At 61.4% G+C, this 115343-nt stretch carries 93 protein-coding genes, 1 tRNA gene, 4 pseudogenes and 1 riboswitch (2 of these 99 cut by a window edge); of the genes and pseudogenes, 34 read left to right on the top strand and 64 right to left on the bottom strand.

What is annotated here, in order from left to right:
- From FFM81_RS00735 to FFM81_RS00720, 4 genes and pseudogenes are all read left to right on the top strand, one after another.
- Nucleotides 1–419, top strand: the 3' end of a protein-coding gene (locus FFM81_RS00735) for a LysR family transcriptional regulator (protein ID WP_246401154.1). It extends 568 nt beyond the left edge of the window; 419 of the gene's 987 nt are visible here — the last part of the coding sequence; its start codon lies off the left edge, out of view; its stop codon occupies nucleotides 417–419.
- A 372-nt stretch (nucleotides 420–791) separates the two neighbouring features.
- Nucleotides 792–1745: an MBL fold metallo-hydrolase gene (locus FFM81_RS00730; protein ID WP_173883746.1), complete on the top strand. Its 954-nt coding sequence runs from the start codon at nucleotides 792–794 to the stop codon at nucleotides 1743–1745.
- A gap of 148 nt (nucleotides 1746–1893) precedes the next feature.
- On the top strand, nucleotides 1894–2646 hold the full coding sequence (locus tag FFM81_RS00725; protein ID WP_128398615.1) for an SDR family oxidoreductase: 753 nt from the start codon (nucleotides 1894–1896) through the stop codon (nucleotides 2644–2646).
- A 146-nt stretch (nucleotides 2647–2792) separates the two neighbouring features.
- A pseudogene (locus FFM81_RS00720) lies at nucleotides 2793–3217 on the top strand (cupin domain-containing protein).
- A 522-nt stretch (nucleotides 3218–3739) separates the two neighbouring features.
- On the opposite strand, the gene FFM81_RS00715 reads toward FFM81_RS00720, so the two are convergent.
- The 3 genes from FFM81_RS00715 to FFM81_RS00705 all read right to left on the bottom strand — a co-directional run bounded on the left by FFM81_RS00715 (nucleotide 3740) and on the right by FFM81_RS00705 (nucleotide 7288).
- Nucleotides 3740–4945, bottom strand: a complete 1206-nt coding sequence (locus FFM81_RS00715) for an NAD(P)/FAD-dependent oxidoreductase (protein WP_138385266.1) — start codon at nucleotides 4943–4945, stop codon at nucleotides 3740–3742.
- A gap of 113 nt (nucleotides 4946–5058) precedes the next feature.
- Nucleotides 5059–5889 carry an alpha/beta fold hydrolase gene (locus tag FFM81_RS00710; protein WP_003567481.1) on the bottom strand — a complete coding sequence of 277 codons (831 nt, stop codon included), beginning with the start codon at nucleotides 5887–5889 and terminating at the stop codon, nucleotides 5059–5061.
- A gap of 448 nt (nucleotides 5890–6337) precedes the next feature.
- A complete protein-coding gene (locus FFM81_RS00705; RefSeq protein ID WP_003567482.1) occupies nucleotides 6338–7288 on the bottom strand; it encodes a helix-turn-helix domain-containing protein in 951 nt (316 codons plus the stop codon).
- Nucleotides 7289–7940: 652 nt separating this feature from the next.
- Here FFM81_RS00705 and FFM81_RS00700 point away from each other — a divergent pair.
- The 4 genes from FFM81_RS00700 to FFM81_RS00685 all read left to right on the top strand — a co-directional run bounded on the left by FFM81_RS00700 (nucleotide 7941) and on the right by FFM81_RS00685 (nucleotide 13062).
- Nucleotides 7941–8189 (top strand): hypothetical protein, encoded by a 249-nt coding sequence (locus tag FFM81_RS00700; protein WP_155256646.1) that lies wholly within the window; start codon nucleotides 7941–7943, stop codon nucleotides 8187–8189.
- 8 nt (nucleotides 8190–8197) lie between these two features.
- Entirely contained in the window at nucleotides 8198–9640 is a 1443-nt protein-coding gene (locus FFM81_RS00695) for a M81 family metallopeptidase (protein WP_003567484.1), read from the top strand.
- Between the two features lie 47 nt (nucleotides 9641–9687).
- Complete coding sequence (locus FFM81_RS00690) at nucleotides 9688–11469, top strand: gamma-glutamyltransferase family protein (protein ID WP_138385268.1); 1782 nt, start codon at nucleotides 9688–9690, stop codon at nucleotides 11467–11469.
- Nucleotides 11470–11727: 258 nt separating this feature from the next.
- On the top strand, nucleotides 11728–13062 hold the full coding sequence (locus FFM81_RS00685; RefSeq protein ID WP_003567487.1) for a glucoamylase family protein: 1335 nt from the start codon (nucleotides 11728–11730) through the stop codon (nucleotides 13060–13062).
- Nucleotides 13063–13084: 22 nt separating this feature from the next.
- On the opposite strand, the gene FFM81_RS00680 is transcribed toward FFM81_RS00685, so the two are convergent.
- The 6 genes from FFM81_RS00680 to hglS form a co-directional block, all read right to left on the bottom strand.
- The gene (locus tag FFM81_RS00680; protein WP_003567489.1) at nucleotides 13085–14122 is read right to left on the bottom strand and encodes an ABC transporter ATP-binding protein; all 1038 of its coding nucleotides are present in this window, start codon (nucleotides 14120–14122) and stop codon (nucleotides 13085–13087) included.
- The gene (locus FFM81_RS00675) at nucleotides 14119–15786 is read right to left on the bottom strand and encodes an ABC transporter permease (RefSeq protein ID WP_003567490.1); all 1668 of its coding nucleotides are present in this window, start codon (nucleotides 15784–15786) and stop codon (nucleotides 14119–14121) included. The genes FFM81_RS00680 and FFM81_RS00675 overlap by 4 nt, the downstream gene beginning before the upstream one ends.
- Before the next feature lie 63 nt (nucleotides 15787–15849).
- Complete coding sequence (locus tag FFM81_RS00670) at nucleotides 15850–16866, bottom strand: iron ABC transporter substrate-binding protein (RefSeq protein ID WP_003567492.1); 1017 nt, start codon at nucleotides 16864–16866, stop codon at nucleotides 15850–15852.
- A gap of 202 nt (nucleotides 16867–17068) precedes the next feature.
- Nucleotides 17069–18607 (bottom strand): L-piperidine-6-carboxylate dehydrogenase, encoded by a 1539-nt coding sequence (gene amaB / locus FFM81_RS00665; RefSeq protein ID WP_003567494.1) that lies wholly within the window; start codon nucleotides 18605–18607, stop codon nucleotides 17069–17071.
- A gap of 45 nt (nucleotides 18608–18652) precedes the next feature.
- Complete coding sequence (locus FFM81_RS00660; protein ID WP_003567495.1) at nucleotides 18653–19936, bottom strand: NAD(P)/FAD-dependent oxidoreductase; 1284 nt, start codon at nucleotides 19934–19936, stop codon at nucleotides 18653–18655.
- A gap of 66 nt (nucleotides 19937–20002) precedes the next feature.
- Nucleotides 20003–21412 carry a 2-oxoadipate dioxygenase/decarboxylase HglS gene (gene hglS / locus FFM81_RS00655; RefSeq protein WP_138385269.1) on the bottom strand — a complete coding sequence of 470 codons (1410 nt, stop codon included), beginning with the start codon at nucleotides 21410–21412 and terminating at the stop codon, nucleotides 20003–20005.
- A gap of 103 nt (nucleotides 21413–21515) precedes the next feature.
- Between hglS and FFM81_RS00650 the strand changes: the two genes are divergently transcribed.
- From FFM81_RS00650 to FFM81_RS00640, 3 genes are all read left to right on the top strand, one after another.
- On the top strand, nucleotides 21516–22424 hold the full coding sequence (locus tag FFM81_RS00650; RefSeq protein ID WP_037091815.1) for a LysR family transcriptional regulator: 909 nt from the start codon (nucleotides 21516–21518) through the stop codon (nucleotides 22422–22424).
- A 69-nt stretch (nucleotides 22425–22493) separates the two neighbouring features.
- Nucleotides 22494–22730 (top strand): Lrp/AsnC ligand binding domain-containing protein, encoded by a 237-nt coding sequence (locus tag FFM81_RS00645; RefSeq protein WP_003567502.1) that lies wholly within the window; start codon nucleotides 22494–22496, stop codon nucleotides 22728–22730.
- Between the two features lie 145 nt (nucleotides 22731–22875).
- The gene (locus FFM81_RS00640; RefSeq protein WP_003567504.1) at nucleotides 22876–24054 is read left to right on the top strand and encodes a glycosyltransferase family 4 protein; all 1179 of its coding nucleotides are present in this window, start codon (nucleotides 22876–22878) and stop codon (nucleotides 24052–24054) included.
- 20 nt (nucleotides 24055–24074) lie between these two features.
- Here FFM81_RS00640 and FFM81_RS00635 read toward each other — a convergent pair whose 3' ends face one another.
- The 9 genes from FFM81_RS00635 to epmA all read right to left on the bottom strand — a co-directional run bounded on the left by FFM81_RS00635 (nucleotide 24075) and on the right by epmA (nucleotide 36984).
- Nucleotides 24075–27386: an oligosaccharide flippase family protein gene (locus FFM81_RS00635; RefSeq protein WP_003567506.1), complete on the bottom strand. Its 3312-nt coding sequence runs from the start codon at nucleotides 27384–27386 to the stop codon at nucleotides 24075–24077.
- A gap of 190 nt (nucleotides 27387–27576) precedes the next feature.
- Nucleotides 27577–28755, bottom strand: coding sequence for a glycosyltransferase family 4 protein (locus FFM81_RS00630; RefSeq protein ID WP_128398588.1), 1179 nt, complete (start codon nucleotides 28753–28755; stop codon nucleotides 27577–27579).
- A gap of 42 nt (nucleotides 28756–28797) precedes the next feature.
- The gene (locus tag FFM81_RS00625; RefSeq protein WP_138385271.1) at nucleotides 28798–31278 is read right to left on the bottom strand and encodes a glycoside hydrolase family 2 protein; all 2481 of its coding nucleotides are present in this window, start codon (nucleotides 31276–31278) and stop codon (nucleotides 28798–28800) included.
- 16 nt (nucleotides 31279–31294) lie between these two features.
- Entirely contained in the window at nucleotides 31295–32257 is a 963-nt protein-coding gene (locus FFM81_RS00620; RefSeq protein WP_038574275.1) for a DUF1839 family protein, read from the bottom strand.
- A gap of 8 nt (nucleotides 32258–32265) precedes the next feature.
- On the bottom strand, nucleotides 32266–33174 hold the full coding sequence (locus tag FFM81_RS00615; RefSeq protein ID WP_003567513.1) for an amino acid--[acyl-carrier-protein] ligase: 909 nt from the start codon (nucleotides 33172–33174) through the stop codon (nucleotides 32266–32268).
- Between the two features lie 4 nt (nucleotides 33175–33178).
- Nucleotides 33179–34360 carry an acyl-CoA dehydrogenase family protein gene (locus FFM81_RS00610; protein ID WP_003567515.1) on the bottom strand — a complete coding sequence of 394 codons (1182 nt, stop codon included), beginning with the start codon at nucleotides 34358–34360 and terminating at the stop codon, nucleotides 33179–33181.
- Entirely contained in the window at nucleotides 34360–34611 is a 252-nt protein-coding gene (locus FFM81_RS00605; RefSeq protein WP_003567517.1) for an acyl carrier protein, read from the bottom strand. Before FFM81_RS00605 ends, FFM81_RS00610 begins: the two co-directional genes overlap by 1 nt.
- A 262-nt stretch (nucleotides 34612–34873) precedes the next feature.
- Nucleotides 34874–35926, bottom strand: coding sequence for a lysine-2,3-aminomutase-like protein (locus FFM81_RS00600; protein WP_138385272.1), 1053 nt, complete (start codon nucleotides 35924–35926; stop codon nucleotides 34874–34876).
- Nucleotides 35923–36984, bottom strand: a complete 1062-nt coding sequence (epmA, locus tag FFM81_RS00595) for an EF-P lysine aminoacylase EpmA (protein WP_003567520.1) — start codon at nucleotides 36982–36984, stop codon at nucleotides 35923–35925. Before epmA ends, FFM81_RS00600 begins: the two co-directional genes overlap by 4 nt.
- A 144-nt stretch (nucleotides 36985–37128) precedes the next feature.
- Here epmA and efp point away from each other — a divergent pair, with 144 nt between their 5' ends.
- Nucleotides 37129–37698: an elongation factor P gene (gene efp / locus FFM81_RS00590; protein WP_003567522.1), complete on the top strand. Its 570-nt coding sequence runs from the start codon at nucleotides 37129–37131 to the stop codon at nucleotides 37696–37698.
- A 57-nt stretch (nucleotides 37699–37755) separates the two neighbouring features.
- Here the strand turns inward: efp and FFM81_RS00585 are convergent, their stop codons facing one another.
- The 6 genes from FFM81_RS00585 to metA all read right to left on the bottom strand — a co-directional run bounded on the left by FFM81_RS00585 (nucleotide 37756) and on the right by metA (nucleotide 43671).
- On the bottom strand, nucleotides 37756–38484 hold the full coding sequence (locus FFM81_RS00585; RefSeq protein WP_003567524.1) for an SIS domain-containing protein: 729 nt from the start codon (nucleotides 38482–38484) through the stop codon (nucleotides 37756–37758).
- Nucleotides 38485–38501: 17 nt separating this feature from the next.
- Nucleotides 38502–39653 (bottom strand): N-acetylglucosamine-6-phosphate deacetylase, encoded by a 1152-nt coding sequence (gene nagA, locus FFM81_RS00580; RefSeq protein ID WP_003567526.1) that lies wholly within the window; start codon nucleotides 39651–39653, stop codon nucleotides 38502–38504.
- A complete protein-coding gene (locus tag FFM81_RS00575; protein WP_138385273.1) occupies nucleotides 39653–40684 on the bottom strand; it encodes an SIS domain-containing protein in 1032 nt (343 codons plus the stop codon). The genes nagA and FFM81_RS00575 overlap by 1 nt, the downstream gene beginning before the upstream one ends.
- Nucleotides 40681–41454, bottom strand: coding sequence for a GntR family transcriptional regulator (locus FFM81_RS00570; RefSeq protein ID WP_003567530.1), 774 nt, complete (start codon nucleotides 41452–41454; stop codon nucleotides 40681–40683). Before FFM81_RS00570 ends, FFM81_RS00575 begins: the two co-directional genes overlap by 4 nt.
- Nucleotides 41455–41598: 144 nt before the next feature.
- Entirely contained in the window at nucleotides 41599–42621 is a 1023-nt protein-coding gene (locus tag FFM81_RS00565; protein ID WP_003567532.1) for an aldose epimerase family protein, read from the bottom strand.
- Between the two features lie 126 nt (nucleotides 42622–42747).
- Complete coding sequence (gene metA / locus FFM81_RS00560) at nucleotides 42748–43671, bottom strand: homoserine O-acetyltransferase MetA (protein WP_003567534.1); 924 nt, start codon at nucleotides 43669–43671, stop codon at nucleotides 42748–42750.
- 50 nt (nucleotides 43672–43721) lie between these two features.
- Nucleotides 43722–43799, bottom strand: a riboswitch (SAM riboswitch).
- A gap of 155 nt (nucleotides 43800–43954) precedes the next feature.
- Between metA and FFM81_RS00555 the strand changes: the two genes are divergently transcribed.
- Entirely contained in the window at nucleotides 43955–45817 is a 1863-nt protein-coding gene (locus tag FFM81_RS00555) for an ABC transporter ATP-binding protein/permease (RefSeq protein WP_003567535.1), read from the top strand.
- 5 nt (nucleotides 45818–45822) lie between these two features.
- Here the strand turns inward: FFM81_RS00555 and FFM81_RS00550 are convergent, their stop codons facing one another.
- From FFM81_RS00550 to FFM81_RS00535, 4 genes are all read right to left on the bottom strand, one after another.
- A complete protein-coding gene (locus tag FFM81_RS00550) occupies nucleotides 45823–46452 on the bottom strand; it encodes a DUF5666 domain-containing protein (RefSeq protein WP_003567537.1) in 630 nt (209 codons plus the stop codon).
- A gap of 170 nt (nucleotides 46453–46622) precedes the next feature.
- A complete protein-coding gene (locus tag FFM81_RS00545) occupies nucleotides 46623–48443 on the bottom strand; it encodes an ABC-F family ATP-binding cassette domain-containing protein (RefSeq protein WP_003567539.1) in 1821 nt (606 codons plus the stop codon).
- 3 nt (nucleotides 48444–48446) lie between these two features.
- A complete protein-coding gene (locus FFM81_RS00540; protein ID WP_172643024.1) occupies nucleotides 48447–49103 on the bottom strand; it encodes a thiamine diphosphokinase in 657 nt (218 codons plus the stop codon).
- Nucleotides 49104–49223: 120 nt separating this feature from the next.
- Nucleotides 49224–49751, bottom strand: a complete 528-nt coding sequence (locus FFM81_RS00535; protein ID WP_003567543.1) for a MarR family winged helix-turn-helix transcriptional regulator — start codon at nucleotides 49749–49751, stop codon at nucleotides 49224–49226.
- A 115-nt stretch (nucleotides 49752–49866) separates the two neighbouring features.
- On the opposite strand from FFM81_RS00535, the gene FFM81_RS00530 reads away from it, so the two are divergent.
- Together FFM81_RS00530 and FFM81_RS00525 are read left to right on the top strand one after the other, a co-directional pair.
- Nucleotides 49867–51405, top strand: coding sequence for an MDR family MFS transporter (locus FFM81_RS00530; RefSeq protein ID WP_003567545.1), 1539 nt, complete (start codon nucleotides 49867–49869; stop codon nucleotides 51403–51405).
- 383 nt (nucleotides 51406–51788) lie between these two features.
- Nucleotides 51789–53333, top strand: a complete 1545-nt coding sequence (locus FFM81_RS00525) for a M48 family metalloprotease (protein ID WP_003567547.1) — start codon at nucleotides 51789–51791, stop codon at nucleotides 53331–53333.
- A gap of 51 nt (nucleotides 53334–53384) precedes the next feature.
- Here FFM81_RS00525 and FFM81_RS00520 read toward each other — a convergent pair whose 3' ends face one another.
- The 5 genes from FFM81_RS00520 to FFM81_RS00500 form a co-directional block, all read right to left on the bottom strand.
- The gene (locus FFM81_RS00520; RefSeq protein ID WP_003567549.1) at nucleotides 53385–54248 is read right to left on the bottom strand and encodes an RNA polymerase factor sigma-32; all 864 of its coding nucleotides are present in this window, start codon (nucleotides 54246–54248) and stop codon (nucleotides 53385–53387) included.
- A 378-nt stretch (nucleotides 54249–54626) separates the two neighbouring features.
- Entirely contained in the window at nucleotides 54627–55199 is a 573-nt protein-coding gene (locus FFM81_RS00515; RefSeq protein WP_003543775.1) for a CarD family transcriptional regulator, read from the bottom strand.
- Nucleotides 55200–55593: 394 nt separating this feature from the next.
- Nucleotides 55594–55932 carry a ferredoxin FdxA gene (gene fdxA, locus FFM81_RS00510; RefSeq protein ID WP_003567552.1) on the bottom strand — a complete coding sequence of 113 codons (339 nt, stop codon included), beginning with the start codon at nucleotides 55930–55932 and terminating at the stop codon, nucleotides 55594–55596.
- Between the two features lie 193 nt (nucleotides 55933–56125).
- Complete coding sequence (locus FFM81_RS00505) at nucleotides 56126–56530, bottom strand: RNA-binding S4 domain-containing protein (protein WP_003567554.1); 405 nt, start codon at nucleotides 56528–56530, stop codon at nucleotides 56126–56128.
- Between the two features lie 2 nt (nucleotides 56531–56532).
- On the bottom strand, nucleotides 56533–59778 hold the full coding sequence (locus FFM81_RS00500; protein WP_138385274.1) for a helicase-related protein: 3246 nt from the start codon (nucleotides 59776–59778) through the stop codon (nucleotides 56533–56535).
- A gap of 795 nt (nucleotides 59779–60573) precedes the next feature.
- Between FFM81_RS00500 and FFM81_RS00495 the strand changes: the two genes are divergently transcribed.
- Both FFM81_RS00495 and FFM81_RS00490 read left to right on the top strand, forming a co-directional pair.
- Nucleotides 60574–60729 (top strand): DUF3309 family protein, encoded by a 156-nt coding sequence (locus tag FFM81_RS00495; protein WP_003543790.1) that lies wholly within the window; start codon nucleotides 60574–60576, stop codon nucleotides 60727–60729.
- A 27-nt stretch (nucleotides 60730–60756) separates the two neighbouring features.
- Nucleotides 60757–61017, top strand: a complete 261-nt coding sequence (locus FFM81_RS00490; protein WP_003543792.1) for a YMGG-like glycine zipper-containing protein — start codon at nucleotides 60757–60759, stop codon at nucleotides 61015–61017.
- A 147-nt stretch (nucleotides 61018–61164) separates the two neighbouring features.
- On the opposite strand, the gene phbB is transcribed toward FFM81_RS00490, so the two are convergent.
- A complete protein-coding gene (gene phbB, locus FFM81_RS00485; protein ID WP_003567558.1) occupies nucleotides 61165–61890 on the bottom strand; it encodes a beta-ketoacyl-ACP reductase in 726 nt (241 codons plus the stop codon).
- A 65-nt stretch (nucleotides 61891–61955) separates the two neighbouring features.
- Nucleotides 61956–63137: an acetyl-CoA C-acetyltransferase gene (locus FFM81_RS00480; RefSeq protein WP_138385275.1), complete on the bottom strand. Its 1182-nt coding sequence runs from the start codon at nucleotides 63135–63137 to the stop codon at nucleotides 61956–61958.
- A gap of 239 nt (nucleotides 63138–63376) precedes the next feature.
- Between FFM81_RS00480 and phaR the strand changes: the two genes are divergently transcribed.
- Complete coding sequence (phaR, locus tag FFM81_RS00475) at nucleotides 63377–63949, top strand: polyhydroxyalkanoate synthesis repressor PhaR (RefSeq protein ID WP_003567563.1); 573 nt, start codon at nucleotides 63377–63379, stop codon at nucleotides 63947–63949.
- Here phaR and FFM81_RS00470 read toward each other — a convergent pair.
- The 5 genes from FFM81_RS00470 to mtgA all read right to left on the bottom strand — a co-directional run bounded on the left by FFM81_RS00470 (nucleotide 63944) and on the right by mtgA (nucleotide 67054).
- Entirely contained in the window at nucleotides 63944–64351 is a 408-nt protein-coding gene (locus tag FFM81_RS00470) for a hypothetical protein (RefSeq protein ID WP_003567565.1), read from the bottom strand. The two genes, phaR and FFM81_RS00470, sit on opposite strands and share 6 nt — an antisense overlap.
- Before the next feature lie 144 nt (nucleotides 64352–64495).
- Entirely contained in the window at nucleotides 64496–64681 is a 186-nt protein-coding gene (gene rpmF / locus FFM81_RS00465) for a 50S ribosomal protein L32 (protein ID WP_003543812.1), read from the bottom strand.
- A gap of 156 nt (nucleotides 64682–64837) precedes the next feature.
- Nucleotides 64838–65485: a glutathione S-transferase family protein gene (locus tag FFM81_RS00460; protein ID WP_003567568.1), complete on the bottom strand. Its 648-nt coding sequence runs from the start codon at nucleotides 65483–65485 to the stop codon at nucleotides 64838–64840.
- Nucleotides 65486–65498: 13 nt separating this feature from the next.
- Nucleotides 65499–66221 (bottom strand): DUF1868 domain-containing protein, encoded by a 723-nt coding sequence (locus FFM81_RS00455; protein ID WP_138385276.1) that lies wholly within the window; start codon nucleotides 66219–66221, stop codon nucleotides 65499–65501.
- Between the two features lie 95 nt (nucleotides 66222–66316).
- Nucleotides 66317–67054 (bottom strand): monofunctional biosynthetic peptidoglycan transglycosylase, encoded by a 738-nt coding sequence (gene mtgA, locus FFM81_RS00450; protein ID WP_025417331.1) that lies wholly within the window; start codon nucleotides 67052–67054, stop codon nucleotides 66317–66319.
- Nucleotides 67055–67188: 134 nt separating this feature from the next.
- On the opposite strand from mtgA, the gene FFM81_RS00445 reads away from it, so the two are divergent.
- Complete coding sequence (locus FFM81_RS00445; RefSeq protein WP_003567575.1) at nucleotides 67189–68103, top strand: polyprenyl synthetase family protein; 915 nt, start codon at nucleotides 67189–67191, stop codon at nucleotides 68101–68103.
- 9 nt (nucleotides 68104–68112) lie between these two features.
- Here FFM81_RS00445 and hisC read toward each other — a convergent pair whose 3' ends face one another.
- From hisC to FFM81_RS00425, 4 genes are all read right to left on the bottom strand, one after another.
- The gene (gene hisC, locus FFM81_RS00440; protein WP_003567576.1) at nucleotides 68113–69174 is read right to left on the bottom strand and encodes a histidinol-phosphate transaminase; all 1062 of its coding nucleotides are present in this window, start codon (nucleotides 69172–69174) and stop codon (nucleotides 68113–68115) included.
- Nucleotides 69175–69190: 16 nt separating this feature from the next.
- On the bottom strand, nucleotides 69191–70441 hold the full coding sequence (ispG, locus tag FFM81_RS00435; RefSeq protein WP_037091823.1) for a flavodoxin-dependent (E)-4-hydroxy-3-methylbut-2-enyl-diphosphate synthase: 1251 nt from the start codon (nucleotides 70439–70441) through the stop codon (nucleotides 69191–69193).
- 200 nt (nucleotides 70442–70641) lie between these two features.
- Complete coding sequence (locus FFM81_RS00430) at nucleotides 70642–71835, bottom strand: MFS transporter (protein WP_003567579.1); 1194 nt, start codon at nucleotides 71833–71835, stop codon at nucleotides 70642–70644.
- A gap of 63 nt (nucleotides 71836–71898) precedes the next feature.
- A complete protein-coding gene (locus FFM81_RS00425) occupies nucleotides 71899–72675 on the bottom strand; it encodes a DeoR/GlpR family DNA-binding transcription regulator (protein ID WP_037091824.1) in 777 nt (258 codons plus the stop codon).
- Between the two features lie 213 nt (nucleotides 72676–72888).
- Between FFM81_RS00425 and FFM81_RS00420 the strand changes: the two are divergent.
- From FFM81_RS00420 to FFM81_RS00405, 4 genes and pseudogenes are all read left to right on the top strand, one after another.
- Nucleotides 72889–73744: pseudogene (locus tag FFM81_RS00420) on the top strand (DMT family transporter).
- Nucleotides 73745–73898: 154 nt separating this feature from the next.
- The gene (locus tag FFM81_RS00415) at nucleotides 73899–74672 is read left to right on the top strand and encodes an amino acid ABC transporter substrate-binding protein (protein WP_003567585.1); all 774 of its coding nucleotides are present in this window, start codon (nucleotides 73899–73901) and stop codon (nucleotides 74670–74672) included.
- 87 nt (nucleotides 74673–74759) lie between these two features.
- Nucleotides 74760–75440 carry an amino acid ABC transporter permease gene (locus FFM81_RS00410; protein ID WP_003567587.1) on the top strand — a complete coding sequence of 227 codons (681 nt, stop codon included), beginning with the start codon at nucleotides 74760–74762 and terminating at the stop codon, nucleotides 75438–75440.
- Nucleotides 75437–76198 (top strand): amino acid ABC transporter ATP-binding protein, encoded by a 762-nt coding sequence (locus tag FFM81_RS00405; protein ID WP_003567590.1) that lies wholly within the window; start codon nucleotides 75437–75439, stop codon nucleotides 76196–76198. Before FFM81_RS00410 ends, FFM81_RS00405 begins: the two co-directional genes overlap by 4 nt.
- 56 nt (nucleotides 76199–76254) lie before the next feature.
- On the opposite strand, the gene FFM81_RS00400 is transcribed toward FFM81_RS00405, so the two are convergent.
- From FFM81_RS00400 to FFM81_RS00390, 3 genes are all read right to left on the bottom strand, one after another.
- Entirely contained in the window at nucleotides 76255–76827 is a 573-nt protein-coding gene (locus tag FFM81_RS00400; protein ID WP_003567592.1) for an NADPH-dependent FMN reductase, read from the bottom strand.
- A gap of 186 nt (nucleotides 76828–77013) precedes the next feature.
- Nucleotides 77014–80478, bottom strand: coding sequence for a pyruvate carboxylase (gene pyc, locus FFM81_RS00395; protein WP_003567593.1), 3465 nt, complete (start codon nucleotides 80476–80478; stop codon nucleotides 77014–77016).
- 288 nt (nucleotides 80479–80766) lie between these two features.
- Nucleotides 80767–81522 (bottom strand): LuxR family transcriptional regulator, encoded by a 756-nt coding sequence (locus tag FFM81_RS00390; RefSeq protein WP_003567594.1) that lies wholly within the window; start codon nucleotides 81520–81522, stop codon nucleotides 80767–80769.
- Nucleotides 81523–81846: 324 nt separating this feature from the next.
- Here FFM81_RS00390 and FFM81_RS00385 point away from each other — a divergent pair, with 324 nt between their 5' ends.
- Together FFM81_RS00385 and FFM81_RS00380 are read left to right on the top strand one after the other, a co-directional pair.
- The gene (locus FFM81_RS00385; RefSeq protein WP_138385277.1) at nucleotides 81847–83610 is read left to right on the top strand and encodes a glucan ABC transporter ATP-binding protein/ permease; all 1764 of its coding nucleotides are present in this window, start codon (nucleotides 81847–81849) and stop codon (nucleotides 83608–83610) included.
- Between the two features lie 393 nt (nucleotides 83611–84003).
- Nucleotides 84004–84357, top strand: coding sequence for a VOC family protein (locus tag FFM81_RS00380; RefSeq protein WP_003567596.1), 354 nt, complete (start codon nucleotides 84004–84006; stop codon nucleotides 84355–84357).
- Between the two features lie 50 nt (nucleotides 84358–84407).
- Here the strand turns inward: FFM81_RS00380 and FFM81_RS00375 are convergent, their stop codons facing one another.
- From FFM81_RS00375 to FFM81_RS00315, 13 genes and pseudogenes are all read right to left on the bottom strand, one after another.
- Complete coding sequence (locus tag FFM81_RS00375; RefSeq protein WP_003567597.1) at nucleotides 84408–85646, bottom strand: OpgC family protein; 1239 nt, start codon at nucleotides 85644–85646, stop codon at nucleotides 84408–84410.
- 102 nt (nucleotides 85647–85748) lie between these two features.
- Nucleotides 85749–94267, bottom strand: a pseudogene (locus tag FFM81_RS00370) (glycoside hydrolase family 94 protein).
- Between the two features lie 557 nt (nucleotides 94268–94824).
- The gene (locus tag FFM81_RS00365) at nucleotides 94825–94989 is read right to left on the bottom strand and encodes a hypothetical protein (protein WP_003567599.1); all 165 of its coding nucleotides are present in this window, start codon (nucleotides 94987–94989) and stop codon (nucleotides 94825–94827) included.
- Between the two features lie 175 nt (nucleotides 94990–95164).
- Nucleotides 95165–95353, bottom strand: coding sequence for a hypothetical protein (locus tag FFM81_RS00360; RefSeq protein WP_025417345.1), 189 nt, complete (start codon nucleotides 95351–95353; stop codon nucleotides 95165–95167).
- A gap of 162 nt (nucleotides 95354–95515) precedes the next feature.
- Entirely contained in the window at nucleotides 95516–96265 is a 750-nt protein-coding gene (locus tag FFM81_RS00355) for an ABC transporter ATP-binding protein (protein WP_003567601.1), read from the bottom strand.
- Nucleotides 96262–97095, bottom strand: coding sequence for an ABC transporter ATP-binding protein (locus FFM81_RS00350; protein WP_003567602.1), 834 nt, complete (start codon nucleotides 97093–97095; stop codon nucleotides 96262–96264). Before FFM81_RS00350 ends, FFM81_RS00355 begins: the two co-directional genes overlap by 4 nt.
- Nucleotides 97092–98027 carry an ABC transporter permease gene (locus tag FFM81_RS00345; protein ID WP_003567603.1) on the bottom strand — a complete coding sequence of 312 codons (936 nt, stop codon included), beginning with the start codon at nucleotides 98025–98027 and terminating at the stop codon, nucleotides 97092–97094. Before FFM81_RS00345 ends, FFM81_RS00350 begins: the two co-directional genes overlap by 4 nt.
- Nucleotides 98024–99091, bottom strand: a complete 1068-nt coding sequence (locus FFM81_RS00340; protein ID WP_138385279.1) for an ABC transporter permease — start codon at nucleotides 99089–99091, stop codon at nucleotides 98024–98026. The genes FFM81_RS00345 and FFM81_RS00340 overlap by 4 nt, the downstream gene beginning before the upstream one ends.
- A gap of 18 nt (nucleotides 99092–99109) precedes the next feature.
- On the bottom strand, nucleotides 99110–100753 hold the full coding sequence (locus FFM81_RS00335) for an ABC transporter substrate-binding protein (protein WP_025417347.1): 1644 nt from the start codon (nucleotides 100751–100753) through the stop codon (nucleotides 99110–99112).
- 99 nt (nucleotides 100754–100852) lie between these two features.
- A complete protein-coding gene (locus FFM81_RS00330; protein ID WP_003567606.1) occupies nucleotides 100853–101911 on the bottom strand; it encodes a dipeptidase in 1059 nt (352 codons plus the stop codon).
- Nucleotides 101912–102166: 255 nt separating this feature from the next.
- A complete protein-coding gene (locus FFM81_RS00325; RefSeq protein WP_003567607.1) occupies nucleotides 102167–103192 on the bottom strand; it encodes an ABC transporter permease in 1026 nt (341 codons plus the stop codon).
- A gap of 34 nt (nucleotides 103193–103226) precedes the next feature.
- Complete coding sequence (locus FFM81_RS00320) at nucleotides 103227–104768, bottom strand: sugar ABC transporter ATP-binding protein (RefSeq protein WP_138385280.1); 1542 nt, start codon at nucleotides 104766–104768, stop codon at nucleotides 103227–103229.
- A 67-nt stretch (nucleotides 104769–104835) separates the two neighbouring features.
- Nucleotides 104836–105765, bottom strand: a complete 930-nt coding sequence (locus tag FFM81_RS00315; protein WP_097536880.1) for a sugar ABC transporter substrate-binding protein — start codon at nucleotides 105763–105765, stop codon at nucleotides 104836–104838.
- Between the two features lie 363 nt (nucleotides 105766–106128).
- On the opposite strand from FFM81_RS00315, the gene FFM81_RS00310 reads away from it, so the two are divergent.
- Nucleotides 106129–106626, top strand: a complete 498-nt coding sequence (locus tag FFM81_RS00310; RefSeq protein ID WP_003567610.1) for a DUF1993 domain-containing protein — start codon at nucleotides 106129–106131, stop codon at nucleotides 106624–106626.
- Between the two features lie 68 nt (nucleotides 106627–106694).
- On the opposite strand, the gene FFM81_RS00305 is transcribed toward FFM81_RS00310, so the two are convergent.
- A complete protein-coding gene (locus tag FFM81_RS00305; RefSeq protein WP_138385281.1) occupies nucleotides 106695–108248 on the bottom strand; it encodes an alkaline phosphatase family protein in 1554 nt (517 codons plus the stop codon).
- Nucleotides 108226–109209, bottom strand: a complete 984-nt coding sequence (galE, locus tag FFM81_RS00300; RefSeq protein ID WP_097536878.1) for a UDP-glucose 4-epimerase GalE — start codon at nucleotides 109207–109209, stop codon at nucleotides 108226–108228. Before galE ends, FFM81_RS00305 begins: the two co-directional genes overlap by 23 nt.
- Before the next feature lie 286 nt (nucleotides 109210–109495).
- On the opposite strand from galE, the gene FFM81_RS00295 reads away from it, so the two are divergent.
- Together FFM81_RS00295 and FFM81_RS00290 are read left to right on the top strand one after the other, a co-directional pair.
- Complete coding sequence (locus FFM81_RS00295; protein ID WP_138385282.1) at nucleotides 109496–110140, top strand: ThuA domain-containing protein; 645 nt, start codon at nucleotides 109496–109498, stop codon at nucleotides 110138–110140.
- Nucleotides 110141–110192: 52 nt separating this feature from the next.
- A pseudogene (locus FFM81_RS00290) lies at nucleotides 110193–110763 on the top strand (GNAT family N-acetyltransferase).
- 83 nt (nucleotides 110764–110846) lie between these two features.
- Here the strand turns inward: FFM81_RS00290 and FFM81_RS00285 are convergent.
- Nucleotides 110847–111101: a DUF2934 domain-containing protein gene (locus FFM81_RS00285; RefSeq protein WP_037091916.1), complete on the bottom strand. Its 255-nt coding sequence runs from the start codon at nucleotides 111099–111101 to the stop codon at nucleotides 110847–110849.
- A gap of 165 nt (nucleotides 111102–111266) precedes the next feature.
- Here FFM81_RS00285 and FFM81_RS00280 point away from each other — a divergent pair, with 165 nt between their 5' ends.
- On the top strand, nucleotides 111267–112694 hold the full coding sequence (locus FFM81_RS00280; RefSeq protein WP_003567616.1) for a DUF6880 family protein: 1428 nt from the start codon (nucleotides 111267–111269) through the stop codon (nucleotides 112692–112694).
- Between the two features lie 40 nt (nucleotides 112695–112734).
- Nucleotides 112735–113295 (top strand): DsbA family protein, encoded by a 561-nt coding sequence (locus FFM81_RS00275; RefSeq protein ID WP_003567618.1) that lies wholly within the window; start codon nucleotides 112735–112737, stop codon nucleotides 113293–113295.
- Between the two features lie 215 nt (nucleotides 113296–113510).
- On the opposite strand, the gene FFM81_RS00270 is transcribed toward FFM81_RS00275, so the two are convergent.
- Nucleotides 113511–113600, bottom strand: a tRNA-Ser gene (locus FFM81_RS00270).
- A gap of 306 nt (nucleotides 113601–113906) precedes the next feature.
- On the opposite strand from FFM81_RS00270, the gene rplU reads away from it, so the two are divergent.
- From rplU to FFM81_RS00250, 4 genes are all read left to right on the top strand, one after another.
- The gene (rplU, locus tag FFM81_RS00265) at nucleotides 113907–114224 is read left to right on the top strand and encodes a 50S ribosomal protein L21 (protein WP_003543907.1); all 318 of its coding nucleotides are present in this window, start codon (nucleotides 113907–113909) and stop codon (nucleotides 114222–114224) included.
- A 34-nt stretch (nucleotides 114225–114258) separates the two neighbouring features.
- Nucleotides 114259–114528, top strand: coding sequence for a 50S ribosomal protein L27 (gene rpmA, locus FFM81_RS00260; protein ID WP_138385283.1), 270 nt, complete (start codon nucleotides 114259–114261; stop codon nucleotides 114526–114528).
- Nucleotides 114529–114653: 125 nt separating this feature from the next.
- Nucleotides 114654–115310, top strand: coding sequence for a GNAT family N-acetyltransferase (locus FFM81_RS00255; RefSeq protein ID WP_003567622.1), 657 nt, complete (start codon nucleotides 114654–114656; stop codon nucleotides 115308–115310).
- Nucleotides 115307–115343, top strand: partial view of a GNAT family N-acetyltransferase gene (locus FFM81_RS00250; RefSeq protein ID WP_037091830.1) — the start only. 551 nt of this gene lie beyond the right edge of the window; the window shows 37 of its 588 coding nt (coding positions 1–37); it begins with the start codon at nucleotides 115307–115309; its stop codon lies off the right edge, out of view. The genes FFM81_RS00255 and FFM81_RS00250 overlap by 4 nt, the downstream gene beginning before the upstream one ends.

Below are 115343 nucleotides of genomic sequence, written 5' to 3'. Positions count from 1 at the left end.
GGGGCAATCCTGCAACTGCCGAAGCGCTGGCGGCTTTGCCCTTCGCCCGCTATGCGCTGGGTGGTATCACGCAGCCTCTGCGCCTGCCGGACGGGACGAGCTTCATTCCCTTCGGGCGCGTCGATTGCGACTCAGCAGCCGCACTCATTCAGGCTGCGCTGAGCGGGCTGGGAGCGGCCTATCTTCTGCGATGTCTGGTCGCGAAAGACCTGGCAGACGGCACGCTTGTCACACTTGCGGCGGGGTTTGCGTTCCCTAGCGCTCCCTTTAATGCACTGCACGCCTTTGGTCGCACCGTGCCGTTGCGCGTAAAACTGGTCTGCGATTTCATCGCCCACGAGGCAAAACCCTCGAAGCCATCTGAGCACCTGGGTTTGTTCACAATCCAGGCCCGCCGGTCTCGCGCATCGTCGGGGTAAGGTCTCCCATGCCCCGATCAGCTCGGATGCCGACCCCACGGTCGAAGCAGTCGAGAACCACGTAAACGACGATCCCGAAGGCCAGGATGTCGTTGAGGATCCTTGCGGGACGTTTCTCTCGCGGCTGCACCCAACAAACCGGCGAAACCCTGGGCGATTGCCGCATGCGCATGCGTCAACAGCAATTGCTCTGCAGCGGCAGCAATCGTTCTGGCGCAGCCGCAGATCGGTTTCGCTATTTCATTAGAGGACACGCCAGCAATGAGTGTGTCGCCGATCGCTAAGACTTCACCCGCATTGACCACGCCTCCCGCCCGGGAAGCGTAAGCCACCCAGGATTAACACCAGGACAGAGCACAGGAGTTTTCAAAGATGAACCAGATGATCAACAACAGTCAGGAGGCAAGCATGAAACTGGACAACACCTCACATCCCAGTAGACCGGCACCCGAAGAGCTGGTTCCGTCGCGCTACGCGGTGCGGATCGGCGAGATTGACGTACTGGTGATCAGCGATGGCGTGCTACCCCTCCCAACCGTGATGTTGGGACATAACGCCGAGCCGGCCGCCCGGGCTGCCTGGCTGGGCGACATGCTCCTGCCGCAGGACGCTTTCGACTGGGCACTGAACGTCGTCGTGGTGCGCAGCGGCGGACAGACTATCCTCATCGACGCTGGGCTGGGCCTCGACCCGGACTTGAACTTGCCGCGGGCCGGGCAGTTGATGAAGCGGCTGGCTGCCGCCGGCATCGACCTGGCATCCGTGACCGACGTGGTGCTGACTCATATGCACATGGACCACGTTGGCGGACTGCTCGTCGACGGTGTGAGGGAACAGTTGAATCCTGACCTGCGGATCCACGTGGCCGCTGCCGAGGTCAAATTCTGGGAGTCGCCCGACTTCTCCCACGTCTCGATGCCGGCGGGCTTCCCTGACGCGCTGCGGGCAGCCGCCAAACGGTTCAGCAAGGATTATCAGAGCCAGCTGCGGCTGTTCGAGGATGAGCATGAGGTGGCGCCGGGCGTGGTTGTCTCTCGTACGGGTGGCCACACCCCCGGGCACAGCGTGGTCCGCGTGGCCTCAGGCAACGACCGGCTGATGTTTGCCGGCGACGCCGTGTTCGCGGTCGGGTTCGACCATCCCGACTGGTTCAACGGCTTCGAACATGACCCCGAGGAGGCTGCCCGCGTTCGGGTCCGGCTTTTGCAGGAGCTGGCAGCGACCGGCGAACTGCTGGTGGCAACGCATATGCCGTTTCCTTCCGTTGGCCATGTTGCGGTCGACGGCGACGCCTTTCGTTGGGTCCCGGTCTTCTGGGACTACTGACCGCTTGTTGAATTAAGGCCGAACCAGAGCGTGCATCCTTGAAGGCCGTGCCCAGCTCGGCCTTCAAGTCCGAGCTTCAACCAGGCCTTCACCTATCCACCTATTGAACAACGCGCACCGCATGGGCGCGCAGCAAATGGAGCGTCTTATGAAAATCGTGATTATCGGCGGAACCGGCCTGATCGGTTCCAAGACGGCAGAGCGCCTGCGCAAGAAAGGGCATGAGGTCATTGCCGCTGCTCCGAAAACCGGCGTTAATACTCTCACCGGGGAGGGCTTGGCGGAAGCACTGAGGAATACCGACGTGGTGATCGACCTCGCGAACTCGCCATCCTTCGAGGATAAGGCCGTGCTTGAATTCTTTCAGACGGCCGGCAAGAACCTGATGGCAGCGGAAATCGAGGCCGGTGTGAAACACCACATCGCGCTTTCCATCGTCGGCACGGATCGGTTGCCGGATAGCGGCTATCTTCGAGCCAAGGTCGCCCAGGAAAAGATCATCCGGGAAGCCAGTACTCCCTACACCATCGTGCGTTCCACACAGTTCATGGAATTTCTCGGCGGCATCGCCCAGGAGGGCACGGTTGGAGACACGGCCCGCTTGTCGACAGGTTCCCTGCAGCCTATCGCGTCCGACGACGTCGCCGATTTCGTGACTGACGCGGCCCTTGCCGCGCCGGTTAACGGCATCATCGAAATCTGCGGCCCCGAGCGCGCGCGTCTCTGCGATTTCGCCGCGCGCTACCTCAAAGCGATCGGAGATTCCCGCACCGTTGTCGCAGATCCGGATGCCCGCTATTTCGGCACCAAACTGGAAGACGGTTCACTCGTCTCCGACAATCATCCTCGCATCGGTCGTATCGGTTTCGACGATTGGTTTGCGACAACGCCCAGAAAATAACGAGTTGCGCATGGGCCGCCTGATAAGCGGCCCATGCGCCCGTAGCATTACATTTTGATGGCGACGCCCAACATAGAAAATACGTATAAAAACAATATGTTATTGAAAAAATACGATCTACTCCAAATCACGAGAGGACGATAAACATGATCAAGTCATTGGCTTTTGCCGTCGCATTGACGGCTCTGCTGTCAGGTTCGGCTCTTGCGCATGATGCGCCGGGTGGCGGCGAAGGCGCAAAGGTTATGCTGGTCTATGACCACAAACTGCCGAACGACCCGGCAAGAGCATGAAGGGCGTTCTCGTCGAATATGCTCCGGGCGGTTTCTCGGAGGGCCATACACATCCAGTGTCTGCCTTCATATACGCGACCGTTCTCGAGGGCGCGATCCGCAGTCAGGTCAACGATGGCCCGGTCACTGTCTATAGCGCCGGTGAAAGCTTTTCAGAATTTCCGGGCGATCGCCACGGTGTCAGCGAAAACGCCAGCAAGACCGAGCCGGCAAAGCTCCTTGCTGTCTTTGTGGTCGATACCGCTGAGCAGGAACTGACCTTCCCAATCAAGAAATAGGCGATCTGGCCGGGCACACGATGCCGTGCCCGGCCATTCTTTGACAAGGCAAGCATCGCGCCGCACCAACCCCGATGGTACCACGGCGCGAGAGCCATTCTGGGCCACGGGATGCGCGAGCGCGCAACGGTCTGCCTGGCAGCGGCAGTGAACTGCTCGGCCCCGAGGTCACCAGTCACCTTCGCGCTGATTGGATAGAGTTCTCCTACCACATTCTGAACCCTATCTCTCCGACCATCGGATGATGGAGTCACGGGGCTTCGGCCTCAACCGGCTTACAGAAAACGCGGCGGACTTCCCGATGCCGGAAAATGCAACGCTTGTTTTGAGCAAATAGGGAGACGAGCAGGTTTCCGGGTGAGAACCAGGCGGCCTGCTCCTTGCGGCACGCCTTCAAAGGTCGCTTACGAGCCGAAAGCGCTCGGGGAAGAAATGATCGATGAAAGATGAGTCGGGTCATGAACAAGCCGGAAATGGCAAGCTGCGCTCTTATTCAGAGCGCAGCCTCATCTCGGGATCCGGTCACAGTTTGGTCACATGCTCCGGATCAGCTGAGGCCAGCGCTGCGGCGCGCTCGGGCTTCGGCGGATAGATCCAGACGGTGTTGATCTCCTGCTTGGTCGCCTTCGCTTTCTCGCCGACCATCTCCACCTTGCGATCCCATCCTCGCGTAAAGAGGGCTCCGGCATCGCCGAGGTCGAGGCAGGTGACATAGGCCTCCTGATGATATTGCCGTGCCGGCACGCCCAACAGTTCAGCGGCGGCGTTGTTGCCCGCGAAGGCGCCCATGCGTGTGGCGTGCTGGCACGACATCAGGGCGTAGTTGCCGCAGTCGTCGCAAGCGGCGCGCGCCGCGTCCCCGGTGGCGAAGACGCCGGGGACGGACGGCACGCGCAGGCAGCCATCGACCAGCAGTCGGTCGAACTTGTCACGCTCGCCGGGAATTTTGGTGGTCAGCGAATTGGCCCGTATGCCTGCCGCCCAGATCACGGTCATGGTTTCGATATGCTCGCCGGTACTCAGCGTAACTCCGGATTTATCCAGCGATGAAACGCCGGCATTGAGCCGCGTTTCCACACCGAGCTTGCGAAGTGCTTCCTCGATGATCGGCCGCGGACCTTCGCCCATGTCGGGGGCTACCGCGCTGCTGCGGTCGACGATAATGACACGCGGATTGGCGGTTCTGTCGAACAGGGTCCGCAGCCGCGAAGGCATCTCGGTCGCCGCCTCGATACCTGTGAAACCGGCGCCGGCAACAACGATTGTGTCGCGCGCGGCCGAGGCCGGCATCTTCGCAAGCTCGTGCAGGTGGCGATCAAGGGCAATGGCGTCATCGACGTTATCGACGCTGAACGCGTATTCGGCGAGGCCGGGAATATTCGGACGGAACAGCCGGCTGCCGGTGGCTAGCACAAGGCGATGATACTGGAGGGACTTTCGTTCGCCCTTGGCATCGACGACGTCTACGGTGCGGACCTTCGTGTCGACCGCTTCGACACTGCCCTGCACGTAGGCGACATCGACGGCATCGAATACATCCTGCAGAGGTGCCGTCAGGCTCTCGGGCTTCGGTTCATAAAGCCGGGGGCGGATGACGAGCGTCGGTTCCGGGGACACCAGCGCGATTTCGAGCTCTTCGGGCGAAACGCCTTCGATATCGCGCAGGCGGGCTGCGGAAAGTGCGGCGTACATGCCGGCGAACCCGGCGCCTACAATCACAAGTCTCATGTTATTCACTCCGTGGTTTGTAGTTTCAAAAGGCCGCGCGTCACCGTTGCCGCTCCCGATGGGCAGCGAGATGGTCGGTAACGATGGCGCGCGGATAGGTGAAGCGATGTCGCTCAGGCGGTGATGAAGGCCAGTATGTCGGCATTGACGACATCTGCGTGGGTCGTGCACAGCCCATGCGGCAGTTTCTCGTAGATTTTCAGCGTGCCGGCCTGCAGGAGCTTCGCCGACAATGGAGCGGCAGCACCGATGGGAACGATCTGGTCGTCATCGCCATGCAACACCAGCGTCGGCACGGTGATGCTCTTCAGGTCCTCGGTGAAATCCGTCTCCGAGAATGCCTTAATGCCTTCGTAATGCGCTTTCGCGCCGCCCATCATGCCCTGACGCCACCAATTTGAAATCACCGCCTGCGACGGCTCGGCACCTGGGCGGTTGTAACCGTAGAAGGGGCCGCTCGGAAAATCGCGATAGAACTGCGAACGGTTGGCAGCGAGCTGGCTGCGCAATCCGTCGAATGCCTCGATCGGCAAACCGCCGGGATTGGCGCCGGTCTTCAACATCAATGGCGGCACGGCCGCAATCAGGATCAGTTTGGTAACGCGACCTTTGCCGTAGCGCGCGACATACCGCGCGGCCTCACCACCGCCGGTAGAATGACCGACGTGGATCGCGTTGCGAAGTTCGAGGTAGTCGATCATTGCGGCAACATCGGAGGCGTAGTGATCCATGTCATGACCGTCGCTCACCTGGCTCGATCGGCCGTGGCCGCGGCGATCATGAGCGATCACGCGAAAGCCTTTGCCGAGGAAGAAGAGCATTTGATTGTCCCAATCGTCGGAGCTAAGGGGCCAGCCATGGTGAAAGACGATCGGCTGAGCGGTCTTCGGTCCCCAGTCCTTGTAAAAAACCTGGACACCGTCGCTGGTTGTAATGGAGGTCATTGTGCTGATCCTTTGGAGAATATTTGTTTCGGCGCCCGTCATCGCCGGACGGACAGTTGCTAAAGTCGGGTGTGAAGCCGCTACGGGTCGCTTCGTTGCGACCGACCCGTAATCGGTGTCCCAGACCATCCTTTGTCGCCGCAGGATCCATTGGTATGGGTGCAATGGTGGTTTAGTGAAACACGTCTACGGCTGCGCCAGAGGGATTGGCGCCATTGCAGAGCAATTGCGGTTTAGGGGGTTGGGTGCACAGCAGTTCATCGCCAACGTTTTACTGGCCAGCTTTCGAAATGTGGCGGCCAAGGCTGTTTGCGAGGCGCAGTCACGTGAGGCTGCGACCAACGCCATGCCGGATTGCGCGGCATAGCCTCGCATACTCGAGCCGATGGCGTGGAAGCGAAGAACGGGACCGTCCGAAATCTGAGGCGAGGGCGAAAGGAGATTACGGTCAGCCGTGGCGGCGGCGCCAATCAGTCGGTGTTTCACGGGTCAATTTTCGGAATGCAGCTGCAAATGCTGTTTGCGAGGCATAGCCGAGGGAGGCTGCGACCAACGCGATCGAATTTTGAGGATCGCGCAGCATGTTTATGGCTTGCTCGAGCCGATATTGACGCAGCCAGTTGTGAGGTGAAAGGCCCGTGCTTTCCTTAAAAGCGCGACAGAAATGAAAACGCGACAGCCCTGAATCGGCAGCGAGGGCCGCGAGGGAGACGTCCGCGTCGGCGTCCGACCGCAATCGTTCGATGGCCCGGCGCAGCACGCTCGGCGCGAGACCGCCGAGCGCCGGCTGATAGCTCGGTGCCTTGCCTGTGTGCGCAGCCAGCAGGCGCGTGGCCAGAAGGTCGGTCAACTGCTGCCTGAACAGTGTATCCAGTGCCGTATTGCCTTCCAGGACATCGGCTGCGCTCAGGAGCAATCGGGATGTAATGAGATCCGGATGCGCCGTTCGCTCCAAGAGATCGGTCGGCGTGAAAGTATCGGTTTCGTCGGCGATGCGCGTCAGCGTCGAGCGGGGAAGATAGAGCTGAACGACATCAACCGGTTTTGGAATATCCCATCGGGAGCTTGATCCCGCCGGGATGATGATCACAACTCCGCGACGAAACGTTCCGCTCTGGATCGATCTTCCGGACCGCCGTTCCATGCGCTGTATCGCGCCGTTGTAAGCCATGACGACGTGGTCGGTCATGGGCTCGACGACATCATGCAAAGGCCCGTGATTCCAGTGGGCGATTGCACCGCCGGAGGGGTCTGCCGCAAGATGAATTGGCGCAGTCCTCAGAACGCGCGACATCTCGTTTGCAGGATTGTGGTCAGCAGCTGGTATTTCGTCCCGGCGAGCCTCGATTGCCTCATGCGGCGAGCTCTCGAGAGGATCGCCGGAGCCAGGCAAGCTCATGGTTGCGCGCTCGTTGACAGGCGCTGCCTATGTGCGATCCCGACAACAATCGCGGGCTCATTGAGCATCCGCCTATAGTGGCCGACGTTGTCAGTCCTACTACCCATGACATGCCCCAATGTCGCGAACGATTTCGCCGTGCTTTTGATTATTCGCGTTGTGCGATGCAGGGTAAATATCAAAAACTTTCGAGGGCAAAAACCTATTCTCTAGGACAGGTGCCTTCGCCGTTGCACCTCGAGGACCTCCCTCGCAAGAGCTGATTTGACGCCTTGCGCTACGCCTCCGAGGTCATTTGGCAGGAATCCATGAGCTGATAGCCATCCTCGAAGAATACGACGGACAGCCTCTGAGTGGGTGGGCGCATCGACTTCCTGTTCGGCGAACCTGTCGAGCGCTTCGCTGAATTCATCGGCCGGCCAGACCCCACCATAATCTGTATAGCACTTCGGAATCCCGAAATTGGTTGCGGTTTTGAAATCATTGGATGTTTCCCCGCGGCGACATCGCCCAAAACGCGACGAATTTCGGAATCCCGAAGCGGGGGAATTTCGGGATCCCTAAGTGGGATTTTTCTTGATGGCGACGGCCGCGTTTGTCGGCAGCAATCGGCCATCCGACGGAAAAACCGAGGCGGTCGGAGGTTCACCGATTGACCTTCGACCTCGACGCCGGTTTAGAAGATCAAGATTGTAATTTATTTTGGTTGATTGGTTCGTTTGTAAACTTATTGTCGAGGCAAAAGCACGCGTCTTCGGATCGGACCCTGGATGTTCAGTTTATCGCAGCACGAACTCCTTCGCGCGACACCGATCCGCACCCAGCGCGTCGATGCCGGCGCTCGAGCCGGGTTGCCAGCATCGCCGCCCATAACTCCCTGATTGCTCCCAACATCAACTGAGGTTTCCCATGCGCATCGCCGTCGGTGGCATTCATACCGAGTGCAGTACATACAATCCCGTCCTGAACGAGGAGAGGGATTTTCGAATATTACGCGGCGAAGCGCTGCTGGCGTCTCCCTATTTCGCCTTCCTCAAGGATTATGACGCCGAGTTCCTGCCGACGATCCATGCCCGCGCTATTGCCGGCGGCCCAGTTTCGCGCGCCACCTATGAGGCATTCAAAGGCGAATTCCTCGAGCGGCTGAAGCCGATGCTGCCGCTCGACGGCCTCTATCTCGCCATGCACGGCGCCATGTATGTCGAGGGCATGGAGGATGCCGAAGGTGACTGGATCGGTGCGGCCCGTGAGCTCGTCGGCGAGGAGTGCACGGTTTCGGCCAGCTACGACCTGCACGGCAACGTCACCCAGCGCATCATCGATGCACTCGATATCTATTCGACCTATCGCACCGCGCCGCATATCGATGTCGAGGAGACGATGCGCCGCTCCGTCTCCATGCTGGTGAAGAGCCTGGAATCCGGCGTCAGGCCGGTCGTTCTCTGGGCGCCGATCCCAGTCGTGCTGCCCGGTGAGCGCACCAGCACCGTCGATGAGCCGGCTAAGAGCCTCTATGCCATGCTGCCTGAGATCGATAGGATCGACGGCGTCTGGGATGCGTCGCTGATGGTCGGTTACGTCTGGGCCGACGAACCGCGCGCCACCGCCGCCGCGATCATGACCGGCACCGACCGCGCCGCGCTGGAGCAGGAGGCCACACGTCTCGCAAGGGCCTACTGGGATGTGCGCAAAGATTTCGTCTTCGGCTGCGAGACCGGCTCGGTGGAAGAATGCGTCGCCAGGGCGATCGCAAGTCCGACCGCCCCTGTCGTGCTTGCCGAATCCGGCGACAACCCCACAGGCGGCGGCGTCGGCGACCGGGCCGACGTGCTGGCGGAGCTGATCGCCGCTGGTGCCACCGGCGTGGTCTTCGCCGGCATTGCCGACCAGGCGGCGACCGAGGCCTGTTATGCCGCAGGCATCGGCGCAGAACTGGAGCTCCGCGTCGGCGCCTCGCTCGATACCAAAGGCAGCAAGCCGGTCAATGCCCGCTTCACCGTCAAATTCCTGCACGAAACGTCGGATCCGGCCGACCGTCAGGCGGTGGTTTCGACCGGCGGCATCGATCTCGTGCTCTGCGCCAAACGCCGCCCCTACCACAACATCGTCGATTTCACCCGGCTCGGGCTTGATCCGCACAGCGCCAGGATCATCGTCGTCAAATCGGGCTATCTCTCGCCGGAACTGGCGCCGATCGCCAATCCCAACCTGATGGCGCTATCGACAGGTGTCGTCGATCAGTTCGTCGAGCGCCTGCCGCGGCTGCGCAAGCAGCATCCGACCTACCCCTTCGACAAGGATTTTGCCTTCGAGCCTCAGGTCTTCCTCTCCGCACGCTCGACGCGGGCCTGAACTTCGACCGATCGAACGAGAGCTGATTTCCCGGAAAGGCATCTGCAATGACCGCATTCACGACCCGTCCCGAAATCCTCGGCACCTTCGGCGTCGTCACATCGACGCACTGGATTGGCTCGGCGGTCGGCATGAGCATTCTCGAAAAGGGCGGCAATGCCTTCGATGCCGCGGTGGCGACCGGCTTCGTGCTGCAGATCGTCGAGCCGCATCTCTGCGGCCCCGGCGGCGACCTGCCGGCGGTGATCTATTCGAAGCAGAAGGACAAGGTCGAGGTCATCTCAGCACAAGGACATGCCCCCGCCGGCGCGACGATCGAGCATTATACCAGCGAAGGTCTGACGCTGATCCCCGGCGACGGCCTGCTTGCAACGGTCATCCCCGGCGCCTTCGACGGCTGGATGCTGATGCTGCGTGATTACGGCACGATGAGCGTGCGTAACGTGCTGGAACCGGCGATCTATTACGCCGAGCACGGCCATCCCCTGCTGCCGCGCGTCTCCGCCACCATCAAGGGGCTGGCGGCTTTCTTCGAGAAGGAATGGCCGACGTCCCACCAGACCTGGCTACCCGGCGGCAGCGTCCCCGTGCCACAAGCGAATTTCAGGAACGCGGTGCTGGCCGACACCTGGAAGCGCGTCATTGCCGAAGCCGAGGCGAAAAGCGGCCGCGAAGCCCAGGTGGAGGCGGCGCGCGACGCCTTCTATCGCGGCTTCGTCGCCGAGAGGATCGACGCCTACTTGAAGACCGCCGAAGTGATGGATGCGAGCGGCAGCCGTCACAGAGGCGTGCTGACCGCCAGTGACATGGCCAACTGGTCGGCGACGATCGAAGAGCCGCTGACCTATGATTATCACGGCTGGACGATCGCCAAGACCGGGCCCTGGGGCCAGGGCCCGGTGTTCCTGCAGACGCTGTCGATCCTCAAGGGGTTCGATCTCACGGCGATCGACCCGGTCGGCGCCGAATTCGTCCATACCGTCGTCGAAGCGATGAAACTCGCCTTCGCCGATCGCGAAGTCTATTACGGCGATCCTGATTTTTCCGAGATTCCCATCGCGCATCTGCTGTCGGAGCCCTATGCCGCCGAACGCCGCAAGCTCATCGGTGCGGATGCCTCCTTCGATCTTCGCCCCGGCATCATTCCGGGCTTCGAGGCGCAGCATGATCTGACGATGAAAATGCTCGGCGCCGATTCCAAGACCGGTGCCGTCTACGAGCCGACCATGGCGCATCTGGAAAAACGCGGTGACACCGTGCATATCGACGTGATCGACCGCGACGGCAACATGGTGTCCGTCACCCCCTCCGGCGGCTGGCTTCAATCCTCACCCACCGTTCCCGGCCTCGGCTTCTGCCTCAATTCCCGCGCCCAGATGTTCTGGCTGAAGCCGGGCCTGCCGACCTCGCTCTCACCGGGAAAGCGGCCGCGCACGACACTGACGCCTTCGCTCGGCCTTTATGAGGGGCGGCCGACCCTTGTCTTCGGCACGCCGGGCGGCGATCAGCAGGAACAATGGCAGCTTTCCTTCTTCCTGCGCCATGCGCGCCACAAGCTGAACCTCCAGGCGGCGATCGACCAGCCGCTGTTTCACACATCGCATTTCCCGAGCTCCTTCTATCCGCGCACCCGCGAACCCGGCAGCCTGATGGCGGAAGCGAATTTCGGCCCCGATGTGCTCGATGCGCTGACCCGCAAGGGCCACAAGCTGACGGTTGCCGATCCCTGGACCATCGGCCGGCTCACCGCAGCAGGACGCGATGCCGACGGGCTGCTGCGGGCCGCAGCGACCCCGCGCCTCATGCAGGCCTATGCGGTTGGACGGTAAAGCCAAGCTTCGTCGGCTGCTCCAAAAAGAAACGAGAAAACAAGTACTGCGGGAAGACAACCCGCGCTGGTAGCGCGATCGGAGCTTTTTGCTGCACCGCTTATATGACTTCTGCTAGATATTATTTCACCAATAATTATTAACGACCAGTTCCGCCCATTTGTGTTCTCTTATCCCTGCGAATCAAAAAGGTTTGATTTGCCCGGGGACGGCCGCCATGTTCAAGCATGGGGCGATGCAACAGTTGGGTAGGAGCCTATGCTGCAACGGATTGAAGACATTGATGCAGCACTCGTCGACAGGCTGCAGCATTCGGCATTCAAATACTTCCTGAAATATTCCAATCCCGAAAATGGCCTGGTGGCTGATACTTCGATCTGCGGCGTGCCGGCGAGCATCGCGGCCGTCGGCTTTGGGCTTTCCTCCTATCCTGTCGGTGTCGAGCGCCACTGGATCAGCCGCGGGGAAGCGGCCGAACGCACGGTCAATACGCTGCGCTTCTTCGCCGAGGCGCGCCAGGGCGAGGAGCGCCACGCAACTGGCCACCGCGGCTTCTTCTACCACTTCCTGCACATGGATACCGGCCATCGTGCCTGGAACAGCGAGCTTTCGACCATCGACACGGCGCTGCTGGTTGCCGGCATCCTGACGGCAGCGCAGTATTTCGATCGCGAGGATGACGAAACGGAAACGGAAATCCGCGAACTCGCGACCTTTATCTACGAGCGCGTCGACTGGCGCTGGGCCCTGAACAAGGGTGACACGATTTGCATGGGCTGGAAGCCCTCTTCCGGCTTCCTGCGCTGGCGCTATCACGGCTTCGACGAGGCGATCATCCTCTATGCGCTGGCACTCGGTTCGCCGACGCACCCTATCCCGCAGTCATGCTACGACGCCTTTACCTCGAGCTATTCCTGGATGCTGCACGGGGAACAGTCCTATCTCTATGCCGGGCCGCTGTTCATCCATCTCTTTTCGCATGCCTGGATCGATTTCCGCGGCATCCGGGACAGACCGATGGCCGAGCGGAACTGGGATTATTTCCGCAACACACAGGTCGTCATCAACGTCCAGCGGGATTATGCCGAGCGTAATCCCGGCAAGTTCGTCGGCTATAACAGGAATATCTGGGGCTTCTCCGCCTGCGACGGCCCGCCGCCGACACGGCGCATGCGCGGCGGCCGCCAGCCGAAGGTTCTGGGTTATGCCGCACGCGGCGCGCCGCTCGGGCCCGATGACGGCACGATCGCACCCTGGGCGGCGCTTGCCTGCCTGCCCTATGACAAGCAGGCGGCTCTCGACGGCACCAAGGCGCTGTTGACCACCTATCCGAACCTGCTGCTGGAAGGCGGCTTTCCCGGCGGCTTCAACCCGACGGTCAAGACCAAGCGGCCGGAAGGCTGGGTCGACGACCGCACCGTCGGCATCGACCAGGGTCTTGTCGTCATGACGATCGAGAACGAGCGCTCCGACTTCATCTGGAAGCTGATGCGGCAATCGCCGGTCATCCGCCTCGGGCTCGAGCGCGCCGGCTTTACCGGCGGCTGGCTCGATGGCATCGAGCCGGAAGATGTGGTGCGCAAGTTCGCCTGAAGTCGCTGCATGTCATCGGGCCTCAACTCTCGAAGACATGCGCCTTGCCTGCAATATCCAGGCGAACGAGATCGCCGCGCGCCGGCAGCGCGACGCTCGAGGTCTTGATCAGGATCGGCGGCAGGGCGACGCCGTCGAGCGAAACGGCAACGGTGCAGACCGCGCCACCGAACTCCACCTCGACGACACGCCCGCCATAGCTGCGATCGCCATCATCGGCAACGACGCGAATCTGCTCGGGCCGCAGCATGATCTCCGCCTTACCCTGACGATTGCCTTCGACCGCGACATTGCCAAGCGCGCAGTCTGCCTGGCCGTTTCGGATGATGGCCGGAAGCAGCACGGCATCGCCAAGAAACAGAGCCGTCTCGCGATCCCTCGGATGCAGATACAAGGATTGCGGCGACCCTGCCTGGATCAGCCGCCCTTCCCTCAGCACGGCGACCTGATCGGCAAAGGTCAGCGCCTCTTCCTGATCATGGGTGACGAGAATGGTGGTGATGCCGGCCGCCTGCAACACGCGCGCCACCGCCTTGCGCATATTCTCGCGCAGCCCGGTATCGAGAGCCGAGAAAGGCTCGTCGAGCAGCATCAGCCGCGGCTTGCGACCGAGTGCGCGGGCGAGCGCCACCCGCTGCTGTTGGCCGCCGGAAAGCTGATGCGGGCGCCGCACCAGCATGCCGCGATCAAGCTCGACCATATCGAGCAGCTCGACGATGCGCTTGTCGCGATCCACTGCTCCTCGCTCGAAACCGAAGCCGATATTCTCGGCAACGCTCAAATGCGGAAACAGCGCGCCGTCCTGCGAAACGATGCCGATGCCGCGCTTATGGGCCGGCATCGCCGCCGGGCCGTCGGCGAGCAACTCGCCATCCAGCGTTACCCTGCCGGCATCCGGCTGCTCGAAACCGGCAATGATGCGCAGCAGCGTCGTCTTGCCCGAACCGGAGGGGCCGACGACGGCGGTGCGGCTGCCCGCCTGGACATCGAGCGAAATATCCTTCAGCGCCTGCACCGGGCCATAGCGCTTGCTGATGTTCTCGATCGTAAGCAGCGTCATTGGCCGACGGTCCGTTTCGATTGGGTATGGAGTGTCAGGGTGAGCGGCAGCGACAGAATAATCATCATCAAGGCATAGGGTGCGGCCGAAACGTAATCGATCTCGCTGGTCAGCGACCAGAATCTGGTCGCCAGCGTATCGACGCCGTTGGGCGACAGCATCAGTGTTGCCGTCAGTTCGTTGGTGATGCCAAGTGCGACCAGCGCGACGCTGGCGGCCGCTCCAGGGGCTGCGAGCCGCATGGTGATCTGGCGGACTGCCTGGCCCGGGGTGCGGCCGAGGCCCATCGCCGCGCGCTCCAGCTCCACCGGGGCCTGGGCGATGCTGGCGCGCAGCCCGACCATGGCGCGCGGCAGGAAAAGCATGACATAGGCAACGATGAGCGTTGCGAAGGTCTGGTAGAGCGGCAGCACGAGACGCACGGTGATCGTCACCAGCGCCAGCGCCACGACGACACCCGGCAGCGAGCCGACGTAATAATGGCAGGCTTCGAGCAGGCGTTGGATGCGGCCGGGCGCGCGCACGGAAAGCCAGGCCATTGGCGCTGCGGCAATCGTCGCCAGCACGCCGCCGGCAATGGCAAGCACGATCGTCTGGAAGAAGGCGCTGCCGACCTCGATGCGCCAGATCTCGGCGCCGCCGAGATAGAGCCAGCGGCCAAGCGTCACCAGCGGCACGCCGAGCGTCAGAACCGCCAGCGCCAAGGGCAGCAGGACGGCCGGCACCACGAACCAGCCGAGCCGCCGGCGGTCCGCCGGACGCGGCGAGCCGGAACCGACGCGGGCATAACGTTCGTTGCCACGCACCAGCACCTCGAGACCGAGCAGAAAGAGACAGCAGGCGACGAGCACGCCGCCGAGCATGTTGGAGGCCGGACTGTTATAGGAGGACTGGAACTGGTCGACGATCGCCGTCGCGAAGGTGTCGAACCGGATCATCACGAACAGGCCGTATTCCGAAAGCAGATGCAGCCCGATCAGCAGTGAGCCGCCGCAAAGGGCAAACCTCAACTGCGGCAGCACGGCGCGGAAAAAGACACGCCAGGGATTGAGGCCAAGCGAGGCCGCCGCATCCTCGATAGCCGGATCGAGCCGACGCAATGCCGCGGCAAGTGGCAGGTAGAGGAAGGGATAATAGGCGATCACCGAGATGAAGACGCCGCTCTGCAGGCCGCGCATGCCGGGGACGAGGCTGACCCAGGCATAGCTGTGCACGAAGGCGGGCACGGCAAGCGGCGCGATCGCCAACCAGGCCCAGAGCCTGGCCAATGGAATGTCGGTCCGCTCGGTCAGCCAGGCAAGCGTCACGGCAAGGGCGATCGACAGCGGAATGGTGATTGTCTCAAGCAGAACCGTATTGACGAGAAGTTCGCCGACACGCGGCCGGAAGACCAGCGTTTTCACAGTTTCCCAGCCGACATCGTAGGTTATCCAGCCGATGAAGCCGAGCGGCACCAGGCTGAAGATCGCAACGACCGTTGCGAGAAACATCACCGAAGCATGCGGCATGCGCCCACGCGGCAAGAGCATTCGCGCGGCCTTCGGCGCGACCGGCGCCTCGTTGCCGGATGCGAGCAATCTGTTGTCCTGCAGCAAGGCCGATGCCTTCACACGCTGAAAAAGGAAGGCAACCGCTTTTGGAAAGCGGTTGCCGGATATTGTCATGCCCTAAGGTTTTCTTGAGCCAAAAGCAATAGTTTTGGTCCGGCGAAGCCTGCGGCAGAAGCGTCAGATCAGGCCGGCGGCCGTCATCAGCTCGACGACCTTCTTGCTATCAAGCGTCGAAGCTTCGACTTTTGGTGCGTTGAGATCGGCAAGGGGCGTGAGCTTGTCGTTGGAAGGCGCATCTTTGCCGATGGCATATTCATAGGACGTGCCGTTTTTGAGAACCGCCTGGCCTGCCTTGCCGGTAACGAATTTCAAGAAAGCCTGGGCTTCCTTCATATGCTGCGTCGACTTCAGGACGCCGCCGCCCGAAACGCTGACGAAAGCGCCCGGATCCTGGTTCTTGAAATAATGCATGCCGACATTCTTGCTGTTTTCGCCTGTTTTGGCCTGATCGCCGAACCAGTAGTAGTGATAGATGACCGCGCCTTCCACTTCACCGGCGTTGACCGCCTTCATGGCGACGCTGTTGCCCTTGTAAGGCGTGGCATTGTCCTTGAGGCCCTTCAGCCATGCCTTGGTGGCGTCTTCGCCCTTCAACTGCAGCAGAGCGGCGACGATCGCCTGGAAGTCGGCGCCGGCGGGTGCCGCACCCCACCGGCCCTTCCAGGCCGGATCTGCGAGATCGAGCAAGGACTTCGGCAGCTTGTCCTCGGTGAGCTTCGTCTTGTCATAGGCGAAAACCGTCGTGCGGGCGGCAATGCCCGTCCACATGCCGTCGGCCGGACGATACTGCTCGGGAACCTGATCCAGCGTTTGCTTTTCGACCGGAGCGAACAGGCCCGCCCCATCGACCAGCGTCATGGCCGGGGAATTCTCGGTCAGGAACACGTCTGCCGGAGAGGCGTCACCTTCCTGGATAATCTGATTGGCGAACTGCATGTCGCCGCCCTGACGCATGGTGACCTTGATGCCCGTCTCCTTGGTGAAAGCATCGATCCATTCGCGGCCGAGGCTTTCATGCTGGGCATTGTAGACGACGAGACCTTCATCCTGCGCATGCGCGTTGCCGGCGAGCACAGTGGCGGAAAGAAGCGAAGCGGCAAGCGTAAGGGAAAAACGGTTAAGAGCAGTTTTCATGATGGCCTCCGTAGCGATGTCACCCGAGTTCTCCAGGGGCGATCAGAGGCGTATATTTTTCCTGACTAACAATTTCAAGTTTGGCCTGCGTGGAAAACGCATCACAATAACTTGACGAAACTTTTCATATTAAGAGGGAATAAATCTCAATTTGGCCAAAAGGCGACCCTCCGCAAAGCGCCGCCTTCTTCCTTCAGCCGGCTTATTCGACGTCGAACTTGACGCCCTGGGCAAGCGGCAGCGTCCTGCCGTAATTGATCGTGTTTGTGGAGCGGCGCATATAGGCCTTCCAGGCATCCGAGCCGGATTCGCGGCCGCCGCCGGTCTCCTTCTCGCCACCGAAGGCGCCGCCGATTTCCGCACCCGACGGCCCGAGATTGACGTTGGCAATGCCGCAATCCGAGCCTCGCGCCGAGACGAAGGTTTCGGCCTCGCGCATGTCGTTGGTGAAGATCGACGACGACAGCCCCTGCGGCACGGCATTGTGCAGGGCCAGCACCGCGTCGAAATCGCTGTATTTCATCACATAGAGGATCGGCGCGAAGGTCTCGTGCTCGACCGGGCCGGTCTGCGCAGGCATTTCGACGAGCGCCGGACGGACGTAGAAGGCATCGGCCGAGCCATTCTCGACGCGATCGCCACCGGTCACCTTGCCGCCGGCCGATTTCGCCTCACCGAGTGCCGACTGCATTTTCTCGAAGGCCTGGCCGTCGATCAGCGGTCCGACAAGCGTGCCCGTCTCGAGCGGATTGCCGATGGTGACGGAGCCATAGGCCTTCTGCAGGCGCGGCACCAGCTGGTCGTAGACGCTGTCATGCACGAACAGACGGCGCAGCGTCGTGCAGCGCTGACCGGCCGTACCCATGGCGGAGAAGGCGACGCCGCGCAGCGTCAGGTCGAGATCGGCGCTCGGGCAGACGATCGCCGCATTGTTGCCGCCGAGTTCGAGAATGCCGCGGGCAAAACGCTGCGACAGGCGCGGACCGACGGCGCGGCCCATGGCGGTCGAACCGGTGGCGGAAACGAGCGGGATCTTCGGATGGTCGACCAGCACTTCGCCGACCTCACGGCCGCCGATGATCAGCGTCGACAGATTGGCCGGCGCCGTGCCGCCCTCGGCGATAAAGCGCTTCAGCGCCTTTTCGAACAGCGCCTGCACGGCAAGGGCGGTCAACGGCGTCTTTTCCGAAGGCTTCCAGACGGTGGAATTGCCGCAGACCATCGCAAGGGCCGCATTCCACGACCAGACGGCAACGGGAAAGTTGAAGGCAGAGATGATGCCGACCACGCCGAGCGGATGCCAGCTTTCCATCATCCGGTGCTCGGAGCGCTCAGTGGCGATCGTCAGCCCGTAGAGCTGACGGGAAAGGCCGACAGCGAAATCGCAGATATCGATCATCTCCTGCACTTCGCCGAGCCCTTCCGAGGTGATCTTCCCGACCTCGATCGAGACGAGACGGCCGAGTGCCGTCTTAGCGGTGCGCAGTTCCTCGCCGAGCAGACGAACCAGCTCACCGCGCTTCGGCGCCGGGACGTCACGCCATTCGAGAAAGGCCTTGTGCGCCTCTTCGATCGCCGCTTTCGTTTCGGAAACGGAATGTTCTCTGAGTTTGCCGATTTCCTTGCCGGTCACCGGCGAGGTGACGGAAAGCGTGCCGCCGTGATAGCGGCCGGCATCGACGCCCAGGTCGGCAAGCAGCTTGGCGGTTTCGGTGGCGAGATCGAGGACGGCGATGGTCATTGTCGTGGTTCCAATCATATTATTCTCAGATACGTCTATCGCTTCTCAGAAGCGGGCATCGGCGAAATGGGCGACCTGAGCGCCGGCTTCGTACCATATTTCTTTTAGCGCACGGAAGCTCGGCTCGGTCGGTGACGTCAGCGGCAACGGCAGATCGGCTTCCGGAAGTCGGCCGAGAATATGCTCCGCGAGCGTGCGGCCAAAGACCGTGCCCGGCGCAATGCCGCGGCCATTGTAACCCGAGAATCCGATAACGTTCGGTGCGAATTTGTGAAAGCGCGGCAGCGCATTGTCGGTCATGCCGATCTGGCCATACCATTCGCACTCGAATTCGACATCGCCGATATCAGGAAAGAGCCGCTTCAGGGCGCGCTTGGCCCAGCCTTTGTGCACGGCAAGCCCGGTATTGCGCAGCGCCCCAACACTGCCGAAGACGAGACGTCCGGCCTGGTCCATGCGGAAGGAGGAAAGGATATCCTTGGTATCCCAGACGCCCTCCCGCCCCGGCAAGATCGACTGACGCAGATTGTGGCCGAGGGGCACCGTGGCGAAATTGAAATAGGGCAGATAGACCTGTTCGTTGCGCACTTGCTCGAAGGGGCCGGTGCTATAGGCATCGGTCGCGACGATGATCCAGTCGGCGCTGACGTCGCCGCTTTCCGTTTTCACGGTCCAGCGGCTGCCATTGCGCTCCGTCGCGATGACGGGGCTCGACGTATGAATGGCGACCTCCGCCTTGAGGGCCGCATGAGCAAGGCCGCGCGCATAGGAGAGCGGCTGCAGCGTTCCGGCGCGCATATCGAGCAGCGAACCGGTATAGGCATCGCTGCCGATTCGTTTGGCCGTCTCCGCCGCATCGAGCAGTGTCACGGGCGCGCCGCGCGCAGACCATTGCGCCGCGCGGGCCTCGATCTCCTTCAGCCCGTCGACGCCGACGGCGCAATGCAACGTGCCGCTGCGTTCGAGTTCGCAGGCGATGCCGTGCTTGTCGATCAGTTCCATGACGAGCTTCGGCGCATTGCCGAGCAGCTCCAGCAGGCGTTCGCCATGCACCGGACCGAGCACACCGGGCAGATCGTCGGGCATCACCCACATGCCGGCATTGATCAGGCCGACATTGCGGCCTGCGCCGCCGAAACCGATCTCCTTCGCCTCCAGCAGCACCACCTTCGACCCGGCTTCGGCAAGGTGCAGGGCGGAGGAGAGACCGGTATAGCCGCCGCCGACGATAACGACATCGGCCGATACCGCGCCTTCGAGAGGTGCGGTCGCCGGCGGTTCGCCGGCGGTCTTTTCCCAGAGGCCGTGGGAGCGCGGATCATTCAGCATGGTTTGTCCGATCGGATCGAAATTGCGCTACTCTAACCCATAAAACCAGGTGTTGAAGCAGCCATTTCACGCAACGGTCTTCAACGGCAGCCCAAGGCCGAGCACCTCCATCGCCGCATTCAACGAAGCGTCTTGGCGCTCGGCATAAAGCGCCAGCTCGTCCTGAACGGCGGCGCCGAGTGCTGCCTCGAAGGCGTCGCGGTTAGAATGCGTCGCATAATTCTGCTGCTGGTCGGTGCCGAGGTTCGACTGGAAGATGCCGGCCGCGCTGACGGGCAGGAAGTCCTCGTAGACGATCGGTGCGAAGGCGAGGTAACCCTTGGCAATCAGCGTTTCCGGATCACCGGGCAGCGAGGTGCCCCCAGCCGCAGCAATGCCGGCAGGCGTCGGCGAATAGCGGAAAAAGGCCAGACCTTGCCTGCGCAGCTCGTCCCAGCTATCTGGCAGCGCCTTGAAGCGCTCGGCGAGTTCCTGGTCGTAGGCGCCGGCCTTGGCGCCGCCGGCGCCGACCTGCACCTCACCGCGAACGGAAGTGAGCAGCCGGTCGTAGAGCGTCCGGCCCTTGGCCGTCAGTGCCACGCCGCGCTGTTCGATCTCGCCGAACCGGGCGGTATGCGTCCCTTGAACCGCATCCTCGTCACCGGAAAAGATGATCGTTTCCTCCAGCGCCTTAAAGCTCGTCTGCCGCAGCAGGATATCGCAATGACGGCGCGGCGGCCCTTCGATGACGGCTTTCGGCGTGATGCCGCGTTCCGGCATGCGGGCCTGCACCGCGTCGATATCGAGCGTGCGTGGGGTCAGATGGTTGATATGCGGCCCCTTGAAGCTGACGACGTCGGCGATCAGCCGGTGCGCATCGTGCAGGCGTTTATAGGTTTCGCCGCTGACCGTCGCCTCGCCGTGCCAGCGGAAGGTTTCGAGCGCCTCGGCGACGAATTCCGTTGCCTCAGCCTCCGTCAGGCCGCCGTTTTGCTCGTGACGCTCGATCAGCGCAACGGCGCGCGGCGTATAGATGCGCCGTGCGGCCAGAATGGCTTCGGCTTCAGCGCGCAGCCCCTCGTCCTCGATCAGCTCCAATCTCAGCAGCGAGGTGAAGACGCGGAAGGGGTTGATGTTGAGCGCTGCCTCGTCGACCGGCCGGAAGCTGGTGGAATGAACCGGCACGCCGGCGACCGAGAGATCGTAATAGCCGACCGCCTGCATGCCCATGACCGCAAACAGGCGGCGGATGGTGAAGAGCTCGTCCGCCGTGCCGAGCCGGATGGCGCCGTGACGCTCGACGTCGATGCGATCAAGCTCGCCGGCGCGGGCGAGCCGCTCGCGCAGATCGGGATTGTTTTCGAGGCAGCCGGCATTCACATCCGCCACCAGTTCGATCAGCGTGCCATATTGCGGCACCTCCGCCCGGTACATTTGCGACATCGCCTCGGTGAACTGCGAGCGGATACGGTCTGGGGAAACGAAGGCTTGCGGCATCTGAGAAACTCCGGCTCATTCCGTTTTTGCAGGATCAGCCTCTTTACTTCAGCCACAAAGGCGGAAATATCGACATTTTGGAAATAGCTCATTCTGAAATGGAATGAACATGTTCGCTTCAAGGCGTTTTCTACCGTCGATTTCGCACCTCGCCGCCTTCGAGGCAGTTGCCCGCACCGGCAGCGTCACGGCGGCCGCGCGCGAGCTCGATCTGACCCAGAGCGCCGTCAGCCGCCAGGTGAGAGCGCTGGAGGAGCAGCTCGGCGTCGAACTCTTCCTGCGCGAACGCCAGACCATGCGGCTGACGCTGGCCGGCGACAGTTATGCCCGCGAAATTCGCGAGGCGCTGCGGCGAATATCGAGCGCCTCGCTGAACTTGCGCGCCAATCCACATGGCGGCACGCTCAATCTCGCCATCCTGCCGACCTTCGGCACGCGCTGGTTGGCGCCGCGCCTCGGACGCTTCCTCGCCGCCAATCCCGGTGTGACGATCAATCTGGTGACCCGGCTTTCGCCGTTCGATTTCCGCCTCGATTCGATCGACGCCGCCATCCATTTCGGCCATCCGCACTGGCCGGGCGCCGAACTCGCCTTTCTGATGTCCGAGCGCACGGTGCCGGCCTGCAGCCCGGATTTTCTGAAGCGATACGCGATCTCCGGGCCGCAGGATCTGCTTGCCGCTCCGCTGCTGCACCTGACGACGCGTCCGGATGCCTGGGAGCAATGGTTTGCCGGCAACGGCGTGTCCTTCGAAAACGTGCACGGCATGCTCTTCGACCAGTTCGCCACCGCCGCGCAGGCAGCAATCGCCGGCCTCGGCATCGCCTTGTTGCCGACATTCCTGATGCAGGAGGAACTCAGGCGCGGCGACCTCGTCGCCGCCATCGACCGTGAAATGGAAAGCCGCGAGCGCTACTATCTCGCCTTTCCGCCCGAGCGCGCCGACTATGCGCCGCTTGCCGCCTTCCGCGATTGGATCGTCGCCGAAGCGGCCGCCAACCCGGCCGCATGACGAACAGCTTGCATCGGCATGGCGCTTTCGACCATTATATCAGCCAAACAACATCTGCAGGAAATCCCCATGAAGCCGATCTTCGTCCAGCTCCAATGCGCCCCCGGCAAGACCTATGAGGTCGCCGACGCCATCTACCAGACCGAACTGGTCTCGGAGCTCTACTCCACGAGCGGCGACTACGACCTGCTGCTGAAGGTCTATATCGAGGAAGGCCAGGATATCGGCAAATTCATCAACGACAACATCGCCAATATTCCCGGCATCGTCCGCTCGCTGACGACGCTGACCTTCAAGGCTTTCTGAATTCCTTCTCAGATACGGTTAACCCTCTTCGCGAAGAATTGCCTTGCATGACGTCGCTTAAACCGCGGCTTAACACCCGGGATATCTGGTCGTTGCTATAAGAGTTCCGCGTCGGCTCGAAGCGGCGCGCAGCGATAGGTGGAACATGGCGATCGTCGAGGCAGACAGGGTGCGCGAGAAGCCGCAGCCGGAAACGGCGCCGCTGATCGTCCATGTCGTGCGCCAATTCCTGCCGAACCGTGGCGGCCTGGAAGACGTCGTCGCCAATCTTGGCCGCCAGACCGTTCGCCGCGGTTATCGCGTTCGCGTCGTCACCCTCGATTCGCTGTTTACCGAACCTCAGAACAAACTGCCGCCGCGCGAAAATATCGACGGTATCGAGGTGGTGCGCATTCCCTGGTCCGGCAGCAGCCGTTATCCGCTGGCGCCTCAAGTTTTCCGCCATCTCGCCGATGCCGATCTCGTGCATGTCCATGCCATCGACTTCTTCTTCGACGCGCTCGCCTGGGGCCGGCTGCTGCATGGCAAGCCGATGATCGTCACCACCCATGGCGGCTTTTTCCACACGCGGAAATACGCCGCGATCAAGAAGATCTGGTTCCGCACGCTGACCCGCGCTTCGGCGCTCGCCTACCGGCGCGTCGTGTGCTGCAGCGCCTCCGACCTCAAGCAATTTTCCGAGATCGTGCCGGACAGCCTGCTGATCGAAAACGGCGCCGATATCGGCAAGTTCGCCGATACCGCTTCGCGCCGGGCAAAGCGCCGCATCATCACCATCGGCCGGTTCTCGGTGAACAAGCGGCTGGACCATCTGCTCGATGCGATGGCCGTACTGAAGGCTCGCGACCCGGAATGGCATCTCGACATCGTCGGGGCCGAATCCGATCTGAACCGAGCCGATGTCGAAGCCGCGATCGTGGGCCGCAACCTTTCCGGCCGCATCACCCTGCATGTTTCACCCGACAACGGCGCCATCCGGCGCATCATCGCCGAGGCCTCGCTCTTTGCCTCCGCCTCGGAATATGAAGGTTTCGGCCTGGTGGCGCTGGAGGCGATGAGCGCCGGCCTGCTGCCGGTGCTGAACGCAAACGACGCCTTTACAACGCTTGCCGGCCGGCATCCGGTCATCACGCTGGCCGATTTCACCAATCCCGAGACCGCCGCAACAGTGATTGAAGCCGCGTATGACGCTCTTTCACGCCAACCGGACGCCGTTCGTGCCGGCCTTCTCGACGCTGCCCGCGGTTATTCCTGGAACATCGTCGCCGGGCGTTACATCGATCTCTATCGGTCACTGAACGTCGTCACCGCCGACCGGACCTGATCCTGCCCGCCTGAAATCCGTCAGGCTCTCGCCAGGCGGATAATTTCGTCGAGCACGAATTTGCGCGATTGCGGCGGCGTCAGATTGTGGTCGGCATCCGGCAGCATCAGCAGCCGCACGTTCGGATAGCGGGAAAGCTTGGCGCCGCGCGGCCCGAAATGGAAATAGACGTGGTCGAGCCCGACGTCGCCTTCGCTGTAGATCAGCGTCAGCGGCACCTTGCGCTTGCCGAACTGCGCGAAGGAATGCCGGACTTCGCGGGCGATATGGCGCCGGTCGGGAAGCAGCTCGAGCAGCGGCGCGATCCAGGGCGACAGACGCCGGCCGCCGGCGATGACGATATTCTGCAGCGCCGATACCACATCCACCTGACCGCTGATGAGCCTCTTCAGCGTATCCATTCGCGCCAGCCGCTGACCGTAATCATCGAGGCTGCGAGGAACGGAGACGACATGCTCCTTGCGCACCGGTATCTCCGGATCCCAGTAGTAGACGAAGGGATTGATCGAGACGACCGCCTTCAATCGCTCGTCGGCAACACCGGCGCGGAAGGCGACATAACCGCCGCTGCATCGGCCGGCCACCATGATCGGACCCGCAACGACGCTTTCGAGCAAATCGAGCGCGGCAACCGCGTCCTCGGTCTGTGTACTGGAATAAAGCACCTGCTCCGGCGCATCCGGCCGCGGCGGGCTGTCTCCGACGTTGGCCGAATCGAAGCGCAGCGACACGACGCCCTGGCGCGCGAGTTCGCGCGCCATATCCACCGTGGTGCGTCCCCAGCCGGCATGCCGGTCATAGGCCGTCGACAGGAAGAGAACGGCATTGCCTTGGATCTCGCCGAGCGGCCGGCTGACGACGCCGACCAGATGATCGTGGCTGCCGAAACGCACTGGCGCTTCGACAAAACCCTCGCCGGCAAGCGGCGGGTTCTCGATCACGTCAGGTGAGTGGGCGGCGGATGTCTCTGTCGTCGTCGCCTCCAGCCAAGTTCTCAACCGCTCGACGACGGCTGTCGGCGTCTTGGCAAACAGCGGATTGGTGGCGAGCTCGTCATAACCTTCGAAAACCGTCTGCTCGACATCGGCACCAAGCGCCTTCAGCCCATCGGCAAAGCCGGTATCGTCGGCCTTGGCCGGACGTTCGAGGATCAGATAGCGCGATGCTGCCAGCCCCTGCGGCGAAGCGATATTGAGTTTGCCGAGCTCGGCGGCGATCTCGTCTGGCATGGCGAGCCCGGCGATCTGCACCTTCGCGGTCTGGACATGCTCCTTGCCGAGGCCGAGATCGGCGTCGATGATCTTCGACCACATGTTGAGTTCGCGCAGATAGGCGCGACCGCTCAGCACTGGCGCCAGCATGACGAGGCTGTCGACGCCGTCGATCGAGGCGCCGATGCGATGGGCAAGCGTTGCGCCGAGGCCCTGTCCGATAAGAATGACCCGGTCGCAGCCGGAGAGCGATTTCAGCTTGGCGGCGGCTGCGCGGATCGAATTTTCCCAGGTTTCCAGCCTTGCCGGCAGCGCGTCGAAATCGAGCGCATCGCCGGTGCCGCGATAATCGAAGCGCAGGCTCGGCACGCCGATATCGGAAAAATGCTCGGCGGCGACCCGGAAGAATTTGCGGCTGCACATTTCCTCGAAACCCCAGGGGCTGACGAAGAGCACGGCGGCCGACCGCTTCTTGACCGTGGGATTTTCAGGCATGAACAGGCCGATCGTGCCGTCGAAGACGACAGGCAGGGCAGCACCGCGTCCCGCACCCTCGGCCGGTTCGAGCGAAAATTCACCCGGCGCCACCTTGGCGCGGTCGGGGTCGCCCGGAAGCCGCGGCGCAATGAAATTGATCGCGCGTCCCACAGGCCGCCGCAGCATGGGCGGCATTTTGTCGAGAATGGACCGCATGACCTCGACATCCTCGGCCGGCACGGCGCGCAGCACGCGAAGCGCCGCGAAATAGCAGAATGTGCCGGCAATGATCGCGGCGACGAGGCCGATCGGACCCTGGACGAATTCCAGCACGGAGATCGCGCCACAAGCACAGAGCACGGAGGCGAGCGTCACCTTTGTCAGGCTTGTGTAGAGGCTTGAAAGCTGGGATCCGAATCCTGTCTGTCTGATCATCATCACCGACATTGCAACGAAGACGAGGATGCGCACGAGTGCAGCACCCTCGGCCGCAAGCCTAGGTATGATCAGTAAACAACCGACTACCATCAGAAGGCCACCTATCACACTGATCTTGAGGCGGGAGCGGGCCCTGTCCATCGACAACAGATAGAGGCTGAGGATCTGCATGAAGGTATAGGCCGGCGCGACGAGCGCAAGCAGCGCCACCACCGTTCCGCTGCGGCGGAACGCTTCGCCGAACACCACCAGCACCAACTCGCTGGAGATCGCGGCAAGCCCGAGGCTCATCGGCAGTACGATATAGGCCATGCTGCGGGTGACGGCGGCGAAGACCTCGACCGGCAAGGTGGAATCGTCGCTATTATGGCGCCGCTCGGAATAATAGGGCAGCAGGCTGCCGGTCATCTGGATCGGCAGTTGCAGCGCGATATTGGCGATCGACAGGCCGACGGCATAATAGCCGACCATCTCCACAGACCAGAACTGCTGCAAAAAGAGCAGCTCGAGCCGGTTGAGGAAAATCGAATCGATGATGAACTGGATCGACAGGATGACGGAGGAGGAGGCGAGATATTTCAGCGAGACCCCACACCAATCGCGCCGCGCAAGCAGGATCGGCAGCGTGGCGAAAAACAGCACGAGTTGGCCGAACGCGTAACCGACGAGAACACCCTCGACACCGTAGAAAACGGCGCCGGCGGCAACGCCGGCAAGCTGCACGATCGAGACAGCGACCGTCAGCTTGAAGAAGGCGCCGAGCTTCTTTTCGCCGATCAGGTAGAATTTGACGAAGGATCCGATCGCCTGGACGAAGAACAGCGCAGCCGTGACCAGTGCGACGGATGGCGCGGTCTCCGCCCAGTGCATCTTTTCGGAGGTCAGGAAGAACAGCGCGTAGAGCGCCAGCAGCACGACGGTCGAAAACATCATGAAGCTGACGAGGATGGCGGCAAATCCCCGCCGGCGGCGGGCGTCGTAACCTTCCGCCGAAAGCTGCGGCAGGGTCTTCAAGAGCGTGATGCTGGAGCCGAGCTCGGCAATCGAGGCGCCGGTGACCACCAGCCAGAGCGAGAAGGCGACGATGCCATTGGCCTCCGGCCCGAGCAGCCGCGCGGTTATGATCGACGAGACGAAGCCCGTCAGCAACAGCAGCATGCCTGCTGCCGCATTCATCACCGAATTTGCGATAATACCCTTCGACATCTGTCCATCCGTCAGCATCGGCCTAAAGCGCGTCGCGATCTTTCAGATTCGCTCCTCGCGCTTTAGGTTTTGTTTTTAAGCGTTATCGCAAAACCGCTGCACAGTTTTGCGCGACATGCTCTAGAGCCGCACAGCAGTCATCTCTAACGCGAAAATATTAAAATAAAGCGGAGTGGCGACCTCACCTTAGTTAGCTGGCCTGCATCGCCGCCAGCGTCTGAAGCGCCTTCTCATAGCTGTTCTCCGCGAGGTAGCGCAGCAGGAACGCCCGCGCCTTCTCGGCCTTCTCCCGCGCCAGCTCGGGCGCGCGATAAATCTCGCTGAGATGCGCGGCTGCGGCTTGAGGAGAGGGATCCGCCCAGACCGCACCGTCGAGCCCGGCAAATTCCGGATGAGTATCGACGACGGGAATGAGAGGAGAGGCGACCAGCCATGAATTGTCGGGGTCGCAGAAATCCGCCGTGCCCGACCAGGAAGTGGAAATAACCGGCGTGCGCTGCATGATCGCCTCGGCAACCGTCAGCCCAAAACCCTCGGAACGATGCAGCGAAAGATAGGCTTGGGAGGAGCGAATGAGGCCGTTGACATCGGCGTTCGACAGCCTGTCGGTGACGATCCTGATCCGGGCGTCGCCCGCGACCGAGGCGACCAGCGCACGCAAGGCTTCATCCTTGTTCACATCGCCACTTGCCTTCATCAGCAGGAAGGCGCTTGGGGCTTCGGCGGCAAATATCCTGAAAGCCTCGATGACCGCCCGCGGATTTTTCCGGTTGATCGAGGAGCCGGCGCTAAAGATAAAGCTGACAAGAAAGGCATCCCTCTCGATGCCGAACTTCTCCCGCATGCCTTCCGTCGCCGCCGCCTCGGTCACCGGATGCGGAACGACGATGACCGGCGCTTTGGTGAGCGGCGCAATCGTCCGCCGGGTGAATTCCGACGGCACGAAGACGGCGTTCATATAATGCATGGCATTGCGCCATTCGGCCGGCACGACTTCCAGTTCCCAGGCGAAATAGCCGATATTGAAGGCGCGGGTGAAATTCGTGACACCCTTCTTGAGGATGGCACGCGGCAGCATCGGCGGATTGAGGTGCCAGATCCGGCTTCCCGGCGGCTCGCTGGGGGCGCGCGGCGGCGCCCATCCGGGAAAGGAATTCGCGTCGGGATGCGTGCTGACGTCGGAGAGCGATATCGTCCGTCCCGCCTCCGAAAGCGCTCCAGCGCAGAGCCGCGCCGATTCACCGACGCCGACCGCCATCGACAGATAGCCGACCACTTCCACCGGCTTGCGCGGATTGAAAGCGACACGCGACCGCGGGATCAGCCGTTGCAGAACGTGGGCGCGTAGAAGCCGGTATGTCTTTCTCAAGTCACGATCTTTCCGGTGGATTTGCATTATTCCCAGCGAGCCTCAGCCCGCGAGCCCGACGCGATGTGAACTGCCGAGACTTCTGATTTCGCCCGCAGGCGGAATATCGCCCTCCGCGCCAGACAGCGCGTGAAGCTTCACACGCCGCAATGCGCCGGGAGCGAGATGGAACCAGTCGTCGTCGGCCCGATAGCCTTCGATGTCGATATGTACCGATTGCGCCAGCCGGTCGGTCCTGAGATCGACGAACCAGTCGTCGCCGTCTCTGCCGAGCGAGGCCTCGATGCCCGCATCATGCAGCGCCTTTGCCCGTCCGCAGGGGAAGTGAAAGCTTTCCGCGAGAACGGCGCCGTCCGCCAGCGAGCGCAGGCGCGCGACGCTCGCATTATGCGACGGCGGGCCGAAACGAAAGGCATAGGTGGTATCGAAGAAGGCGCCGAACAGCGCGGTAGCGGCAAGCCGCTCCGTGTCTCTTGCCGCCAGCTTGAAGGCCCTGCTGCCGCTGACAACCTGCTGTCTTCCGTCGCGCAGGCAGACGACTTCGAGTTCCACGTCGAGTGCGGCATCCGTTTCGTTGATGATGTGCACATCGAGACCGTTGGTTCCCTCGTCGGTGAAAACCATCTGAACCGGCCGGAATGCGCGGCGCATCGCGTACCAGACCGGCTTCGGCTCTCCGGTGGAATCGATCACGCCCCAACCGGGGCCGGGCAGCAAGTCCTGCAGCGTCCAGACGAGCGCGCCGTTGCAGGCGGAGCCCTTGTGCCGCCATTCGGCAAAGGTCTCCTCGATCACCTCGCAGGTGACCGCGCGGGAGAAATCGAGATAATGTTCCGGATCCTCGCGGCGAAGCTGGGCCGGATCGAGGCCATAGAGAAGCTGCAGATAGAAGTCGCGAACGTCCTCGAAGTCCCACGATGCGCTGCGGTCGCGCGGCACGCGGGCCTTCCAGAGCGGACTATGAACGGCCGGCACGTCGAGATGGCGCTGCAGCGTCCGTTGCTGCGGCACATGCGCGAAGGCGAGGCTTTCGGAGGCAAAACGCACATCGGCGCGGCGCGCATCCGCCATCGGCCGCATATAGGCGCCGACGCCGTAATAATGGGCGATACCGGCATTCGGCGAAAATGGCATCGCCCCGCCATAGGGCGAGTTCGGGACATAGGGCACGTCGGGACGCTTGCGCGCGGCAATGGCCGGGATGATTTCATCCGTGACAGGCCCGCTCCAGAATTCCATCGGCAGGCCGAGCATCGCCGCCTGTTGATGGATTTCGCTGCCGCCGCAGAGCACCGCAAGGGATGGCGACGCCTGGACGCCGTGCAGGAATTCCTCGACCTCGGCATGCACGTGGCCGAGAAACGCCTTGTCGTTACGGGGATAGTCGAAATTGGCAAACATGAAATCCTGCCAGACCAGCAGGCCGAGTTCGTCGCAAAGCGCGAATAAATCGGGCGTCTCATAGGCCATGGTGCCGCCGATGCGGATCATGTTCATGCCGGCCTGCGCCGCAAGCCGCAGGAACGGTTCATAATCGCCCCGCCCGCCCGGCAGCCGTACAATATCGGCCGTCGTCCACACCGCGCCGCGGCAGAAGATGCGTTCACCGTTGACGGTGAGGGCGAAGTCGTTGCCGTCGGCGCCACGGTCGACGTCGATCCGCCGGAAGCCGGTCGTGCCGAGCAGATATTCCACGCCGTCGGAAACCAGCGCTAAATCGTAGAGACGGGGCTCGCCATGCGTATGTGGCCACCAAGGCTCGATGTCGGAAAGCTTGAGGATCGCCGAATAATGGCTGTCGGCGACCTTCTCGAAGGGCTGTTCCATGCCACCGCAACGCAGCAGCATTGCCGGCTTCTCGGCATTGCTGTGCAGGGAAACGCTGAGACGGCCGACGCCGTTCTCCTCCAGCACGGCGCGGATGGAGACATTGTCGATTGAGACCGGATTGCGCCGCACCAGTGAAATAGGCCGCCACGGCCCGATCGCATGGATATCGGGGCACCAGCCCGGCATATGGCCGAGCAGCGTCGTGCGGAAATTCTTCAGCCCCGCCGGCGTGATCATCTGCGGCCGCCAGCGTGCGCGCGGACCAGGCTCCGACAGGCGGGGGCCGAGCGCCCGAAAACACAGCGCCAGTTCGTCGCCGCCCGTAAGTGTTACCGGGATTTCGTGCGCCGTGAACATGCTTTCGGAAAAGAGGATTTCCTGGCCATTCAGGAAGACATGGCAAAGCGTCGCAAGTCCTGCAAACCGCAGGATCGCTTCTCCGGGCTCGGCATCGAAGAGCCGACAGAGATACCAGGCGTCTTTGATGTTCAGCGGCTCGGGATTTTCCCGGTCGAAGAGCCCGGCTTTTTCGAGGGCTGACGCAACGGTGCCGGGAACGGGCGCCGGAATGAACTGCGCGGAGAGATGAATGTCGTGCGGTACGGCGCAGGCGCCCGGCTCCGTCAGGATCAGATTCCAGCCTTCGGAAAGCAGACTTTCCTCGGCACCGATGCTTGCCAAACGCCCCCGCATGGTCAGATCTCCGGCCTCAGATTCGCTCCACAAGCGATGCCATCATGGAATCCCATGCATCGGCGGCCGGATCAAGGGCTGTCTGCAGCGGCTCGAACTTCCGGCGGGCGATGGCGCGGGCAAGCTGGAACTGCACCGATTTCGCCGCATCCGAAATGCGCCGCGCATGCTCGGCGGCCGCCGCGAATTCATCGGGGGAAAGCCAGGCCAGATGATCGGCCGCCAGCTCGAAATTGGCGCCGACCTGGCGAAGCGTATTGAAGGCATATTTGTGGAAGAAGCCGAAGGGCCGTTCCGCCACCGCTTCGACCTGCTGCGGGAAGACCTCCGCGAATGCGCGGATCGGATTTTCGCGAGGACGCCTGGTGAAATGAAACCCGGCAAGGCGCCGCGCGGTAGCGCGCAGATGCGCTTCATCCGCGGGCTTTTCCGGGAACCGCGCAAATTCCGTATAGGGCAGGAACGGCGGGTCGTTTTCCGTCAACTTCAGCTGGAACAACCCGTCGAAATCCTCGCCGTCAAGCTTGAAATAGCCGGCATTGTGAAAATACTCGACGCGTTTGGCCACAACATCAAGCCGGTTGATGGCAACTGTCGTCTTGCCGTGCTCCTGCCGGTAGGCGGTGCCGCGCGTGTCCGGCATGTAGAAGGAATCCATCTCGATCAGGCAGAGACGGCCCCGCGCAATCTGCACTTCCACATGCCGTTCGACACGGTCATAGATGGCAAGCTCGGTGGCGCGAATGTCGTAGAGCGCTTCGAGATCTTCGAGCGGCACCTTGAAGAAGGTGAACTGGTCGCCTTCGAAATCCTGCGCCAGGGTGAAACCCAGCATCGCCTCAGGCGCAACGCCCGAGGTCGCCAGCACCTCGATCCAGAGATCGACGTAGCAATTGGTTTCCGGCCAGGCGCGCTCGCCGGAATGCAGCGCGTGCTGACGATAAGTTTCCGGGTCGATCCCCGAAAATACCGATGTCATCGACCGGCTCAGCCCCACAGCGTTTTCCGCACGCTGGCCGGCCATTGCTTTACGTCGAGCCCGTGATGGTGGAAGAGGGCAAGCGCGATGCGTTCTAACCCGAAACCGACGCAGGCCGTGTGTGCGACGCTGCCGTCTTCGAGGTTCAGACCCCACTTCAGGCCGAAGGAATCCTGGTGGTAGTTGAAGCTCATGCAGGCAGTCGGATTTGCCGTCGACGTGATCGGGATCAGCAATTCGAACTTCAGGTTCTGGTCGCGCTGGTTGTTGACCATCATCTTGCCGGCACGCCCGAAGAACGGGTCGTTGGCAACGTCGATGGTCACATCGAGGCCGAGGTGCTTCATCATCTCGACACCGCGATCCATCCATGTCTGACGAAAATCGGTGACGTGCTGCTCCGTGCCCATGCAGACATATTCACGCATGCGAAACAACTGCTGGCGGGCAGGATCCTTCGAAGGCTCATGGCGGAAGCAATAGGACTGAAGATCGAAGAGACCGCCCTTGGCCGGCAGGTTGCCGCGTTTGGCGACCGTCGGATAGAGCGGGTAGCAGGCAGCCGGCGTCAGCACGATATCGGTCGCCTTCTGGTCCTTGGTCCAGTCGTCGCCGACTTCCATGCACTGCAGCAGGCTCATATGGTCGAGATCGCTGCCGCAGAAACTGTGCACCGTACCGGCCAGCTGCGGGAAGCTCTTCATGTAACCGCTCTTTTCGAAGAGCGCTCGGTTCATGCCGGGCGGGAAACGCATCGCCTCGGCGCCGTCGGCGCCGCCGAACGTGTCGATCAGCCGTTCGAAAGCAGTAATGACGTCTTCGAACTGGCCGCTGCGGCCATAGAGACCATCAACGCCGGTATCGATCAGCAGGCCGGACTCGAAGAGCCGGTCGAGAAACGAGGTCTGCATATCCATGGCTTTACCCCAGAAGGCTAGTGTCCTGCTTGTGGACGAGAAGCATGCTCGACGTATTGCCGAGGATTCGGTCGTTCGAAATCATCAGCTGCGCGGAATGCGCATCGCGCAGATGGCGTCCGAGGCTGAAAGGCGTGCCGTTCTTGTAGCCCATGATGCCGCAGATCAGCATGGCATGGTTGACGATCTCCAGGATCGTCTCGGACGAGGCGATCTTGACGTTGTTCATCGCCACGGCAAAGCCCATCGAGGACAGCCTGTCATGATTAGATTTGGCATCCTCATAGGCCTTGAGGCCGGCAACCACGTTGGATTTGACCATCTGCAACAGGTTCGAAACCTCGGCGAGGCGCAGCGCGCCCGGCGGCTGAGTATCGGGTGCCTTGCGGGCGGCGGCGCGCACGAAAGCCTGGGCGCGCGCTACGGCGTCGACCGCGATACCGTACCAGACGCCGCTCCAGAGCAGGTGCGAGGAGGCGAGCATCGATTGCGCCGCGATCTCCGCGAAAGGCTTCGGCAGGATCTGACGCGCCGGCGCCTGTCCCTTGAACAGGAAGCCGTCGGAGCAGGTGCCACGCATGCCGAGCGTGTTCCAGGCATGGGTCTTCTCGAGCGTATACTGGTCCTTGAGGAAGGCCGTCAGCACCTGATCGGAGGAAGCCGCCTGCGCATGGGCACGCGAGGTGATGAGAATGGCATCGGCATGCGAACCGTAGGAAATGACGGTCGCATCCTTTTCGAGGCGGCAGAGATCGCCATCGACTTCGACCGCGCAAATGCTGTTGCGCAGGTTTCCGCCGATACCGCCCTCGGTGGTGGCCGAAGCGATCAGCAGCTGGTCGGCAGCAATGCAGCGCATGAAGTCGCAATGCCATTCGCTGTCGGCGCCGTGTTCGACGAGACTCGACAGCTTGATATGGTGCATGGCGAAAACCATGGCGCTGGCCGCGCAGGCCTGGCCAAGCATCGAGCACAATTCGGCAATCTCGGTGATCGAGGCGGATTCACCGCCGAAATGGCGCGGCACCTGGATGCCGAGCAGCCTTTCGGCCTTCATCGCATCCACGGCTTCCCGGGGAAAGCGGCCCTCGGCATCGACGGTATCGGCGTGTTTCGCCGCGATTTCGGCGACACGAGCGACCCTTGCGGCAAGACCGTCCTGCGTGATCTTGACGGGGAAGTTCATCAGGCGACCTTCCGGCTGTCCTGGATAATATCGACCGTTTTGGCGATCGCGGAGATGCTCGCGAAGGATTTGCGATTCAGGAGATTATCGGGAAATTCGATGTCGAACGCTTCTTCGATGCCAAGCATCAGCTGCACCGAAGCAAAGGAGGTCAGACCCGCCGCATAAAGATCGGCATCGTCGGCGACCTGGTCGATTGCGACAGGAAGTTTGCCGAATTTGGCTACGAGGTCGCGGATTGTCTTATTCATCCCATCACTCCAAGATTCTCATGATCCCGATCCGGCGTTCATCGCCTTGTCATGAGCGTTCTTTTAGTGCGGAAAACAGAACATTCCGCTAATTTATAGCGTTAAATATGATTGAGGCTCACAGTTAGGATTTTAGCGATTGCCGCGGCTTGAGCTATAATATTGGCTATTAATCAACGACTTACGCCTGTCTCGACGATGGAATTCGACCCAATTTTCGCCGCGGCGAGTACAGAAATGACACGAAACGCACCGCTTTGCGTCAATCAACGGGCGGATAGGAATGCTCGTTGCCGCGGTAATCCGAGACGGAATAACATCCCTCACCCCTAGCCCGAACGGTGCTGCCGCTGACAACGGCCTTGCCGTGACCACCCGGAATATCAAGGATGTAGGTCGGCTGACACAGTCCGGAGATCCGCCCGTGCAACGCCGCGACGATCCTCTGTCCCTCCTCAATCGTCAATCTGAAATGGCCGGTGCCGGGCGCCAGATCCGGGTGATGCAGGTAATAGGGTTTGACGCGGATCTCGACGAAAGCCTTCATCAGTTCCGCAAGCACGTCGGGATCGTCGTTGACGCCTTTGAGCAGCACCGACTGACTGACCATGGCGATGCCGGCATCGACGAGACGGGCACAGGCCGCGCGCGCTTCCGCCGTCAATTCCCTGACATGGTTGGCGTGCAGCGCCACATAGACCGTCTTGCCGCTCGCCTTCAGCGCGGCGATCAACGCCGCATCGATCCTCTCAGGCTCGACGACGGGAACACGCGTGTGGAACCGCACGATCTTCACATGGGCGAATTCCGCCAGCGCCTCCATGATGTCGCGGAGCCGGCGCGGAGAGAGCACCAGCGGATCGCCGCCGGTGAGGATCACCTCCCAGATCTCTCCATGACCTTTGATATAGTCGAAGGCCGCCTGCATCGCCACCGCATCGAGCGTGCCGAGACCCTGCGGCCCGACCATTTCGCGCCGGAAGCAGAAGCGGCAATAGACCGGGCAGACATGCACAGCCTTCAGCAGCACACGATCGGGATAACGATGAACGATGCCTTCGACCGGGCTGTGGGCTTGATCGCCGATCGGATCGGCGCGTTCTTCTAGGGCGACCGTCAGTTCGGCGGCATCCGGCACGAATTGCCGTGCGATCGGATCATCGGGATCGGCGCGGTCGATCAGCCCGGTCATAACTGGCGTCAGGGCAATCGCGTAACGCGCGGCAACCGCCTCCAGCGCTATGCGATCGGCCGGCGCCACCAGCCCTGCCATGACCAGATCGTCGACGCTCTTGATCGGCTTGACGGCATTCATCTTCCATACTCCGCGACCGGCGCCCACAGCACTTGGTCGATACGCGATGCCCCCGTCGCCAGCATCACCAGCCGGTCGAAGCCGAGCGCGATGCCGCTGGCCTCGGGCATCAGCGACAGTGCGGCGAGGAAATCCTCGTCGAGTGGATAGGTCTCACCGTAGACCCGCGCCTTCTCGGCCATCTCGATCTCGAAGCGCCGCCGCTGTTCGCCAGCATTGGTCAGCTCGCCGAAGCCATTGGCAAGCTCGACGCCGCAGGCATAGAGCTCGAAACGTTCGGCAACCCGGGGGTCGCGTGCCGAAGGACGCGCAAGGGCGGCCTCCGAGACCGGATATTCGTCGAGAATGGTGATACGGCCGAAGCCGAGATGCGGCTCGATCATTTCGACCAGCACCCGGCTGAACAGATCGGCCCAGCCATCGTCCTCGGCGACACGCATGCCGACGCGCCGGAGCTCGGCGGCCAGATGATCGCGATCGGTCGAACCGTCGGCGGCAACGGAAGCAAGAAGGTCGATGCCGGCATGACGTTCGAAGGCTACGGCAACGCTGATCCGCTCCGGCCCGGCGAAGGGATCGCTCTCGCCGCCGCGATAGGCAAGCTTCTCGGTCTTTGCTGTTTCCGCCGCCAGCGCCAGGATCCGCACGCAATCCATCATCAGGCTCTCGTAGCTTTCGTCGGCGCGATACCATTCGAGCATGGTGAATTCGGGATGGTGCAGCGGCCCGCGTTCGCGATTGCGATAGACATGGGCAAAACAAGAGATGCGTTCCTCGCCGGCCGCAAGCAGCTTCTTGCAGGCGAATTCCGGCGAGGTGTGCAGGTAGAACGGCGCCCTTTGCCCATCCGTCGTCAGCGCTTCCGTGGCGAAGGCATGCAGATGCGCCTCGTTGCCGGGGGAGATCTGCAGCGCCGCCGTATCGACCTCGATGAAATCCTCGCCCGCGAAAAACCCGCGCAACGCCGCCTGGATCGCATTGCGCCCAATCAAGAACGGACGGCGATCGGCATGCACGGACGGGGTCCACCAGGGGGACGCTTTGGCCGAAGAGTTCATTCCAAGCTTTCTTCGCCGGAGAAGCCGGTATGGGGATGGCTATTTCCCGGATTTTAGGTTAGTTGCGCCCCAAAGAAAAATATTTCCGTCTTGGAGGTTCGACAGTCCTCTACGACGGTGAAAGCCGAGTTACAAGGAAGTCTTATGGTCAAGGTTATCGCCTCTTCGGTCCGCAAGGGCAACGTTCTCGACGTGGACGGCAAGCTCTACGTCGTTCTCACCGCCCAGAACTTTCACCCGGGCAAGGGCACGCCGGTCACCCAGGTCGACATGCGCCGCATCGTCGACGGCGTGAAGGTTTCCGAGCGCTGGCGCACCACCGAACAGGTCGAGCGCGCCTTCGTCGAAGACGTCTCCTTCCAGTTTCTCTATGAAGACGGCGAAGGCTTCCACTTCATGAACCCGGCGAGCTACGATCAGGTCGTCGTCGATGTCGACACGATGGGTGACGACAAGGCTTATCTGCAGGAAGGAATGTCCTGCATCCTTTCGATGCATGAAGGTATTGCGCTGGCGCTCCAACTGCCGCGCCACGTCACGCTTGAGATCACCGAGACCGAACCGGTCGTCAAGGGGCAGACGGCATCGTCTTCCTACAAGCCGGCCATGCTGTCGAATGGCGTGCGCACCATGGTGCCGCCGCACATCAATGCCGGCACCCGCGTCGTCATCGCGACGGAAGACAATTCCTACGTCGAGCGCGCCAAGGATTGATCCCTGGTTTCGGCTATCAAAAAGGCCGGCCGACGCCGGCCTTTTTTGTATCAAATCTCAGAGATGCGGATTGCGCGGCCGATATTTCCGCACCAACTTCTGATTGACCTCGGCAGCACCCGGCATGTTGGCGCTGAGATAGATCGGCGGATCACCGGCTTTGGAAAGCTCCGAGGCGACTTCGGCAAATATCGCATTGATGACCGTCACCCCGACCGCCGTCGAGACCGGTCCGACCCGAAACCCCGTGCCTTCGAGATCGAGAACGGCATCCCCCGGCGGCAGCCCGTTATCGAGCACCACATCGGCGACCTCGGCGAGCCGTCGACGGCCATTGGCGATCGCTGAGGAATAGGCGATCGAGGTGATGGCGATCACCTTTGCGCCGATTTCGCGCGCATAATCGGCGGCCTCGATCGGCGCCGCGTTCACGCCCGAATTGGAGGCAATGATAATGACGTCGCCCGGCTGTATGCCGTAACGCTCCAGCATCGGCCGCACCAGACCTTGTGTACGCTCATAGACCGAGCTGATGACCGCCCCCTCATGCAGCATCGCCGAGCCGACAAGCACCGGCACGGTGAAGGCGAGCCCGCCGGCGCGATAGTGAACCTCTTCCGCCAGCATATGCGAATGGCCGGTGCCGAAGACATAAACGCGCTTGTCGCCGCGGGCAGCATCGAGAATGACATCAGCTGCCTGCGCCATCGGCTCGGCAAGCACGTCCTTCAGCGTCTCCAGGCGGCCAATCAGATTGGCGAAGTAGGCATCCGTGATATCAGTCATCCCACGTCTCCTTGATGTCAGGTCGCCTCGCCGCCGAGCCAGGTGGCGGTGACGGCAAGCGCGTCGGTGAGATGCACCAGATCGGCGCGCGTGCCCGGCGAGAGATGGCCACGATCGGCGAGCCTGAGGAAACGGGCCGGATAAAGTGTCGCCATTCGCAGAGCCTCGGCGAGCGTCAGGTCCAGATAGGTGACGCCGTAACGGATCGCCGAGATCATGTCGATGTCGGAACCGGCGAGCGTGCCGTCTGAAAGCACCAGCTTCGAGCAGAAACTACCCCTTTCGCGCCGGACGGTGCGACCGTTCAGTGTGAACGAGTCCTTATCAGACCCGACGAGCGACATCGCATCGGTGACAAAGAACAGCTTGCCCTCGCCGCGCTTGGCGCGCAACGCCGTGCGCAAGGCCTTCGGATCGACGTGATGACCATCGGCAATGATGCCGCACCAGACCGAGGGATGATCGATCGCCGCGCCGACAAGACCGGGCGCCCGGTGCCCCATCTGGCTCATCGCGTTGAACAGATGCGTGACGCCACGTGCCCCGGCATCGAAACGCTCCTCCGCCGCCTCGCTCGAACAGTCGGAATGGCCGATGCTGATCGTGACGCCGGCCTCCGCAAGTTCCCGCACCTGGGCAACCGTTACCTGCTCGGCGGCAATAGTGACGAGCAGCGTGCCGATCGCCTCGCGCGCCAGGATGAAAGCCTTGACGTCCCGGTCCTCGACCGGCCGCATCAGTTCGGCCAGATGCGCGCCCTTGCGCGCGGGCGCCAGATGCGGGCCCTCCAGATGCAGGCCGGCCACGCCGCGGTCGACCTCGACCGCTTCCGACGCGGCCTCGATCGCGGCAATGGACGCCTCCGATGTATCGGTGATCAGCGTCGGCAGCAGCGAGGTCGTACCATAGGGCCGGTGGCCGCCGGCGATGAGTTCCATCGAAGCTGCTGATGGTTCGTCATTCAGCATCCGTCCGCCGCCGCCATTGACCTGCGCATCGATGAAACCGGCCGACAGAATGCCTCCGTCAAGCGTCACCGTCTCGCCGCCCGGCAGATCGTTTTTCCCAACGATCGCTTCGACGCGGTCGTCGGCAACGACGAGCGCCTTGTCGTCATGGAAGCGCTCGCCGTCGAAGATGCGGGCGCCGACGAAGATCTTGCGGGCCATCAGACCGTCTCCGTCACCTTGAGCAGGTTCGCCGGCTTGTCCGGATCGAAGCCCTTGCGGCGCGTCACCGACTCGATCAACCGATAATAGACGAGCAGCGATACCAGCGGATCGACCAAGCCGTTACCCGTCGTCGGCACGCGCAGATTGACGCCGGAGAGCGGCTGCGTGGAGAAACCGACGGTGGTGGCGCCGAGCTTCTGCAGACGTTCCAGCGCCTGGCCATTATTGGCGAAGGCCGCATCGTCGGGCGCGAAGGCGACGATCGGAAAGCCCGGCTGCACCAGGCGCATCGGACCATGCATCAGTTCCGCCAGCGAAAAGGCCTCGGCATGCAGGCCGGAGGTTTCCTTGGCCTTCAGCGCCGCTTCGAGCGCAATCGCGAAGGCCGGGCCGCGGCCGGCCGTATAGAGCGAAGTCGCATGGAAAAGCACGTCTTCGGCTGTCGCGGTGTCGATCCCGGCGGTTGCCGAAAGCGCTTCCGGCAGCTTGCCGAGCCCCGCCTGCAGGTCGGAGGCGCCACCGATCGCGGCTGTCACGCCGGACAGGGCGGCGACCGAGGCGATGAAGGATTTCGTCGCCGCCACGCTTTTTTCCGCGCCGGCATTCAGACCGAGAACGATATCGGCCTGTTTTGCCAACGGGCTGTCGGTGACGTTGACGACGGCGATCGTCGTCGCCCCGCCCTTCTTCGCGGCATCCTGCAGTGCGACGATATCTGGGCTGGCGCCCGATTGAGAGACGGTGAAATGCACGCCGCCCTTCAGATGCAGCGTGGCACCGTAGACGGAAGCAATCGACGGACCGACCGATGCGACCGGAACGCCGCAGCTGATCTCGAAGAGATATTTGAAGAAGGTGGCGGCATGGTCTGAGGAGCCGCGCGCCGCCGTCGTCACCACGTTCGGGCGGGAGGATGAAAACAGCCGGGCAATCTCGGCGAAGACCGGTTTTTCCTTTTCGAGAAGGGTGGCCACCACCTCCGCCGATTGGCCGGCTTCCTGCAGCATCAGCGACTGGTTCTCACTCATAGGTCATCTCCGATTCTCAATTCTGCAACGAAATCATAGGCATCGCCTCGATAGTGCGAGCGGGTGTATTCGACGACGCGCTGGTCTTCCAGGCGCGAGACGCGCTCGATCAGCAGCGCCGGCGCACCCGATGTAACGTTTAGGATCGCCGCCGAGGACGGGTCCAGCGTGACCGCCGTAAGCCGCTGTAGCGCGCGCACCGGCCGGTGGCCGCTGGCCGTCAGCGCATCATAGAGCGATCCCTCGCCACCGGCATCATCGCCCAAGAACTTGATCGGCACCACGGCGCGTTCGATCGCCAGCGGCAGGCCATCGGCGAGGCGCAACCGGTCGAGCCTGAGCACCGGTTCGTCGCCCCCGAGGCCGAGCAGGAAGGATTCCTCCGGTGACGGGGTATTGACCGCCCGCGACAATATCCGTGCAGCCGGCAGGCGCCCGCGCGAGCGCATGTCGGCGGAGAAGGAGGAGAGCCGCCAGAGCGACTGCTCCATGCGCTCCACCCTGCTCGATACGAAAGTACCGCTTCCATGGCGCGATTCCAGCGCACCCGACGCCATCAGATCGCGGTAGGCGGTGCGCACGGTAACACGGCCGAGCTTCAGAGCCTCGGCGAGGTCGCGTTCTCCCGGCAGCGCCGTGCCGGGCTTCAGCAGGCCTTCCTGGATGAGGCCGGTCAACGCCTGCGCCAGCCGCTTGTAAAGCGGGCCGGTCAACGCCTCGTCACGCAGGCCGCGGCTGCTCAGCTCCGCTATCAGACTGGTTCTATCCATGGGAGAGTAATAGAACCTATCTAGAACCAATCGGCAAGGCGGAATCGCACACCGGCAAGAAAAAACCTCCCCGAGGACCGGAGAGGTTCATGGAGATCAAATTTGACAGCCGTGAGTCCACGGCGCCGCGCGCCTGAAAGGACGTCAGCTCTTGGTGAAGATATAGTCCGTCTCCTGGCGCAGCACTTCGCCGGGGCGCAGCACCGCATTCGGGAAACCTTGATGATTGATGGCATCCGGCCAGACCTGCGTCTCCAGGCAGAAGCCGGCGAAGGGACCGTATTTACGCCCGCCGAGCCCGGGCGCCCCGGTATTGAGCTTGAAACCGGCATAGAACTGCACACCCGGCTCGGTGCTGCGCACCTCCAGCGACACACCCGAATAGAGGCTGCGGGCAAGCGCGACGCTTCGCTTGGCGGTGCGCTCGGGAGACAGGCAGAAATTATGGTCATACAAAGCTTGTTCACTGCCGACGAAACGCTTCATCGGCGCCATCTCGCGGAAATCGAACTCCGTGCCCTCGACGGAACGGATCTCGCCGGTCGGCACCTGCCTTTCATCGGTCGGCAGATAGTGGTCGGCAGCAATCATGATGTCGTGGCCAAGCGCATCTTCGCGGCCATCGAGATTGAAATAGGCGTGCTGGCAGACATTGGCGAGGGTCGGCTGGTCACTGGTCGATTCATAGGTCACCGACAGTTCGCCGTTGCCGTGCACCCAAAACGTTGCCTGGATGGTGCAATTGCCGGGATAGCCGGCGCGGCCATCGGGATCGACGATCTTCAGCACCACGCGGTCGACATCATGCTCGACGACCGTCCAGTTGCGTTTGGCGATATTATCGCTGCCGCCATGGAGATGCGTGACGCCATTTTCGTTCGGCTCCAGCTGGTAGTCCTTGCCGTCGAGCGTGAATTTGCCGCCACCGACGCGGTTGGCGCAGCGGCCGGGCGTCGCGCCGAAATAGGCCGAATAGAGCGGGTAGCTGTCGAAATCCTCAAAGCCGAGCTGCAGCGGCGCCTCATGCCCTTCCAGGCGCAAATCCTGGATGACCGCGCCCCAGGTGATGATCTTGGCCGTCAGCCCGCCGCCCTTGATAACGACACGATAGACGGTCTCGCCCGCCTTGGTCTGCCCGAAAACTTCCCGCTCCAACTTATCCGACATGATCGACCGTCCGTTCTTTTCCAGGGATTTAGGAGCGGAACCTGCCCGCATTTGTTCCAAACCGCAACCGGTCGGAGGAGAAAGAAATGCCGCAGCGGCGATGCCGCGGCATTCGCTCGGTCACGTTCAGAGATCCGTGCCGATCTCCTCCACATCAAAGGGCGTCGTTTGATAGATTTCGTTGATCCAGTTGCCGAACAAAAGATGCGCGTGGCTGCGCCAGCGGTTCTGCGGCGCAAGCGCCGGATCATTATGCGGGAAATAGTTGTGCGGCATCTTGATCGGCACGCCGGTATTGACGTCGCGGAAATATTCGTCGGACAGCGAGGTGGAATCATATTCGACGTGGTTGAACATATAGAGCCGCCGGCCCCGCTTCTCGTGCACGAGGCAGACGCCCATCTCGCTGGATTCCATCAGGATTTCCAGGCTGTCGGATTTCTCGATATCGGCGCGGCGCACCTCGGTCCAGCGCGACACCGGCACCTCGAAATTGTCGGAAAAGCCGTTGAGATAGATGGAGGAAGGTTTCAGGTTGCGGTGGCGGTAAACGCCGAAGGCCTTCTCTTTCAGCTCGTATTTCGGAACGCCGTGGAAATGATAGATCGCCGCCATCGCGCCCCAGCAGACGTTCATCGTCGAATGCACATTCGTTTCCGTCCAGTCGAGAATCTCCCGCATCTCCGGCCAATAGGTAACGTCCTCATAGGGCAAAAGCTCGATCGGCGCCCCGGTGATGATGAAGCCGTCGAATTTGCGATGCTTCACCTCCTCCCAGGTCTGGTAGAAGGCAAGAAGGTGATCCTCGGAGGTGTTCTTCGCCTTGTGGCCGCCGATGCGGATCAGCGACAGCTCGACCTGGAGCGGCGAGGCGCCGACGAGGCGGGCCATCTGCAATTCGGTCTTGATCTTGTTCGGCATCAAGTTGAGCAGCCCGATCTGCAGCGGACGGATATCCTGACGGATCGCCAGCGTCTCGGTCATCACCCGCACACCCTCTTGAACGAGAGTTTCAAAGGCGGGCAGCGTATCAGGGATCTTGATGGGCATTGCGGTCACTCGATCAAAAAAGCAAAAAACCGGCGGCGAAAAAAATCGCTACCGGTCCGCACGCGGCCCTTTAGCAACTTTTTTAACGTGGCTGCAAGCCGGCCGGCCAAATCACCACGAAACGCTTCATTAGACCCAGTCGAGCCGCGAATCAACTGCCGAATGCATGCGGTAGCGTCCCATGCAAGCATCATCACAGTTTAATGACTGATAGAATCTGTTGATAGACCGGTAACGCCACCATGTTAATAATGGTAAGCATGGGCGATGTTGGAAAAGCGTGATGGCAGATAAGACCGAGGGGAGGCCGGGCATCCGAAGGCAGGATGGAGTAGGGTATGATCTCACCCTGACTTACCGCCTCGGAGTGATGTTCTCAGCATTCTGGAATTCGGACGTGCGTGGCAAGGTGCTGTTTCTGGCGACCGTGCTGATCGTAGTCATCCTGGCGACGGCTTATGGCCAGGTCATCCTCAACGAGTGGAACGCCCCCTTCTACGATTCGCTGGAGCGCCGCGACCTCGGTGAATTCTTCCATCAGCTTGAAATCTTCGCGATGATCGCCGGTACGCTGCTGCTGCTCAACGTGCTGCAGGCTTGGCTGAACCAGATGACGGCGCTTTATATGCGTGAAGGCCTGTCGCGCGATCTCGTCGATCAGTGGCTGAAGCGCAAACGGGCGCTACGGCTCGCCTCCAGCGGCCTGATCGGCGTCAATCCGGACCAGCGCCTGCACGAGGATTCCCGCAACCTTGCCGAAAGCACGACAGGGCTCGTTCTCGGCCTGTTGCAGGCGACCATTCTTCTCGTAAGCTTCATCGGCGTGCTCTGGGAGCTTTCCAGCGGCTTCATCTTCCACATCAGCGGCCACAGCTTCTCCATTCCAGGCTATATGGTCTGGGCGGCGATGTTCTACGCCGCCTCCGCCTCGGTGCTGAGCCAGGTCGTCGGCCGCAAACTGGTGAAGCTCAACGCCGACCGCTTTTCGAAGGAGGCCGAGCTTCGCTTCACCCTGATGCACGCCAACGAGAACATGCCGGCGATCACCGTTGCCCGCGGCGAGGAAAACGAGCGCCGGCGCATCAACACCGACATCAGCTCGGTGCTGAGGGTCGTCAAGCGGCTCGCCATGGCCAACACCAACCTCACCTGGGTTTCGGCCGGCTACGGCTGGCTAGTGATCGTCATTCCGATCATCGTCGCCGCGCCGGCCTATTTCTCCGGCGGCCTCACCCTCGGTCAGCTGATGATGTCGGTCGGCGCCTTCAACCAGGTCAATACGGCGCTGCGCTGGTACGTTGCCAATTTCGGCCCGATCGCCGAATGGCGCGCCACGCTGATGCGCGTCACCGATTTCCGCCAGGCGCTGGTCGACATGGAGGAGGATTACGACCTCAAGGACAGTATTGCCTACGAAGCCACCGCGCCGGACACGCTGACGCTGAAAGATATCGTCATCGTCGCCAAGATCGGTGAAGAGATCGACGAATGCGGCGGATTCCGCCTGCGCGAAACCGATGTCGTGATCAAGGCCGGCGAAAAGATCATGATCAACGGCGATCATAGCGTCAACCGCAAGCTGCTGTTCCAGGCGATGGCCGGCCTCTGGCCGTGCGGCAGCGGCACGATGGGCCTGCCGCCGATCGACGACATGCTGTTCGTTCCACAGGTAGCCTATGTCCCCGGCGGCTCGCTGCGCGAGGCCCTGGCCTTTCCCGAAAGCCCCGACGCCTATGGGAAGGCGGCCGTCGAGGCAGCCCTCGAGAAGGCCGGCCTGCATTCACTGATCGCACGGCTCGATACCCGCGCCCGCTGGGACAAGCTGCTCGACAGTGATGAACAGAAGGCGATCGGCTTTGCCCGCCTGCTCCTCGTGCGTCCGCGCTGGATCGTCTTCGACGAAGTGCTGGAAGGCATGGAGCCGGAATGGCAGGAAACGATGGCCAAACTTCTGACCACCATGCCCGAAGCCGGCATGATCTATATCGGCCGCTCCGAGGCCTATCTTGAGGCGCTGCATCCACGTGTGCTGCATCTGCAGGCGCTGCCGTCAAAATCCGAGGAGCCGCAGCAGCAGCAACAAGTCGCCCAGACCGGCGTCAGTGCCGGTACGGGCACTGCCGCCGTGCCCACGCCGGCGCTCTAAGCCAATTACATAGGCGGCACAATGCCGTCGAGGCCGACGGCCACCTGGCTGGCCGTGATGCTGCCGTCCGCCGCCTTCTCGCCGGTGACGATGACGCCGGCGCCGGACTTCAGATCATCCTTGGTCGCCGGCGCCAAGGTCACAATCGGGGTCGCATCGGCGATGGTGATGGTCTTTTCCTTGCCCTGATAGGTCAAAGTGATCGTGTGGCCGTTGACGGATTTGACGGCATTGCTGACGGTGGCGTTGGTCATCTGGCTATTCGGCTGCGCATCCCAGGGGCGGTTGCCCTCGCCGGTCCCCTTCATCGACGCCGGAAAGATCAGCACCTCGATCGCGCCATCCGGACCGGTGCCTTTCGGGAGCGAAGCGACGCCGACGAAATCGCCCGGCTTGATATCCTCGACCAAGGCTTTCTTGATGCCGCCGACCTTCCAGCCGGCTTTTAACGTGATCGTCGCATCGCTGCCTTCGCGTGTTTTGACGACGAGTTGATCGCCGCTGAGGCTCTCGATGGCGCCGCGAACCCGAATGCGGTTCCCATCCTGCGCCTCTGCGGTCTGCGATAGGGCAAGCGCAACAAGGCCGCCGGCGGCAATTGCCGTGAGAATTCTGGAATGAGACTTGCGAGACATATGACTTTTCCTTGTCGCCATTGCGGTCGGCAATATCCCTACAGCGCCGCGCGTCTTTTCAGACGCGCAAAGGACGCTGTAACACTTGGATTTGCTGCCGGACGACACCCTATGCCGCGCGGCGATACACTGGCGAATCAAGGAAAGGTGAGGCGACAAGTTGGGAAGCCTCAGCCTTCCAACGCTTCCCGCAGCATTTCGAGCTCCAGCCACTCCTCTTCCATCTTGGTCAGGCTGGCGCGCAGCTTCTCCATCTCGCTGGCAAGCCGGTTAAAGGCGGCGGGATCGCGCGTAAAAAGATTGGGATCGGCCATCAGCTGTTCCCGTTTGGCGATCTCGGCTTCGGCTTTTGCCATTTCCTTCGGCAGATTATCCAACGCGAATTTCTGCTTGAAGGAGAGCTTGCTCTTCGAGCTTGTCCCGGAAGGTGCTGCCTCTTGGGCCTTCGGCTTCTCCGCCGCTTTCTCGGCTCTCTTGCGCTCCTCGAGCGCGCCCTTGCGCTGCGCCAACATATCGGAGTAGCCGCCGGCATATTCGATCCAGCGTCCGTCAGGTGCATCCGGCGTGGCGGGCGCGATCGTCGAGGTCACGGTGCGGTCGAGGAAATCGCGGTCGTGGCTGACGAGAATGACGGTGCCGGGAAAACCGGCGACGATTTCCTGCAGCAGGTCGAGCGTCTCGATATCGAGATCGTTTGTGGGTTCATCGAGGATCAACAGGTTGGTCGGACGGGAAAGAATACGCGCCAGCATCAGCCGGGCGCGCTCGCCGCCGGAGAGGCTTCTGATCGGCGTGCGCGCCTGTTCCGGCTGAAACAGGAACTCCTTCATGTAGCCGGTGACATGGCGCTGTTCACCGTTGACGAGCAGGTTTTCGCCGCGCCCATCCGTCAGATAATTGGCGAGCGTATCCTCGGGATCGAGATCCTCGCGCTTCTGGTCGAGTGTTGCGATCTCCAGATTGGTGCCGAGCTTGATCGTGCCGCTATCCGGCGAAAGCTGCCCGGTCAACATTTTCAACAGCGTCGTCTTGCCGGCGCCGTTCGGTCCGACCAGACCGATGCAGTCGCCGCGATGCACACGGATCGAAAACGGTGTGACGATGGCCCTCTCGCCGAAGCTCTTGGTGATCTTGTCGGCTTCGATCACCAGCTTGCCGGATTCCTGCGCGTCCGCAGCCGTCGCCTGCACCGTGCCTTGCGGTCCCTTGTGACCGCGATATTGCGAGCGCATCGTCTGCAGCTCGCCGAGGCGGCGCATGTTGCGCTTGCGCCGCGCCGTGACGCCGTAGCGCAGCCAGTGCTCCTCGCGCTCGATCGCCTTGCCGAGTTTGTGCTGTTCCAGTTCTTCGGCCTCCAGCACTTGGTCGCGCCAGGCCTCGAAATGCGAAAAGCCCCTGTCGAGCCGGCGCGAGGTGCCGCGGTCGAGCCAGACTGTTGCCGTCGAGACCTTTTCGAGGAAGCGCCGGTCGTGCGAGATCAGCACCAGGGCGCTGCGCGTCTTCTGCAACTCGCCTTCCAGCCATTCGATGGTGGGAAGGTCGAGATGGTTGGTCGGCTCGTCGAGAAGGAGAATGTCGGGCTCCGGCGCCAGCACGCGGGCAAGCGCGGCCCGGCGCGATTCGCCGCCGGACAGCATCCTCGGATCCTCCTCGCCGGTCAGTCCGAGATGGGAGAGCAGATAGCTGACGCGATAGGGATCGTCGCCCGGCCCGAGACCGGCCTCGGCATAGGCCTGGACGGTGTTGAAGCCGGCAAAATCCGGCGCCTGTTCGAGATAACGCACCGTCGAGGACGGATGACGGAAGACCTCGCCGGACTGCGCCTCGACCAGGCCGGCAGCGATCTTCAAGAGCGTCGATTTTCCCGAGCCGTTGCGCCCGACGAGACAGATTTTGTCACCGGGCTCGATCTGCAGGCTGGCGCCCGCCAGAAGCGGTGCGCCGCCGAAGCTCAGAAAGATATCGTCGAGTTTCAGGATGGGAGGGGCCAAAAATCAGACTCCGGAAAGATCATAGGGCCGGGCGAGCACGATCGCTCGGCCGCTGGCCAGCGAAAAGCGAACCTTGCCTTCCGCGACATTGGAAATGGTGCGCGACGAGCCGAAAGGCAGATGGAAATCGGCCAGCGGATAACGCGCATTGTCGATGCAAAGCCCGATGAGATCGCTGAACCCGAGCACGGAAAACAGGCTGCCCTTGGGAAGATCCAGCTCGATCGTACCGGCAAGCAGTGGCACTGCCTCCTCCTTGCCCGAGGTCAGCAGCAGATCGAAACCCTGTTCCGCCAGACCGACGGCCGACAGCAGATGCTGAAGCGCGTGGTCCGAGCGCTCGCCGCCAAGCGCACCGGCAAGGATCAGCCGCCGCGCACCCCGCGCGATCGCTTCCGACACGGCGATTTCGCCGTCCGTCGCCGCCTTTGCTGCCGGGTAGGGCTGTCTCGGCACATCGGGAAAGGCGCCTTCGAGATCGGCCGGGGTCGAATCGAAATCGCCGACCCAGAGCTCCGGCGTAATACCGAGTGCCAGGGCATGCCGCATACCACCATCGGCCGCGATGAAACGGCTGCCGCCGACGGCTTGGCGCAGGCGCTCGGTCAGGCTGAGTTCGCCGCCAAGGAGAATGGTGCAGGTGGATTGGCTCATGGGCATTGCCCTTAGCGCAAACGAGGGGTCGAGGGGAAGGGGCGCGGCTGGATCGGCCCCATTTGCCATCGAGCGCAGCGCATCCAACAGGATGCGCCCAGAGCGCTCGCTCAGGTGAAAATGAGGCTAGCCCGGCGTGTCCTTGTCACGCGATTGGAAGACCGCCTCGTACCCGCCGATGAAACGCTCGAACAATATAGCGAAGCGATCGACATCCTCCTCAGGCCAGTCGGAGACGATCTCGGAGATGATCGCGAGTTTCTGCGCGACGATCTCGGCAAGCAGACCCTGGCCGACCTCGGTGATGACGACGACAATCCGCCGCGCATCGGCCTGCGAAGCCTCGCGGCGCAGCACGTTACGCCCGACCATGTCGGCCACCACCCGGCTTGCCCGTGACGGATCGATGCGCAGCATCTCGGCGATCATGCCGACCGTGACTTCGCTGTCAGGCTGTGCCCTGCGCACGGCATCGAGCACATCGAGATGCGAAAGTTCAAGGCCCGGTGCAGCACTCTGGATCGCCAGCCGGCCGATCAACCGCCGCCCGGTCATCAGTCGCATGCGCCCCATGCTGCGGCCGATGCGAGGCACGCTTTCGTCGTCCGGCTCGGCCGGGTTCTTGGAGAGGATCCTGTTCAGGGCTTCATTCATGACAGCACCATAACAGAGCGGAATCGCAAATTGAATATGCCGATGTCAATCATGTGTCATTGACAATTATATGCCAACAGCACATAAAAAGCCATCCAACCGGAATGACGCCCCCATGGACATGCAACTCGCGCCTGCGCCGCTCGTGACGGATCCTCGTCGCCGGCTCATTCTGTTTTTCTTCCTGATGACGGCCATGTTCATGGCGACGCTGGATAATCAGATCGTATCCACGGCGCTGCCGACCATCGTCGGCGAATTCGGCCATCTCGAGCGTTTCGGCTGGATCGGCTCGGCCTATCTCCTTTCGCTCAGTGCCGTCATGCCGCTCTATGGCAAGCTCGGCGATCTCTTCGGCCGCAAATACGTGATGATGACGGCGATCATGATCTTCACCGTCGGCTCGGCGGTCTGCGGCCTTGCAGTCTCGATGAATACGCTGATCGCCGCCCGCGTGCTGCAGGGTCTTGGCGGCGGCGGCATCATGGTGTCGATCTTCGCCGTCAACGCCGATTTGTTCGAGCCGCGCGAGCGGGCGCGCTACCAGAGCTATTCCAGCCTGGTGCTGATGGCGTCGGGCGCGATCGGTCCGGTGCTCGGCGGCACGATGAGCGATCTTTTCGGCTGGCGCTCGATCTTCCTCGTCAACGTGCCGATCGGCTTCATCGTGCTCACCGGTCTCGCCTTCATGCTGCCCTATCGCAAGCCGCATCGCCGCCCGAGGATCGATTATGCCGGTGCGCTGCTGCTCGCGCTGACGACGACCAGCATCGTGCTCGCCACCGACAGCAGCGAACTGTTCGGCGCATTGATCTCGCCGCAGAGTATCGGCATCGTCGCCTTCGGCGTCGTCTGCGCCGTCACCTGGGTATTCGTCGAGCGCCGCGCGCCGGAGCCGATCGTGCCTCTGGAGCTCTTTCGCAATTCGACCTTCAGCCTGCTGCTAGTGATCTCGATCATGGGCGGCGCCATCGCCATCGGCATGGTCAATTACCTCGCCCTCTTCCTGCAAACCACCACCGGCCTTTCGCCTTCTGCCGCCGGCCTCCTTTTCATCCTTCTGACGGGCGGCCTCGTCTGCGGATCGCTTTCCGCTGGCCGCATCATCTCCAAGACGGGCCGCTACAAGCCCTTCGCCATTGCAAGTCTGACCTGCAGCGCCATTGCCTTCGCACTGATGTCACAGATCCATGCGGGAACGCCGATCGCCTTCATTGGCGCGATCATGATGCTGCATGGCATCGGCATCGGTCTTGCCCAGCAGGTTCCCGTCATTGGCGTCCAGAATGCAGCGCCGGCCCGCGACGTCGGCGCCGCCACCGGCTCGGTGACGTTGTCGCGCATGGGAGGCGCGTCGATCGCCATTTCCATCTACGGCGCGATCATCGCCTCCGAGCTTAACAAGGTCGGCGTCTCCATTCCCGGTGTCGCCGATATCGAGCAGCTGACGCCGAAAATGATGGCTTCCCTTCCCGAAGCAAGCCGCCAGGCCGTCGCCGATATCTATGCCGCCGCCTTCTCGCCGCTATTCATGACCGCCTGTGCCATCGCGCTGATCGGCCTTGTGGCTGCTATCCTGCTGAAGCCGGTACAACTACCCCGAGCCGGTGAGGCGAAGATGCAGCAACTGCCCGCGGCGGAAGCCGCGAAATAACGGATCGCGGCGGATACCTCAGCAGAAGGCGTTTCTTCTGATGGAAGCCTATCATGGATTGCAATTTTTTCGGCTGACTGCGGCTATCGGCTCGGTTGCTTCAATCGGGCCGTTCTTTTTCTGCGTCGCCGACGAATCTCCGCTTTCTGACGGAACTTTCGCCATAATTTCATCCGAGCGAAGGGACGCCTCAACGCCCAAGGCTTGCCAAAATGCAACGGCGCCACATTTAAACAGAGTCTCGCTATGCAACCGATGCGTAAATCAGCTACAGCAAGGACTTGTATCGGCCGATTGTGCAGTGCGACAACAGGGGTGCGCACCTGTTGAATTTTCCTTGCCACGGTCGGTGCCTATCTGCGGCAAACCGGCAAAACAGCGACATGATGCGGAGAACCAGACTGGACAGCTTGACGACGTGGAAATCGCCCGCGCTTTCCAGTGATGCCTTGTTCGCGCCGTGGCGCCTCGCGCGTCGCCTGATGCTGCTTTCGGCCGTGGCAATGGCGCTGAATGGCTGTCAAACGCTGATGGAGCAATCCTATCAGCCGAGCGTCTCGCCCTCTTCCAATCCGCAGATCGTCGACGAGGTGCAGAAGAACGATCCGCGCGCGGCGATGGGTGCCCGCGAACATCCGCGCATCGTCGCAAGTTACGGCGGCGAATACAAGGACGCTAGGACCGAGCGCCTCGTCGCCCGCATTGCCGGCGCGCTGACGGCGGTGTCGGAAAATCCGAGCCAGTCCTACCGCATCACCATCTTGAATTCACCGGCGATCAACGCCTTTGCGCTGCCGGGCGGTTATCTCTACGTCACCCGCGGCTTGCTGGCGCTCGCTAATGACGCCTCGGAGGTCGCAGCCGTGCTGTCGCACGAAATGGGCCATGTGACGGCCAATCACGGCATCGAGCGGCAGAAGCGTGAAGAGGCGGAAGTCATCGCCAGCCGCGTCGTCGCCGAGGTGCTTTCCAGCGATATCGCCGGCAAGCAGGCGCTGGCCCGCGGCAAGCTGCGGTTGGCCGCCTTCTCGCGCCAGCAGGAACTGCAGGCCGACGTCATCGGCGTGCGCATGCTCGGCGAGGCTGGTTACGATCCCTATGCTGCTGCCCGTTTCCTCGATTCGATGGCGGCATACAGCCGCTTCATGTCGGTCGATCCTGAGGCCGACCAAAGCCTCGACTTCCTGTCGAGTCATCCGAATTCCGCCCAGCGCATCGAGCTTGCCCGCACCCATGCCCGCGCCTTCGGTCAGGAAGGTTCGGTCGGCGACAAGGGCCGCGATTATTATCTCGACGGCATAGACGGCCTGCTCTACGGCGACAGCCCGGAAGAAGGCTATGTGCGCGGGCAGACCTTCCTGCATGGCGGCCTCGGCATCCGCTTCGACGTCCCGCCGGATTTCCATATCGACAACAAGGTCGAAGCGGTGATGGCCACCGGCCCGAACGACATCGCCGTCCGCTTCGACGGCGTCGCCGACAATCAGAACCAGAGCCTCACCAACTATATTTCCAGCGGCTGGGTGACCGGCCTCGACCCCTCGACCATCCAGCCGGTCACCATCAACGGCATGGAAGCAGCAACAGCGCGCGCCAGCGCCGACCGCTGGGATTTCGATGTCACGGTGATCCGCAACAATTCGCAGATCTTCCGTTTCCTGACCGCCGTGCCGAAGGGCAGCGACGCGCTCGAGCCGACGGCCAATGTCCTGCGCGCGAGTTTCCGGCGCATGACGCCGGCCGAAGCTGCCTCGCTGAAGCCGCTGCGTATCCGTGTCGTCACCGTCCGGCCGGGTGAAAACATCTCGACGCTTGCCGCCCGCATGATGGGCACCGACCGTAAGCTCGATCTCTTCAAATTGATCAATGCCCTGCCCACGGGTGCAGCCGTCTCACCCGGCGATCGCGTCAAGATCATCGCCGAGTAAAAAAAGGCCCGGCTCGCGCCGGGCAGCTGTGCTGCTGGAGGGAAATAATATTCAGGCGTAGGCCGCCATATGCGGATCGGCGCTTACCAACGCGCTGCGCAGCTTCTCCATCGCCCGGCTTTCGATCTGTCGCACACGTTCCTTGGAAATGCCGAGATCGGCGCCGAGTTCTTCAAGCGTGGCGCCGTCTTCGGCCAGGCGCCGGGCGCTGATGATTTTCATCTCGCGTTCGTTGAGATGTTTCAGCGCCGACGCAAGCCAGATTCGGCGGCGCTCGCCGTCGATCATGTTGGAAACCTGCTCGTCGGGCAGCGGATCGTCGCTGACGAGGAAGTCCATCTTCTCCGCACTCTCGGCATCGCCGGAGACCGAAGGCGCCTGCAGCGAGGCGTCGTTGCCGGAAAGCCTGGCATCCATGGTCTGCACGTCGGCGAGGCTGACGCCGAGTGCGGCGGCGATTTCCTGGTGAATGGATTGCAGCGTCAACTGCGTATCACCCTTGGCGAGCTTGGCGCGCAGACGGCGCAGATTGAAGAACAGCGCCTTCTGCGCCGAACTCGTGCCGCCGCGCACGATAGACCAGTTGCGCAGGATATAATCCTGAATCGAAGCCCTGATCCACCAGCTGGCATAAGTGGAAAAACGCACGTCGCGTTCCGGCTCGAAGCGGGCGGCGGCCTCCAGCAGGCCGACATAGCCCTCCTGCACGAGATCGCTCATCGGCAGGCCGAAATTGCGGAACTTGCCCGCCATGGAGATGACGAGCCGCATATGGGCCATGGCAATCTGGTTGCGCGCGCCGCGATCATCATGATCCTTCCAGCGGATGGCGAGATCGTGCTCTTCCTGACGGGCGAGATAGGGGGCGGCCATCGCGATCTTGATCATGCGCCGGTCTGCAGACATGTTCTTCATTTCGATCTCCTGAAACAGGCCTCTCGCCCTAAATGAACAATAAAACGCACCTTCCGGAACATCGCTGTCCGGACTGAATGGAGGTTCTGTATGCATAAAAGCCTCGCCCCTGGACTTTTCAGGGGGAGGCCCTAATTCTCATCATGGGCCGTTAAGACGGCCGGGCTGGACCTGTTTCTTCACGTTGCCGGATGGGCAATATTGAAAAGGCATGATCCGCTCCTCATCGAACATTGACGGAATAGCAGTTCGCCCGTCGAGGCATATTGCCGGCGAGCAGTCCGCAATTACGTGTGTTAAACGCGGCAGTCGGGAAAAAGTTCCAATAAAAAACCCGGCTTGCGCCGGGTTTTTTTGATCGGGAAAAACAGGGTCGCCTTAGGCGGCTTCGTCCTGCGAATCGTCTTCTTCGATCGCCTTGCCGCGCTTCGGCCCCTTGTTGAGATTGGTCTCGACGAGGCGGACCGCTTCGGTTTCCGACATCTTGTTGACGGCGGCAATTTCGCGCGCCATGCGGTCGAGCGCAGCTTCATAAAGCTGACGCTCGGAATAGGACTGTTCCGGCTGGTTCTCGGCACGATAGAGATCGCGCACGACTTCAGCGATGGAAATCAGGTCGCCGGAATTGATCTTGGCATCATATTCCTGGGCGCGGCGCGACCACATGGTGCGCTTGACGCGGGCCTTGCCCTGCACGACCTTCAATGCACGCTCGACGAAATCCGTTTCCGAAAGTTTGCGCATGCCGATGCTCATCGCCTTCGCGACCGGAACCTTCAGCCGCATCTTGTCCTTTTCGAAATCGATAACGAAAAGTTCGAGCTTCATGCCGGCAACTTCTTGCTCTTCGATAGCGGTGATGGTACCGACGCCGTGAGCGGGGTAGACGATCGATTCACCGGTCTTGAAGCCATGGCGTGCTGTGGAAGGCTTTTTCTGCTGAGTCGTCATTCTATTCAAAAACTCCCTGTTACGCTTCCGGCGGCGGCCGGAGCCGGGTCAGTCAGGCCCGGGTGAGACGGTAGTATCCGTCGGGTGACTTCACTCTGGTCCCATCGGGCAAAAGCAAAGAACTTCTCGCGCACGATCTTGGGACCCGGCGCTCAAAGCGTTGATATGTCACGGAAACCGCGTACGGATTGGTTTTGCTTTCGTGATGGTTTTGGGCATGCGTCATGCCACAAATGGAACAGTACGCGAAACCTATCATAAAAATATGAGGAAATCAATAATTTGCTTCGCTTGAGTCATGCGGGCAACACATGTCACCCATATTCCTCACGCAGCTTTTAAAACGTTTCGCCCCGCGGCCTCCCGAATCCGGCGACCGAATATGGCCGCCGTCTCAATCGCCGGAACCGGGTTTCTCGGAGAAATATTTCTCGAACTTTCCGGTCTCGCCATCCATTTCCTTGGCCTCGGGCAACGGGTCCTTCTTGACCGTGATGTTCGGCCAGATGGTGGCGTATTCGGTGTTGATCTTCAGCCATTTGTCGAGGCCCGGCTCGGTATCGGGCTTGATCGCCTCGGCGGGACATTCAGGCTCGCAGACGCCGCAATCGATGCATTCGTCGGGATGGATGACGAGGAAATTCTCGCCTTCGTAGAAACAGTCGACGGGGCAGACTTCCACGCAATCGGTGTATTTGCACTTGATGCAATTGTCGGTCACGACATAGGTCATGAAGAACTCCAGGATTCCATGCAGATGGGGCCGGGCAACCTGGAACGTCGCGCCTATCCCCGTGCCGGAGGAAAAGCGTGGGCAGGCTTGGGAGGCAAGCACGCTTCCGGCAGGTTGTCAGTGACGTATCGGCTTTAACGCCGGATTTCAAGGATAAACGATCCGCAAAAGCCGCCGGCGCGGGCAGAGTTTTCTAATCCTCGTCCGACATCAGCCTGTCGATTGCGCGCCGTTCCTTTTTCGTCGGACGGCCGGTGCCGGTCGCCCGGATCGCCTGCTCGTAGGGGGTGAGGCGTTTTGCCTCATCGGGCGGCGGCGACAGGTCCTCGTAGAGCAGGCGGGCCTCCTCATAAGGCCCCCGCCGCTCGCCGGCGAGGCGCATGACGAGAACGACATCGCGCCGCTCCAGCGTCAGCTCGATACGGTCGCCCGGCTTGACCATCTGGCTCGGATGATTGCAGCGCTCGCCGTTGATGCGCACATGGCCCGATTGGACATGGCTCTGCGCCAACGAGCGCGACTTCACCATGCGCGCGAAGAACAGCCATTTGTCGATGCGCTGGCGCGAACCGCTTGTCGGCTGTGTCTCCCCGCCCATGATTACTTCTTCATCTGCTCCTTGAGAGCCGCGAGCTTGGCGAAAGGTGAATCCGGATCGATCGGCTTCTCCTTACGCGGTGGCTTGGCCTCGAAGCGCAGCGGCTGCGAAGCGCCACGGTTGTTGTTGCGATCGTTGCGGTCACCCCGATCCTTGCGATCGCCGCGGTCCTGCCGGTCACCGCGCGGCTGATCGCCCCGTGGCTGGTTGTTGCGGTCGCCTCTTGCCTGCTGCGGCCGGCCGCCATCGCGATTGCCGCCGTCCTTGCCGCGGTTGTGACGATTATTGTCGCGGCCTTCGCCGCCACGATTGCCTTCGCCGCCTTCACCGCCGCCCGGCCGGCGATTGCGGTCGCCGCGTTCCTGGTTCTGACCGCGCTCCTGGCCCTGGCCGCCACGGCGTTCGCCATGGCCGCCGCGCGCCTGGCGCTGATTGTCGTTGCGGCCGCCAAGGCGCCACAGAAGAACCGGCTTCGGTTCCACCGGCTCGCCGGCTTCCTCGGAGGCGGTTGCCGCCTCCCCAGGAGCGGACGCCGCTTCGGTGGCAGCAGAGGCTTCATCGGCAGCAGCTGTTTCGATCACCTCGGCCGGAGCGGCGGTTTCCACCGCTTCCGCCACGGGCGTATCAACATCAGCCGAAGCCGCCTCGGTTGCGGACGGCTCGACGGCAGTTTCCTCAGCCGCCCCGTCGGCGTCGTCGTGGTCGGCCTTTTCGGCTGTCTCGTCGGCAGGCGTTTCCGCGGTGGCTGCCGGCACTGCGACCACATCCTGCGTCGCAAGATGTGCCGATGCTTCTTCCGCCTTCACGGCATCGGCGCGATAGCCGAGACCCTTGAGGATCTCTTCCATGTCTTCGAGCGTCGCTCCGAGGATCGACAGCATCGCCGTCGTCGTCGTGAAGCGGCGGCCGTCATAGGCGCCCTCCGGACGATTGTTCTGGCCGGGCTTCCACTGCAGCAGCGGCCGGATGATATCGGCAAGCCGTTCGAGGATGTCGATGCGCACGGCACGCTTGCCGAGGAAACGGAAGCCGGCGAGCTTGTAGAACATCCGCTCATAGCTCGGATCGGTGACGACGGAGGTGCGGCCGGCGGCGAGCACCGGAATCAGATCGCCGTAGCCCGGCTTATCCAAACCGTCGTTCTTCAGCGCCCAGAGCAGCGTGATGAGCTCGGCCGGCGCCGGCTTCAGAAGGGCCGGAACGAAAATATGATAAGCGCCGAAACGCACGCCGTAGCGGCGCATCGAGGCGCGAGCCTCCTGGTCGAGCGACTTGACTTCCTCGGTGACGTCGCGGCGGAACAGCACACCGAGATTCTCGACGAGCTGGAAGGCCAGCCCCTTGGCGAGACCCTGCAGGTCCTCGGCGCGCGACAGATCATCGAGTGGCTTCAGCACCGTGCTGATATGATGATTGACGAAGCGTTCGACACGGGCGGCGACATGATCGCGGGCATTGCCCGTCAACTGCTCGTCGGCCAGCAGAATCACGCGCGGACGCATGATGTGATCGCTGCCCGAAAGCCGCGCCACCGGGTCGCCGATCCAACGGATCAACCCATCCGAACCGATCGCCAGGTCGCTGTTGCCGGCGGCATGGATGCGAGCCGCGCGGGCCTCGAATTCGAGCGCGAGCGCTTTCTGCGACGCAGCCTGAACCGCCTTGGCATCCGGTCCGTCCGTTCCCGCCACCGGCGTGAAGCGGAATCCGCTCAATTGCCCTACATGATGTCCTTCAACGAAGACATCGCCATTCACACTGATTTCAGCTTCCAGCATCGCATTCTCTCTCAGGCGCTTCATGAGCACAGATGTCCTGCGATCAACAAAGCGTTTCGTCAACCTCTCATGTAACGCATCGGACAATCGATCTTCGATTTCCCGCGTCTTTTCCTGCCAATGTGTCGGATCGGCCAGCCAGCCGGGACGATTCGAAACGTAGGTCCAGGTTCTTATCTGCGCGATTCGCGCCGAAAGCGTGTCAATTTCCCCATCTGTCCGATCGGAGCGGTGAACCTGTTCCGCGAGAAACTGCTCGTTCACCGTGCCATAGCGGACGAGATCGGAAAAGAGGGTCGAGATAAGATCGGCATGTTGTGCCGGGGTGATACGCCGATAGTCGGGAAGCGCGCAAGCCTCCCAGAGTTTTTCGACGCGGGCCGGCCTGTCGGCAAGGTGGATGACCTCGGGATAACGCGAAAGCTGTTCCAGCGCCTGCTGGTCGACCGCAGGCAGCGCCCGCGTCAGCCCCGGCACGCGCGGTCCCGCCTCGAGGCTGGCGCGCAGCGATGGGATCGATGAGAAGTCCATCTCGGTGGTGCGCCACTGCAAAACCTTGACGTTGTCGAATTCGTGCCCCTCGATGCGCTGCACCAGCTCCTCGTCGAAGGGGGAAACCTGTCCGGTGACGCCGAAGGTACCGTCACGCACGTGCCGCCCGGCGCGCCCGGCGATCTGGCCGAGTTCGCCCGGATTGAGATTGCGGAACTGGTAGCCGTCGAATTTCCGGTCCTGGGCGAAGGCGACGTGATCGACATCGAGGTTGAGGCCCATGCCGATCGCATCGGTCGCCACCAGGTATTCGACATCGCCAGCCTGATAAAGCGCCACCTGCGCATTGCGGGTGCGCGGGCTGAGCGCGCCGAGCACCACAGCCGCGCCGCCGCGCTGCCGGCGGATGAGCTCGGCGATGGCATAAACCTCATCGGCCGAGAAAGCGACGATAGCCGAGCGCTGCGGCAGCCGGGTGATCTTCTTCTGCCCGGCATAGAAAAGATGCGAAAGCCGCGGCCGCTCGACGACAGTGATGCCGGGCAGGAGCTGCTGCAGGATCGGCTGCATCGTCCCTGCACCGAGCAGCAGCGTTTCCTCGCGGCCGCGAAGATGCAGGATTCGGTCGGTGAAGATATGGCCGCGCTCGAGATCGCCGGCGAGCTGCACCTCGTCAATTGCGACGAAAGCGGCCTTGGTCTCACGCGGCATCGCCTCGACGGTGCAGACCGAAAAACGCGCATTGGGCGGCGAAATCTTTTCCTCGCCGGTGACCAGCGCCACATTCTGCGCGCCGACCTTCTCCACCACCCGCGTATAGACCTCGCGCGCCAGCAGCCTGAGCGGCAGGCCGATCACGCCGGTCCCGTGCGCGACCATGCGCTCGATCGCATAATGGGTCTTACCGGTATTGGTTGGCCCAAGCACCGCGGTCACACCGCGCCCGCTCAGTATCATCGGCTGCGAAGTCAGAGTCATGGTCCATGCAAATGAGGCAGGCAGCCCCAAGGAAAAGAATGCTTCGCTAATGGAAGCCAGAGAACACATGGACAGCCGCCGCCGCAAACGCAAGGGCAGATTTCAAAATGCTTCCGGGATTACGACCTTTGCGAGTCATTCGGAATGCCGGCGTCACCGATTCGGAACAGCGTGAGAACGAATCAGAGACGAATCGCTGACTCCCGATGATTCAGTTTTTGTTCACGGCTAAGTATTGATTTTGAATCACTTTTTCCCACTAGATGCTGAATCGCCGGAATCCCTCCGCTTGGCATTTTCGTCGCCGCCATCAGCGATTCCGTCCGCCTGCGAACAATCAAAAATTGCGCCCGAAATTAACCTCTCGACCAAAGCCGGAACGAATCGGCGACGAATCACTGACCCTATTGTTTTCGCCTTTCGTTCACGGCCATATCTGGTGGCGAAATTCAGTCCATGTGCTAGATGCGGATCGCCGATCCGGCTCCCCGTTCGGCCCTGTCCCATCGGCATTAATCTTTCGGAAGCCGGATTCATATGCCGTTAAGCCGGGATGGTCGCTGGCGGCGCACCGATCAAAAACGGAACGAATCGCTGACGAATCGGCGACATCGGGATCTTCTCGCTTTGTTCACCGCAACATATTGTACTTGAACGATTTTTTTACCATACGAGCATGTTTCGGATTGGGCCAGGGTTCGGACGCGTCACATTTCCACGCTTAACCGGGAACAAAAATCGCCAATGCGTGTTTCTCGTCCATTCAAATTGCCGATGAAATGAAGGAAACACACCATGCTTGGCACAATACTTCTTGTTATCCTCATTCTGCTCTTGATCGGAGCCTTGCCGAATTGGGGTTATAGCCGTGGCTGGGGCTATGGACCTTCTGGCGGTTTGGGGCTAGTTCTCGTGATTATCATTATCCTTGTACTCATGGGCCGCATCTAAAGGCCAACAAACCTGGGGAGTTACGACATGATGAAGAAGATTGTTCTTATTGGTGCGCTCGTGGGCGCCCTGGCATCCTGCACAGCGACCGAGCAAGGCACGGCGATCGGCGCCGGCACCGGTGCTGTTATCGGTGGTGCCGTCACCAACAGTTGGGGTGGTGCCGCCGTCGGCGCCGTTGCCGGCGGTCTGACCGGCGCTCTCATCGGCCAGTCGGTCGAACGCCGCGGCTACTGCGTCTATCGCGACCGCTACGGCCGCCGCTACGAGGCCCGTTGCCGCTACTGATCGGCAAAAGCATATCGGACTTCCCAACGGGCGCTTCGGCGCCCGTTTTTCTTGCTGCCTACTCCGTCATGGACCGACGCATGAATAAGCAAGGACGCGTCCAAACGGACGCGCCCTTGCTGCAATTCATTCATGAGCCTTGCGGGACTAGACGAAGAACTGCCCGCCATTGGCCGTCAGCGTCGAACCGGTGATGAAGCCGGCATCGTCGGAGGCGAGGAAGGTGACGCAGCGCGCGATTTCCTCAGGCTCGCCGAGACGGCCGACGGGAATCTGCGGAATGATGCGTTCGTTCAGCACCTTCTCCGGCACGGCAAGCACCATCTCGGTTCCGATGTAACCGGGGCAGATGGCGTTGACGGTGATGTTCTTGGCTGCCCCTTCCTGGGCCAGCGCCTTGGTGAAGCCGAGATCACCCGCTTTGGCCGCCGAATAGTTCGCCTGACCCATCTGGCCCTTCTGGCCATTGATCGACGAGATATTGACAATGCGGCCGAAACTGCGGTCGCGCATGCCGGTCCAGACCTGATGCGTCATGTTGAACAGGCCGGTGAGGTTGGTATTGATCACCTCGTGCCACTGCTGCGGCGTCATCTTGTGGAACATCGCGTCGCGGGTGATGCCGGCATTGTTGACCAGCACTTCGACCGGCCCGATCTCGCTTTCGATCTTGGCGATCCCCTCGCCGCAGGCAGCGTAATCCGAAACATCCCATTTGAACACCGCGATGCCGGTGGCGTCGTGGAAGGCATTGGCCTTCTCGTCGTTGCCGGCATAATTGGCGGCAACCCTGTACCCGGCGTTTTTCAACGCCACAGATATTGCCGCGCCGATGCCGCGTGTACCCCCGGTGACCAAAGCCACTCTGCTCATGTTCCGCTCCCTTTTGTTTTCGCCCGCCGTGGCAGGATTTCAATCAATGACGGATCGCATGCTGTTTAAAGTGCTTCGAAGCACATGGCGACACCCATGCCGCCGCCGATGCACAGCGTGGCCAGGCCCTTCTTGGCGCCGCAGCGCTTCATTTCGAACAGCAGCGTGTTGAGAACGCGCGCGCCGGAAGCGCCGATCGGATGGCCGATGGCGATCGCCCCGCCGTTGACGTTGACGATCGATGGATCCCAGCCGAGATCCTTAGTGACGGCGCAGGCCTGCGCCGCAAAGGCTTCATTGGCTTCGACGAGATCAAGATCGCCGACCGTCCAGCCGGCCTTCTCCAGCGCCTTGCGCGACGCCGGGATCGGGCCGGTGCCCATGATCGAAGGATCGACGCCCGCCGTTGCCCAGGACACGATGCGGGCGAGCGGCTGGATGCCACGGCGGACGGCTTCGGCTTCACTCATCAGCACGGCTGCGGCCGCACCGTCATTGAGGCCGGATGCATTCGCGGCCGTGACCGTGCCCTCCTTGTCGAAGGCCGGGCGCAGTTTGCCCATCGCCTCCAGCGTGGCGCCGTGGCGGATATATTCGTCGGCATCGACGGTAACGTCGCCCTTACGCGTCTGGATGACGTAAGGGATGATCTCGTCGGCAAACCGGCCGGCCTTCTGCGCCGCTTCAGCCTTGTTCTGCGAGGCGACGGCGAACTGGTCCTGGTCGTCGCGCGAAAGCTGCCACTGGCGCGCGATGTTCTCGGCGGTGACGCCCATGTGATAACCGTGGAAGGCGTCGGTCAGGCCATCCTTGATCATCGTGTCGACCATCTTCATATCGCCCATCTTGGTGCCGCCGCGCAAATGCGCGGCATGCGGCGCCATCGACATGGATTCCTGGCCGCCGGCAACGATGATCTTGGCGTCGCCAGTCGCGATCTGCTGCATGCCGAGCGCGACGGCACGCAGACCCGAACCGCAGAGCTGGTTGACGCCCCAGGCGGTCGCCTCCTTCGGAATACCGGCCTTGATCGCCGCCTGGCGGGCCGGGTTCTGGCCCTCGCCGGCAGCAAGCACCTGGCCGAGGATCACCTCATCCACTTCGCCGGCATCGACGCCGGCGCGAGCGAGCGCCCCCTTGATGACGGCCGCGCCGAGTTCATGGGCGGGGACCGTTGCGAATGCGCCGTTGAACGAGCCTACGGCTGTTCGACCTGCGCTGGCGATGACGATGGATGAATTGCTCATGGGGACGCTCCTCGTTTTCGTCTCACTTACATAAGAGGAAACTGGCAAAGCTTGGAGCGCAAGTCAAACGCGAAGACCGGCCGCCGTCATTTTTCGGCACGAGCCCGCGAAAGCCCGATTCATCTGCTCTGTGAAAGGTTTGCCGCATCGCACAAAGAGATTGTCACCGGCCTTCTTTTGCGTTTACAGTCTGAAATGGAGGAATATCCATAATTCAGACGGGGGTCCAGGAGACTGATATGGCGAAGCATGAGGGTCAGATTGTCATCAAGAAATACGCCAATCGCCGGCTATACAATACAGGCACCAGCACCTACGTCACGCTGGAAGACCTGGCGGAGATGGTGAAGAAGGGCGAAGAATTTACCGTCCAGGATGCAAAAAGCGGAGATGACATCACGCATTCGGTGCTGACCCAGATCATCTTCGAGCAGGAATCGAAGACCGGCAACACTTTGCTCCCGATCTCCTTCCTGCGCCAGCTCATCACCTATTACGGCGACCAGATGCAGATGGTCGTGCCGAGCTTTCTCGAACATTCGATGCGCGCCTTTACCGAACAGCAGTCCCAGATGCGCGAGCAGGTGAACCGCGCCTTCGGCGAAACACCGCTCGGCAAGAACCTGCAGCTGCCGATGCAGATGGTCGAGGACCAGGTTCGCCGCAATACCGAGCTGTTTCAGCAGGCGATGCAGATGTTCTCGCCCTTCATGACGCCGCCTGCAAAGGAAAGCCGCAAGGCCGAGGCCAAGGATATCGATGAGCTGAAGGAACAGCTTCGCGCCCTTCAGAATAAACTCGACAACCTATAATCCGATCGAGACATCCCGCCCGGCGCTCCGGATCGAGACGGCAAAGCCGCCGATCACATCGATCAGAGCGATCGTCATCAAAATGAAGAAGACCTGCGTCGCAGCATCCCGGACGAGCAGAAACTCGACCAGGAAGGCGATGAAAACCAGCATCGACAAGATGTGGTTGATGAGGTTGCCGGGACCCGTTCTGGTCGCTTTCAGGATTTCGAAGAACAGCACGACAAGCGCTATGACGATGAAAAGATCGCCGAGCGCCATGCTCCAGATCGCGCCTGAGATCATCGACAATACGATGACATCATGCTGCAGCGCCGGAATACCGCCATCGCCCATCAGGCCGAGCATCGCCAGATTGTAGAGAACGAAGGGAATAATCATCAGCGGCATTGCGGCTATCATCGGCAATCTCCTTGGCGGCTGCAAGAATACTGCCGCAAAGCATTGCCCCACTGCAAGTCGTTGCAAATATTATATCGCTGAATATGAAAAGGCCGGCGTGACGCCGGCCTTGAAACCTTCGATCGGACCAGCCGAAATCGGAAATTATGCGCTTTCCTTCGGCGTCAGAACCTGGCGGCCGCGATACATGCCGGTCTTCAGGTCGATATGATGCGGGCGGCGCAGTTCGCCGGAGTTCTTGTCTTCGACATAGGTCGGAGCCTTCAGCGCGTCAGCCGAACGGCGCATACCGCGCTTGGACGGGCTTGTTTTTCTCTTCGGTACAGCCATTTCTCTTACTCCACTTGCGGGCAAAACATTCCCACGGCCAGACTGGCGGCCGAAACGGACATGTCGCGATTTCGGAAATTTTGCGCGCTTATACATGCAAGGGGCGGCCTTGACCAGTCCCCATGCATATTTTTTGAGAAGCCGATGATTTCCCGTTCAGACTTCGTCTTCCGGCACGATCCAGGGCTCGGCGCGCGCCGCCTCTTCCCATTTCCGCCAGGCCGGATGCGCCTTCATGGTCTGCATGTAGGTGAGCGTATCACGTCGATTGACGAGGTCATAGATCTCGAACCGGTTGACGACAGGCGCAAACATCGCATCCGCCCCGCTGAACGCGCCGAAGAGAAACGGCCCGCCGGATTGCTGCAGCAGATCCCGCCAGATCGTCTCGATGCGGCTGACATCGGTATCGACGCCATCCGGCAAGGCGATCCTGGCCTTCGGCCGGCGCATATTCATCGGGCAGGCGCTGCGCAGAGCCCGGAAGCTCGACAGCATTTCCATCGAAACGGAGCGGGCAAGCGACCGCTGGGCACGATCAGCAGGCAGAAGGCCGGCGTCGGGATACAGCTCGGCGGCATATTCGATGATCGCCAGCGATTCCCAGATCTTCAATGTGCCATGCTGCAGGAGCGGCACTCGCCCGGTCGGAGATACGGCCTTGATATTCGGATTGCCGGCTGCGTCGTCGAAGGGGATCAGCACCTCTTCGAAATCGATGCCCAGGCCCGTCAGCGCCATCCAGGGCCGGAACGACCAGGAGGAATAGTTCTTGTTGGCGATATAGAGCGTCGGTCTGTCCATGGGTCTCTCCCCTTCAGGCGTCGAAATCGAAAATCAGCAATTCGTGGAAATGATTCATATCCCCGAAGACGCAGAATGCCGGCGGCGTCAGCTCGAAAACAGGGGCCTTGCGGCGGATATCCTCGGCAACGTCATCGAGCATCGCCTGCCAGCGCGGCAGGGCTTCGTCCTCAAGCCATTCGACCGGATAGGCGAAGGTCATGTGGAACCTGTAATCCTCGTGGTTCGGCTGGCGATAGCCGAGGAGATCGGCAAAGGCGTTGCGCCAGGCGCGCATGACCCTCCGGTCATTCTGCGTCGCCCCGTCGAGCAGCAGACCCGACGGGCGAGCTTCGACGACGGCGACCTTGAAGGGGGCGGCCATCGAGAACCCTTCGAGCCGCGCCGCCATCAGCTCGGTGATGTCGTCGATCGGCGTCTCGAGCGGAAGATCGCCCGGCCAGCAATCCCACCGGCGTCGGGTGTCGATGAGACCTTCGAAGAGCGTCATGTGAAGACTTGTTATCGGCGTGAAGACGAACTGCGGAGCTTCGGGCATTGCCAGATATGTCTCCCGCGCCTCGATCAGCACCGCCTGCGTCCGCGATCCCTTCTCGACATGGCAGACGATGGTATTGCCTGCTTCCGGCAGGAAGCCGCCGACCTTGCGATAGCGGCTGCCGAGATGGGCGGGCGGGGTCGGATTGTGCGTCTTCGAATAGAAAAGAAGCTCGGGAGAAAACGTCGTAGCGGTCATGGGCGACTCAGGGGCTCCGATTGGACTGCACCGCCCATATGGCAGAATCAAGAATGTCAGATGACGCTTGCGGCTACCAACGACAAGTTCTGATCTCAGTCATAGATGCATTTGATGTAATCGCCGGAACCCTGTGCCCGCCGCTCGATGACGCCGGCAAGCCGGCGAAGGCCGCGGCCCGGTTTGCCGGCATTGCGATCGATCGGGTTCGGCAGCGAGACCGCGAGCAGCGATGCCTGGCGCCGCGTCAGCCTCGAGGCCGGCACCTTGAAATGATGCTGGGCCGCCGCCTCGATGCCGTAGATGCCCGGACCCCATTCGGCGATGTTGAGATAGATTTCCATCAGCCGCCGCTTCGACAGAACGAAATCCGTGGAAACAGCAAGCGGAAGCTCCATCGCCTTGCGCACGAAGGAGCGGCCGTTCCAGAGAAACAGGTTCTTTGCCGTCTGCATCGGTATGGTGCTGCCGCCGCGGGTCGCCTGGCCTTTCAGCGTATCCTCGACCAGCATGCGCATCTCGGCCCAGTCGACGCCGCCGTGGAAGCAATATTGCCCGTCTTCGGACATCATCACCGATTGCACCAGAACCGGGGCAATGTCATCGAGCGACACCCATCGGCGGTCATAGCCGCGCAACAGCACGAGATCGCGCAGCATCAGCGTCGAGACCGGGTGGATAAAGGGCAGCAGGTAGAAGAAGATCAGACCATAGGGAAGGATCAGCAGGGCCAGCACGGCAAGGACAATGCGTTTCAACACGCGCTGGTCTCCAAACCATCGCCGCTGGGCCGGCGCGTCGACGCTGTCCTCTATCTCTGGCGCTATATCCAATGTCCCCAGCCCGATTTCGCTCCTGTCGTTCTCATAACGCCTGTGGGCCGCTTATGCCAGAGTGCGCGGCAAATCTTGCTGCGCCATCGACAATTCCGTTGCAAGCCCGGGGGCGCTCATGCCAAACAGCGCCCATGGAAGCGAACCTGGACACTTTCGAGACGAGGCTGAAGAACAACGCCCGCGAGATCGAGGCGCTGCTCGACGCATTGCTTTTACCGAACCCCCTCTCCGACGAAATTGGCAGGCCAGAAACCTTGCGCAGCGCCATGCACTATGCCGTGCTGAACGGCGGCAAGCGGCTGCGCCCGTTCCTGGTCGTCGAAAGCGCTGCCCTTCTCGGCGGCGACGCCGAGGCGGCCCTTCGCGTCGGCGCAGCACTCGAATGCGTCCATTGTTATTCGCTCGTGCATGACGATCTGCCGGCCATGGACGACGATGATCTGCGCCGCGGCAAACCGACGGTCCACATCAAATTCGATGAAGCCACTGCGATCCTCGCAGGCGACAGCCTGCTGACCTACGCCTTCGACATCATCGCCGCGCCGGAAACCACCCTTCCCGACACCAGCAAGGCGGCACTGGTGCTGGCTCTTGCCCGCGCTGCCGGTCTCGGCGGCATGGCCGGCGGCCAGGCGCTCGATCTCGCGGCGGAAAGACAGGCCCCCGACGAGGCCGGCATCATCCGCCTGCAGGCGATGAAAACCGGCGCACTGATCCGCTTCGCCTGCGAAGCCGGCGCCATCATCTCGGCAGGCTCGCCGGAGGATCGCCGCCGCTTGCGCGCATTCGGCGAAAAAATCGGCCTTGCCTTCCAGCTCGCCGACGACATTCTGGACCTGACCTCGGATGCTGCGACCATGGGCAAGGCAACCGGCAAGGATGCGGCCCGCGGCAAGGGAACGCTTGTTGCCCTGCACGGCATCGAATGGGCCGAGAGCGAGCTTCGCCGGCATGTCCGCGACGCCGAGGCTCTGCTTGCCCCCTACCGCGCCCGCGCCTCAACCCTCATCGCCGCAGCGCAGTTCATCGCCGACCGGAAGAGCTGAACCGGCAGCTCAGGCTGCCAATATCTCTTTGAGAGCGGCAATCAGACGGGCGCATTCCTCGTCGGTGCCGATGCTGATGCGCAGGAAATCCGAAATACGCGGCTTGGCAAATTGGCGGACGAGAACGCCACGCTTCCTGAGAGCCGCTAAAAGTGTTGCGCTCGACCGGCTGTCATGCCTTGCAAACACGAAATTCGCCTGGGACGGCAGCACTTGAAAAGCCAGCGCTTCGAGCTCTCGCACCAGGCCGTCCCGGCTGGCGATGAGCTTCTTCCGGCATGTCTCGAACCATGCTTCGTCCTCGATCGCCGCCGTCGCGGCGACCTGCGCCAGGCGATCGAGCGGATAGGAATTGAAGCTGTCCTTGACGCGCACCAGCGCCTCGATCAGGTCCCGCTGGCCCAGCGCAAAACCGACGCGTAGGCCCGCAAAGGAGCGGGATTTCGACAGGGTCTGAATGACAAGCAGATTGGGATATTTGGGAATAAGCGGGACAGCGCTGTCACCGCCGAAATCGACATAGGCCTCGTCGATCACCACGACCGCATCCGGATGGGCGGCGACAAGCGCCTCTATGTCGGCGAGCGGCAGGCCGATGCCGGTCGGTGCGTTCGGATTGGGGATGATGATGGCGCCGCATGGCCTGTCGTAATCCGCCAGCCGGATCTGGAACCCGTCATCGACAGGAATCTCGATCGCCTCGATGTCGTATAGCAGGCTATAAGTCGGATAGAAGCTATAGGTGACATCGGGATAGAGAAGCGGCCGCTCGTGTTTCAACAGTGCCTGAAAAGTATGGGCAAGGACCTCGTCCGAGCCGTTGCCGACAAAAACTTCGCCCGCCGTCAGACCGTGACGAGCCGCGATCGTCTCGCGCAATTCCGTCGCCGCCGGGTCGGGATAGAGCCGCAGACGATCGTCCGCTGCTTGCCTGATCGCCTCCAGCGCCTTCGGCGAAGGCCCGTAGGGGTTCTCGTTGGTGTTGAGCTTGACCAGGCCGGGAATACGCGGTTGCTCCCCGGCGACATAGGGCTGGAGCCTGCTGACGATATCAGACCAGTACCGGCTCATTCGAATTCGCTGACCTTCATTCCGCCGCCGTCCGCTGGCTGAAACGCTTCTCGATATAATCGACGACAAGCGCCTCGAAGTCGGCGGCGATATTGGGGCCGCGCAGCGTCAGCGCCTTCTTGCCGTCGATGAACACAGGGGCTGCCGGTGTCTCGCCGGTGCCGGGAAGCGAAATGCCGATATCGGCATGTTTGCTTTCGCCTGGTCCGTTGACGATGCAGCCCATCACGGCGACGTTCAGCGCCTCGACGCCGGGATATTTCTTGCGCCAGATCGGCATATTCTTGCGGATGTCGTTCTGGATGTTCTGGGCCAGTTCCTGGAAGACTGTCGACGTCGTGCGCCCACAGCCGGGACAGGCGGCAACGACAGGGATGAACTGGCGGAAGCCCATGACCTGCAGGATTTCCTGCGCCACCTGGACTTCGCGCGTGCGGTCGCCGTTCGGCTCCGGTGTCAGCGACACGCGGATCGTATCGCCGATGCCGTGCTGAAGCACGAAGCCCATCGCCGCCGACGAGGCGACGATGCCCTTAGTGCCCATGCCGGCCTCTGTCAGACCGAGATGCAAGGCATGATTGGAGCGCTCGGCGAGCATCGAATTGACGGCGATCAGGTCCTGCACTTGGCTGACTTTGGCCGACAGGATGATGCGGTTGCGCGGCAGGCCGATCTCTTCAGCAAGGGCTGCCGAAAGCAGAGCCGACTGCACGATCGCCTCGCGCGTCACCTGCCGGGCCGAAAGCGGCGAGCCGGCCGCGGCATTCTGGTCCATCAGCGCCGTCAGCAGATCCTGATCGAGCGAACCCCAGTTGACGCCGATGCGCACCGGCTTGTCATAGCGGATCGCCATCTCGATGATCTCGGCGAACTGCTTGTCCTTCTTGTCCTTGAAGCCGACATTGCCGGGGTTGATGCGATATTTCGCCAGCGCTGCGGCACAATCGGGATGATCGGCAAGCAGCTTGTGTCCGATATAATGAAAGTCGCCGATTAGCGGCACGTCCATTCCGAGCCGTAGCAGCCGCTCGCGGATCTTCGGCACGGCGGCCGCACTCTCATCGCGGTCGACGGTGATGCGCACTAGCTCCGAGCCCGCCCGGTGGAGGGCCGCGACCTGGGCGACGGTCGAATCGATATCGGCCGTATCGGTATTCGTCATCGATTGCACGACGACCGGCGCCCCGCCGCCGACGATGACGCCGCCGACATCGACGGCAACGGAAGCGCGGCGCGGTTTCGGATCAAAATCGGCGGCTGAAGACATGAAGAGTTCTTGCACCCCTAAAGCATGTCGCGCAAAAGTGTGTGAGCGGTTTTGCGATAACGACATGCGTCAAACAAAGACCTAAAGCGCGAGGACCCAATCTGAAAGATTGCGACGCGCTTTAGAAACAGTGTCTTTCAGGTGGATCATGACTGCTTCCTTGTCAACCGCTCCTGATATCACTTTTGTCGGGAGGCGCCTCAGTGGCCGCCCCCGGAAACTCCGTCGGCATAATGGGCCAGTTTGGAGAACAGCAGAACGACCAACAGCAGCACCGGCAGCGCCATGAAGACCGCCGCGAAGCCGACATGCTCGGCGACGAAGCCGATCAGGGACGGCGCAACCAGCATGCCGGAATAGCCCATCGTGGTGACCACCGAGATGCCGATGCCGGGCTTAAGTCCGGGAATATTGCCCGCCGCCGAGAAAGCGATCGGCACCATGTTGGAAATGCCGATACCGCAAAAAGCAAAGCCCAGAATGGCGAGCTCGGCATTGGGGGCCAAGCCTGCAAGCAGCATGCCGACAATGGCAAAAAGCGTGCAGATCCGCAGCGTCTTGACGCCACCCAGACGATCGCGCACCAGATCGCCGGCAAAACGCATGATTGCCATCGTCGCCGAAAAGGCTGCAAAACCGAGACCGGACAGCGCCACGGACGCATCCATTTCCTGGCGAAGATAGAGCGCGCCCCAGTCGAGCACCGCGCCTTCCGGCACCATGGAAAACAAGGCCATCAATCCGAGCAGCCACGGCAGCGGCACCATCGGCAGCCTGGTCTTTTCTTTCTTGGTGTCGGGATGCGGCGGATCGGCCAGGATCATCGGCCATGCCAGAGCAAGGAAGATCGCCGCCAGCACCGTCGCCAGCTCGGCATGGCCGAGAATGCCGAGCTTGGAAATCACGATGCCGCCGAGACCCGAGCCGATCAACCCGCCGAGGCTCCAGAAAGCGTGGCAGGACGACATGATGGAGCGGCGCATGGATTTTTCGACCGACACCGCATTGGCATTCATCGCCACATCCATGGCGCCGATGAAACCGCCGAACAGGAAGAGCGAGATTGCCCCGGTGATCACGTTCGGCGCCAGCGTCAAGGCCAGGAGCAGGGGCAACACACAGACAGCCAACACCTGAACGACGATACGCGAGCCGTGTTTGGCGATCTGGGCGCCCGCGATCGGCATCATCACCAGCGAGCCGACGCCGAAGACGAGGATCATCAGCCCAAGCTCGAACTTGGAGAGCGCCAGACGTTCAGCAAAATCCGGGATCTTCGGAGCCCAGCAGCCGACGACGAAACCGTTCATGAGAAAGAGCAGCGAAACCGCCGCCCGGCTTCTGGTAACGAAGCCGCTTCGAGCTGCCGGCGGCGCATTCACATGGCTATCCATTTCGGTCTTTCCTCGTTCTCGGGCTTGGGAGCGCCCGTTTTTTCTTAACTCTAAAGTGGCGGCTCAGTTCGTTTTTTCAGCGATGACGGTCCTGCACCCACGCTCGCGGTAACCCGCAAGAATTGCGGGATCGGCATTGTGCTCGACGACGAGGCACTCGCAATGCGCAACCGGGAGGATGCTGTGGGGAGCAGCGGTGCTGAATTTCTCCGAGGTTACCGCCGCGAGTACCTTCTTGCTTCTCGATGCCGCAAACCGTTTGAACTCCGCATCCTCGAAGCCGAACACCGTAATGCCGGCCTCGAGATCGATGCCGCAAGCGCCGAGGATGCAGAGATCGGGCGAAATCTGCTCCATATCCCGCAATGCCTTGGCACCGAGCGCGCCGCCGGTCTGCCGATCCACCATTCCACCGATCAGGATGACGTTGACGGCGGGCTTGTCGATCAGCGCTACGGCGATCGCCGGCGCATTCGTTGCAGCCGTCAGTTCGAGTTCGGCCGGCAATGCATTTGCAATTGCCAGGTTGGTGCTGCCGGCATCGAAAAACACGCACGAACCGGCAGCGATCTGCTTCGCCGCAGCCTGCGCTAAGGCCTGCTTGCGATCAGCGGCAAAACCGATGCGCTGCGCCAAGCTTTCATGCGCCGGCGAAACCGGCAAAGCGCCGCCATAAACTCGCTCGCAAAGGCCCGCTTTTGCCATTTCACGCAGGTCGCGCCGCACTGTATCCTCGGAGACGCCGAATTCGAGCGCGAGTTCCGCCGCCAGCACGCGGCCGTTCAACCGCAGCCTTTCCGAAATCACACCCTGGCGCTCCCGCAACAAAAAATCCTGCATGTTCTTACCGGTTCGACACCTCAGATAATTGGAAAACGTGCATAAACGCTGATGATCGTGCAGGCAATATGCATGTTCACACGTTTTCTGACGTTATGAAACAAAGCTCCGCCACCAGATCGAAATATGGCCTATTGACCGGTTCGTGGCCTGAGAATATCGATCGGATATTCTCGATTCCCCGCCGGCAACCCGCCATCTGGTGCATCTCCCGTGAAAAACTCCGTCAGCCTGGGCATTCTGCTCACGAGCGCCGCCTATATGGCGTTCACCTTCCATGACGCGATGATCAAGATCCTGACTTCAAGCATCCCGGTCTGGCAGATCCTGTTTTTCCGCAGTCTGACGATCCTGCTCGGTTGTCTCGCCTTTGGCCGCGGCAAGCTCGTCCGCCAGACGATGGCATCGCCGATCATCAAGCCGATGATCGCCCGCAGCATCCTTCTTCTCTCAGCATGGCTTTCCTATTATTCCGCCGCAAGCCACCTGCAGCTGGCCGAGGTGACCACGCTTTATTACGCCGCCCCCGTCGTCGGCACCCTGCTTGCATGGCTCATCCTCAAGGAGGAGGTCACGCCTGCGCGCTGGCTCGCCGTCGGCGTCGGGTTCGTCGGGGTGCTCATTGCCTGCAACCCAATCGGTCTTGCCATTTCCTGGCCGGTCTATCTGGCGCTGCAGGCAGCCGTCCTCTGGGCCTCCGCCATGGTGCTGCTGCGCAAGACCTCGCTGCATGAGAAGACCACCGTCCAGCGTCTTCTTCCTTATTATGACAGGTGTTGCCGTCCTCTATACCTGGCGCACCCCTGACATGACGCAGCTGGCACTTCTCATCGCCACCGGCGTCGTTGCCGGCTCGGCGCAGTTCGCCCTCTTCGAAGGCATGCGCCGTGCACCCGTCTCCGTGCTTGCGCCATTCGAATATACCTCGCTCGTCTGGGCCTTCCTCCTCGGCTATCTGATCTGGGCCGATATCCCGACGCTAAACGTCATCGCCGGCGCATGCATGATCCTCGGCGCCGGGCTGATCATCATCGTCAGCGAAAGGTTGCGTCGCCCTATCGCCGTGTGATGCGTATTTTCCAAGGCATTACCGGTTCAACCGGCCGCTTGAGAAAAATATTTGCAATTGCCGCTTTTATTCGCAGTTTTTTACGCTTCCGGCGCCCTAGATTTCTGCGAACTATCTCTCATCCGATCACAACCTCCCAAGGATGGATAAAACTATGAACTGGTTGAAAACCGTCGCCGCCGCCGCCCTCATTCAGGCTGCAGCCCTCCTGCCGGCCCATGCCGGCGAAAACCTCGCCACCATCAAATCGGCCGGCGTCTTCAAGATCGGCACCGAAGGCACCTACGCGCCCTTCACCTATCATGACGAAAGCGGCAAGCTCGTCGGATTCGACGTCGAGATCGGCGAAGCGATCGCCGCCAAACTCGGCGTCAAGGCCGAGTTCGTCGAGGGCAAGTGGGATGGCCTGATCGCCGGCCTCGACGCCAAGCGCTACGACACCGTCATCAACCAGGTTGGCATCACCGAAGCCCGCAAGCAGAAATACGATTTCTCCGAGCCCTATATCGCTTCCAAGGCCGTACTGATCGTCCGCGACGGCGACGACAGCATCAAGACTTTCGCCGACCTCAAGGGCAAGAAATCCGCCCAGTCGCTGACAAGCAACTTCGGCAAGATCGCAACCGAAGCCGGCGCCGAGCTCGTCGGCACCGACGGTTTCGACCAGTCGATCCAGCTGGTGCTGACCAAGCGCGCCGACGCGACGATCAACGACAGTCTCTCCTTCCTCGATTTCAAGAAACACAAGCCGGACGCGCCGGTGAAGATCGCCGCCGAGCAGGAAAATGCCGATTATTCCGGCATCATCATCCGCAAGAACGAGCCGGAGCTTCTTGCCGAAATCAATAAGGCGCTTGCCGACATCAAGGCCGACGGTACTTACAAGAAGATCGCCGACAAGTATTTCGGCCAGGACGTTTCGAAGTAAGTTCCTGTCAAAGAAGTCCCCTCCCCAACCCAGGGGTTGGGGAGGGGTATTCCGAGATACGACGATCCAACCGAGAGGGAATACCCCTTGCCGCACTGGCTCCAACTGATGGCGGAATCGCTCCCCTCACTCCTCTGGGCGGGACTGATCTTCACCATCCCCCTCACGCTGCTTTCCTTCGTATTCGGATTGCTCCTCGGGCTGATTACCGCGATTGCCCGACTGTTCGGCCCCGCGCCGGTCGCGGCTATTGCCCGCTTTTATGTCTGGGTGATCCGCGGCACACCGCTGCTCGTCCAGCTCTTCGTGATTTTCTACGGCCTGCCAAGCATCGGCATCCTGCTCGATGCCTTTCCCGCCGCCCTCATCGGCTTTACCCTGAATATCGGCGCCTACAGCTCCGAGATCATCCGCGCCGTCATCTCCTCGGTGCCGAAGGGCCAGTGGGAGGCCGCCTATTCGATCGGCATGAGCTGGCGCCAGGCGATGAGCCGCACCATCCTGCCGCAGGCCGCCCGCGTCGCCGTACCGCCGCTGTCAAACACCTTCATCTCGCTGGTCAAGGATACTTCGCTTGCTGCCGCCATCACCGTGCCGGAGCTCTTTCAGGCAGCGCAGCGCATCGTCGCCACCACCTATGAACCGCTGATCCTCTATATCGAGGCGGCGCTGCTCTATCTTGTGCTGAGCTCCGTTCTCTCGCAGCTGCAAGTGCGGCTGGAGCGCCGCTTCGCGCGCTACGGCGGCATGCTGGAGGCCAATGCATGATCGAGCTTTCCAACATCGAAAAGCGCTTCGGCGACGCCGTCATCCTCAAGGATATCAGCATCCGGATTCCCGAAGGCAGCGTCACCGCGCTGGTCGGACCGTCCGGCGGCGGCAAGAGCACGCTGCTACGCTGCATCAACCTGCTCGAAATCCCCACCGCCGGGGCAATCCGCCTCGGAGAGGAAACGCTGTCCTTTGCACCGGGTCAACGAACGAGCTGGCAGGCGATCCAGAAGATCCGCCGCCAGACCGGCATGGTCTTCCAGAATTTTCAGCTTTTCCCGCATCAGACCGCGATCGAGAATGTCATGGAGGGCCTGGTGACGGTGCTGAGATGGCCGCGGGAAAACGCGCGTGCACGCGCCATGGAGCTCTTGACCAAGGTCGGCATGACCCATAAGGCCGACGCTTGGCCGTCGACGCTCTCAGGCGGTCAGCAGCAGCGTGTGGCGATCGCTCGCGCCTTGGCGCCGTCGCCGCGCGTGTTGCTCTGCGACGAGCCGACTTCGGCGCTCGATCCGGAACTTTCGGCCGAAGTGGTCGATGTGCTCGGCCAGCTTGCCCGTGAAGGGACGACGATGGTGATGGCGACCCACGATCTCAGGCTTGCGTCGAAGATCGCCAATGACGTCGTCTTCCTGGAAGCCGGAAGCGTGGTGGAAACGGGCAGCGCCAGGGCGATCTTCACTGCGCCGGAGCGCGAACGCACCAAGCGCTTCATCTCGACGATCAACGCCGCCCATACCTACGACATCTGAATGTCTCACGTGAATCGTGATTCACGTGAGACCCTTTTGCGTCTAAGCGCCCTTCCTCAGGCCGAGGTGACGACGGAGCGCGCAGCCTTCAGCGCATTGCCCCACCAGGTGATCTGATCGAGCAGGTTCTTCGCAGCCTCGTTGAGATGGGCGTAGTCGCCAAGGCTCTTGCCCTCCTTGAGAACGGCAAGATATTCGCTGAATGCGATGTGGACGCCGGTCTTGACGGAAGCAGCACTCATTTCCACGAAGATCAGGCGCAGCTGCTCGACTGCACGGGCGCCGCCGACGCCGCCGTAACCGACGAAACCGACCGGCTTCTGGATGAATTCGCCGAGATCGATGGCGTTCTTCAGAACAGCCGTCGGCGCATGGTTGTACTCGGCGACAGTGAATATGAAGCCGTCGAATTCGCGCAGCTTCTTTTTCCAGCGCTCAGCGGAGTCGCTTTCCGCCGTCGTGGCGCGCGCTTCGCCGAAGAAATGCATGGGATAGTCGAGAAGATCGAGAATCTCGACGTCCAGATCGGGGCGCTGGCCGACCAGTTCGGCGATCCACTTGGCCGGATGTTCGGCAAAACGGCCAATACGCGTGCTGCCGACAATGACGGCAATCTTCAGCTTGGTCATGGAGATGATATCCTGATTGGTCTTGGGGGGCGGGTGGTGGGATCACAAGTCTATGAGAAAGCCTCCTCGCTGGGCAAGGCGAGGAGGCGGCAAAAGCTCCGAAAAAATCAGCTTTTTGGCAGCCCGATCATACACAATCGGGTGATTGGCTGGCAGATCGGCGGCAGCAGAACAGCCGCCGATTGCTCAACCGCCATAGACGACGAGCAGGTCCTTGGCGTCGATCTGATCGCCCGCCTTGACCAACACTTCGGCGATGGTGCCGTCCTTTTCCGCGTGCAGCGCCGTTTCCATCTTCATCGCCTCGATCGAAACGAGCACATCGCCGGCACTGACGGCCTGGCCTGAGGAGACGAAGACGCGGGAGATGACGCCCGGCATCGGCGCACCGACATGGACGGCGTTGCCGGGTTCGGCTTTGCGCCGGACGGCGGCGCCCGTTGCCCCATGGGCGCGGTCCGGCACCTTGATGCGGCGCGGCTGGCCGTTGAGCTCGAAGAAGATGGTGACCATGCCCTGGCTGTCGGTCGCACTCATCGCCTGGTTGACGATAACCAGCGTCTTGCCGCGTTCGATATCGGCAAACAGCTCCTCGCCATCCCCAAGCCCGTAGAAATAGGCAGGCGTCGGCAGCACCGAAACCGGGCCGTAGGTATCGGAGGCCAGCGCGAAGTCGGTGAAGACCTTCGGGTACATCAGATAGGAGGCGAATTCGAAATCGCTGATCTCACGTTCCAGCTTGGTCTCGATGACCTTACGCTCGGCATCGAGATCGGCTTCCTTCAGCAGCGAACCGGGACGCACGGTATAGGGCTTGTCGCCCTTCAGCGCCTTCTTCTGCAGCGCTTCCGGCCATCCCGATGGCGGCTGACCGAGATCGCCCTTCAGCATCGACACCACCGATTCCGGGAAGGAGACTTCGCGGTCGGGGCTGACGACATCGGCAACCGTCAGGTCCTGGGAGACCATCATCAGCGCCATGTCGCCGACCACCTTGGAGGACGGCGTTACCTTGACGATATCGCCGAACATCTGGTTGGCGTCGGCATAGGCCTGCGCCACCCGATGCCAGCGGGTCTCCAGACCGAGCGAGCGGGCCTGTTCCTTGAGATTGGTGAACTGACCGCCCGGCATTTCATGCAGATAGACTTCCGATGCCGGACCCTTCAGATCGCTTTCGAAGGCGGCATACTGGTTGCGCACCGCTTCCCAATAGAAGGAGACGCGGCGGATCCATTCCGGATCGAGGCCAGGATCGCGCTCGGTACCGCGCAGCGCCTCGACGATCGAGCCGAGACAGGGCTGCGAAGTATTACCGGACAGCGCATCCATCGCCGCATCGACGGCATCGACGCCCGCGTCGACCGCGGCAAGCACGGTCGCCGCCGCGATCCCCGACGTGTCATGCGTGTGGAAATGGATCGGCAGGCTGGTCGCTTCGCGCAACGCCTTGAACAGCACCTTCGCCGCCGCAGGCTTGAGCAGGCCGGCCATATCCTTGAGCGCAATGATATGGGCGCCGGCTTTTTCCAGCTCGACGGCAAGGTCGGTATAATATTTCAGATCGTATTTCGGGCGGGCCGAGTTCAGAATATCGCCGGTATAGCAGATCGCCGCCTCGCAGAGCTTGTTTTCCTCGGCAATCGCATCCATCGACACCCGCATGTTCTCGACCCAGTTCAGGCAGTCGAAGACGCGGAAGAGATCGATGCCGCCGCGGGCCGCCTGGCGGACGAAATATTTGACCACATTGTCGGGATAGTTGGTGTAGCCGACACCGTTGGCGCCGCGCAGCAGCATCTGCAGCAGCAGGTTTGGCGCGCCCTCGCGGATCAGCGCCAGACGTTCCCATGGATCTTCCGTCAGGAAGCGCATCGACACGTCGAAGGTGGCGCCGCCCCAGCATTCCAGCGACAAGAGGTTCGGCAGCGCATGCGCATAGGTGCCAGCGATGCGGGCAATGTCATAGGTGCGCATGCGGGTGGCGAGCAGCGACTGATGGCCGTCGCGCATCGTCGTGTCGGTCAGAAGCACGCGCTTCTCGTTGCGCATCCATTCGCCGAATTTCTTCGGGCCGAGCGTGTCGAGAAGCTGCTTGGTGCCGTCCTTGACGCCATTGCCGTTGGCATAGGGCACTACCGGCTGCGCGGCGTTTTCCAATGGCCGCGGCCGGTCCTTGGCCTCGGGATGGCCATTGACGGTGACGTCGGCGAGATAGGTGAGCAGCTTCGTCGCGCGGTCCTGGCGCTTGACCTGCTGGAACAGTTCCGGCGTCGTGTCGATGAAGCGCGTGGTGTAGCTGTTATCACGGAATTTCGGATGGCCGATGATCGCTTCGAGGAAGGTCAGGTTGGTGGCGACACCACGGATGCGGAATTCGCGCAGCGCCCGGTCCATGCGGCTGATGGCTTCGGAGGGGTTCGGCGCCCACGCCGTGACCTTGACGAGCAGCGGATCGTAGTAGCGGGTGATGATCGCGCCCGAATAGGAGGTGCCGCCGTCAAGCCGGATGCCGAAACCGGAAGCCGAGCGATAGGCGGTGATGCGGCCGTAATCCGGAATGAAGTTGTGCTCCGGATCTTCGGTGGTGATACGGCACTGCAGCGCATGGCCGTTGAGGCGGATGTCGGCCTGAGCGGGGACGCCGGATTCTGGCGTACCGATCGCAAAGCCGTCGAGGATATGGATCTGCGCCTTGACGATGTCGATGCCGGTGACGACTTCGGTCACCGTATGCTCGACCTGGATGCGCGGATTGACCTCGATGAAGTAGAATTTGCCGGTATCGGCATCCATCAGATATTCGACGGTGCCGGCGCCGATATAGCTGGTCGCCGCCGCGATCTTTAGCGAATAGGCGGCGAGTTCCTGGCGCTGCGCTTCCGAGAGATAGGGGGCTGGCGCGCGCTCGACGACCTTCTGGTTGCGGCGCTGGATCGAGCAGTCACGCTCGAACAGATGCACGACATTTCCATGCGTATCGCCGAGAACCTGGCTTTCGACGTGGCGGGCGCGCTCGACGAGCTTTTCCAGATAGACCTCGTCCTTGCCGAAGGCGGCCATCGCCTCGCGCTTGGCCTCGGTCACCTCGCGGGCGAGATCCTTCGGATCACGGATGGCGCGCATGCCGCGGCCGCCGCCGCCCCAGGAGGCCTTCAGCATGACGGGGTAACCGATATCATTCGCCATCTTCGCCACCACGGCCATATCGTCAGGCAGCGGCTCGGTCGCCGGCACGACTGGCACGCCGACCGAGATCGCCAGATTGCGGGCCGCGACCTTGTTGCCGAGCTGGCGCATCGTGTCGCCCTTCGGGCCGATGAAGATGATGCCGGCCTCGTTGCAGGCATCGACGAATTCGGGGCTTTCCGACAGCAGGCCATAACCCGGGTGAATGGCGTCGGCGCCCGAAAGCTTGGCGACGCGGATCACCTCCTCGATCGACAGATAGCTTTCGATCGGCCCGAGATCGCGCGCAAGATGCGGGCCGCGGCCGACCTGATAGCTTTCGTCCGCCTTGAAGCGGTGCAGCGCCAGCTTGTCCTCTTCGGCCCAGATCGCCACGGTTTTTATTCCAAGCTCGTTGGCCGCGCGGAACACGCGAATGGCAATTTCGGAGCGATTGGCAACGAGAATCTTGGAAATGGGCAAAACGGTCTCCTCAGACGTTCAGACGCGGGCATGCTGCACCCGCGAAGGAAATTCTTAACTTCTTGTCACAGGAAGTTCAATTTCTCTTGCGACTGCGAAATGCAATTTCTCGCCATTCTCCTGCATGTCGCCCCGCAGTGTGCCGTGGTCCCGACAGAACGACATGCAAAAACAGAGGCTTAAGCGCGTCGCATCGTTGAAATTCGATGCGACGCGCCAAAGCGTGTTAAATCTAAATCCCTTTCGAAATCAAAGAAACGGCATGAAAATCGGGTATATTCGCATGCTTTAGCTAATTAGGCGGTGACGGAAGGCAAGCGCCACCGCCTGCTGCCGGTTTTTCGCCTTCAGTTTGTTCTGCAAGCCGTTCATATACCAGTCGACGGTGTGGTTCGAGATCTTCAGCATCTTGCTGATTTCCATCGAAGTCATGCCTTCGGCGAGATAATGCAGGATCTCCATTTCGCGCCGCGTCAGCGGTGTGTCGGCCGGCAGCACGGTTTCCAGCGCCTGCGCCTCGTCTTTCAGCTCGAGCAATCGCCAGAAGCTCTTGCGCGCCACCGCCTCAAACAGGGCAATCTCCACCGGCGACAGCTCGACAGGTTTGCCGGCGAGACTGAGGCTGCCAAGAATGCCGTTCCGTCCGTGGATGGGAAAGATATAGCCGTCTTCCAGCCCATGACCGAAGGCGTCGACCATCATCTGCTCCATGCGGCGCTGCTGCGCATCCTTGCCGAAGGCTGCGAGACTTTCCCGCCAGCGGAAAGGCCGCTGCGCATGAGCGAGGTAACGCACCATCGGATCGATCAGAGCATATTTTTTCGCAGTATAGATTTGCGGCCATTGTACCGGCCAGCGGCCGGCTAGCGCCGCCGCCCGGGGCTCCGGATTCCGCTGCGCCGGATTTCGCGGCAGATGACGAAGCAGGTCGTAATATTCGAAGCCGCAATTCTCGATTACCTGCTCCAGCTCGCTGACCACGGCCCGAGCATGTGGTGTTTCTTCCAGAATGATAAGCAACTGAATCAGCACATTAATATTCACAAAAATGCCCCTTGCCCGGACGTGATGCCCGCATCGAGGCCGTCGGCGGCTTGTCAGATAGGTCGCGAAACGGTCTTCTTCAAAAAATGCAGTCTCTAATTTCAATGCTGCGCTAAATTATTATTAAAATGCAAGCGCAAATTGTTGCGGGATATAACCGCGCAGCAATTCGGTTGCCATGGCCAATCCGTCGCATCCTGCGATAGTACGATTGGGTTAATCGTCGATTGAAATTAAACCCCTGAATACGCCGTTAATCGCCGGTTCAGGTAGCCTTTTGTAGCATCGATCATCCCGTTTTCGCAGATGCACAAGAGGTTCGACGTGACACTATTCAAGGTCTATGCAAGAGCTCTGCGCTATCTTGGCGCCTACAAGCTGCGCGTATCCCTGGTCGTGGTGGCAAACATCGTTCTGGCGACGATCACCATCGCGGAGCCGATCCTGTTCGGTCGCATTATCGATGCGATTTCCGGCAAGGGCGAGGTCAAACCTATCCTTTTCATGTGGGCGACGTTCGCCGTTTTCAACACGATTGCCTTTGTCCTAGTCGCCCGCGAGGCCGACCGGCTGGCCCATGGCCGGCGAGCGACGCTGCTGACGGAAGCCTTTGGCCGGATCATTTCCATGCCGCTTGGCTGGCACCACCAGCGCGGCACCTCCAACGCGCTGCATACATTGCTGCGCGCCTGCGAAACGCTGTTCGGCCTCTGGCTGGAATTCATGCGTAACCACCTGTCGACGGTCATCGCGCTTGCTCTTCTGATCCCGACCGCAATGTCGATGGACATGCGCCTTTCCGCTGTCCTCATGGTGCTCGCCGTCGCTTACTGGCTGATCGGCCGCGTCGTCATGAGCCGCACCAAAGACGGCCAGGCTTCGGTCGAAAACCATTATCACACCGTCTTCTCGCATGTCAGCGACTCGATCAGCAACGTTTCAGTCCTGCACAGCTACAACCGCATCGAGGCTGAAACCCGGGCGCTGAAATCATTCGCCGACCGCCTGCTCGAAGCCCAGTATCCGGTGCTCGACTGGTGGGCGATCGCCAGCGCGCTGAACCGTATGGCGTCGACTATTGCCATGATGGTGGTCCTGATCATCGGCACCATGCTTGTTCAGGCCGGCCAGCTGCGCGTCGGCGACGTCATCGCCTTCATCGGCTTTGCCAACCTGCTGATTGGCCGCCTCGATCTGATGCGCCAGTTCGCCACGCAGATTTTCGAAGCCCGTTCCAAGCTCGAGGAATTCTATGCGCTCGAAGATTCGGTGCGCGAACGCGAAGAACCGGCGGGCAATGGCGAGATCAAGGACGTCAAGGGTGCGATCGAGTTCCGCGACGTCTCCTTCGGCTTCGGCAACAGCTCGCAGGGCCTGCACAATGTCTCCTTCTCGGTGAAGGCAGGCCAGACGGTTGCGATCGTCGGCCCGACCGGCGCCGGCAAGACGACGCTCGTCAACCTGCTGCAGCGTGTCTACGACCCCCAGGGCGGCCAGATCCTCGTCGACGGCACCGATATTACCAAGGTGACCCGCAAGTCGCTGCGTCGCCACATCGCCACCGTTTTCCAGGATGCGGGCCTGCTGAACCGCTCGATCAGCGAAAACATCCGCCTTGGCCGCGAGGGCGCCAGCGAAGAGGAAATGCGCCGTGCGGCCGAGGCCGCCGCCGCCGCAGACTTTATCGAGACCCGTGAGGATCGCTACGATACCCATGTCGGCGAGCGCGGCAACAAGCTCTCCGGCGGCGAGCGCCAGCGTATCGCGATTGCCCGCGCCATCCTCAAGGACGCGCCGATCCTGGTGCTCGACGAGGCGACCTCGGCGCTCGACGTCGAGACCGAAAACCGCGTCAAGGCCGCGATCGACAATCTGCGGGAGAATCGCACCACCTTCATCATCGCCCACCGCCTGTCGACGGTCCGCGAAGCCGATATGGTGCTCTTCCTGGATGACGGCCGCGTCGTCGAACAGGGTAGCTTCGACGAACTCAGCCACAGCAACGGCCGCTTTGCCGCCCTGCTGCGCGCCAGCGGCATCCTGACGGACGAAGAGGTCCGCAGGGCCCATACCACCGAAGCCGCCTGATCGGTTCGGATTTCCAAATAAAGGCCGGACGGGTAGATCCCTTCCGGCCTTTTTGCTTGTCTGGAATATGGAAGCAGGGGCGTGCCGTGTGATAACCCCCCCTGCCCTACCGGGCATCTCCCCCACAAGGAGGGAGATTGGCGGGAGGCTTGCTCCACCGCAAAACATCAAACGCTCCGGTTGCCTTGCCAAATCGCCTTCTGTTCAGATTCATGTGATGGGCAGTTCTTTGGGGAAACCATCGCCCCGTCCAATCTCCCCACCTGTGGGGGAGATGCCCGGCAGGGCAGAAGGGGCGCCACACGGCCAACCTCGCCAGTGAGACCAAGACCGATTGATCCCCCCGCCGTTCTTCCCTAACCTCCGCATGTCCCAAGCACAGGAGAAACACCCATGAAGGTCCTGCGCATCGTCGCCAATATCGAAGCCCCTGACATCACGCCGGCCCGGCGGTTCTATCAGGAGATCCTCGGGCTCGACGTCATCATGGATCACGGCTGGATCACGACCTTCGGCGCCGCGAGGCCGATGACCATCCAGCTCAGCATCGCCAGCGAGGGCGGTTCAGGAACGCCGGTACCCGATCTCTCGATCGAGGTCGACGATCTCGATGCCGCCTTCGAGGCGATGTCGGTTGCCGGCTTTGCGATCGAGTACGGGCCGGCCGACGAGCCCTGGGGCGTCAGGCGCTTTTATGTGCGTGATCCCCTGGGCAAATTGGTGAACATTCTCGTCCATAAAAATTGAGCCGGCGGCCATCGGCCACCGGCTAGTTCATCTCACAGGATGTCCGAGCCTTATTTCCGATCGTTGCGGCGGTAGACGTTGGCCGTTCCGCCGATGCGGACGGGCACCGGGATGGTGGCGGGCTCGGTGACGAGTTTCTCCTTGACCTTGCCCTCTCGACGTTTGCGTTCGAGATAATAGGCATAGGCGAATTGCGTCGCGATGCCGGCGACCACGAAGAGCGGCCCAACCAGCGGATCCTTGTTGGTGATAAAAAGCACCACTTGGCCGATCATGGCGAGGATCGTGCCGGCGACGAAGATATTCAGCGAATGGCGGCCGAGAATGGTCAGCGGATGGTCGGCAGGACGGCGTAGAATACGCGAGAACGCCGGAATGCTGATGACGAGGTAGGTCAGCGCCAGCACATGAAGCAGCCGTGGCAATGACAAGAAGGTCTTGTCGAAACCGGTGATGACAGTCGGCAGGCCAAGGGCTGCCAGCGAGTTGCCGAGGGCCCAGAGATGGCCGGTCACCCAAATAAAGGACAGGGCGACGTAAGCGGCCGCAACCGCAAGCAGCAACGGATGCCGGGGGATCGTGCCGCCGCGCTTGATATGCAGCATCGAAACGATACCGATCGAAAACAGGAACTGCCAGGAAAGCGGATTGAGAAACCAGTAGCTCTCGATCAGCATATTGTGCGGCGCCACCTCGTAGATGCCCGCAAGCAGCCAGACCGTACCGGAGACGCCGAGTGCCAGCAACGGGCTGCGCGCATTCAGGAACAGGATGATCGGCACCATCAGCATCAACGCGCCGTACATCGGCAGGATATTGTTGTAGCCGATCTGGTGGCCGAGCAGCAGCAGCGCCGGAATACCTTCCTTCAGGTTCATCAGCAGCGCCAGAATATTGATTTCGACCAGCAAGCCCGGCCGGTGAAACAGCCACGCGCCGCAGATGAACAGCGCCAGCGTCATGAAGGTGGTGATCATATGAGCGAGATAAAGAGTAAAGGCGCGCTTGACCGCCTTGAGCGCCATCTTGAGGCGGTTGCCCGGCCGGAACCCGGAACCATAGGCAAGGCCGACGGCAATGCCGGAGATCAGCACGAAGGCCTCGGCAGCATCGGAGAAACCGAAATTCTTTGTCGTCACATATTCGAAGATCTGTCCGGGAACATGATTGATGAAGATCATGATCAGGGCGAGGCCACGCAAGACGTCTAGCCGCGTGTCGCGCTGTGATGCAGCGGCGGAGAAGGATGTGCGCTCGGTGCCGATGGCTTCGGTCCGCGTGCTTGCCATAGGGGATGTCTCCTGTTGTCCGATTTGCAAACGCGACGACGGCCAAAAGGGTTCCCTTTTGGCCGCCGCGAATCGCCGTGTTTTTCAGCGTGGAGAACGCTGTTATCCGAGCGGATATCCCTCTGCGGGATCGGTGACTTCGCAGCCGTTGATTGACAGAGTGTAGCCGCTGTCATTGGACGCTTTTGAGACCGAAATGCGGTATTTGCCGCCGCCCTGTTCCACCTCTGCCGCAAAACCGTCCCATTCCGACGGGAGCGACGGCCGCACGTAGAGCTTCCCGCCCTTCAGCCGGATGCCGAGGATGCCCTCTACGGCGGCGCGGTAGAGCCAGCCGGCGGAGCCGGTATACCAGGTCCAGCCGCCGCGCGACGTATAGGGCTCATGCCCGTAGACGTCGGCCGCCACGACATAGGGTTCGACGCGGTATTCTTCCGCCGAAGCCTTGTCGAGCGCATGGGTGATCGGGTTGAGGATCTGGAAGCAGCGCAACGCGTCATCGCCCCGCTTCAGCTCCGCCAGCGCCATCACCACCCAGGTCGCGGCATGGGTATATTGCCCGCCATTTTCGCGTACACCCGGGGGATAGGCCTTGATATAGCCGGGATCCCTAGCGGAATTGATAAAGGGCGGCGTGAACAGACGGATGATGCGGGCATCCTCATCGACCAGTTGGTCGAGCACGGCATCCATCGCCGTGACGGCGCGGGCTGGATCACCCTCGCCCGACAGCACGCTCCATGATTGCGCAATCGATCGATCCGGCATTCGGGGCTTTCCTTGGAGCCGAGCAGCGCACCGTCGTCGAACGTGCCGCGGCGATAATAGCCGCCATCCCAACCCGCAGTTTCGAGCGCCTTCTTCAGCTCGGTCAGATGCGCCGACCAGCGCTCCACACGTGCCGTGTCGCCGCGCTCTTCGGCATAGGGAGTGAAGGAGCGCAATGCGCCGGCCAGGAACCAGCCGAGCCAGACGCTGGTGCCGCGCCCGCCGATACCGACGCGGTTCATGCCATCGTTCCAATCGCCGCCAAGGAACAGCGGCAGGCCGTTAGTGCCCTTGCGGGCGATAGCGAGATCGAGAGCCAGCGCCGCGTGCTCGTAGACGCTCGCCTTGTCCTCGGAAATCTCCGGCTTGTAGAAGGAGTCATGCTGGCCTTCGAGCAGAGCCGGCCCTTCCAGGAAGGCGATCTCCTCGTCGAGCACGCTTCTGTCGCCAGTGACGCTGCAGTAATGATGGATCGCGTAAGCGAGCCACACGACGTCGTCCGAGATCAAGGTGCGCACGCCCGCGCCCGTTCCCGGCAGCCACCAATGCTGCACGTCGCCTTCGCGGAATTGGCGTGAAGCGGCATTCAGGATCTGCCCGCGGGCAAGCTTGGGTTCGTGCAGCACGAAGGCCAGCGTGTCCTGCAGCTGATCGCGGAAGCCGAAGGCGCCGCTTGCCTGGTAGAAGGCGGTGCGGGCCATGATGCGGCAGCCGAGGCTCTGATAGGGCAGCCAGGTGTTGACGAGATTGTTCATCCCGCGATCCGGCGTCGAAATCTGCAGCCTGCCGGTAAAATCCCGCCAGAAGGCCCGATTCGCCTCGACGGTATCGTCGAACGAAACCTTGCGGATATCGGCGATCACACCACGCGCTTCTTCCTCCGTCGGCGTATCGCCGAGGAAGAAGAAGAAGTCGCGCTCCTCGCCGGCGCTAAGCTCGACGTCGATCGCAAGGGCTGCGGCCGGATCACCGTCGAGGTCGGCCGTGCCGGAAAGCGAGGCGGCGGAGGTGACGGTCTGCGGCGCCTGGATCGTCCCCGCCTTGCCGACGAATTCGCGCCGGCTTGCCGAGAAGCTCGAAAGCGCCTCGCTCGCCGCGAAGAAGGCGGTGCGGTTGGAATAATCGATGCTGTAGGGATTGGTGGCAAACAGCGCCCCGGCCTCCTCGTCATATCTAGACAGGATGAAGGGCGCGGTGCGGGCCGCATTGCTGCCGAGGATCCACTCGACATAACCATAGAGACGCAGCCTGCGGCTGGTCGAACCGGTGTTGCGCAGGCGCAGGCGCTGCAGTTTCACCGGCCTTTCGCGGTCGATCGTCTGCGTCAGCTCCAGCGCAATCTCGTGCTGAACGCTGGAGAAAACGGAATAGCCGAGCCCGTGGCGGGCTTCGAAACGGATGTCCGGCCGGCGCGAAAGCGCCGCGAACGGCGTCATGACGGCACCGCTGTCGAGATCGGCGAGATAGAACGCCTCACCCGAACGGTTGATCACCGCATCGTTCGACCATGAGGTCAGCTGATAGTCGCGCGAATTGGCGCTCCAGGTAAAGCCGGCGCCCTCGGCCGACACGTGGAAGCCGAACCTGTCATTGGAGATGACATTGATCCAGGGCTGCGGCGTCGCATGGCCGCCGGGCAGGCGAACGACATATTCACGTCCGTCGCGGGCAAAGCCGCCGATGCCGTTCCAGAAGTCGAGGTCGCCCTCTTCCTCGATGACGACAGCGGGCACCGCCGGTGGCGGCACCGGCGCGATGCGCTTGACCGGGACCTTGTTGCGCTCGGCCCGTTCCATCTCCTGCAGCTCCTCCTTGGAGGGTGCAAATAGCGCCACGGCGCGGTTGATCTGGTCGACGACCTTGCCGTTCTTCGTATGCAGCGTGACGCGGGAAGCCGCGATCAGCGCATGATAGGTGCTTTCCTCCATCAGGTCCTTGCGAACCGCAAAGATATGCTGGCGCAAGCCGTCGGCCTGGCCCATGCGGCGCACGTTTTCGCACATGGCGTCGAGCGCGTGCTGCATGTCCTGCGCATAGGAAGAGGCGCGTTCGTTCATGATGACGAGATCGGCCGTGACGCCGCGCGAGCGCAGATATTCCTGCGCCAGCAGCGCCTCACGGGCGATCTCGAGATCCATGTCGTCGTTGATGCGCAGCGTGAAGATCGGGAAGTCACCGGAGATCGCCAACGGCCACAGCGCCGATTGCGATTGAAGGCCGGCCTCGACGGTCGCTTCGTCCTTGCGCAGCTGCATGTCGGGATAGACGAGATAACGGCCGAGATGCTGGAAGGCGGCCGCCTGCTGCGACGTGACGCCCACATGGCGCATCTGCACCTGCGTGCGCGTCCAGGCCTGGACCAGCTCGTGGGTAAAGGCGTCGGGATGACGGTAGCGATTGACCGCCTTGTCGACTTCGTCGCGGCTCGGCGCTGCAATCGTCCAGAAGATCACGCTGACTTTCTTGCCGGCCGGCACGCGGACGGTGCGGCGCAGCGACATCACGGGATCGAGCATGAAGCCGTCGCTGCCGGAAAGCGTCGCCCCCGGATCGAAGGCGGCCGCATCGGCCAAGCTGCGGCCGCGGCCGATGAACTTGCGCCGGTCGGTCTCGAATTCCGTGTGACGGGTGTCGCCGGCATTGTCGACGATCAGATGGGCGATGCTGATGTTCGGCTCGTTCGGATCGCGCTTGTTGCGTTCGGCGCGGATGACGTCGCCGCGCTTGCCGATCTCGGTCTTGACGAACATCCGTGCGAATGCCGGATGCGCATTATCGGTATCGTCGGAGGTAATCACCGGTTCGAGGTAGGAGGTGACTTCGATGAAACGGTCCTCCCCACCCATGTTGAGCAGGGTGACGCGGCGGGCCTCGGCATCATGCTCGGTGGCGATGATGCACTCCACCTCGCTCGTGAGGTCGCCGACCGTCTTGGTGAACTGCGCCTTCTCGTCGGCGAATTCGACCTTGATCTTCTCGCCCTCGGCACCCTTCGGCTCCGATGTCGTCGACCACCATTCATTGGTGGCGGTATCGCGCAGGAAGATGAAGCTACCCCAGCGGTCTTCGGTCGGATCGGCTTTCCAGCGGGATACGGAAAGGCCGTTCCAGCGGGAATAACCGGCGCCGGTCGCCGTCAGCATCAGTGAATAATGACCGTTCGACAGAAACACGAGTTCGCGGTCACGCGAAGCCGGCTCGCTGATCTTCCTGATCTCCGGCCGCAGCAGATCGTCCTGGATGCTGGCCGGCGTGTCGGATTCATGCTTGCCGCTCATGACCGGAATGTCGCGCGGCGCCTTTTCCTGCAGCAGCAGCTCGGCCGCCTCGATGACCGGATCGGCGTGGAAGAGTTCACGCAGATGGCCGTTGAAGGCGACGTTGGCGACGGCTGCGATCGACATGCCGTGATGGTGGGCGTAATAGTTGTAGACCACGGCGCATTTCTTGCCTTCCGGCACGCGCGTCGGCGTGAAGTCGACGGCATCGTGGAAGCCGAACTTGCCGAGCGCACCGACCTTGCGCAACCGCTGCAGATTTTCGAGCGCGCCCGGCGGGTCGTACTGGCTGGCGAGCAGCGATGCATAAGGCGCGATGACGGCATTGTGGCCGAGGCCGCGCTTCAGGCCGAGCGTCGGCACGCCGAAATTCGTGTACTGGTAATTGAGGTTATGGTCGCGGGCATTGAATGCCGCCTCCGAAATGCCCCACGGAATGCCGAGCTTGCGGGCGTAATTCATCTGTTCGACGACGACCAGATTGTTGGTCTGGTTGAGAATGCCCCCGCCGCGCTCCTGCATGACGAGCGGCGGCATCAGATATTCGAACATCGAGCCGGACCAGGAGACCAGCGCGCCGCGCGATCCCACAGGCACGACCTGGCGGCCGAGACGGTACCAGTGCTCGGTCGGCAGATCGCCCTTGGCGATGCCGAACAGGCTGGTCAGGCGGCATTCCGAGGCGAGAAGGTCGTAGCAGGCCTGGTCGAGTTCACCGCTTTCGACGCGGTAGCCGATCGACAGCAGGCGCCGTTCCGGCCGGAACAGGAAGCCGAAATCCATCGAGAAAGCGAGATCGCGGGCCTTGTCGCGCAGCGCCACCAGCCGCGGCCTGAGCGCATCGACCTTGGAGAGGTCGAAGGTGCTGTCTGAAATATGCGCCTCGCAGACCTTCACCAGCGATGCCGCCCATTGAGTGACCTCTTCGCTCTGCTTCGACTTGACCTCATGGTCGAGATTGGCGGCGAGTTTTTCGATGTCGCGGGCGAGAACGGCGAGGTTGATGATGCGGATCGAGGCGAATTCATGCTCGCGCTTGACGGCGGCAAGCGCGTTCTGGAAGCCGACGATGCGTTCCTCCAGCCGCCGGCGCAGCGGCCGCACGGTCTTACGGTCATCGGGCAGGTCCGCCAGCACTTCACCGAGAATGCCGGCCGTGTCGCCGACACCGTCGAGATTGCCCTGCATGTGGGCGGACGGCGCCTCGGCCCAGTTGCGGCAGGCCGACGAAATGGCGATCAGGTGGCCGGCGAGATTACCGCTGTCGACGGCCGAGACATAACGAGGGCCCAACGTCTGCAGCGTATCGGTGTGATACCAGTTGAATAGATGACCGCGGAATTTCTCCATTCGGTCGATCGTCGAAATCGTCTGTTCCAGTCGCTCGAGCGTCTCCTCGAAGGAGAACCAGCCGAATTGCCGGCCGGACACGACGGAGAGCAGATAGACGCCGATATTGGTCGGCGAGGTACGCGCCGCGACAATCACATGCGGCGTTTCCTGGATATTGTCGGGCGGCAGATAGTTCTGCTCGGCGGTGGTGAAGGTCTCGAAATAGCGCCAGGTGCGCCGGGCGATCTTGCGCAGTTCGCTCGACACGGAATCGGCGACCTCGAGCCGGTCCTCGGTTTCTGCCGACTGGCTGACATACCAGGCAACGACAGGCGACAGGATCCACAAAAGCGCAAAGGGAATGCCGACGACGAAGGCGCTGCCGCCTGGCAGGGCGGCAAATCCGAGCGCCAGCAGCGCCAGCACCGGTGCATGCCACATCTGCTTGTAGTAGGAGACCAGCGTGCCCTGGCTGCCCGCCTGGACGCTGGCGGCGGTCCGCCACTGCAGCATCAGCTTGCGGCTGACGAACAGGCGGTAGAGCGAACGGCCGATCGCATCGGCCATCATGGCGGCCGAATCGGCGATGAAGACGATCCGCAGTGCGACCTGCGCGTTCGCGGCCGTGATATCGGACCAGACCGTATAGAGATGGGCGCGGGCGATGATATCGCTGGTGCGCGGAATGATGCCGTTGATCAGCGACAGCGTTGGCGCGACGAAGAGGCAGAAAATCAGCAGGATCTGCCAGATGAGGGCGCCGAGCGGACCCATGAAATACCAGCCGAGGACGGAGGCGAAGAACCAGGCGATCGGCGTCAGCGAGCGGCGCAGATTGTCGAACATCTTCCAGCGGCCAAGCGCCGTGACGCCGTATTTCGGATTGAACATATAGGGCAGCAGCTGCCAGTCGCCCCGCGCCCAGCGATGCTGGCGCGAGGTCTCGACTTCGTAGCGGATCGGGAAATCCTCGACCAGTTCGAGATCGGTGACGAGCGCGCAGCGCGCCATCGAACCTTCAAGAAGGTCGTGGCTGAGCACCGAGTTTTCGTCGATCCGGCCCTTCAGCGACGCTTCGAAGGCATCGACATGATAAAGGCCCTTGCCGGTGAAGGTGCCTTCGCCGGCGAGATCCTGATAGACGTCGGAAACGGTGAAGACGTAAGGGTCGAGGCCGCGGTTGATCGAAAAGACGCGCTGAAAGACCGAGGCGTCCTTGCCCGTCGTCAGCGACGGGGTGACGCGCGGCTGCAGCACGCCGTAGCCGCTTTCGACACGGCCGGTTTTCGGATTGATGACCGGGCGGTTGATCGGATGGTAGAGCTTGCCGACAAGCTTGGTAACGGCATCGCGCATCAGCCGCGTATCGGCATCGAGCGTCATGACATATTGCACATTGGCCGGTACGGTGTTGGCGCCCGGCAGATAGGTGGTGTCGCGGTCGCCGCGCAGCAGCATGTTCAGCTCGTGCAGCTTGCCGCGCTTGCGCTCCCAGCCCATCCACACACCTTCGGAGGGATTATAGAGGCGGCGGCGATGCAGCAGATAGAAACGCGTCTTGCCGTCATAGGCATAGCGGGCGGAAAGATTGGCAATCTCACGCCGGGCATAGTCCAGAACCTCCAGATCGGCAGGCGTTTCCTCGGCCTCGCTGTCTGGCCAATCGCTGAGCAGCGCGAAATAGAGCTCGCCGCGCGGATTGGCGAGATAATGAACCTCGAGATTGCGCACGTGATCGTCGACGCTGTCGCGGTTCGAGATCAGGCAGGGCACGACGAGCAGCGTGCGCGCATCCTCCGGAATACCTTCCTTGAACTCGTATCCGACGAGGCGCGCCGGCGTCACGAAGAAGGAAAGCACGGTATTGAAGAGACCCGTTGCCCCCTCCGACGCCGGCAGTGAGAACATGATCAGAAGCAGGGCGATTTCGATCGCCCCCATGCCGGCATTGGCCATGAACCGGCCGACGATCGCCATGGCGATAACCGTCAAAAGCATGACGGGCACGGCAATTGCCAGCCAGTTGAATTGGCGCACCGCGCGCACGAAATGCTGGGTGACCGTCGGGCGATAACTCGCCCGCGCTTCGAGCTTTGGCCGCTGCGCGCCGGACAGGAAACCGCCGACATTCGGTTCATGCGGCTGCGGCTCGTCGGAGGCTTTGGCGGCATCCGTCATGTCGAGCGCCAGTTGGGCGATTTGCATTTCGGTCAGCGGCGAGCGTTTGGCCAGCTTTTCGATCTGTTTGCGGTATTTGTTGCGCGAGCCGGAATCGAGGATGCCGTAATCCGAATGCTCCCAGAGCAGCTTGTCGACATGGCTGACCTGCTCGACCCAGACCGACCATTCGGCATCATCGATCTCGCGAAGGCTGCGGATGATGTTGCCCATCGTCACGTTGCCGGAAGAGAGACGGCTGTGTTCTGCCGTCGTCGCCTCTTCTGTATTGCGGCCAAGCTCTTCCAGCCGCTCGTCGAGCCAGGTAATCGCCAGACTCGATGTCTGCGAGCCGTCACGCATGCGATAGAGGAACTGCGTCGAGAAGGTATTGTCTTCGGCAAGCGGTTCCAGCGTCTTCAAATAGCTGGCCGCTGCCGCAGGATCGGTCAGGCGCACCAGTTCATCGGCCGCCTCGTTGGCGCGGCGGCGCAGGCGGCGGCTGGCTTCGACGCGGCTGGAAATGCGGCGAAGGTTTTCCACCAGCACGTAACGCACAAGCGAAGGCAACGCCCAGAGTTCGCCGATCCTCAGCGTCTCGCTGGCCTGAAAGCCGTCGACCAGCGCCGTCAGGCTTTCCTGCGAGATCGTGCTGTGGGTATGGGCGACGTAGAGCCAGGCAAGCACGAGCGTGCGCGGCACCTCGACACCGCCGACCGTCATGGTCGGCAATTCGCGATAGAAGCGGCGGGGGAAGTCGCGTCGCACCTCCTGGATTGCCTCTTCAACGATATAATGATTGTCCAGCAGCCATTCCGCCGCCGGCGTGATTGTCTCGCCGGCTTCGACGTCGGTCGCCGTGGTCCGGTAGACGCGCAGAATTTCCTTCTCGTTTTCCTTGTGGCGCGCGAAGAAATCGAAGGGGGCAAAAGCCGGCAGCCGGTCGACGCTGCCGCGGGCGACCGCATCGCCAATCCCCTTGATGTCTTCAATGGCAAGATAAGTCGAGCGGATCGAATCGTTGTGATCGATCTGCTTGGTCTCGGGTTCGCGCGGAAGGCTCGGAGAAAGATTAGAAATAGACATGGGTTCGGTTCTGGATCCAAACAAAGTTATGGCTGTTTTGCTCAGCCTTTTGCACTGCTTATCATGACTGCTACATGAACGGAGCCCGTTTCTTCGAAGATCGATGAAGCCGGGATAAATGACGCTTGGGCCAGGCGATGCGAACGGGTTAAGCCCTGATCCAGGGCGCGGCCCGACGGGTGATCAAGGCGCTCGATACCCTCTCCGCGAAAGCCATGTCGAAAATTGGACACTATCGAGATTATTCAAGTCAAGAGGCATGAGCAGCGCGCCCGTGAGCTTGGAAAGTGCGTGAACGGCACTATGCCGGCCCCTGGTTCCGGCAAATGCAAGAGTTCTTCGATTTTAGGAAAGACACGCGATCCCGGGTGGCATCATCGGTTCGAAAACGACGATATTCAAACACACGACGGAAATGCGTCGCACGAAGAATTTCGATGCGGCCGCGCGTGATGAATGAAGAAGTCCGGAAGAACGAAAAAGGGATCGGATGCCGATCACCCAGAAAGGCGAAAACCGCCGCAACGCCGGCATTTGCCGGCGTCTATCATAGCCGATCAGCCGACGACGCCGCAAACCATGGCGACGACGAACAGGAATGCTGCCGTGAAGATTGCTCCATGGAGCACCGTTTGAAGCCTGTGGCGCGTGGTCAGCGGCTTCTTGGTCTCTACGGAACCGTACTGGTTCACGTGAGCATGCGAAATACCCAGATCTGCCATATGTCGCCTCCGTTGTTCTCGTGCGGCCGGTTGTGCGGCTCGCGTTTGTTTTCTTACATTCTCTATCAACTAGGTAGAGATAAATTTCCGTCCAGAGCGAACGAAAGAGAAAATTCAACCAGCCCTTTTAGCAGCTCGCCTTTTCAGCCGCCCACTTTTCAGCAGCCCGTCTTTTTCAGCAGAGTGTGCGCCATGCCCAGATCCACGAGCGCTCGACGGCGTCCTCGGCCTGACCGAGGTTGGCGGGGATCTCGAGCAGCCGACGATCCTTTTCCGCAGTTAGGGAGACCGAAACCTGTTCCCGACGATCGGCTTTAACCGGTGGATCGAGGTAGCCCATGGTCATCCCACCGAGAAAGAACATGCCTCAACCTCCATCGATCACGAAAGCTAACAATCGTTAACAGGATCATGACAGAAGCGGGGCGGCTGTCAATAGTCTAGTTGAATGGTCGTCTTTTAGGGAAATCTTATCCTTAACGCCGCCGCCGGTCTTTTCTTTTCAACGGGTTGAAAAGATTGCCTTTCAGGCTTTGACGAAACCCTTGCTGGCGATCATCAAATTTCTCGTGTAGTCCTCATGAACCGCGCCCTCCGCCAACGCCCGAGAGGTGAGCCGCTCGACGACGGCGCCGTTGCGCATCACCGCCAGCCTTTCACACATATGGGTGACGACGCCGAGATCATGGCTGACCATCACGAAGGTGAGCTTGCGGTCGCGCCGGATCTGCTCCAGCAGGTTCAACACCTCGGCCTGCACCGAGGCGTCGAGCGCCGATGTCGGCTCGTCGAGCAGCAGGATCGACGGCTCGACGATCAGCGCCCGGGCAATCGCCACACGCTGCCGCTGGCCGCCGGAGAGCTGGTGCGGGTAGCGGAAACGGAACCCGTTGCCCAGACCGACCTCGTCGAGCGCGCGGGCGATACGCGTCTCGCTGTCGGAAATACCGTGGATCGCCAGCGGCTCGAGCAGCAGCCGGTCGATGGTCTGGCGCGGGTGCAGCGAACCATAAGGATCCTGAAAGACCATCTGCACGCGCCGATAGAAAGATTTGCTGCGTTTCAAGCCTCTCAGCGCTTCGCCATCGATGTTGATCGCGCCCCCACTGATCGGCGCAAGCCCGGCCACGGCCCGCAGCAGGGTCGATTTACCCGAGCCGGATTCTCCGACGAGCCCGAAGGATTCCCCGCCTTGGACGGCAATGCTGACATCCTTCAGCGCATGAAAATCATCGTAGACCACACTGAGATTGTCGATCTCGAGAGCCGCGCTCATGCCGCCCACTCCGGCCTGCGGTCGAGCACCGGCAGCGGATGACGGTTCTGGCCGATCTCGGGCATGCAGTTCAGCAGCCCTTGCGTATAGGGATGCTGCGCATGTTTGAGATCGGCAGCGGCCAGTTCCTCGACGATTTTTCCGGCATACATGACGATGACCCGGTCGCAGAATGAGGAAACCAGCCGGAGATCATGGGAGACGAAGATCAGCCCCATGCCGCGCTCGGCCACCAGCCTGTCCATGATTTTGAGCACATCGAGCTGCACCGTTACGTCGAGCGCCGAGGTCGGCTCGTCGGCGATCAGCAGTTCAGGGCCGGCGATCAGCATCATGGCGATCATCGCGCGCTGGCCCATGCCGCCCGAAACCTCATGCGGATGCAAGTCAAAGACCCGTTGCGGGTCGCGGATCTGCACTGCTTCCAGCATGGCGAGCGCCCGTTCGCGCGCCTCCGCCTTGCCGACCTTTTCATGCGTGCGCAGCGTTTCGCAGATCTGCCGCCCGATGGTCATTACCGGATCGAGCGAATATTTCGGATCCTGCAGGATCATGGCGATGCGCTTGCCGCGCAGCCTGCGCCTTTCGCCGGCCGAGGCATTGATGAGATCAATGCCGTTGAAATCGAGCTTGTCGGCCGTGACGATGCCGTGTTTCGGCGTCAGCCCCATGATCGCCCGGCCGGTCTGCGACTTGCCGGAACCGGATTCGCCGACGATGCCGAGCCTTTCCTTGCCGAGCGTGAAAGAGACGCCGCGCACCGCCTCGATCACCCCGGTGCGGGTGGGGTAGCTGACCTTGAGCTTGTCGACCGTCAGAAGTGTGGTCATTGGCCGCTCTCCTTCGGATCGAGCGCGTCGCGCAGGCCGTCGCCTAAGAGATTGAAGCCGAGGCTGACGATCAGGATGGCGATGCCGGGCATCGCCGCCACCCACCATTGATCGAGAATGAAGCGCCGACCCGAAGCGATCATCGCACCCCATTCCGGCAGCGGCGGCTGTGCGCCCAGGCCGAGGAAACCGAGACCGGCCGCCGTCAGGATGATGCCGGCCATATCGAGCGTCACGCGCACGATCAGCGAGGAAATGCAGAGCGGCACGACATGGCGCACGATGATGCGGATCGGCGAGGCGCCCATCAGCCTTACCGCCGAAATATAATCGGAACGCCGCACCGTCAGCGTCTCGGCGCGCGCGATGCGGGCATAGGGCGGCCAGGATGTGATGGCGATGGCGATGATCGCGTTCTGGATACCTGGACCAAGCGCGGCGACGAAGGCGAGCGCCAGCACCAGCTTCGGAAAGGCGAGAAAGATATCGGTGACGCGCATCAGCGTCGCGTCGACCCAGCCTCCGGCATAACCCGATACCGTGCCGACGATCAGCCCGACCGGCGCCGAGATCACAGCGACGAGCACGACGACAAGCAGAGTCAATCGCGATCCGTAGATCAGCCGCGAATAGATATCGCGGCCCTGGTCATCCGAACCGAGCAGGAAGCCGCTCGTTCCCGGCGGCAGCAGCCGGGCATTGCGCAGATCGCCGACGACAGGATTGTGCGTGGCAAGCACGTCGGCGAAAGCGGCGATGAAAAGCAGCGCGACGATGATCAGCAGGCCGACCACGGCAAGCCGGTTGGCCGTGAATTGCCGCCAGGTGACGTAGGCGCGGCCGAGACGGGCCTGCATGCGCGATTGCGGCCGGTCGGACAGCAGCCATTGGCGGCGGCTCATCGTTGGAGAGGGGCTGGCGGGAGCCGTCATCGGTTTTTCGTCCTTGGGTCGAGCGTTCGGTAGAGAAGATCGGACAGAAGGTTGATGCCGATGAAAACCGTGCCGATGACAATGGTGCCGCCAAGCACGGCATTCATATCGGCATTCTGCAGCGAATTGGTGATGTACAGCCCAATGCCCGGCCAGGAAAAGACGGTCTCGGTCAGCACCGATCCTTCGAGCAGGCCGGCATAGGAAAGCGCGATGACGGTGACGAGCGGCACGGCGGCATTGCGCAGCGCGTGGCCCCAGATCACCCGCGTTTCCGAAAGCCCCTTGGCGCGCGCGGCAACGATATATTCCTGCGAAAGCTCGTTCAGCATGAAGCTGCGCGTCATCCGGCTGATATAGGCAAGCGAGAAATAGCCGAGCAGCGAAGCCGGCAGGATGATGTGGCGGAAGACGTCATAGAAGACGTCCCACTGCCCCTGCCAGGCGCTGTCCAGAAGGTAGAAGCCGGTGATCGGCGTGAAGGTATATTCGTAGACGATATCGATGCGGCCGGGAAAGGTCACCCAGCGCAGCTGCGCATAGAAGATGACGAGCGAGATCAGCGCCAGCCAGAAAATCGGCACCGAATAGCCGATCAGGCCGATGACGCGCACCAACTGGTCGGCGATGCTGCCGCGGCGCACCGCGGCGAGCACGCCGAGCGGCACACCGACGAAAGCGCCGATCAGTGTTCCCAATGTCGCCAGCTCGACCGTCGCCGGGAATGCCCGGCGAATATCGACCATGACAGGATTGGTCGTCAGCACCGAATTGCCGAAATCGCCGGACAGGACGCCTTTCACATAAATGTAGAACTGCTGATAGAGCGGCAGGTCGAAGCCCATCTCCCGCCGCACGCGCTCGACGACATGGTGGGGGGCGCGGTCGCCGAGGATGGCGAGCACGGGATCGATCGGCACGACGCGGCCGATGAAGAAGGTGACGGCGAGAAGGCCGAAATAGGTGGTGACGGCGGCAAACAGGAACCGGCCTGCCGCCTTTGCGAAGGTACCGGCACGGCGCTTTCGGGGCCGCGCCTCCTGTGTTGTTGCGACGGTGCTCAAGCGACCAATCCTGCCGGACTATTCCTTGGCGATCGGACCGACGAAATTGGTGTCGAAGCTCGGACCCAGTTTGAAGTCCTTCACGCTTTTGCGGTAGCCGGCCACCTCGGTCTGCTGGAAGATGAAGACGAAGGGGCTGTTGGCCAGGTATTTCTTCTGGATATCCTGATAGATGGCGGCGCGCTTGCCGGCGTCGCGTTCCAGAAGTGCAGCCTTGGCTTGCTTGTCGAGTTCCGGCGCTTCCCAGGTATTGCGCCATGCGAGCGTCTTTACCGTGCCGGCATCGGAATTGTCGGGATTGCCGGTGAAGGTATCGGCATTGGAATTCGGGTCGAAATAATCAGACCCCCACTGGCCGATATACATGTCGTGGGTGCGGGCGCGGTATTTGGTCAGCGTCTGCTTGCCGTCACCCGGGATGATTTCCATCTTCACGCCGGCCTGCGCCAGCGTTTGCTGCATGGATTCAGCGATGCCGGTCACCGGCTGCGTGTTGCGCACGTCCATGGTGATCGAGAAACCATCGGGCACGCCGGCCTTCGCGAGCAGTTCCTTGGCCTTGGCGACGTCGAGCTTGTAAGGGTTCTCATCGAGCGCGCCGAGCTGGCCCTTCGGCAGGAAGGTCTGATGGATTTCGCCGATACCCTTGATCAGGGTCGCGCCGATCGCATCGTAGTCGACCAGATATTTGAAGGCTTCTTGGACCTCAGGCTTCTTCAGGTTCTCGTTCTTGTTGTTCAGGCTGACATAATAGATCGTGCCCTTCGGCGCGCTCGTCGTCGCCAGATCGGCATTCTTCGAAACGGCGTCGATATCACCCGGCTCGAGGTTGCGGGCGATATCGATATCGCCGGCTTCGAGCGCCAGCCGCTGGGCCGAGCTTTCCTTCATAAAGCGATAAATGACGCGATTGAGCTTCGCCTTGTCGCCGTAATAATTGTCGTTACGCTCCAGCACGACGACTTCATTGGCCCGCCATTCGCGCAGCTTGAAGGCGCCGGAACCAGCATAGCCGGTCTTCAACCATTCATTGCCGAAATCATTGTCGTATTTGTGCTCGGCATCCGGCGTCACTGCCTTCACATGCTCCATCACCAGCTTCTTGTCGACGACGGAAGCAACGGTCGCCGTCAGGCAGTTCAGCACGAAGCTCGGCGCATAGGCCTTGTCGACGGTGAAGACGAAGGTATTGGCATCGGCCGCCTTGGCCTTTTCGGTGACATTGTCGCCGGTTAGGCCGAACTGGGTGAGGATGAAGGCCGGGCTCTTGTCGAGCTTGACGGCGCGCTCGAACGACCAGGCGACGTCTTCGGCGGTGATCGGATTGCCGGAGGCGAATTTCAGGCCTGACTTCAGCTTGAACGTATAGGTCAGACCGTCATCGGAAACGCTCCAGCTGTCGGCCAGATCGCCCTTGACCTTGGACGTGTCGTCCATATCCAGACGGACGAGCAGGCTGTAGCTGTTGCTGGTAATTTCGGCCGTCGACAGCTCGAACGCCTCGCCCGGATCCATCGTGATGATGTCGTCGATGGCAAAACCCTCGACCAGCGTATCCTTGGGTGTCTCGGCAAAGGCCGAGGGTGCGGTCATCATCAGCAGCGAAAGAGCGGCGCCTGCGGAAAGCAGTCGGAAATTGCGGCTGAGCTTGGTGATCATCATGGTCTGTTCCCCTGTTCTTGCTTGATTACGAAGCGTTTTGTCGGTCATCTCACATTAAACTACTGTCCATTCCTGGCGCGTCCAGAGGCGCCCAGCGCTTTAAGCGTGGTCCTCCCGCCAAGCTTGTGCCAGGATGCGAAGCCAATTTTCACGGGCAAGTTTCGTCAGATCGGCTTCACCATATCCAACCTCCCGGAGAGCGGCAATCAGCTTCTGATTGCCGGCCGCATCGCCGATTTCTTCCGGAATGGTTGCACCATCGAAGTCCGATCCGAGCCCCACGCAATCGATGCCGATGCGGTTCACCAGATAGTCGATGTGACGGATCATATCGGCAAGGGGTGTGTCGCTGTCCGAGCGGCCGTCGGGACGCAGCATGGCGGTGGCATAATTGATGCCGACGAGGCCGCGGCTTTCACGGATTGCATCGAGTTGCCTGTCCGTCAGATTGCGGGCGACCGGCGTCAATGCGTGGGCATTGGAATGGCTGGAGACCAGCGGCTGGTCCGTCGTCTTCGCCACGTCCCAGAAACCTTTTTCGGTGATATGGGCAAGGTCGACCACGATACCGAGGCGATTGCATTCCCTGACCAGCTCGAAGCCGGCATCGGTGAGGCCGGGCGCCGTATCCGGCGACATCGGGAAGGCGAAGGGCACGCCGTAACCGAAGACATTGTGCCGGCTCCAGACCGGACCCAGCGACCGCAGCCCGGCTGCATAAAATAGCTCGAGCGCCGCAAGATCGGCGCCGATCGCCTCGCAGCCTTCCATATGCATGACGGCGGCAAAAATATTGTCCGCCATGGCGCCGCGGATATCCTTCACCGTCCGGCAGAGCCGCCAGGCGCCGGCCTGGTCGAGCCGCAGCGCGATCGCCGCCATTTCGGTGGCAATGGCAAGGGAAGGCAGCGGATCGAGAGGCGCCGCCATCGGCGTGATATAACGGCCGTCGGCATCCGGATCGGCAAAGACCAGATCGCCGGAGGGAATATAGATCGCGCAGAGACCGCCCGAAAGGCCGCCCTCTCTGGCCCTCCGTGCATCGATATGGCCGAGCGTCGTGCCGTCTGCGAATTCCGCGATCGGGTCGCTGCCGTCTTTTGAATGTGTCCAGAGTCGAAGGAGAACGTCGTTGTGACCGTCAAATACGAATTGCATCTGTCTTCCTGGCTGCCCTACTGCTTAATTCCTCAAATCGGAATCGATTTAAGAATAAAATTATGCAGCATTCAAAGTGCTGCAGCGTCCTTTGCGCGTCTTTTCAGAAGCGTGGCGCTGTAGAGGGCGAATGAAATGGCAGAATAGAAAAGCTGACGGAATTCGCCACCTCTTTTTTTAAAAATCCGTGGTCGGTGCTAAAACGAAACGGGGGCCGAAGCCCCCGTTAAAATCATCGGATCGCGCCATTTGAGATCAGTGCTTGCGGCGCTTCTTCTGTCGGTAGACGTCGATGACGACAGCCGCGACGATGATGAGACCTTTGACGATCTCCTGGTAATAGGCATCGATCCTGAGGAAGGTAAAGCCCGAGGTCATGACGCCGAGGATGATGGTGCCGATGACGGTGCCGGTGATGCGCCCGACGCCGCCGGTGAGCGAGGTGCCGCCGATGACGGTCGCAGCGATCGCGTCGAGTTCATAACCGACACCCATGCTGGCCTGTGCGGTTTCAGCGCGGGCCGCCGTAACGATCCCGGCGAGACCTGCCAGCAATCCGGCGATCACGTAGACCTTAACAAGATGCGCCTCGATGTTGATGCCGGAAACGCGCGCGGCCTGCGGGTTGGCGCCGATGGCATAGGTGAACTTTCCATAACGGGTGTAACGCAGCGCAATGTGAAAGATCAGCGCAACCACCAGGAAGACGACGACCGGCCAGGCTTTGGTTCCGATGAAGTGAAACTGCTCGGTAATCCCGGACACCGGCTGTCCCTTCGTATACCACTTCGCCACACCGCGGGCCGAAACGAACATGCCGAGCGTTGCAATGAACGGCGGGATTTTCGTGTAGGCGATGAGCGCGCCGTTGGCGAGACCCGCCGCCGCGCCGATCAGCAGGCCGACCATGATCGGCACGAAAGCCGGCAGGTCGGTCAGTGAGGGAAAGACCGCCCGTCCCCAGGTCGACGACTGGGCGAAACTCGTTGCGATCATCGCCGTCATGCCGACGACCGAGCCCGAGGAAAGATCGATGCCGCCTGTTATGATGACCTGCGTGACGCCGACGGCGATGATGCCGATGACGGAGACCTGCAGGATCATGATCGTCAGGCGCTGCGAATTCATCAGAAAGCTTTGGCCGATGAACATCCAGCCGAGCACTTCGTAGATCAGCGCAATGCCGACGAGCACGAGGAAAATGCTGAGCTCGGTCGGCATGCGCCGACGCCTTTGCCGGGTTGCGAGCGGAGCCGCGCCCTCTGCTGCCTTTGTACTCATGTCGAACCTCCCTTGGACGATCGCAGACGGCGCATCACTGCGCAGCCAGCTCCATCACCTTGATCTGCGTTGCTTCATCGCGATTGAGGAAACCGGTCACGCGCCCCTCATGCATGACCATGATGCGGTCGCTCATCCCGAGAACCTCGGGCATCTCGGACGAAATCATGACGACGGCCACGCCGTTTCGCGCCATCTCCGTCACCAGCCGGTGGATTTCCGCCTTGGCGCCGACATCGATGCCGCGGGTCGGCTCGTCGAGGATCAGGATCCGCGGATTGGTGAGCAACCAGCGACCAATCAGCACTTTCTGCTGATTGCCGCCGGAAAGATTTTCCACCCGCTCGTAAAGATTGGGCGTTTTTACCCGCAGCTTTTTTGCCATGTCTTCGCAGGTTGCCTCGATCGCCCCCTGCTGGACGAAACCGCCCTTGACATACCTGTCCTGCAGAACGGCGATCTGCATGTTTTCGAGAATATCGAGGATCAGCAGACAGCCGGTATCTTTGCGGTCCTCGGTCAGGAACGCCATCTGGTGGCGGATCGCCTCCGTCGGCGAAGAAATCGTCACCGGCTTGCCGTAGAGCTCGATCGAGCCGGAGCTTGCCGGCGTCACACCAAACAGCGTTTCGGCGACGTTCGATCGCCCGGAACCGACAAGGCCGGCCACGCCGAGGATCTCGCCCGCCCTCACCTCGAAGGAGACGTCCTTGAAGACGCCGTTGAGGCAAAGATCCCTAACGGAGAGCATGACCTCGCCGATCGGCACTTCTTCTTTCGGAAACATCTGGGTGATTTCGCGCCCGACCATCATGCGGATGATGTCGTCGCGGGTAACGTCGGTCGAAGCATGCGTGCCGATATATCGGCCGTCACGGAAGACGGAGAACTCGTCGGCGATCTCGAACAGCTCGTTCATCTTGTGGGTGATGTAGACGATGCCGATGCCCTGAGCCCTGAGGTCGCGGATGATGCGGAAGAGATGTTCGACTTCGCGCTCGGTCAGCGCCGAGGTCGGCTCGTCCATGATCAGTACGTCGGAATTATAGGAAACCGCCTTGGCGATCTCGACCATCTGCCGATTGGCGACCGACAGGTATCGGACTTCGATATCGGGATCGATATCAATATTGAGCCGGGTAAACAGTTCTTCGGTCATCCGATGCATGACGCCGTGATCGACGAAGCCGAGGCGGTTCTTCGGTTCGCGGCGGATCCAGATATTTTCCGCGACCGTCATGAACGGCATCAGGTTCAGTTCCTGATGGATCATGGCCATGCCGTTTTCCAGCGCGTCGAGCGGAGATTTCAGCCGGATCTCGACGCCTTTCAGGCGGATATCGCCCTTGTCGGGTATGTAGATGCCGGCAAGGATCTTCATCAATGTCGATTTGCCGGCGCCGTTTTCGCCCATCAGCGCATGCACGGAGGCGCGCTTCAGCCGGAACTGCACATCGTCGAGGGCGACGACGCCCGGAAATTCCTTGCGAACGCCCTCGGCGCTCAACAGATATTCCGCATTCGGAACTGCACCGCTCGCACGCACGGCGGCCATGGTTGTCGGGCTGACGGCCATATCATCTCCTCCAAATACGGACAGGCGAAAGGATGCGGGCAAAGCCCGCATCCTGTTGGCACTCGTCTCAGTTCTTGGTGACGAAGTCCTTGACGTTTTCAGGCGTGACGAGCTGGAAGGGAATGTAGACCTTCTTCTCGATCTTTTCGCCCTTGGCGAGCTTGAGCGCAGCGTCGAGCGAGCCCTTGCCCTGGCCGGCAGCGTCCTGGAACACCGTGACGTCGAGATCGCCGGCCTGCATGGCGGCGAGCGCGTCCTGCGTGGCGTCGACGCCGCCGACGACGACCTTGGTCATGTCCTTGCCGGCTGCCTTCAGCGCCTGGATGGCGCCGATCGCCATTTCGTCGTTGTTGGAGATCACGGCGTCGAATTCGATGCCGCTGGAGAGCCAGTTGGTCATCAAGTCGGCGCCCTGGGTGCGGTCCCAGTTGGCCGTCTGCTCTTCGACGATCTCAAGGCCCTTGCATTCATCGGTCTTGACGACGTCATGGACGTCCTGGGTGCGCATACGCGCAGCCTGGTTGGAAAGCTCGCCCATGATGACGACGGCCTTGCCCTTGCCGCCGAGAATGCGGCAGATTTCCTTGGTTTCCAGCGTGCCGGATTCCTGCTCGTTGGAGGCGACGAAGGCCTGCTTGTCCGGCAGCGTGTCGACATTGACCGGCTGGCGGTTGACGTAGACAAGCGGAATGCCGGCATCGGCGGCGAGCTTGGACATTGCCGTGGTTGCGTCGGTATCGACAGGGTTGACGATGATTGCATCAACCTTGGAGGCGATGAAATTCTGGATCTGGCTCTGCTGCTTGGAAACGTCGTTCTGTGCGTCTTCGACCTGCAGCGTCACGCCGGAAAGCGTCTTTGCATAATCGGTCATGCCGTTGCGCAGAACGGTCAAGAAGTTGTCGTCGAACTTCGCCATCGAGACGCCGACGGTTTCTGCGTGCGCGGCCGTCGACATGACGAGCGCCAGCGCAGTGCCCAGGATAAACTTTTTCATTTTCACTTCCTCCACAAGCGGTGCCCGGCTGCACCCTCCTCACGCCGGAGCTCCAGGCACTTGCCTTGGAGCGCAATTCCCGCGCCACCTCTCCCGCGGCGCAAAACGGAACAAACAAACCGTAAAATTTGTTCTTCGGAATATTCATTCCATTTTCTGGGAACGACGTCAAGCCTCTTTAGAAGCGACGAGGTACGGATAAGGAGGCAATGCGGCGGGCTTAACCATCGGCGCCTGATTTCCCTCTGTTGTGAAAGATCAGCGGCGCATCCATCTATGGGAAGTCAAAGACAGCGCCGGGGCCGCAGGCGTCTTCGACATCGAGACGCGGCCGGTCATTTAAAGATTTTGGAGACAGGACAAATGTCCATTTCGATCTATCGCCTCACCGTTCCGATGTTCCAGCGCGGCCTCGCCAGCCTGAAGACCTACCTCGACAAGGCCGAGGCCTATGCCAAGGAAAAGAATATCGATCCCGCCATATTGGTCGCCGCGCGCCTGGCGCCCGACATGCTGCCGCTCTCCGGCCAGTATCAGCGCGCCAGCGACAGCGCCAAATTCACCCTCGCTCGCCTGACCGCCACCGATGCCCCGAAATTCGAGGACAATGAGAAGACCTTCGACGAGCTGCGCGAGCGCCTGGCAAAGACCGAAGCCTATCTCGCCAGCTTCTCACAGGAGGCGCTGGAGGGCGTCGAAAGCCGTCAGATCACCCTGCCTGGAAAGAGCGGTATCGTGCTCCCCGGTGACGAATATGTCACCGTCTTCGCCCTGCCGAACTTCTATTTCCACGTCACCACCGCCCACGCCATCCTGCGCAACCAAGGTGCGCCGATCGGCAAGCGCGATTATCTGGGGTGAAGCACATAACCCGAAACTCGGAATCGATTTTCGGAAAGTATTATGTGCCAGTTTAAAGCGCTCTAACATCAGGGCCGGCGCGTCACCGGCCCTTTTTCCGTCAGCTCGGTATAGGCGAGGGTCTGATCGAGATGCCGCGCCCGGAGCGACAGCAGCCTTTCGGCGTATTCAAGCCTGATCGCCGCATAGGCCGGATCGGCCGCGATATTGTCGAGCTCCATCGGATCGTCGCTCAGATTGAAAAGCAGCGGCGGCAATGCGGTAAAATGCACATATTTGAACCGCCCATCGCGGATCACCGCGAGATTGCATTCGTTCGGCTTGAGCCCGAAATACCGCTCCGCCTGGCCCTCGGCGATATCGCGGAAATCGAATTCCCAGAATGCCGCGTCCCGCCAGTCCGGCCTGCTGCTGCTCCCGCCATTGACGAACGGCATTAGCGACCGGCCGTCGAGCCCGTTCTTCGCCTCGACGCCGAGCCTTTCGCAAAGGGTCGGAAAAACATCCGCGGCGCTGGTAAAATCGTCGACGATCCCGCCGGCAGCACCGCTTGAAGGATCGCGAATGACCAGCGGAATATGATAGCTGCCGTCGAAGAAGCCGCCCTTCCCGAGCGTCCAGTGATCGCCCGCCATCTCGGCGTGATCGGAGGTAAAGACAATAAGCGTATCGTCCCAGGCGCCCGCATCCTTCAGGGCCTGCCAGATCCGGCCGAGCTGTGCATCGACCTCCGATATCATGCCGTAATAGATCGCCCTTATCGCGGCGAAGTCCTCACCGTTCCAGTCGACTAGCGGCCCCGTTGCGCCGTGGATGAAATTGCCCTTGTCGGTGCGCGGCATGGCATAGGCGAGATAGGGATGACTTGTCTCTTCCACGTCGCGATCGGCCGCGCGCGAAAAAAACGGCCCCTCGCTTGGCTTGAACATCCGATTGAATGGTTCCGGCACGGAAAAGGGCGGGTGCGGACGCAGGAAAGAGACATGCGCATACCACGGCCTGTCCTGTTCACCCAGCCAACGGATGAATTCACCGGCCAGGAACGCCGTCTGGGTCTCATCGCTGGAATAGGCCGGCGCCGCATCGGAAATTTCTCCAGGCTCCGCGCCGACGGGAATATGGATGTCGCGGCTGACGGCATTGGCATGGCCGCGGGACCGGAGCCAGGAGAGCCATTGCCTCTCATGCTCGGGCAGAAGCTGGCGCGAGGTAAAACCCGGCAGCACGCCTTCATAGGTGGTCAGATGCGGATCGCCGGCATCCATTGCCCGCGGATCGGGCGCCGTATCGGTGTAACCGAACAGCGTCGGATCGTATCCCGCCCGCCGCGCCGCCAGCGCCAGATTGTCGAAACGGGCGTCGAGCGGCGAGCCGTTGCGGCAGACGCGGTGGTTCATCTGGTAGAGGCCGGTATAGAGTGTGGCCCGGGCCGGCGAGCAGGGTGCGGCCCCGGCATAGTGCCGCCTGAAGAGTGTGCCTTCGCGCGCCAGCGCATCGACATTTGGCGTCTTCACGCAGGGATGCGCCGCGGCCGACAGGCAATCGCCGCGCCACTGGTCCGCCGTGATCAGCAGAATGTTCGGCCGGCGATCCGGTGTTTTAATGCTGGTTGGTTTTGGCATGCCAGTTCCAGGCGGAGCGGATGATCTCGGACAGATCATACTGCGGCACCCAGCCGAGCACGTCGCGCGCCTTGTCGTTATTGGCGACGAGCGTATGCGAATCGCCTTCGCGCCGGCCGATATATTCGACCGGGAAAGGCCTGTTCGACACGTCCTCGATGGCGCCGAGCAATTCCTTCACCGTCGTGCCGGTGCCGGTGCCGAGGTTGAGCGCGACGGAATCGCCGCCCTTCAAGAGATATTCGACGGCGCGCACATGCGCATCGGCAAGATCGAGCACATGGATATAGTCGCGCACGCAGGTGCCGTCGCGGGTCTCGTAATCGCTGCCGAACACTTTGAAGCCCTGGCGGCGGCCGAGGGCCGCATCGATCGCCAGCGGTATCGCATGCGTCTCCGGCTGGTGCCATTCGCCGATCCGGCCTTCGAAATCGGCGCCGGCCGCATTGAAATAACGCAGCACCACCGAGCGCAGGCTCCGGTACTGGTCGTAATCGGCGAGCGCCTGCTCGACGATATATTTCGTCCGCCCGTAGGGATTGATCGGCACCTGCCGGTGCGACTCGTCGAGCGGCACGCTCTGCGGCAGACCGTAAGTGGCGCAGGTAGAGGAGAAGACGAAGGCGTTGATGCCGGCTGCCTGCGCCGCCGAAAGCAGCGTCAAGGTGCCGATGACATTGTTCTCATAAAAGGAGACCGGATCCTTGACCGATTCGCCGACCTCGATCAGCGCCGCAAAATGCAGGATCGCCGCCGGCTTGTGCTCGGCCAGCACCTCATCCAGCCGGGCGCGATCACGAATATCGCCTTCCTCGGCCGGGCCCCATTTGACGAACTCGCGATGGCCGTTCGAAAAATTATCGAAGACGACAGGCTTGTAGCCCTTGTTCGCCAGGTCAAGACACGTATGCGAGCCGATATAACCGGCGCCGCCGACCACAAGAACCGTTTCACCTGCCATGCACCACCCTTATTATTAGCGAGAGATAAAAGAAACCTAGACGAGATACACGTCAATAAAAAGAAGGAATTGCGTTAAAACAAAAAGGTAGAGTCCGCGCTTGAATGCTGAACCGCCCTAGGCGCGAACGGGCAACAGGTCAAATGCCGAACCGCCCGGCCCTGCGCGTTCTATGCCGGATCGGCGACCGGCGAATTATTCGCGTGATTTGCATAAACACCCGTTTTAAGGGGCTTTACGATCATATGATGCAACGGTCCGCAGCCATCAGCCAGGGAGCGCGCGAATGAGAAAGGCATTGGTCGTTTGGGGCGGCTGGCAAGGCCATGAGCCGGAGCAATGCGCTGAGATCGTCACCGATCTCCTGCGCGAGGACGGTTTTGCGGTCGAGGTCACCGGCGATCTCGGCATATTCGGATCTCCGACGCTTGTGAAAGCCGATCTGCTGGTGCCGATCATCACCGGCGAAACGCTCGAAAAACCCCATGCCTTGGCCCTGGTCGAAGCGGTGCGCAGCGGGCTCGGGCTTGCTGGCCATCACGGCGCGCTCGCTACCTCCTTCAAGGAAAGCGCGCCGTTCCGCTATGTCTCCGGCGTCACCTGGGTTGCCCATCCCGGCAATATCATCGACTTCCGTGTCGCCGTCACCCGCCAGGACGATCCAGTCATGGAGGGCATTCCCGATTTCGATTACCGTTCGGAGCAATATTACCTCCACTACGATCCCACCGTCGAAATCCTGGCGACCACCACCTTCACCGGCGCTTACGATCCGGCCGCGCGCAATGTCGTGATGCCTGTTGTTTTCAAGCGCCATTTCGGCGCCGGCCGCATCTTCTATTCCGCTCTCGGCCATGTCGCGGCCGAATTCGACCATCCCTACATGCCCCTCATCCTGCGCCGCGGCCTGAGCTGGGCCGCCCGTCGATAGTCTGGGACGGGCAATCCTTGCCGACCGCCTGCCCCCGCCATAATTTGCCCGCATGCCGGATCGCTTCTCTTTCTTCCCCGCCACAACAGACCGCCTGGCCGAAATAGAAGCGGTCTTCGACGATTGCGCCGACGCCCGCAACTGCCGCTGCGCCTACTGGTATCTTCCGAATGCCGATTACAATGCCGGATGGGGTGAGGGAAATCGCAGCTGGTTTCGAAGCCTTGTCGCAGAGCCGCGTCCACCGGGCATTCTCGCCTATCATGAGAACGAGCCGGCCGGATGGTGCGGCGTGGCGCCACGCGTCGTGTTCGACCGGCTGCGCCGCTCAAAACCCTTTGCCCCGGTCGATGACACGCCGGTCTGGTCGATCAATTGCTTCATCGTCCGCAAGCCGTTCCGGCGGCAGGGCCTGTCGCGGCTGCTTTTGAAAAGATGCCGTCGAATTTGCCAGCGCAAACGGGGCCGATTGTCTCGAGGCATACCCTGTCGACCAAGTGGCCCGCGCCTCGAACGGAGGCGAGCTCTATCCGGGAACGCTTGCGATGTTCCGTGATGAAGGTTTCGTTGAAGTGGCAAGGCGTCTGCCGGCAAGACCGATCGTGCGCCTGCAATGCAGCTGACTATTCGGACGTTGGCTACAGTGCTTAGAGCGGTTCCGGTTTTCCACGGGGGCGCAGAACCGCTCTAACCTTTTGTTTATACGCTAACGGGCCGCCTTCAGCTGCCGATCGTCCTCGACGGCAGGCGCCGCCTCGTCATAGACCCGCATCAGCCGCCCGGCCGCCTTCAGCTTCGCGATAAGATCGTTTCCATCGGCCGAGGCCTTGGTCAGCTCCAACTGCTCGAACTCCCGCAGCGCCTGCGCCCAATGGCTTTCCCCGCGCCCATCCGGCCTGCCTTCCGATTCCCACAGTGAATAAGCGCGCTGGCTTACCCAGGCGTCTTTATTATGACTCATCATCAACCCCAGCGAGAAATTTGGAAACAATATTCGATAGGCAACAAGGTGCCAAAACCGGCTTTAGGAGTCGTTACGAGGCAGCGTTAGTTTTTAGCTAATACAACAGCTTGGCCTCCTACCGTCTCCGGGTTAGGGTCCCAGCAGAAACGACAGCGATGACCGATGGCAGCAAAGACAACTCTCAACGCGAAAAACCTGGAAGCCCTCGGCGCCCAACGTCTCGCCGAACTGCTGATCGAGATCAGCATGGGCAGCGCCGCCCACAAACGACGGCTTCGAATGGAGCTTGCCGGCAATCAAGGCAGTGCCGAAGTGGCACGCGAAGTGCGCAAGCGCCTGGCCAGCATCGCGCGAGCCCGCAGCTTCATCGAATGGCATAAGGTGAAAACTGTTAACGCGGACTTGGAAACGCAGCGATCGACGATCGTCACCGTCGTCGCCGCCGACGATCCGAAGGAGGCGTTCGATCTCATCTGGCAATTTCTTGCCGTCGCCGATTCCATATTCGAGCGATCCAACAGCGGCGACAGCGTTTTTATCGAAACCTTCCATCAGGCATGCGCCGATGCCGGCGTCATCGCCAGCGCCGCGGGCATCGGTATCGATGTCCTTGCCGACAAGATCTTCACTGCGCTGCAGGATAACGACCACGGCCAATATGATCCGCTGATCGCCGAGATGCTTCCGGCGCTGGGCGACGACGGCCTGGAACACTTGAAGAGCCGCCTGGTGCAATGGTCGAACGAAGCGGAGGAGAAGCCTGACGACGCCGACCGCGAGGTTTTCGGCAATGGGCCGATCTACAGGGATGAGATCGACGCCAACCATCGGCAAATGACGGCGCGCATCGCTCTGCAGGAAATTGCCGATGCCCAGAATGATGTCGATGCCTTCATCGCCCAGCTGCCGGAACAGACGTTAAGGGCGCCGATGATCGCAGCCGAGATTGCTGACCGTTTGCTCCTGGCTGGACGCGCCGAGGATGCATTGACGATTTTGGACGGCGCCGATCACAGGGGGCGGTTCGAACTGCCCTTTGAATGGCAGCGCGCCCGCGTCGAGGCACTCGCCGCGCTCGGACGAGGAGAGGAAGCGCAGGCCTATCAATGGCAATGCTTCGAGCAGTCGCTGAATGGCGAGCACCTTCGCGCTTTCCTGCGAAGGCTCCCCGACTTCGACGATATCGAGGCCGAGGAGAAGGCATTCGCCTTCGTCCACGGCTTTCCGGATGTTCACCCGGCCCTTGCCTTTTTCCTTACCTGGCCGGCACTGGCTGAAGCGGCGAAACTCATATCCAACCGTCACGCGGAACTGGACGGTAACTTGTACGAACTGATGACGCCGGCAGCCGAGGCGCTGCAGGAGAAACACCCGCTCGCAGCCACCATGCTGCTGCGGGCGATGATCGGCTTCGCCCTCGATTACGGCCGATCCAGCCGTTACAGGCATGCCGCCCGCCATCTGGCGGAATGCGCGTCGATGGCGCCGCATATCGACGATTTCGGCAGCGCCCGGCCTCACGACGCCTATGTTGTCGAACTCAAGCGCAAACACGGAAACAAGCATGGCTTCTGGAGCCTCCTGCGTTAGGCCGACAATACCGGATCCCACCCACGAAAAGGACATCACCATGACCGGAACCGCATGGCACGCCGATCCGCTGAACTGGGGCAATGGCCCGCGTATTTTCGAGGCCTTCCTCGAACCGACCTGCCCTTACTCGGTCAGGGCTTTCTACAAGCTCGACGCCCTTCTTGAGCAAGCCGGCAGAGACAGGATCACCGTCAAGCTCCGTCTGCAGTCGCAACCCTGGCACATGTATTCCGGCGTGCTCGTCCGCTGCATCATCGCCGCCTCGACGCTGGAAGGCGGCAAGGAGACGGCAAAAAAGGTCATGGGAGCCATCGCCGCGCATCGCGAGGAATTCGAGTTTGAGCGTCACGCCGGCGGCCCGAACATGGACGTCACGCCGAACCAAATCATCGAGCGCCTGGAAGGTTACAGCGGCATCAAACTGAAGGAAGCCTTCGCGATCCCGGATCTCGACCGGGAGATCAAATGGCACTGCAAATACGCCCGGCAGAACGGCATCCACGTCTCGCCGACTTTCATGATCGACGGGCTGGTGCAGGCGGACATGAGCAGCGGCGATGAGGTTGGAGCCTGGGTCGAGAAAGTGCTGGGCGGCTGACGCCCTGCCTGGCCTGCAAGTGCTCACTGGGCGGCAGTCTCTTACCTGCCGGCACCCACGAAATAGGAACGGCTGAAATAGAACGCGCTTGCTTGACTCACGAGCGCCCATCAATTGGCCTGACGCTCGTGAACGTTGCTTTGCAGCTCGCAAGCGGCACCTAACTGAGACGAATCGGAAGATCGCGGGGGAAACCTTAGAGTCCAAGTTCCAAGTGGCGGAGAGGGTGGGATTTGAACCCACGATACCCTTGCAGGTATGCCGCATTTCGAGTGCGGTGCATTCGACCACTCTGCCACCTCTCCGCGGTCTGGTCGGCGCTTGTTCGGCGCGGGCGTTCTCATAACGAGCATATGACGGGTTGGCAAGCCGAAAAGTCGAAGCATTCCATCCTTTTGCCTTGACACCTTTTTGTCACTCGCGTATCTCGGCTGCGCGATAGGTTTGGAGTAATCCGTGCCTTGCCCGTCCCGCGCTCGCGTGGGGCATTTCACCGGCAGAAAGAGTTCGAGGCCAGCCCTCTGAAATCCCTGCTTAACATCGACTGATAAAAAGACGGCCGCCTTGCTCAAGCAGCGAGGAGAGCTGGAACGAACATGAAAGGATAAAAAATGTTCGCAGTCATCAAGACCGGCGGTAAACAGTACCGTGTGGCAGCCAACGACGTGCTGACCATCGAAAAGCTGGAAGCCACCGCTGGCGATTCCATTGAATTTACCGAAGTGCTCGTGATCGGCGAAGGCGCCGACGCTGCGATCGGTGCGCCCTTCGTTACCGGCGCCTCTGTCAAGGCAGAAGTCGTCGAACAGAACCGCGGCAAGAAGGTCATCGCCTTCAAGAAGCGCCGCCGTCAGAATTCGAAGCGTTCGCGCGGCCATCGTCAGCATCACACGGTCGTCCGTATCACGGACATCGTGGCTGCCAAGTAAGATCAACGGGTTTCAGGTTTAAAGGAGAACTCCAATGGCACACAAAAAAGCTGGCGGTTCCTCGCGCAACGGTCGCGATTCCGAATCCAAGCGCCTTGGCGTGAAGAAGTTCGGCGGCGAAGCCGTCATCGCAGGCAACATCCTCGTGCGTCAGCGCGGGACGCAGTGGCATCCGGGTTCCAACGTCGGCCTCGGCAAGGATCACACGATTTTTGCGCTTACCGCCGGCAATGTGAACTTCCGAACGAAGGCCAACGGTCGCGTCTACGTGTCTGTCATGCCGAAAGCGGAAGCAGCGGAATAAGCCGGTAGCGCTTTAAAACAGCCGGCGTCTCATCGACCCGGCTGGCCGTATCAGGTTCAGTCTAGAAATCAGGGGAGATGGGGCGCCATCTCCCCTTTTTCTTTGTCCAAACAGGAGGACTGAACATGCAAGGCGAATTGTTAAGGGCAGACCAATCAAGGTCTCCCCGGGAAGACCAGCGGTCTCCCATGGAACGGCTGAGGCCGGAGCGGTTAAGGACCGATTGCCCTGTCTTACTATCGGAAAGGCTCGTCATGCGCGCGCCCCACGAAGAAGACATCGACGCCCTTGCCCATCTCGCCAACAACGCCAAAGTCGCCACCATGGTATCGCGTATGCCGCATCCCTATACCGCCGATGATGCCGCCGACTTTGTTTGGCGTACGCGAAATGGCGAGATTGGCAAATGCGTCTATGCGATCACCAAGGCCGAAAACGGCGCCTTTATCGGCTGCTGCGGTGTCGAGCCGCAGGCCGACGGCAGGACCGTCGAAATCGGTTACTGGCTGGGCGAACCCCATTGGAACAAGGGCTATACGACCGAGGCCTGCCATGCCCTCGTCGATATGGTGTTCAGAACCCGCGAAAACGTCGATCAGATCGACGCCCGCTGCCGGGTGATGAACGTCGCCTCGCGCCGCGTCATCCAGAAGTGCGGCTTCCAGTTCCAGGGATCGGGGCTTGCCGCTTCGCTCGCGCTCGGCAGCAACGTGCCTGTTGAATGGTACAGGCTCGACCGCAAGACCTGGATGTCGCTCCGAAGCTGGGGGAACATCGCATGAGCACGACGGCACTGCAAAGGCCGGAGGTCAGGC

This window comes from Rhizobium hidalgonense (assembly GCF_005862185.2).
Lineage (GTDB): Bacteria > Pseudomonadota > Alphaproteobacteria > Rhizobiales > Rhizobiaceae > Rhizobium > Rhizobium hidalgonense.
Note: the sequence above shows the minus strand (reverse complement) of the source record. Positions and strands in the feature narration are given on the sequence as shown.

Coding starts and splice junctions, on each gene's coding strand:
- FFM81_RS00730 (WP_173883746.1), top strand. CDS start 792: ATGAACCAGATGATCAACAACAGTCAGGAGGCAAGCATGAAACTGGAC.
- FFM81_RS00725 (WP_128398615.1), top strand. CDS start 1,894: ATGAAAATCGTGATTATCGGCGGAACCGGCCTGATCGGTTCCAAGACG.
- FFM81_RS00715 (WP_138385266.1), bottom strand. CDS start 4,945: ATGAGACTTGTGATTGTAGGCGCCGGGTTCGCCGGCATGTACGCCGCA.
- FFM81_RS00710 (WP_003567481.1), bottom strand. CDS start 5,889: ATGACCTCCATTACAACCAGCGACGGTGTCCAGGTTTTTTACAAGGAC.
- FFM81_RS00705 (WP_003567482.1), bottom strand. CDS start 7,288: ATGAGCTTGCCTGGCTCCGGCGATCCTCTCGAGAGCTCGCCGCATGAG.
- FFM81_RS00695 (WP_003567484.1), top strand. CDS start 8,198: ATGCGCATCGCCGTCGGTGGCATTCATACCGAGTGCAGTACATACAAT.
- FFM81_RS00690 (WP_138385268.1), top strand. CDS start 9,688: ATGACCGCATTCACGACCCGTCCCGAAATCCTCGGCACCTTCGGCGTC.
- FFM81_RS00685 (WP_003567487.1), top strand. CDS start 11,728: ATGCTGCAACGGATTGAAGACATTGATGCAGCACTCGTCGACAGGCTG.
- FFM81_RS00680 (WP_003567489.1), bottom strand. CDS start 14,122: ATGACGCTGCTTACGATCGAGAACATCAGCAAGCGCTATGGCCCGGTG.
- FFM81_RS00675 (WP_003567490.1), bottom strand. CDS start 15,786: ATGACAATATCCGGCAACCGCTTTCCAAAAGCGGTTGCCTTCCTTTTT.
- FFM81_RS00670 (WP_003567492.1), bottom strand. CDS start 16,866: ATGAAAACTGCTCTTAACCGTTTTTCCCTTACGCTTGCCGCTTCGCTT.
- amaB (WP_003567494.1), bottom strand. CDS start 18,607: ATGACCATCGCCGTCCTCGATCTCGCCACCGAAACCGCCAAGCTGCTT.
- FFM81_RS00660 (WP_003567495.1), bottom strand. CDS start 19,936: ATGCTGAATGATCCGCGCTCCCACGGCCTCTGGGAAAAGACCGCCGGC.
- hglS (WP_138385269.1), bottom strand. CDS start 21,412: ATGCCGCAAGCCTTCGTTTCCCCAGACCGTATCCGCTCGCAGTTCACC.
- FFM81_RS00650 (WP_037091815.1), top strand. CDS start 21,516: ATGAACATGTTCGCTTCAAGGCGTTTTCTACCGTCGATTTCGCACCTC.
- FFM81_RS00645 (WP_003567502.1), top strand. CDS start 22,494: ATGAAGCCGATCTTCGTCCAGCTCCAATGCGCCCCCGGCAAGACCTAT.
- FFM81_RS00640 (WP_003567504.1), top strand. CDS start 22,876: ATGGCGATCGTCGAGGCAGACAGGGTGCGCGAGAAGCCGCAGCCGGAA.
- FFM81_RS00635 (WP_003567506.1), bottom strand. CDS start 27,386: ATGTCGAAGGGTATTATCGCAAATTCGGTGATGAATGCGGCAGCAGGC.
- FFM81_RS00625 (WP_138385271.1), bottom strand. CDS start 31,278: ATGCGGGGGCGTTTGGCAAGCATCGGTGCCGAGGAAAGTCTGCTTTCC.
- FFM81_RS00620 (WP_038574275.1), bottom strand. CDS start 32,257: ATGACATCGGTATTTTCGGGGATCGACCCGGAAACTTATCGTCAGCAC.
- FFM81_RS00615 (WP_003567513.1), bottom strand. CDS start 33,174: ATGGATATGCAGACCTCGTTTCTCGACCGGCTCTTCGAGTCCGGCCTG.
- FFM81_RS00610 (WP_003567515.1), bottom strand. CDS start 34,360: ATGAACTTCCCCGTCAAGATCACGCAGGACGGTCTTGCCGCAAGGGTC.
- FFM81_RS00605 (WP_003567517.1), bottom strand. CDS start 34,611: ATGAATAAGACAATCCGCGACCTCGTAGCCAAATTCGGCAAACTTCCT.
- FFM81_RS00600 (WP_138385272.1), bottom strand. CDS start 35,926: ATGAATGCCGTCAAGCCGATCAAGAGCGTCGACGATCTGGTCATGGCA.
- epmA (WP_003567520.1), bottom strand. CDS start 36,984: ATGAACTCTTCGGCCAAAGCGTCCCCCTGGTGGACCCCGTCCGTGCAT.
- efp (WP_003567522.1), top strand. CDS start 37,129: ATGGTCAAGGTTATCGCCTCTTCGGTCCGCAAGGGCAACGTTCTCGAC.
- FFM81_RS00585 (WP_003567524.1), bottom strand. CDS start 38,484: ATGACTGATATCACGGATGCCTACTTCGCCAATCTGATTGGCCGCCTG.
- nagA (WP_003567526.1), bottom strand. CDS start 39,653: ATGGCCCGCAAGATCTTCGTCGGCGCCCGCATCTTCGACGGCGAGCGC.
- FFM81_RS00575 (WP_138385273.1), bottom strand. CDS start 40,684: ATGAGTGAGAACCAGTCGCTGATGCTGCAGGAAGCCGGCCAATCGGCG.
- FFM81_RS00570 (WP_003567530.1), bottom strand. CDS start 41,454: ATGGATAGAACCAGTCTGATAGCGGAGCTGAGCAGCCGCGGCCTGCGT.
- FFM81_RS00565 (WP_003567532.1), bottom strand. CDS start 42,621: ATGTCGGATAAGTTGGAGCGGGAAGTTTTCGGGCAGACCAAGGCGGGC.
- metA (WP_003567534.1), bottom strand. CDS start 43,671: ATGCCCATCAAGATCCCTGATACGCTGCCCGCCTTTGAAACTCTCGTT.
- FFM81_RS00555 (WP_003567535.1), top strand. CDS start 43,955: ATGGCAGATAAGACCGAGGGGAGGCCGGGCATCCGAAGGCAGGATGGA.
- FFM81_RS00550 (WP_003567537.1), bottom strand. CDS start 46,452: ATGTCTCGCAAGTCTCATTCCAGAATTCTCACGGCAATTGCCGCCGGC.
- FFM81_RS00540 (WP_172643024.1), bottom strand. CDS start 49,103: ATGCCCATGAGCCAATCCACCTGCACCATTCTCCTTGGCGGCGAACTC.
- FFM81_RS00535 (WP_003567543.1), bottom strand. CDS start 49,751: ATGAATGAAGCCCTGAACAGGATCCTCTCCAAGAACCCGGCCGAGCCG.
- FFM81_RS00530 (WP_003567545.1), top strand. CDS start 49,867: ATGGACATGCAACTCGCGCCTGCGCCGCTCGTGACGGATCCTCGTCGC.
- FFM81_RS00525 (WP_003567547.1), top strand. CDS start 51,789: ATGATGCGGAGAACCAGACTGGACAGCTTGACGACGTGGAAATCGCCC.
- FFM81_RS00520 (WP_003567549.1), bottom strand. CDS start 54,248: ATGAAGAACATGTCTGCAGACCGGCGCATGATCAAGATCGCGATGGCC.
- FFM81_RS00515 (WP_003543775.1), bottom strand. CDS start 55,199: ATGACGACTCAGCAGAAAAAGCCTTCCACAGCACGCCATGGCTTCAAG.
- fdxA (WP_003567552.1), bottom strand. CDS start 55,932: ATGACCTATGTCGTGACCGACAATTGCATCAAGTGCAAATACACCGAT.
- FFM81_RS00505 (WP_003567554.1), bottom strand. CDS start 56,530: ATGGGCGGGGAGACACAGCCGACAAGCGGTTCGCGCCAGCGCATCGAC.
- FFM81_RS00500 (WP_138385274.1), bottom strand. CDS start 59,778: ATGACTCTGACTTCGCAGCCGATGATACTGAGCGGGCGCGGTGTGACC.
- FFM81_RS00495 (WP_003543790.1), top strand. CDS start 60,574: ATGCTTGGCACAATACTTCTTGTTATCCTCATTCTGCTCTTGATCGGA.
- FFM81_RS00490 (WP_003543792.1), top strand. CDS start 60,757: ATGATGAAGAAGATTGTTCTTATTGGTGCGCTCGTGGGCGCCCTGGCA.
- phbB (WP_003567558.1), bottom strand. CDS start 61,890: ATGAGCAGAGTGGCTTTGGTCACCGGGGGTACACGCGGCATCGGCGCG.
- FFM81_RS00480 (WP_138385275.1), bottom strand. CDS start 63,137: ATGAGCAATTCATCCATCGTCATCGCCAGCGCAGGTCGAACAGCCGTA.
- phaR (WP_003567563.1), top strand. CDS start 63,377: ATGGCGAAGCATGAGGGTCAGATTGTCATCAAGAAATACGCCAATCGC.
- FFM81_RS00470 (WP_003567565.1), bottom strand. CDS start 64,351: ATGATAGCCGCAATGCCGCTGATGATTATTCCCTTCGTTCTCTACAAT.
- rpmF (WP_003543812.1), bottom strand. CDS start 64,681: ATGGCTGTACCGAAGAGAAAAACAAGCCCGTCCAAGCGCGGTATGCGC.
- FFM81_RS00460 (WP_003567568.1), bottom strand. CDS start 65,485: ATGGACAGACCGACGCTCTATATCGCCAACAAGAACTATTCCTCCTGG.
- FFM81_RS00455 (WP_138385276.1), bottom strand. CDS start 66,221: ATGACCGCTACGACGTTTTCTCCCGAGCTTCTTTTCTATTCGAAGACG.
- FFM81_RS00445 (WP_003567575.1), top strand. CDS start 67,189: ATGGAAGCGAACCTGGACACTTTCGAGACGAGGCTGAAGAACAACGCC.
- hisC (WP_003567576.1), bottom strand. CDS start 69,174: ATGAGCCGGTACTGGTCTGATATCGTCAGCAGGCTCCAGCCCTATGTC.
- ispG (WP_037091823.1), bottom strand. CDS start 70,441: ATGTCTTCAGCCGCCGATTTTGATCCGAAACCGCGCCGCGCTTCCGTT.
- FFM81_RS00430 (WP_003567579.1), bottom strand. CDS start 71,835: ATGGATAGCCATGTGAATGCGCCGCCGGCAGCTCGAAGCGGCTTCGTT.
- FFM81_RS00425 (WP_037091824.1), bottom strand. CDS start 72,675: ATGCAGGATTTTTTGTTGCGGGAGCGCCAGGGTGTGATTTCGGAAAGG.
- FFM81_RS00415 (WP_003567585.1), top strand. CDS start 73,899: ATGAACTGGTTGAAAACCGTCGCCGCCGCCGCCCTCATTCAGGCTGCA.
- FFM81_RS00405 (WP_003567590.1), top strand. CDS start 75,437: ATGATCGAGCTTTCCAACATCGAAAAGCGCTTCGGCGACGCCGTCATC.
- FFM81_RS00400 (WP_003567592.1), bottom strand. CDS start 76,827: ATGACCAAGCTGAAGATTGCCGTCATTGTCGGCAGCACGCGTATTGGC.
- FFM81_RS00380 (WP_003567596.1), top strand. CDS start 84,004: ATGAAGGTCCTGCGCATCGTCGCCAATATCGAAGCCCCTGACATCACG.
- FFM81_RS00375 (WP_003567597.1), bottom strand. CDS start 85,646: ATGGCAAGCACGCGGACCGAAGCCATCGGCACCGAGCGCACATCCTTC.
- FFM81_RS00365 (WP_003567599.1), bottom strand. CDS start 94,989: ATGGCAGATCTGGGTATTTCGCATGCTCACGTGAACCAGTACGGTTCC.
- FFM81_RS00360 (WP_025417345.1), bottom strand. CDS start 95,353: ATGTTCTTTCTCGGTGGGATGACCATGGGCTACCTCGATCCACCGGTT.
- FFM81_RS00355 (WP_003567601.1), bottom strand. CDS start 96,265: ATGAGCGCGGCTCTCGAGATCGACAATCTCAGTGTGGTCTACGATGAT.
- FFM81_RS00350 (WP_003567602.1), bottom strand. CDS start 97,095: ATGACCACACTTCTGACGGTCGACAAGCTCAAGGTCAGCTACCCCACC.
- FFM81_RS00345 (WP_003567603.1), bottom strand. CDS start 98,027: ATGACGGCTCCCGCCAGCCCCTCTCCAACGATGAGCCGCCGCCAATGG.
- FFM81_RS00335 (WP_025417347.1), bottom strand. CDS start 100,753: ATGATGATCACCAAGCTCAGCCGCAATTTCCGACTGCTTTCCGCAGGC.
- FFM81_RS00330 (WP_003567606.1), bottom strand. CDS start 101,911: ATGCAATTCGTATTTGACGGTCACAACGACGTTCTCCTTCGACTCTGG.
- FFM81_RS00325 (WP_003567607.1), bottom strand. CDS start 103,192: ATGAGTACAAAGGCAGCAGAGGGCGCGGCTCCGCTCGCAACCCGGCAA.
- FFM81_RS00320 (WP_138385280.1), bottom strand. CDS start 104,768: ATGGCCGTCAGCCCGACAACCATGGCCGCCGTGCGTGCGAGCGGTGCA.
- FFM81_RS00315 (WP_097536880.1), bottom strand. CDS start 105,765: ATGAAAAAGTTTATCCTGGGCACTGCGCTGGCGCTCGTCATGTCGACG.
- FFM81_RS00310 (WP_003567610.1), top strand. CDS start 106,129: ATGTCCATTTCGATCTATCGCCTCACCGTTCCGATGTTCCAGCGCGGC.
- FFM81_RS00305 (WP_138385281.1), bottom strand. CDS start 108,248: ATGCCAAAACCAACCAGCATTAAAACACCGGATCGCCGGCCGAACATT.
- galE (WP_097536878.1), bottom strand. CDS start 109,209: ATGGCAGGTGAAACGGTTCTTGTGGTCGGCGGCGCCGGTTATATCGGC.
- FFM81_RS00295 (WP_138385282.1), top strand. CDS start 109,496: ATGAGAAAGGCATTGGTCGTTTGGGGCGGCTGGCAAGGCCATGAGCCG.
- FFM81_RS00285 (WP_037091916.1), bottom strand. CDS start 111,101: ATGAGTCATAATAAAGACGCCTGGGTAAGCCAGCGCGCTTATTCACTG.
- FFM81_RS00280 (WP_003567616.1), top strand. CDS start 111,267: ATGGCAGCAAAGACAACTCTCAACGCGAAAAACCTGGAAGCCCTCGGC.
- FFM81_RS00275 (WP_003567618.1), top strand. CDS start 112,735: ATGACCGGAACCGCATGGCACGCCGATCCGCTGAACTGGGGCAATGGC.
- rplU (WP_003543907.1), top strand. CDS start 113,907: ATGTTCGCAGTCATCAAGACCGGCGGTAAACAGTACCGTGTGGCAGCC.
- rpmA (WP_138385283.1), top strand. CDS start 114,259: ATGGCACACAAAAAAGCTGGCGGTTCCTCGCGCAACGGTCGCGATTCC.
- FFM81_RS00255 (WP_003567622.1), top strand. CDS start 114,654: ATGCAAGGCGAATTGTTAAGGGCAGACCAATCAAGGTCTCCCCGGGAA.